The following is a 115,343-nucleotide window of genomic DNA, read 5'->3' as shown; positions in this document are numbered from 1 at the left end:
GACCGGCCCGGCCGCTAACCGCGGCGGCCCAGCAGCTCCCGCGGCACGATCCGCACCGGGAAGGGCAGCTCGACCTCCAGGACCTCGTCGCCCGCCGCCTTGTCCACCTGCTGGTAGTGGCCCTCTTCGTCCAGCTCGAACACCGTCAGCGCGGGGTCGGCCGGGTCGATCACCCAGTAGCTGCCCGTGCCGAGCCGCTCGTAGACCGCCTTCTTGAGGTTCAGGTCGTAGATCGCCGTGCTCGGCGACAGCACTTCGACGGCGAGCACGGGCGGCGCCGGAAGGTCCTTCTCGGTGAAGTCCTCCGCGCGGCCGACCAGGACGTCCGGCTGCAGTTCGATCCGGTCGCCGTGGTGCACCGCGAACGGCGCGCCGAGCACGTCGAACTCGGCCGGGCACGCCGCTTCCAGCACGCCGTAGAGGCGGTAGGCGATCTTCTGGTGCCGCAGCCCGGGCGCCGGGGTCACGAGCAGCGCCCCGTCGATGAGCTCGTATCTTCGGCCGTCATCCGGCATCCCCTCCAGGTCGCGCACCGTCATGGGGCCCGACCCGGTCGGATACTGGAAGTCCATCATGAGAGTCATCGTGCCCTCCTTTCGCTCTTCGCACCAGAGCACCAGAGAGCACCGACAGAAACCGCATCGAACACGGGTTCGGCGCCGTTATTCACGCGTAAGAGTGAACAACGGCGCCGGTGTCACTTCGAGGCGACACTCACTTCTTGTTCTTACCCGAGTCCTCAGTGGACAGTGCGGCGACGAAGGCTTCCTGCGGGACCTCGACGCGGCCGACGGTCTTCATCCGCTTCTTGCCCTCCTTCTGCTTTTCCAGCAGCTTCCGCTTCCGCGAGATGTCACCGCCGTAGCACTTGGCGAGAACGTCCTTGCGGATCGCGCGGATCGTTTCGCGCGCGATGATCCGCGCGCCGATGGCGGCCTGGATGGGCACTTCGAAGTTCTGCCGCGGGATCAGCTCGCGAAGCCGGTTCACCATGCGGTTGCCGTAGTTGTAGGCGTCGTCCTTGTGCACGATCGCGGAGAACGCGTCGACACCCTCGCCCTGCAGCAGGATGTCCACCTTGACGAGGTCCGCCGACTGCGTGCCGGCCTCTTCGTAGTCCAGCGACGCGTAGCCGCGCGTCCGCGACTTCAGCGTGTCGAAGAAGTCGAAGATGATTTCGCCCAGCGGCAGGTTGTAGCGCAGCTCGACCCGGTCCTCGGACAGGTAGTCCATGCCGAGCAGCTGACCGCGCTTGTTCTGGCACAGCTCCATGATCGTGCCGATGAACTCCGACGGCGCCAGGATGCTGACCTTGCTGACCGGCTCCAGCACCTTGTCGATCTTGTTGCCGGTCGGCCAGTCCGAGGGGTTGGTGACGTGGATTTCCTTGCCGTCGTCCAGTACGACGTCGTAGACCACGTTGGGTGCCGTCGAGATCAGGTCGAGGCCGAACTCTCGCTCGAGGCGGTCGCGCGTGATCTCCAGGTGCAGCAGGCCGAGGAAGCCGCAGCGGAAGCCGAAGCCCAGCGCCACCGACGTCTCCGGCTCGTAGTCGAGCGCGGCGTCGTTGAGCTGGAGCTTGTCCAGCGCCTCGCGCAGCTCCGGGTAGTCCGAGCCGTCCACCGGGTAAAGCCCGGAGTAGACCATCGGCTTCGGCTCGCGGTAGCCCGCCAGCGCCTCCTTGGCGCCGTGGCGCTCGGACGTCACGGTGTCGCCGACCTTCGACTGCCGGACGTCCTTCACACCGGTGATCAGGTAGCCGACCTCGCCGACGCCGAGTCCCTTGCTGGCCTTGGGTTCCGGCGAGATGATGCCGACTTCCAGGAGCTCGTGGGTGGCGCCGGTGGACATCATCTTGATGCGCTCGCGCGGGGTGATCTTGCCGTCGACCACCCGGATGTAGGTGACGACGCCGCGGTAGGTGTCGTAGACCGAGTCGAAGATCATCGCCCGCGCCGGCGCGTCCGCGTCGCCCTGCGGCGCCGGGACCGACTTCACCACCTCGTCGAGCAGCGCGCCGACGCCCATGCCGGTCTTGGCCGACACCCGCAGGACGTCGTCGGGCTCGCAGCCGATGATGTGGGCCAGCTCACCCGCGTACTTGTCGGGGTCGGCCGAGGGCAGGTCGATCTTGTTGAGCACCGGGATGATCTGGAGGTTGTTCTCCAGCGCGAGGTAGAGGTTGGCCAGCGTCTGGGCCTCGATCCCCTGCGCGGCGTCGACCAGCAGGACGGCGCCTTCGCACGCCTCCAGGGCCCGGGAGACTTCGTAGGTGAAGTCGACGTGGCCGGGCGTGTCGATCATGTGCAGGACGTGGTCCTGCCCGTCGACCTGCCAGGGCAGCCGGACGTTCTGCGCCTTGATCGTGATGCCGCGCTCGCGTTCGATGTCCATCCGGTCGAGGTACTGAGCGCGCATGGCCCGCTCTTCCACGACGCCGGTGAGCTGCAGCATGCGGTCGGCCAGGGTGGACTTGCCGTGGTCGATGTGCGCGATGATGCAGAAGTTCCGGATGAGCTCCGGCGGCGTGAAGGTGGTGTCGGCGAACGTCGTCACTCGAATGAGTCCTCGGAAAGTCGGGGATGGCCACCTCTATGGTCCCATGGCCCTCCGGGTGCGGGTGGGGGTCATCCCCGATGCGGGGTTTCGCGATCCGTGGTGCCCTCGAAGTATGAGCACTCCGCACCAGCCGGCACCCCCTCCCCAGCCGGAGACCAGCGGGTTTTCCCGCGTTCTCGACCGTGCGTTCGGTCACCCTTCGGGACCGCTCGGCCGCCTCGGCGGCTGGGTGATGGCGCGGGGCAACGCCGCGACCGAACACCGCGTCGTCGACCTCGCGAAGATCGAACCGGACGAAACCGCCTTGGTCATCGGCCCCGGCCCCGGCGTCGGCCTCGACGCGGCCGCGCGCCTGGCCGGCCGCACCATCGGCGTCGACCCCTCCCCCGAGATGCTCGCGCTGTGCCACGACCGCTGCGGCGACCGCGCCGAGCTGCGAGAGGGTTCGGCCGCGCGCACCGGCGAGCCCGGCGAGTCGGTGGACGTGGTCCTGACCGTGAACAACGTCATGCTCTGGGACGACCGCGCGGCGGGCTTCGCCGAGCTGTTCCGGGTCCTGCGCCCCGGCGGACGGCTGCTGCTGTCCGCGCACGAGAAGTGGCTGCCCGTGAGCAGGCACGTGCTGGCCGACGAGGCCACGGCGGCGGGCTTCGCCGACCTGCAGACGTGGACCTGGGAGCCGCCCGGTTTCGCCGCGCTCGCCGCCCAGCTGCGCGCCGTCAAGCCCGCCTAGCGGGTGTCCGTCCGGATCGGGTGGCCTTCGGGGACCTCGACCAGGACGATCCGCGTGCCGTCCGGGTCGGCGATCCAGGCCTCGTCCAGGCCCCAGGGCTCGCGCTGGGCGTCCCGGACCGGTTCCAGGCCCTTGGCCTCGAGGTCGGCGAGGGTGCCGGCCAGGTCGCGGACCTGCAGCCAGAGCACCAGATCGGGCGACGAGCCCGTCTCGCCCTCGCCGGAGACCTCCAGGGAGCCGTGCCCGAGGAAGAACACGGTGCCGCCGGGGAATTCGCGCTCGACGGCCAGGCCGAGGGTGTCGCGGTAGAACGCGGTGGTCGCGGCGGCGTCGCGCGGGCGGATGATCAGCCTGCTCTTCAGGACTTCCATCGCACCATCCCTACCGGACGGGCTCAGGCGGCCGCAATCGCGGCGATGCCGGACAGCACGAGCACCGAGCCGGCGAGCCGCCGCACGGCGTCGCGTTCGCCCAGCACCAGCCACGCGGCGAGGCCGCCGAGCACGATGCTCAGCTCGCGGGCGGGTGCGACCAGGCTGACCGGCGCCATCGTGAGGGCGAACAGGACGAGGATGTAGGCGACCGGCGAGAGCAGCCCGACCACGAACACCTCGCGGCGCTGCTCGCGCCAGATCCGCGTCACTTCGGCGCGGCCGGCCAGCGCACCGGGCACGAGCAGCACGCTCTGCAGGATCGAGCCGAGGCCGAAGTAGACGACCGGCGGCACGCCGAGACCGGTCACCGAGTGCGCGTCCCAGAGCGTGTACCCGGCGATGACGGCCCCGGTCAGCAGCCCGTAGCCGATCCCGGCCCGGCGGGCCCGCGGGTCACCGCCGCCACGGCCGGTGCTGATCACCAGTACCCCGGCGATGACCAGGAACGCGCCGACGAGACCGAGCCACCCGGGGCGTTCACCCAGCACCAGGACGGCGGCCAGCACCGACAGCAGCGGTCCGGTGCCCCGGGCGACCGGGTAGACGACGGACAGGTCACCGACGCGGTAGCCGCGTTGCAGCACGATCCCGTAGGCGATGTGCAGCACCGAGGTGACGAACCCGGCGAGCAGCCAGCTCCACTGTGGACGGTCCGCTTCGACGACGAGCTGCACCACCGTGATCGGCAAGAGCACGACCGCGCCGACGGTGTAGTAGAGCCAGACGAACTGGGTGCCGCCGGAGGAGATCCGCTTGGCGGCGAGGTTCCACGCGGCGTGCACCACGGCGGCGACGAGGACGAGGGACAGGGCGGTGGCGTTCACGGGACCCCTCACGGGTTTTCGCGGGCGCGAAAACCGGGTCCTCCAGGCTTTTGCCCCGTCAGATGAACGACCGGCCGTCCGGGCCCGCCGATGGTGCCGCTCGGACCAGACCCGCCCGGCCCTGGTTGTGTGTACGGCGTGCGGACCGGCGACGGAACCCTAGGCACTGACCGCCGTCCACCGTACCCCCGGTGATCAGGTGCCGCCGGAAGCCGCCGCGAGCTGGGCTGTTAAAGTGGACGCTCGTTGCCGTGCGGCATTCCGTCATGGAGGAAACCCGCTTTTCAGCGGGGCCGAACGAGCGCGGCGGCGGATCTCACCGAGTGAAAGCAGGAGTTGCCTCATGGCCAACATCAAGTCGCAGATCAAGCGCATCACCACGAACGAGAAGGCGCGTCAGCGCAACCAGGCGATCCGGTCCTCGGTGAAGACCGCGATCCGCAAGGTCCGCGAAGCGGCCGACGCCGGCGACAAGGCCAAGGCCACGGAGCTGCAGCGCGACGCCGCCCAGAAGCTGGACAAGGCCGTCTCGAAGGGCGTCATCCACGCCAACCAGGCCGCCAACAAGAAGTCGGCGCTGGCCAAGCGCGTCAACGCGCTCTGAGCTGGTTGATTTCTGGGAAGGCCCCGGCTCCGGCCGGGGCCTTCTCCGTGTCCGGGGTCAGCGGTCGCCCTTGGCCGCCGCGACCTCGAGGACAGCGCGCTCCAGCGCGTAGCCCGGGTCCGCCGCCACGCCCTTGACCTCGGCGTTCAGCCGTGCGACCACCCGCATGGCCGTGGCCAGGCCGTCCTGGTTCCACCCGCGGGACTGGCCCTGCGCCTTGCGGATCTTCCACGGCGGCATGCCCAGCTCACCCGCCAGCTGGTTCGGGTTGCCGCGCCCGGCCCCCGAGACGCGCGCGATCGTGCGGACCGCGTCGGCCAGCGCGTCCGCCACCAGGACGTGCGGGACCCCCAGCTGCATCGCCCAGCGCAACGACTCCAGCGCCGCCGAGCGGTCGCCGCTGACGGCCTTCTCCGCGACCGCGAACCCGGTCACGTCGGCGCGGCCGCGGTGGTACCGGTGGACCGCGTCGGTGTCGATCGTCCCGCCCGTGTCGGCCACCAGCTGATTGGCCGCCGAGGAGAGTTCGCGCAGGTCGGAGCCCACGGCGTCGATCAGCGCGGCGACCCCGGCCGGGTCGATCTTGCCGCCCGCCCGGCGCACCTCGTGCCGCACGAACTGCTCGCGCTCGGCCGGCTTCGTCAGCTTCGGACACTCCGTGATCTCGGCCCCGGCCTTCTTCAGCGACGCCGGGAGCGTCTTGCCCGCCTTGCTGCGGCCGCCCCCGGTGTGGACGACGACGAGCACGACCCCCTCCGCCGGGTCCTTCAGGTAGGACGCCACGGCGTCGGCCAGCTCCTGCGAGATGTCCTGCGCCGATTCGAGGACGATCACGCGGCCCTCGCTGAACAGCGACGGGCTCACCAGTTCGGCCAGCTCGGGGGCTGTGAGATCGGACACCCGGACCCGGGTCAGCTCGGCCGTGGCGTCCATCGCGCGGGCGGCGGCCAGCGTCTCGCGGACGGCCCGCTCGATCAGCAGTTCTTCGTCACCCAGCACCAGGTGCAGCGGGGCCGGGGCGGTGGCTTGCGCGGTCACCCCCGAATCCTCTCACCCGCGCCGCGGTGCGCCCGCTCCGGTGATGTCGAGCGGACACCATGGCACGGCTCGAGCACCATGTCGTACGGTGTAGGCGAGGCAGCCCGCCCCGGGGAATCCCGGCGTGCGCGCACCGACAACTGAATACCGCTCATCCAGAGGGGCAGAGGGAACGGCCCGACGAAGCCCCGGCAACCGGCGTACAGCCCGTCATCCCGCGATCGCGGGGTAGCTGACGACCACGGTGCCAATTCCGGCCCGCTTCGGCGGGGCAGATGAGGAAGGAACCTCGCGATGACCGCAACCCTCGGCACGACCTCCACCACCAAGACCCCGGACCTCGGTCCCGCCGTCGAGCTGGTGTCGAAGGAAGAGGGCCACCGGCAGCCGCTCGCCCCCGAATTCGTCTCCGCCGAAGACTTCTCGCCGCTCGAGGTCGCCTACGACTTCGGCCGCGTCCGCCGCGAAGACATCGAGGCCGGCCCCAAGAACATCTGGCGCTACAAGAAACTCCTCCCGGTTCCGTCCAACGTCGAAGAGATCCCCAACACCGAGCCGGGCGCGACCCGCCTGGTCCGCGCCGACCGCCTCGCCAAGGAACTCGGCCTCAAGCGCCTGTGGGTCAAGGACGACACCGGCAACCCGACGCACTCGTTCAAGGACCGCGTCGTCGCCGTCGCGCTGGCCGCGGCCCGCGAGTTCGGCTTCGAGGTGCTCGCGTGTCCGTCGACCGGCAACCTGGCCAACGCGACGGCCGCCGCCGCGGCCCGCGCCGGCTGGCGGTCGGTCGTGCTGATCCCGAAGTCCCTCGAGCGCGCCAAGATCCTCACCACCGCCGTGTACGACGGCGACCTCGTCGCGGTCGACGGCAACTACGACGACGTCAACCGCCTCGCCACCGAGCTGGCCGGCGAGCACCCGAAGTGGGCGTTCGTGAACGTGAACGTCCGGCCGTACTACTCGGAAGGCTCGAAGACGCTGGCCTTCGAGGTCGCCGAGCAGCTCGGCTGGCGCATCCCCTCGCAGATCGTCGTGCCGATCGCCTCCGGTTCGCAGTTGACCAAGGTGGACAAGGGTTTCCGTGAGCTGGGCCAGCTCGGCCTCGTGGACGCCAGCCCGTACAAGGTGTTCGGCGCCCAGGCCACCGGCTGCTCGCCGGTGTCGGCCGCGTTCCGCGCCGGCCATGACGTCGTCCAGCCGGTGAAGCCGGACACCATCGCCCGCTCGCTGGCGATCGGCAACCCGGCCGACGGCCCCTACGTGCTCGACGTCGTCAACCGCACCGGTGGCGCGATCGAGGACGTCACCGACGAAGAGGTCGTCGAAGGCATCCGCCTGCTGGCCCGCACCGAAGGCATCTTCACCGAGACGGCCGGCGGCGTCACCGTCGCCACGGCGAAGAAGCTGATCGAGACGGGCAAGCTGGACCCGGACGCGGAGACCGTCCTGCTGATCACCGGCGACGGCCTCAAGACCCTCGACGCGATCGAGAACCACGTGGGTCCCAAGGCGATCGTGCCCCCGTCGGCCGCCGCCGTGAACAAGGCGCTCGGCTACTGACGTCCGCCGGCCCGGGGCGCGCCGCGAGGCGTGCCCCGGGTTTCAGCGGCGCGGCGGGCCACGAGGCTCGCCCCGGCGCGCGACCGCCGGCCCCGCCGTGTCCGTCACGACCGCCGTGTCGCCGTCGACGTCGGTCCGCGTGACGAGCGCACCGAGCGCCGTCAAGGTGTCCATTGTGGACTTGTTCGGGTGGCCGTAGGTGTTGCCGGCGCCCACGCTGACCAAGGCCACCCGCGGCGCCACCGCCGTGAGGAAAGACGGCAGCGAGTAACGCGAACCGTGGTGGGGGACTTTCAGCACCTCCGCTTTCAGGTCACCGATGTCGGCGAGCAGGTCGGCTTGCGCGGCCAGCTCGACGTCGCCGGTCAGCAGAACCCGGCCCGCCGCCGTGTCCGCCCGCAGCACGACCGAGCTGTTGTTGATGGTCGTTCCGTCCTGCCCCGCCGAGCGCGCCGGTACGTACCGCGGCCCCAAGAAGTCGAGCGACAATCCCGGCCAGGCCAGCCGCTCCCCCGGGTTCAGCTCCACCAGCGGCACCGCCTGCCGGGCCGCTTCCGCGGCCACCTGCCGCCACGCCCACTCCGGCGCCCGCCCCGCCCCGACGGCGATCCCGCCGACCGCCCGGCCGTCGAAGACCGACGCCAGCCCGCCGATGTGGTCGGCGTGCAGGTGGCTCAGCACCAGCAGCGGGATCCGGTCGACGGCCAGCCGGTGCAGGCATTCGTCGACCGGCCCCGGTTCGGGCCCGGTGTCCACGACGACGGCCCGCCCGGGTTCGGCGGTCGCCAGCACCACCGCGTCGCCCTGGCCGACGTCGCACTCGACCACTGCCCAGTTCCGCGGCGGCCACGCCGGCGCCAGCACCCGGACCGGCACGAGCACGAGCAACGCGCCGGCGGCCAGCACCGCCATGAGCAACCGCACCCGCCGTCGCCGGGCGGCCAGCACCAGCACCGCGAGGACGGCGGCGGCGAGGAGCCCGCCCCACCAGCCTCCCGGCCAGGCGATGACCGCACCCGGCGCACGCGCGCCGTGCCGGGCCACCGTGATCAGCCACCGGGCTTCGGGATCGGCGAGGTGCACCAGGAACTCCCCGGCACCCGGCCACCACGGGCCGGTGACCGTCGCCAGCACGCCGAGCACCGTCGCCGGGGCCACCACCGGCGCGGCGAGGACGTTGGTCAGCACCGAGACCAGGCTCACCGAGCCCGCCATGCCCGCGAGCACCGGCGACGTCACCAGAAAGGCGGCCAGCGGGATCGCCAGTCCTTCGGCGACGCCCGGCGGAACCCCGCGGCGGACCAGCCCGCCGGCCCAGCGCGGCGCGAGCAGCACCAGCCCGGCGGTGGCGCACACCGACAGCGCGAACCCGAAGTCCGTGGCCATCGCCGGATCCACCACCACGAGCAGGCACACCGCGAACGCCAGCGCGGGCAACGCCGAACCCCGCCGGCCCAGCGCCAGCGCCAGCAACGCCACCGCCGCCATGACCCCGGCCCGCAGCACGCTCGGCTCCGGCCCGACCAGGACGAGGAACCCCGCCAGGCAGGCTCCCGCCGCCACCGCCGACAGCCGCGGCCCGAGCCGCAGCAACCGAAGCAGCAGCAGGACCGCACCACAGGCGACGGCGAGGTTTCCGCCGCTGACCGCGGTGAGGTGGGCGAGGCCGGCGGTGACGAACTCCTGCTCGACGCGCGGTGACAACGCGCTCGTGTCGCCCAGGACCAGCCCCGGCAGCAGCCCGGCGGGTTCGTCCGGCAGTGCCTGGCACAGGTCGTGGAGACCGGCCCGCAGACCGGCCGCCACCCGCTGCCACCACGGCGCCGGACCCGGCTCCCCCGGCGGGCCGCGTACCGAAAGCACCGCCACGGTCAGGTCCGAGCCGCGCGGCGGCATCAGCAGGCCGGGCACGGTCACTTCCTGGCCCGGGAGAAGCGAAGCCCATTGGGCGACCGGAGCCAGCAGCAGGACGCGTCCGGACGACGACACCGGCCGCCCGTCGACCGACGCCGTGCGCACGTCGGCCGCCAGCACCACCGACCGGGCACCGGCCTGGCGATCGGCGTAACCCGCGCCGCGCACGGGTTTCGGGCGTTCGGCGACGACGACCCGCAGCACCGCGGGCAGTCCTTGGGCCGCTTCGGCGCGCAGGGCGTCCTGCTGCGCGTCGCGGATCCGCCAGGCGACCGGCCCGGCGGCGACGAGCCCCAGGACCAGCAGCGCCGCCGCCGCACTGAGCGCGCGAGGACGGTCGCGGGCCCGCCAGAGCACGAGCCCGGCGAGCACCGCCGAGGCGAGCCCGGCGGCCACGGCCGTCCACCAGCCGAGGAGCAGACCGCCGAGCGCGGCCAGCCAGCACGCCAGCGCCGCCGGCACCAGCCGCATGTCCTGCCGGGTGTCGGTCGCGGGGAAGGCGCTCATCCGACCGTCACCTTCTCCCGGAGCTTCTCGAATTTGCTTTCGCCGAGCCCGTCGACATCGCGCAGTTGCTCGATCTTGGTGAAGCCGCCGTGGTCGGTCCGCCACTGGACGATCCGCTTCGCCATCACCTCGCCGATGCCCGGCAACGTGTCCAGCTGGTCCGCGGTCGACGCGTTGAGGTCGACCTTCCCGCCCTCCGCCGGCGCACCGGGGACGGCGGCGGGTGCCGGGACGCCGACCGCGAGCTGCTCGCCGTCGGTCACCTTGCGGGCGAGGTTCAGCCCGGAGACGTCCGCGCCGGGATCGGCCCCGCCCACCGCGCGCAGCACGTCCGCGACGCGGGCGCCGGCGGGCACGGTGACCAGCCCCGGCGACCGGACGCGGCCGATCACGCTGACGACCAGGCCGGTCGGGGGCGCGGCCCGCGCCTCCGCCGCCGGTTTCGCACCGGGCAGCGCGGGCAGGGGCTCGGGTGCCGGACGGCCGCCGAAGAGCGTGACCGCGCCGAGGACGATCACCACGACCGCGGCGAAGACGCCGGCGAGCGCCCACCGGCGGCGGCCGGGACCGGCCGATCCGCCCGGCAGCCAGCGCCGGACCAGCCGGCCACCCGGCCCGACCGTGCTCGCATCGGGCGAGAGCTGGTCGGCCAGCCAGGAGAGCCGGTCGTTGACGGGGAGGCCCGGATCCCGGGCGGGCTGCTCGAACACACGATCGACGTTAGGGCGCGCGGGGAGGGGGCCGACAGGGGTGGTGGTGCTTCCTGTGGACAACCGGGGTGTTGTGGACGGATTCACCCGGCCCGGCCCGGGAACGGCCGTTTCCGTCGTACCCGGGTGGCATGCTGGCGGGTTCGGCTAGCTCCGGGACGGGACCGTGCGCTGGACGACCACGCCCAGCACCCCCGGCCCGGTGTGCGCGCCGATCACCGCGCCCAGCTCGGAGACCACGCAGCCCGCCGAGCGCGGGACGGCTTCCTCGAGCCGGTTCGCCAGTTCGACCGCCCGTTCCGGCGAGGCGAGGTGGTGGACGGCGAGCTCGACGTCGTCGCCGGCCGCGGCTTCGGCGGCGAGCTCGACCAGCCGCGCGATCGCCCGGTTCATGGTGCGGACCTTTTCCAGCGGCAGGATCCGGCCGTCGGCCATGTGCAGCACCGGTTTCACCGCGAGCGCCGTGCCGAGCAGCGCCGCCGCCGGGCCGATCCGGCCGCCGCGGCGCAGGTGGTCGAGGGTTTCCACGACGAACAACGTCGACGAGCACGCGGCCGCCGTCATCGCGGCGGCCTCGACGGCGGCGGGTTCGGCGCCCGTGGCCGCGGCACCGGCGGCGTGCAGCGCGGCGAACCCGAGCCCCATCGCCGTGGTCCGCGAATCGACCACGCGGACCCGGTCGGGCCCCACTTCCTGGGCCGCCAGCACCGCCGCTTCCCACGTGCCCGAGAGCTCGCGCGACAGGTGGACCGAGACGATCGAGTCCGCGCCCTCGGCGAACGCCGCGCGGTACACCGCGGCGAATTCGGTCGGGGTCGGCCGGGAAGTCGTGACGATCTTGCGCTGCTTCATCGCTTCGGCGACCGCCGCCGGGCCGGTCTCGACGCCGTCGAGCGAGACGACGCCGTCGACGAGGACGTGCAGCGGCACCACCCGGACCGCGTGCCGTTCGGCGAAGCCCTCCGGCAGGTGGGCGGTGGAATCCGTGACTACGGCGACCGACACGCCGTCAGCCTACGTGGCCGGGGGCCAGCACCGGCGCCATCAACACGGACATCGCGTCGCCCACCGAGGCGTGTCCCTGCCAGCCCCAGTGCATGCCGTCCGGGTTGCCCTCACCGCTCAGGACGTGCTCTCCGACAACGGCTTCGAGGTCGAGCAGCGGGACGTTCGCCCGCGCGCTCCACGCCGCCATCGCGGCCGCCGCGGCGGGACGCGCGGTGTGCACGCCGCCGTAGGCCGCCGCGCGGTGCACCGACGGCAGCATCCCGAAGACCGGCAGCTCGGGCCGCAGGGCGCGCAGCGCACCCACGGCGGTGTCGAGGTACTGGACGGTGAGTCTGGCCGGCAGCACCGTAGGCCGGCCGCGGAACGCGATCGAAAGCCGGGGCTGCGCGGCGAGGTAGGCCTTGCGCACGACCCGCCGGACGGGGTCGGGCCGCAGGTAGCGCAGCCCGGTGCGCAGGTAAGTGGGCAGCGGCGACGGCAGCGTGTCCATGCTGCCGACCGCGAACACGACGGCGTCGACGTGGTGCAGGTCGGCCCACACGCGCGGGTCGCCGGTCAGCGACCACCAGGCGTCGCGGGCGTTCCAGCCGATCCCGGCGACCAGGTCGGCGGTGCCGCCGAGCGCGGCGGCCGCGATGTTGGGCCACAGCCGCGGTTCGTCCGCGGCGCAGGGTCCTTCCGGACCGTGAAAGCTCAGCGAATCGCCGAACACCAGCAGGCGTGGCCCCATCGGCTAGCCGTGCATCCCCGCGTTGAAGGCGTGCAGCCGCCACTTGCCGTCGCGCAGGCCCAGCTCGACCCAGTGGCAGTTCGAGATCCCGCCCAGCGACGGCCAGATCGTGACCGGCAGGTTCAGCAACCGGGCGGTGAGCGCGATGATCAGCCCGCCGTGCGCGGCCAGCAGCACGGTGTCGCCGACGTCGGAGTTGGCCTGCTGCAGGTCGGCGACCACTTCACCGGCGCGGTCGGCGACGTCGACGCGGTTCTCGCCGCCCGGCGGGGCCCAGGTCGCGTCGGTGCGCCAGCGATCGCGTTCACCGGGGTAGGCCGCGTCGACCTCCGCGCCGGTGAGCCCCTGCCACTCGCCGAGGTGCGTCTCGCGCAGGCGCTTGTCGATGCGCAGCGGGACGCCGATGGCGTCGGTGAGCACGGTGGCCGTGTCGGTGGCGCGGCGCAGGTCGGACGCGATGACGAGGTCGGGCGAGAACCGGGCCAACGCGGGCACCGCGAAGCGGGCCTGGTTCCAGCCGCGCGGGGTCAGCGCCGAATCCAGGTGACCCTGCATCCGCCCGGCGGCGTTGTAGTCCGTCTCGCCGTGGCGCCAGAGCACGAGCCGCCGCGGGCTCACGGGACGTCCGGGTCCTCGTCGGCGGGTGGCTCCTCGAGACCGGCCACCTCGATGCGCGGGCAGTCCTTCCACAGCCGCTCGAGGCCGTAGAACGTGCGCTCCTCGACGTGCTGGACGTGCACGACGACGTCGACGTAGTCGAGCAGGACCCAGCGGCCTTCGCGGGCGCCTTCGCGGCGGACCGGCTTGTGGCCGCTCTCCCGCAGTTTCTCTTCGACGTTGTCGACGATCGCGCCGACCAGCCGCTCGTTGGACGCGGAGGCGATGACGAAGGCGTCGGTGATGACGAGCTGCTCGGACACGTCCAGCACGACTACGTCGCTGGCCTTCTTGTCCGCCGCCGCGTGTGCGGCCGCTACGGCCAGCTCTCGTGCCTCGGACGTGGCTGTCACAGTGCTCCTTCACAGATCGGGTTCGCCCGAGAAGGGTACCCGCCGGGACCAGCGGGCCTTCAGTCGCTCTTCCGGTAAAGGTCCTTCTTGGTGATGTAGCGGACGACGCCGTCGGGCACGAGGTACCAGACCGGCTCCCCGCGTTCGACCCGGTCGCGGCAGCCGGTCGACGAGATCGCCATCGCGGTGACCTCGACGAGGCTCACCTTCCCGCTGGGCAGGTGGTGCGAGTTGAGCCGGTAGCCGGGCCGGGTGACGCCGATGAAGTGCGCGAAGTCGAACAGCTCGTCGGCCTTGTGCCAGGTCAGGATCTGCTCGAGCGCGTCCGCGCCGGTGATGAAGAAGAGCTCGTCGTCGGGGTATTCGGCGTGCAGGTCGCGGAGGGTGTCGACGGTGTAGGTCTGGCCGCTGCGGTCGATGTCGACGCGGCTGACCGAGAAGACCGGGTTCGACGCGGTCGCGATGACCGTCATCAGGTAGCGGTCCTCGGCCTTGGTCACCCGGCGGCTGGTCTTCTGCCACGGCTGGCCGGTGGGGACGAAGATCACTTCGTCGAGCCCGAACCGGGACTGGACCTCGCTGGCCGCGACGAGGTGGCCGTGGTGCACGGGGTCGAAGGTGCCGCCCATGACCCCGATCCGCCGTGGTGACATGACTCGGGAGCCTATACATCGCGCGCGCGGGACGCCGGGTGCTGTCCGCCACCCCCCTCGACCGGGCAGTGGATGTGATTCAGGTCACATAACCACCTGTATTCGTCGCGAACGGTCCGTTCGCGACGCCGCCGATTCCCGGTTCGTCGGTGCCATGGGGTAGACGTGGGGACGTGGACACCACCGGCACCACCTCAGCACTCCGCGACCGCGCCGAGACCCTCCTCCGGGCATTGGCCGGCGACTCGGCGAAGCTGCGCGAAGACCAATGGACGGCCATCGAGGCCCTCGTCGCGCACCGGCGCCGGGCGCTGGTCGTGCAGCGCACCGGGTGGGGCAAGTCGGCGGTCTACTTCCTGGCCACGGCGTTGCTGCGGGAACAGGGAAGCGGGCCGACGGTCATCGTCTCGCCGCTGCTCGCCCTGATGCGCAACCAAATCTCGGCGGCGGCGCGCGCCGGGATCCACGCGGCGACGATGAACTCCGCGAACGCCCAGGAGTGGGACCAGGTCCAGGCGGCGGTCGCGGCGGGCGAGGTGGACGTCCTGCTGGTCAGTCCCGAACGGCTGAACAACCCGGACTTCCGCGACAACGTGCTGCCGAAGCTGACCGCGAGCACCGGCCTGCTGGTGGTCGACGAGGCGCACTGCATTTCCGACTGGGGCCACGACTTCCGGCCGGACTACCGGCGCCTGCGCACCCTGCTGGGCGACCTGCCCGACGGCGTGCCGGTGCTGGCGACGACGGCGACCGCGAACGACCGCGTGGTCACCGACGTCGCCGAGCAGCTGGGCCTCGGCACCGGCGCGGACACGCTGGTGCTGCGCGGCAGCCTCGACCGGGAAAGCCTGCGGTTGTCGGTGTGCCGGCTGCCGACGTCGCAGGCACGGCTGGCGTGGCTCGCCGAGCACCTGGCCGAGCTGCCCGGGTCCGGGATCATCTACACGCTCACCGTCGCGGCGGCGCACGACGTCGCGTCGCTGCTGAAGGACCGCGGTTACCCGGTGGCGGCCTACACCGGCAAGACGGACCCGGCCGACCGGCAAGCGGCCGAGGACGACCTGCTCGGCAACCGCGTCAAGGCGCTCGTCGCGACTTCCGCGCTGGGCATGGGGTTCGACAAGCCGGACCTCGGGTTCGTCGTGCACCTCGGCGCACCGTCGTCGCCGATCGCCTACTACCAGCAGGTCGGCCGCGCCGGGCGTGGCGTCGAACGCGCCGAGGTCGTGCTGCTGCCCGGCGAGGAGGACAAGGCGATCTGGGCGTACTTCGGGTCGCTCGCCTTCCCCGACGAGCTGCGGGTGACGCAGGTGCTGAACACGCTCGCGTACGCCGACCGTCCACTCTCGACAGCGGCGCTCGAGCCTTCGGTCGAACTCTCCCGGTCGCGGCTGGAAATGGTGCTCAAGGTGCTGGACGTCGACGGCGCGGTCCGGCGCGTCAAGGGCGGCTGGACGAGCACGGGTCAGGACTGGCAGTACGACCGCGAGCGCTACAAGCGGGTCGCGGAGGCGCGCGACCGCGAGCAGAACGCGATGCTCGGCTACCTGGCGACCGACGGCTGCCGGATGGAATACCTGCGGCGCCAGCTCGACGACCCCGAGGCGGTGCCGTGCGGGCGGTGCGACAACTGCACCGGGAACCGCTGGGACACCACGGTGGCCGACGACGTCGCCGAAGCGACCCGGGAACGGTTGCAACGACCAGGCGTCGAGGTGGCGCCGCGGAAGCAGTGGCCCACCGGGATGTCCTCTTTGGACGTCCCGGTGTCCGGCCGGATCTCGGCCGACGACCAGGCCGAGCCGGGCCAGGTCCTCGGGCGGCTCACCGACGTCGGCTGGGGCAACCGGCTGCGGGAGCTCGTCGGCCCCGGAGCGCAGGACACCGAGGTGCCCGATTCGGTGTTCAAGGCCTGCGTCCAGGTGCTCGCCGGGTGGCAGTGGACGGAACGGCCGGTGGCGGTGGTCGCCGTCCCGTCGGAGACGCGGCCGCAGCTCGTGTACAGCCTCGCGACGCGGCTGGCCGAGATCGGCAAGCTGGACTTCCTCGGCGCGCTCGACGCGGAAGGGCCACCGCCGAGGCAGGCCAACAGCGCGCAGCGGCTGGCCGACCTGTGGCGGCGGATGAGCATGCCGGCCGACCTCGCCGCCACGCTGCCGGCCGGGCCGGTGCTGCTGGTGGACGACGTCATCGACACCGGCTGGACGATGACGCTGGCCGCGCGGCTGCTGCGGCGGGCCGGAGCACCCGCCGTGTTGCCGTTCGCGCTGGCGAGCACGGCCTGAGCGAGAGGAGAACCGAGAAACCGGGCAGTCAGGATCTTTCGCACCGCGAACGAATGTGGCAAAGTCCCGTTCCACTTTCGGGTGACGGGAGGCCGCCATGACCGAGTCCACCGTGCAGGTGCAGCGCCACCGGCTGCCGGTGCGCAAGCTGTTCGCGGCGAGCGCCGGGAACGCACTGGAGTGGTTCGACTGGACGATCTACGCGACGTTCAGCATCTACTTCGCCGGCGCGTTCTTCCCCTCCGGGAACGACACCCTGGCCCTGATCAACACCTTCGCCACCTACGCGCTGGCGTTCTTCTTCCGGCCGCTCGGCGGCGTCCTGCTCGGACGCTTCGCCGACACCCGGGGGCGGAAACCCGCCATGATCCTCACCATCCTGCTCATGGCGGGCGGCTCGGTGGCGATCGGTCTGCTGCCGACGTTCTCGCAGGTGGGCTGGCTCGCGCCGATCCTGCTGCTGCTCGCGCGCATCGCGCAGGGCCTGTCGCTGGGCGGCGAGGTGTCCAACGCGTCGGCGTACTTGGGCGAGATCGCGCCGGCGGCACGCCGTGGCCGCTACTCGGCGTTCTTCTACATCTCGACCGGCTCGGCCGTGCTCGTGGCGACCGTCCTCGGGTTCGTGCTCGCGCGGACCTTGGACAAAGCGCAGCTGACGTCGTGGGGCTGGCGGCTGCCGTTCCTGCTGGGCGGTGTCTTCGGCCTGGTCGGGTTGTGGCTGCGGCGCAGCCTCGCCGAAACCGAGCTGTTCGAGCAGACGAAGACCAAGGCCCGGAAGATCGAACGGCCGCTGCTGACGACGTTGACGCACCACCCGAAGGCCGTCGTCCGGCTCGTCGGCTTCACGATGCTCTCGACCCTTTGCTACTACACGTTCTTCAGCGCGCTGACGTCGTTCGCGGTGAAGACCCGGCACGCGAGCGCCGACGCCGTCTTCCTCGCCCTTTCGGTCGGCACAGCGTTGTTCATCGCGTTGCAGTACCCGCTCGGGGCGTTGTCGGACCGGTTCGGGCGGAAGCCGCAGCTGCTCGTGTGGTCCGGCGCGACCGCGATCGTCGTCGTCCCGCTGTCCGCGCTGATCGGCCCGGGCGTCGGCGGCCTGTTCGTGGTGTTCTGCGTCGGGCTCGGGCTGTACACCGCGATGACGTCGATCGCGCCGGCGATCATGAGCGAACTGTTCCCCACCGAGCTGCGCGCGCTGGGGATCGGCGCCTGGTACAACCTGACCGTCGCGGTCTTCGGGGGTACCGCTCCGCTGCTCATCACCCTGTTCGGCACGGTGTCGCAGACGCTCTACTTCTGGTACGTCGCCGCCGGCGCCGCGATCGCGTTCGCGGTGATCCTGACGCTGCCGGAGACGAAGGGCCGCGAGCTGGACTAAACCCTTCGTCGCCGGCCGGTCACGCTCGCTACGCTGCGGGCTTCCACGACCGAGCCGAAGGAGGGACACCGTGCAGACCGCCGACGTTACCGAGGAGCTGGCGCGCCGCGTGGTGGCCGCCGCCGGCCGGGCGCTGGACGTCGAACTGACGCCGGAGCAGGCGCTGATCCAGGCGTCGCCACGCGAAGGCGTCGACTACCAGGCGAACCTCGCGATGGGCCTCGGCAAGCGGCTCGGTCGCGCGCCACGTGAGGTCGCGGGGCTGATCGCCGGGGCGCTGGAGCTCGACGGCATCGCGGACGCACCCGAAATCGCCGGGCCCGGTTTCCTCAACTTCGCGCTGCGCAAGGAATGGCTCGAGACGCGCGTCGGCGCGGTGCTCGGCGATCCGCGGCTGGGTGTGCCGGAAACCGCGGCGCCGCGGCGGATCGCGCTCGACTACAGCAGCCCGAACGTGGCGAAGGAGATGCACGTCGGGCACCTGCGGACGTCGGTGATCGGCGACGCCCTCGCGCGCCTGCTGCGGTTCGCCGGCCACGAAGTGCTACCGCACAACCACCTCGGCGACTGGGGTACGCCGTTCGGGATGCTCATCGAGCACCTGCTCGACGTCTCGGCCGGCCGGAGCGGCATCGCCGACCTCGATGCCTTCTACCGCGAAGCGCGCCGGAAGTTCGACGACGACGAGGCGTTCGCGACCCGGGCGCGCGAGCGGGTCGTGCAGCTGCAAAGCGGTGACGAAGCGACGCTCGCCGTCTGGCGGGAGCTGATCGCGGAGTCGACCCGGCATTTCGACGACGTTTACGCGCTGCTCGGGATTTCACTGACGGACAACGACATCTACGGCGAGAGCTTCTACAACCCGCTCCTCGCCGCGGTGGTCGACGACCTCGAACGGGCCGGGCTGACCGAGATCAGCGACGGCGCCGTCTGTGTGTTCCCCGAAAGGTTCCGCAACCGCGAAGGCGACCGGCTGCCGCTGATCGTCCGCAAGCGCGACGGCGGTTACGGGTACGCCGCCACGGACCTGGCGACCGTCCGGTACTGGACGGCCGACCGCGGGGCGACCGATCTGCTCTACGTCGTCGGGGCGCCGCAGGCCCAGCACTTCGCGATGGTGTTCGCCGTCTGCCGCGCGGCGGGCTGGCTGACCGGGCACGCCGAGCACATCGGGTTCGGCACGGTGCTCGGCGCGGACGGCAAGACGATGCGGACCCGGGCCGGTGACACCGTCAAGCTGGCCGACCTGCTCACCGAAGCCGTGACGCAGGCCGCCGCGGTCGTCGCCGAACGCAGCGAGCTCGACGCGGCGGGCCAGGCCGGGGTCGCCCGGGCGGTGGGCATCGGCGCGGTCAAGTACGCCGACCTGTCCGGCGACCGCGAGCGCGACTACGTCTTCGCCTGGGACCGGATGCTCGCCAAGGAGGGCAACACCTCGGTGTACCTGCAGTACGCGCACGCGCGGACGCGGTCGATCCTCCGAAAGGCGGGCGAGCAGCCCGAGGGCACGGAAATCACGCTGGAGGCGCCGGCGGAACGCGCGTTGGCGGTGAAGCTGCTTCGGTTCGGCGAAGCGCTGAAGGCCGCGACGAACGGCTACGCGCCGCACAAGCTGTGCACGTACCTGTACGAGACGGCCGTCGTGTTCTCCCGGTTCTTCGAGAAATGTCCGGTCCTGAAAGCGTCTTCACCGTCGCTGCGCGCGTCTCGGCTGAGGTTGACTACGCTGACGTCGCACACGCTCGCGCTCGGGCTCTCCTTGCTCGGCATCGAAGCGCCCGACCGGCTTTAGCGGAGACCACCTTGGAACTGCCCGCCGACCTCCTCGCGTTGCTGCGCGAACCCAGCCTCTGCTTCCTGGCGACGTCGATGCCGGACGGCTCGCCGCAGCTCACCCAGACCTGGGTGGACACCGACGGGACGCACATCCTGGTCAACACGGTGCTGGGGCACCAGAAGCAGCGCAACATCGAGCGCGACCCGCGGGTGGCGCTCAACGTGGCCGACCGCGACCGGCCGTCGCGGTACTACGCGATCCGCGGACGGGTCGTCTACATGACCGAGGAAGGCGCCGTCGAGCACATCGACGAGCTCTCGCAGCGCTACCTCGGCGGCCCGTACCCGTGGTGGGGCGGCCGGGACCAGACCCGGTTGCTGCTGACCATCAAGGCGGATCGGATCAACCCGACGTGATCATCATCGCCGGCTGGCTCGCGGTCGCACCCGAAGCGCGGGACGCCTACCTGAGGGACTGCGCCGAAGCGGTGCGGCTGGCGCGGGAAGCGCCCGGCTGCCTCGAGTACTCGCTGGGCGCGGACCTGCTCGACGCCGGGCGGATCACCGTGTACGAGCGCTGGGAGTCCGATGCGGACCTCGAGCGCTTCCGCGGGTCCGGGCCGTCGGACGAGCAGTCGGCCCAGATCCTCGACGCCTCGGTGGCCCGCTACCGCATCTCGGCGGTCGAGGCCCCTTGATCGGCTAGCGGTGGGGCTGGTTCACCGGCTCGGCAGGTTTGGTCGGCGACCAGGCAAACTCGCTCGGTGGCTCGGTGGCTCGGTGGCTCGGTGGCTCGGTGGCTCGGTGGGCAGGTGGCTCGGTGGGCAGGTGGTTCGACGGCCCGGCGGGCGGCAGCCCCGCGGGGATCCGGTGGGCGGCGCTGGGGCATGAAAGCGAGACCTGCCGCATGGGCCAGCTGCGTTGAAGCAGCTCAGCGGCCAGGCGACTTGATCGGCCGGCGGCCCCGCCCCGACGGGCGGGCAGGCCAGGCAAGCTCGGTCGGCAGGGCCGATGGGCGGGCAGGCCAGGCAAGCTCAGTCGGCAGGGCCGATGGGCGGGCAGGCGAGGCAAGCTCGGTCGGCGGCGCAGGCGGACGGGGCAGGTGCTGGAGCGCCCAGCGGCGGGACCGGCCGACCGCGGCGCGAGCGAGCTGGCTAGCGGCGCAGCGGGACCAGGTCGTCCGCGTGGACTACCTCGCGGCGCTGTTCCTCCGGCAGTTCCGGGGTGGAGCGGCCGATCAGGTCCGGGAGTTCCGTTGCGTCGAACGCCACCACGCCGCGGGCGATGGCTCGGTCCTTTGCGTCCACCAGGTCCACCACGTCGCCGGCCTGGAAGTCGCCGTCCACGCCTGTTATGCCTGCTGCCAGCAGGGAGCGGCGGCGGCGGACCACCGCTGTCACCGCGCCGTCGTCGAGGCGGAGTTTGCCCGTTGTGTCCGCTGCGTAGCCCAGCCAAAAGCGGCGGGCCGACAGGCGGGTGTCCGCCGGGGCGAAGGCCGTGCCGGGGGAAGCCGTTGTCAGGGCTGCGGAAGCTTCCGAGGCTGCCGCCAAGAGGACGGGGATGCCCGCGCCCGCCGCGGTGCGGGCCGCGGCGAGTTTTGAGACCATGCCGCCCGTTCCCAGGCCGGAGCTGGACATGCCGACCGAGATTCCGTCCACATCGGACTCCGACAGGACCTCGGTCAGCTTGCGGGTCGCGCCGTCGCGGGGGTCGCCGTCGTAGAGGCCGTCCACATCGGACAGGAGGAGAAGCGCGTCCGCGCCGATCAGGTGGGCCACCAGTGCGGCCAGGCGGTCGTTGTCGCCGAAGCGGATTTCTTCGGTGGCCACCGTGTCGTTCTCGTTGACCACCGGGACCGCGCCCAGGGCCAGCAGCCGGGAGAACGTGCGCTGCGCGTTGCGGTAGTGGGAGCGGCGGACGACGTCGTCGGACGTCAGCAGCACCTGGCCGACCGTCAGCGAATACCGACCGAACGATTCGGCGTACGCGTGCGCCAGCGCCAGCTGGCCGACGCTCGCCGCCGCTTGCTGGGTCGCCAGGTCGCGGGGGCGCTTGCCGAGCGAGAGCGGGGCCAGGCCGGCGCCGATCGCGCCCGAGGAGACCAGGACGATCTGGGTGTCGCGGGCGACGCGCTCGGCGATCGCGTCGACCAGCGCGTCCAGGCGGACGACGTCGAGGCCGCTGCCCGCGGTGGTCAGCGCCGACGAACCGACCTTGACCACCAGGCGGCGTGCCGCCGCGATGGCCTGCCGTGTGCCACTCACTCGTCGGCGTCCAGGTCGTCGAACTCGCCCGTGCCCTCGCGCCGGATGCGGCGGGCTTCCTTGCGCTCGGAAGCGCCGATGCGGTCGGTGCGCTCCAGCCGGACGTCGGTGCCGCGCCCGGACAGGTGGACCGCGACGCTCGGCGTCGACGGCTCCCACTCGAACTGGACGTCGCCGATCGTGACCGGGCTGCCGGGCTTCGCGCCGAGCTTCGCCAGCTGGTCCTCGACGCCGAGGCGGTCCAGCCGGTCGGCGAGGTAGCCGACGGCCTCGTCGTTGGCGAAGTCGGTTTGGCGGATCCAGCGCTCCGGCCGGGAGCCGCGCACGATGAACGCGCCCTCTTCCTCCGGGTCGACCTCGACGGTGAACCCGGAGTCGTCGACGGCGAGCGGCCGCAGGACGATCTTCTCCGGCTCCAGCACCGGCTGCGCCTCGCGGTACTCCTCGACGACCGCCGCGAGCGCGAAGGTCAGCTCCCGCAGGCCCTTGCGGGACGCCGTCGAGACCTCGAACACCCGCAGGCCGCGGGCTTCCAGCTCCGGCCGGACGAACTCGGCGAGCTCGGCGGCTTCGGGGACATCGATCTTGTTGAGGACGACGACGCGCGGGCGCTCCTCGAGCTTCCCGCCCAGGCTCGGCGTGTACTTCGCGAGCTCCGCCTCCAGCGCGTCCACATCGGACAGCGGGTCGCGGCCGGGTTCGAGCGTGGCGCAGTCGACGACGTGCACCAGCACCGCGCAGCGCTCGATGTGGCGGAGGAAGTCGAGGCCGAGGCCCTTGCCCTCGGACGCGCCGGGGATCAGGCCGGGCACGTCGGCCATCGTGAAGACCGTGTCGCCGCCGGTGATGACACCGAGGTTCGGCACCAGCGTGGTGAACGGGTAGTCGGCGATCTTCGGCTTGGCCGCGGACAGCACCGAGATCAGCGACGACTTGCCGGCGGACGGGAAGCCGAGCAGGCCGACGTCGGCGACCGAGCGCAGCTCCAGCGTGAGGTCACGGCTCTCGCCCGGCTCGCCGAGCAGCGCGAACCCGGGTGCCTTGCGGGCCTTCGACGACAGCGACGCGTTGCCGAGGCCGCCGCGGCCGCCCTGGGCGGCGACGAACGTGGTGCCCGGGCCGATCAGGTCGGCGACCAGCTCGCCGTCGTCGGTGAACACGACGGTGCCGGACGGCACCTTCATCACCAGCGACTCCCCCGCCGCGCCCGCGCGGTTGCCGCCCTGGCCCATCTTGCCGCTGCCCGCCTTGGCGTGCGGGCGGAAGTGGAAGTCGAGCAGCGTGTGCACGTTCGGGTCGACGACCAGCAGGACGTCGCCGCCGTTGCCGCCGTTGCCGCCGTCCGGGCCGCCGAGGGGCTTGAACTTCTCGCGGTGCACCGAGGCGCAGCCGTTCCCACCGTCACCGGCGGTCAGGTGGATCACCGCGCGGTCCACGAACCGGGACGCCATGACTTGCCTCTTTCACTCGCGAGAAGGGGATATACAAAACAAACGAGGGGTGGCACCGGATATTCCGGTCCCACCCCTCGTCAGAGGTCCAACGACGACCGAAGGCTCAGGCCTCGGCCGGCACCACGATGTTGACCGTCTTGCGGCCACGCTTCTCGCCGAACTGGACCGCACCGGCGGCCAGGGCGAACAGCGTGTCGTCGCCGCCACGGCCGACGTTCACGCCGGGGTGGAACTTGGTGCCGCGCTGGCGGATGAGGATCTCGCCCGCGTTGACTTCCTGGCCGCCGAAGCGCTTGACGCCGAGGCGCTGCGCGTTCGAGTCACGACCGTTGCGGGAGCTGGACGCACCCTTCTTGTGAGCCATGGCTCAGCCCTCTTTCTGAAAAAAGCAGATCCGGAAAGTTCTTACAGGGAGATGGCGGTGACCTCGACGCGGGTCAGCTTCTGCCGGTGACCCTGACGCTTGTGGTAGCCCGTCTTGTTCTTGAACTTGTGGATCCGGATCTTCGGACCCTTGGTCTGCTCGACGACCTTGCCGGTGACCGAGACCTTCGCCAGCGCGTCGGCGTCCGTGGTGACATCGCCACCGTCGACGTACAAAACGGCGGGGAGGATGTGCTCGGTGCCCGGCTCGCCCTCGAGCTTCTCGACCTCGACGACGTCGCCGACGGCCACCTTGTACTGCTTGCCGCCGGTCTTGACGATCGCGTACGCCGACACGGAAGTCTCCTGCATTACTCGACAATGGGTGGGGGCCCGCGCGATCGGCCCACCCGAAACTGAAGGCGGTCCGGCACTCGCGCAGCGACCTGCTCTGGTGGCAGGCCGTACTACAGGTTACGTGGGGTGCCCCGGTGCGTTACCACCGGGGTCCCCTAGTTGTTCAACTGCTCTGGTCCGAGGCGTGCACCGGCGGGCCCGCGGGCCGCGACGCCGCCCGGCGCGGACGGCGCCGGGTGGAACGCACGGCCGGCTCGGGCACGCTGACCTCGGGTTCGGCGACCGGCTCGGCGGCCTCCGAAGAATCGTTGACCGGCTCTTCGGCCGGTTCCGGGGCCGAAGAGCGCTCGACCACCGGCTCATCGTCCTGCGGCACCGGGACCTCGTCCGCCTCGGTGGTCACCGGGGTGCCGGCGACCTCCTGGGCGGGCTCGACCGGCCGCTCGGCCGCCACCGGCGCCTCGTCCGCCTCCGTGGTGGCCGGGACGTCCGCGACCTCCTTGGCGGGCTCCGGGACGTGCCCGTTCTCGGCGCCGTGGTCGTGCTCCTTGACGACCTTCGAGGCGTTCGCCATCGCCGCCACCGCGGACGCGATCGACTCGCGCTGCTCCGGCGACGGGACGGCGTGGACCTCGGCCTTGGCGGCTTCGGCCTGCTCCTTGGCGGCCTCCTCGCCCTTGCCGCGGCCACGCGACCGGCGGGAGCTCTTCTCCCCGCCGCCACCGCCGCCGTTGCCACCGTTCCCGCCGTTGCCGTTGCCACCGTGGGAGTGGCCGGCCCCGCCGCCGGTGCGCTGCACCTCGGTCGAGACGAGCACGCCCCGGCCCTTGCAGTGCTCGCACGGCGTGGAGAACGCCTCCAGCAGGCCGGTGCCGATCTTCTTGCGGGTCATCTGGACCAGGCCGAGCGAGGTGACCTCGGCGACCTGGTGGCGCGTGCGGTCGCGGCCGAGGCACTCGGTGAGGCGGCGCAGCACCAGCTCGCGGTTCGACTCGAGCACCATGTCGATGAAGTCGATGACGATGATGCCGCCGATGTCCCGCAGCCGGAGCTGGCGGACGATCTCCTCCGCCGACTCCAGGTTGTTGCGGGTCACCGTCTCCTCGAGGTTTCCACCCGATCCGGTGAACTTGCCGGTGTTGACGTCGATGACCGTCATCGCCTCGGTGCGGTCGATGACCAGGTAACCGCCGCTCGGCAGCCAGACCTTGCGGTCGAGCGCCTTGGTGATCTGCTCGTCGATCCGGTGGTCGGCGAACACGTCACCGGTGCCGGTGTAGCGCTTGACCCGCTCGGTCAGCTCCGGCGCGACGTGCCGGACGTAGTCGTTGATGGTCTCCCACGACCGGTTGCCCTGGATCTCCAGCTTGGCGAAGTCCTCGGTGAAGAGGTCACGCACGACCTTGACCAGCAGGTCGGGCTCTTCGTAGAGCATGGTCGGCGCGCCGCCCTTCTTGCCGGAACCGGCGGCGGCCTTCTCCTTGATGACGTCCCACTGCGCCTTCAGGCGGTCGACGTCGCGGCCCAGCTCCTCCTCGCCGATGCCCTCGGAGGCGGTGCGGATGATGACGCCCGCGTCCTCCGGGACGATCCGCTTGAGGATGTCCTTGAGCCGGCGGCGCTCGTTCTCCGGCAGCTTGCGGGAGATGCCGGTGGCGCCGCCCGCGGGCACGTAGACGAGGAAGCGGCCGGGCAGCGAGATCTGCGTGGTCAGCCGGGCGCCCTTGTGCCCGACCGGGTCCTTGGTGACCTGGACCAGCACGGAGTCGCCGGTGGACAGCGCCTGCTCGATCTTGCGGGCCTTGCCCTCCAGGCCGGCGGCGTCCCAGTCGACCTCGCCGGCGTAGAGCACGGCGTTGCGGCCGCGGCCGATGTCGATGAACGCGGCTTCCATGCTCGGCAGCACGTTCTGGACGCGGCCGAGGTAGACGTTGCCGACGATCGAGCCGGAGCCCGACTGCGTCACGAAGTGCTCGACCAGCACGCCGTCTTCGAGCACGCCGATCTGCGTCGAGTCGCCCTTCTCGGCGACGACCATCGTGCGCTCGACGGCCTCGCGGCGGGCGAGGAACTCGGCCTCGGACAGGATCGGGGCGCGGCGGCGGCCCGCCTCGCGGCCGTCGCGGCGGCGCTGGCGCTTGGCCTCCAGGCGGGTCGACCCGCGGACGCTGCGCACCTCGTCGCGCGCCGGGCGCTCGCGCTCGGCCTGCTCGGCCTTGGCCTGGCGGACGTGGGTGACCGTGTTGGGCGGGTCGTCGGTGGTCTCGGCGTCGTCGCCGTCCGAGCCCTTGCGGCGACGGCGGCGGCGACGGCGCTTGCTGCCGCCCTCGCCATCGTCGTCGCTGTCGGACTCCGCGGCCGGGCCGGCGGCTTCCTCGGCCTCTTCGGTGTCCGCTTCGGGCTTTTCGTCCGCGTTGCGGTTCCGGCGGCGCGGCTGCTCGTCGGCCTGGTCGTCGTCGTTTTCGGTGCCCTCGTCGCTGCCGTCGGCGCCCTTGCCGCGGCCCCGGCCACGACGGCCGCGGCGACGGCGACGGCGGCTGCCGGCGTCCTCGTCGTCATCCGCGTTCGCGTCGGTGGCGGGGGTGGTGTCCTCGGTCTCTTCCTCGACGGCCTCGGCCTCGTGGCGAGCTTCGCGGCGCGGCTCCGGGCGGGGCTCGGGCTCCGCGAACGGGTCGGCCGGCTTGCGCGCGGGCTTGACCGCGCGCTCGGACGGCTCCGGCGGCAGGAACACCGGCGACGGCGCGGCGAAGACCGGCAGGTGGGCGCGGGTCTTCTGGCGCGGGCGCGGCTTCTCGGCCTCGGCCGCGGGGACCTCGGGGGCCGGCGGGACCGCGGGAGCGGCCTCGCGGGTGCTGCCGGTGGCCTGGTCGGCGGGCTGAGCCTGGCTGGTCGCGGCCTGGGTGGCCTCGCCGCGGCCACGGCTCACGCGGCGGCCTCGGGCGGTGGTGCCCTGGGTGGCGGGCTGGGCCTGGTCGGCGTCGCCCTGGCCCCGGTCGGCGCCGTCGCGGGCGGGGCCCTGGTCGGCGGGCGGGGCCTGGTCGGCGTCGTCCCGGGCGGGCTGGCCTTCGGCGGCCGCGGCTTCCACGGGCGCCTCGGCTGCCTGCTCACCTTCGGCCGAGGTGAAGGCCCCGGCCACCTTGAGCGCGACTTCCCTCGTCACGCTCGACTGCGCGCTGCGCACGCTTTCGCCCAGCTCGGTGAGCTTGACGAGGATGTCCCGGCTGTGCGACTCGAGCAGCTTGGCCAGCGCGTGCACCCGGATGCGGGGCGGCAGGTCGGCCAGTGGCCCGGTCGTGGGTGTGGCGGGATTCCCGCCGGTGTGCTCGGCGGGTGTTTCCGCGTTCGACATGTGTCTCCTCCGCCCCCGGGCGCGTCTGCCGATTCGCACCGGCAGGGACGCGGCCGCGCAGGGGCCCCTTTCTGTTCGTTCCGCCGTGGTGGTCACCAGCGGCGGGAATCCTGGCCCGACGACCGGGTGCCGCACCACCGCTTCCGGTGGGGCGCAACCCGGTCAAAGGTCTGCTCGGCGACGTGCGTGACGCACTCGCGGCCCCCGGGCCGCCCCGCCACGTCGTCCAGCCGCCCGGTTCACGGGCGGCGACGCGTCGCGGGAGTTCATGCGCATCACCGGGCCACAGCACCGCAGGCAGCACCTCTCACGTGCGCCCCGCGGCCCAGCGGCCTCCCCGAGTATCCCACACCGGGTGACCACTCCGGTGTACTCGGTACCTCCCGCAGGCGTCCGGGCGCGCCGCGGGGCCACCGGGCGGGCGAACTTGGCCGCAGCGCTTGTCCGCCGGGCACGGGGTGGCTACCGTGCGGCTCGGGGTGGCCGGATCGATCGCGCACCGGCACCCGCGGTACCTGCATCCGGTGGGAGGTCCGGTGTCCCTGCTGGCGCGGCCGCTGCGGGCGGCCGTGTGCACCGTCCTGGTGCTTTCGGGATGCGTCACCGCCGGTCCGGCGGTGGCCGACGAGCCCGGCTGCGCCCACGGACGGTCCCTGCGCTACGTCGTCGCCTTCGACCGCGGCACCGCCGAATCCTCGGCCCGCGGGCAGATCACCGGCGCGTGCGGCGCCACCACCGTCTACTACCCGCAGATCGCGGTGGCGATCGCCACCTCCGGCGACCCGGGCTTCGGCGAGCGGATCGGGCTCGACCGGGCGTTCAGCGCCCAGGCCGAGCGGCTGGCCGCGCAGCGCGCCACGGACCCGGTGAAACCCCAGCCGGCGCGGGCGGCGCTCCCCCGGACCGACCCCGCGAAGGTGCCCACCGCGGACCTGAGCGACCGGCAGTGGGACATGCGGATGATCAACGCGGGCCGGGCGCGCGGCTTCTCCGACGGCAGCCGCGACGTCGTCGTCGGCGTGCTCGACTCGGGCGTCGACCCGGACCACCCGGACCTCGCCGACGCGCTCGACCCGGCCGACTCGGCCGGCTGCCTGACCGGCGCCCCCGACCGCTCGCCCGCGGCGTGGGCGCCGACGACGTCGGTGCACGGGACGCACGTGGCGGGCATCATCGCCGCGGCCGATGACGGCAGAGGTGTGACGGGTGTGGCGCCCGGGGTGCGAGTGGCATCGGTGAAGGTGATCGACGACCGCGGGTACGCCGACCCCGAAGCCGCCGTGTGCGGGCTGATGTGGGCAGCCTCACGCCACATGCGCCTGACCAACAGCAGCTTCTTCGTGAACCCGTGGACGCTCTCGTGCATCCGCGGCAACGACCGCGGCGTCGTGCACGAGGCCCTGGCGCGCGCCGTGGAGTACAGCACTTCGGCGGGCACGTTGAACGTCGCGGCGGCGACGAACGAAGCCGTCGACCTCACGCCGTCGGCCCGGTCCGGCTCGCCCGGCGCGGGCAGCGGCTGCGAGGCCCTGCCGGCCGGGCTCCGGGACGTCGTCGCGGTGTCGGCCGTGGGTTCGGACCGGGTGAAGGCGGGCTACAGCTCGTACGGGCTCGGCGTGATCGATGTCACGGCGCCGGGTGGCGAGACGGGCGAGTGCGTCCTTTCGACCGTGCCGGGCGGGTACGCGCCGCTGTGCGGGACGTCGATGGCCGCGCCGCACGTCACCGGGGTGCTGGCGCTGCTGGCGTCGCGCGACCCCGGTGCCCGGCCGCGGCAGCTGCGGCGGACGCTCGACGCGCAGGCGACGCCGATGGCGTGCCCGGCCGACTACGACCTGACCGGAGATGGCACGCAGGACGCCTACTGCGCCGGGTACGAGGGGTTCAACGGGTTCTACGGGCACGGGATGGTGGACGCGCTGGCGGCCGCCGCACCGCGGGGACGGCCGGACCCGGCTCGCTGAGCGCCGCCGGCTTGCGGCCCTCAGGTCAGGAGCAGCTTCGCGATGCGGCGCGTCGACGCCCAGAGGCCCACTCCCCCCAGGACCAGCAGGTACGCCAGGTTGATCAGCATCGAGCCCGACAGCAGGCCCGTCGCCAGGCCGCGCATCAGCTCGATCGCGTGGTAGAGCGGGAGGCAGCGGACCACCCACTGCAGCGGCTCCGGGTACACCGAGAGCGGGAAGAACGTCGTCGCGAACAGGAACATCGGGGTCAGGCCGAGCTGGATGTAGTCGAACTGGGCCGTCGAGCGCAGGAACGTCACCAGTGCCATGCCGATCGCCGAGAACGCCAGGCCGACCAGCAGGGCCGCCGGGATCATCAGCAGGGCCCACCACGACGCGAGCAGGCCCATCGCCGCCGCGATCGCCAGGAAGGCCATCGCGTAGAGGCCGCCGCGGGTGATCGCCCAGCCGATTTCGCCCAGTGCCACGTCCAGGGGGCCGATCGGGGTGGCCAGCAACGCGTCGTACAGCTTCGCGTAGCGCAGCTTGAAGAACAGGTTGTACGTCGATTCGAAGACGGCGCCGTTCATCGCCGACGTCGCCAGCAGCGCCGGGGCGACGAACGCGACGTAGCTCATCGGGTGCCCGTCCGGGCCGGGCACCTCGGTGACCAGCCTGCCGAAGCCGAGCTGGAACGCCAGCAGGTACAGGAACGGCTCGGCCGCACCGGACAGGAAGATCAGCCAGCTGCCGCGGTACACCATGACCGAGCGCTCGACGAGCATGCGCGCGCGGCCGGCGTACAGCCCGGGTGGCAGTACCCGCAGCAGCAGCCCGGCGCGGCGCGGTGGGGCCTGGACGCTCACCATCAGACCACCAGCCTCCGGTAGAAGGCCCGGTGCGCGAGCGCCCACCCGGCCGCGAACAACGCCGCCAGCACGGCGAAGTGGCCGAGCATCGCCCAGCCGCCGACCCCGCCGATGCTCAGGCCGCGGGCCAGCTGCGTGCCGTGCCACAGCGGGGAAAGCCAAGCCAGCCAGCGGATCGCGGCCGGCAGCTGGGTGATCGGGAAGAACGTGCCGCTGAACAGGGTCATCGGCATCACGACGAAGCGGAAGATCAGGCCGAACCGCTGGCCCTCGTCGAACGTCCGGGCCGCCAGCGCGGCCATCGGCGTGGTGCAGGCGAGCCCGGTGACGGTGCCCGCCAGGACCACCAGCAGCACCCCCGGGCCGGTCCAGGCGCCGAAGAACAGCGCGACGAACGCGTAGATCGCGCCCGCCAGCATCAACCGCAGGGCCGACCAGATCAGGTGGCCGCCGAACACCTGGCCCGGGGACACCGGGGTGGCCGTGACGGCCAGGTATTCCTTCTGCCACTTGAACCCCGACAGCACGGGGTAGCTCGATTCGCCGACGGCCTGCTGAGCGGCACCCGCGGCGAGCAGGGCCGGCGCGATGTACTGGAGGTAGGACAGGCCGCCGGTGACCGTGCCCGGCCGCACCTGCGAGCCGAAGCCGAGGCCCATGGCGGCGAGGAACAACACCGGTTGGAGCCCGGTGGAGTACAAAGTGGACACCCAGTGGCGGCGGTACCAGGTCCAGCGCCCTTCGACCTGCAGCCAGGCGCCGCGCCACTTGCCGACGACGCGGCCGGTGGATTCGATGGTGGTCACGGGCGCCACCCAGGAGCTGCGGGGCGGGGAGCCGGGTGAACCGCCGAGCTGCGCACTCCGGTGCGGCTCGCGGCGCGGGTCGGCGCACCGGAGAAGACGAGGCCGGCGGCCGAGCGGCGCACACCGGCACGGCTCACGGCTCGGGCCGAGCGGGCCGGCGAACCAGGAGTGACCGGGACGGGCGCCGGCCGCTCCGAGCGGCGCACACCAGCACGGCTCGCGGCCGGGTGAGCCGGCGAAGGGGTTCCCATCAGTCCACCAGCGTCCGGCCGGTCAGCCTCAGGAACACGTCCTCCAGCGAACTCCGGCGCACCAGGCTCGACAGCGGGCGCACCCCGCGGGCGTGCGCGTGTTCCAGCGCCGCCTCGCCGTCGTCGCTGTACAGCAGCACCCGGTCCGGCAGGATCTCCACGCGCTCCGCCAGCCCGTCGACCTGCTGGGCCGCCGACGTCTGCTCCCCCGACGCGAACCGCAGCTCGACGACTTCGCGCGTCGAATAGCGCTTGATCAGGTCCGCCGGTGAGCCCTCCGCCGCGATGCGGCCGTGGTCCATCACCACCAGCCTGTCGCAGAGCTGCTCGGCTTCGTCCATGTAGTGGGTCGTCACGATCAGCGTCGTGCCTTGCGCCTTGAGGCGGAACAGCCTGTCCCACAGCAGGTGCCTGGCCTGCGGGTCGAGGCCCGTCGTCGGCTCGTCGAGCAGCAGCAGCTCCGGGTCGTTGACCAGCGAGCGCGCGATCGTGAGCCGCCGCTTCATGCCGCCGGAGAGGGGGTCGACCTTGTCGTCGGCGCGGTCCGTCAGCTGCGCGAACTCCAGCAGTTCGTCGGCCTTGCGCCGGGCCGCCGCCCGTGACAGGCCGAAGTAGCGGCCGTAGATCAGCAGGTTCTCCCGGACCGTCAGCTCCACGTCCAGGTTGTCCTGCTGCGGCACCACGCCCAGGCGCGCGCGGATCCGCGGCCCGGCCACCTCCGGGTCGGCGCCCAGCACCCGCAGATCGCCGTCGGTGCGCGGGGACACGCACGCGATCATCCGCATGGTCGACGACTTCCCGGCGCCGTTGGGCCCGAGGAAGCCGAACGCCTCCCCGCGCCGCACCTCGACGTCGATCCCGCGCACGGCCTCGAACCCGCCGAAGCGCTTCACGAGCGCTTTGGCCTGCACCAGTGCCGGTTCCCGGTCCTCCGATTCGTCCACCCCCCGACCATACGAGCGGGCACCGACAAAAACCGAACGGATTAGCCGCGCACGGTCACGACCAGGGATTCGGTCACCCCGTTGACCGTCACCGACAGCCGCGCGACACCCGGCCGCAACGCCGTCAGCACGCCCGAAGCCGGGTCGAACGCGACGACGCCCCAGCCGACCGCCCAGTCCGCGCTCACCGGGTACGACACCGGCACGTCCCGCGTGCCCTGCCGGACCGAAGCGCGCACGACCGCGCGCTCACCGCGTGCCAGCGAGGAGGGCCCGGACAGCGTCAGCGAGTCGACGTTCGGCCGCGTCTCGAAGCGCACCGGCTGGGCGCGGTCGGCCGGGTCGACGCGCAGCAGCGTCCAGCCGACGAACCCGCCGTCGCCCGGTGCCGCCGCGGGTGCCTTGCCCGAGTTGCCGTTGACCAGGTACGGCACGCCGTCCACCCGGGACAGCGAGAACACCCCGGCGTGCGAAGCCACCGAAGCGGCGGGCTTGCCGGACGTCCGCTCGAACCCGGTCAGCCACCGGGTCAGCAGGGTGGCTTCCTTCCGGTCGCCGAGCTGCGAGTTCCCGGTCGGGCTGGGGTCCTTCACCGGGTGGTGCATGGCGACGACGACGCCGCGCACGGACCGGTCCGCGGCCGCCGAATCGAGTGCCGAGCGCAGCATCCGGACCTGGTCGAACCCGCCGGCGCGCAACGAACCCCGCGAGGAGTCCAGCAGCACCAGCCGGACGCCGTGCACGTCGACGACGCGGTGGGTCTCGCCGAAGACCGCCTGGAAGTTCGCGAGCCCGTTGCCCGCCTCGGCTTCGTGGTTGCCCGGCACGTAGTACCAGGGCACCTTGCCGTCCAGCTCGTCGGTGAGCACCTGGCGGGCCAGCGCGAAGTCGGGCGGTGTGCCCCGGTCCACGAAGTCGCCGTTGATCAGCACCAGGTCCGGCTTCGCGGCGACGGCTTCGCGCAGCGCGCGCCGGGCCTGGGCGACGAGCGGGCCCGCCGGGTCGTCGGCGGTGAACTGGGCGTCGCTGACCACCGCGACGCGCAGGCCGCCGGTCAGCACGCCGTCGGTGACCAGCGCGGGGTCGCGCGGGGCCGGGTCGGCGGGCACCGGAGTCGTCGGGGCCACCTCGAAGGTCAGGTCGTCGAACACCAGCCGGCCCTCGTACTGCTGGTCCGGCACGTTTTCGACGGCGTAGAAGCGCGCGAGGCGCTGGCCGTCGGGCAGCCCGGCCGGGACCGCGGCGGTGACGTACCGCCAGCCCGTCCAGTCCACGCTCAGCGAAAGGTCGACGACGGACGCCACGTTCGCGGCGTCGCGCAGCTCGGCCCGCAGCCACGCGCCCTTGCCGTCGCCGTGCACCCACAGCCCGATCTTCTGGGTGCCCGCCGGGACGGCCAGGGCGGCGGACGGCGTCACGTAGGCCGCGCGCGTGGCGTTCGTGCCGGTCAGCCGGTAGTCCAGGGCGAGACCGGCGCCGCCGTCACGCCCGGGCGCCGCCGACAGCGCCGCTCCGACGACCGCCGGGAACACCGTCGCCGTCCAGCCCGCCGGGCCGTCCAGCGGGGCGGCGATCCGGGGCACGGTGCCCACCGAAGCGGCCAGGTGCGTGGTGAAACCCGCGGCCGACGCGGTGATCGAGGTCGCCCCGGACGCGGTCAGCGCGGTCACCGCGTACCCGTCGCCCGAGGGCTCGACCCGCACGACCGAGTGGTCGTAATCGAGCTTGACGTCGTCGGGTTCCAGCCAGGTGCCGTAGCCGTCGGCGTCGTAGCCGTAGACCTTGAAGGTGCTCCGGGCGCCGGCGGCCGACAGCGCGACCTGCTCGGTGCTCGTGCCCAGCCGGACCGCCTTGCCCAGCACGGAAAGCGTCGTCTTCCCGGACGCGCGGCCGGACTTAGCGACGATGTCGACCGTGCCCGGGCCGTGGCCGGTGACGACCCCGCGCGTCACGGTCGCCCGCCGCGGGTCCGACGTGCTCCAGCGTGGCTCGGCGGCCACCGCGGCGCCGGTCTCGTCGTGGCCGTCGGCGACCAGGTGCCGGCTCAGGCCGGACAGCACGCGGTCCGCGCCGTCCGCCGTCACGGCGGGAGCGGGCGCGAAGCCGATGAGCCTGCCGCTGCCCGGCACGGTCGTGAAGCCGATCCCGTTGGGCACCAGGCGTTCCCCGCCGTCGGACGGCGAGTTCCGGACGCTCGGCGCGGCTTCGCCCTCGTTGCGCGCCAGGAGCGTCGACGAGCCGCCGCCGTCGAGGTTGATCGCGTCGTCGGCGCCGAGGCTCTTCATGTGCCGGGCCAGTTCCAGCTCGGTGAGGCCGCGGCTGTCGGCCTGCCGTCCGTCCACAGTGGCCAGCCACAGCCGCCTGCCGTCGGCGGAGAACCCGACCGCGGTCCGCGGGTGCATGGCCACGTCGTCGACCGGCTGCACGACGCCGTCGCGGAGCAGGACTTCGTTGCCGCCCACGGCGACCGCGATCTTCCCGGCGTCCGACCTGGGTGCGTACGTGACGCCGACCGGGTCACCCGGCTTGAGCGCGGCGAGCGCGTCCGCCCCGGCTTCGCGGGCCAGCAGCAGCGTCGTGCCCGCCGCGATCGGGCCGCTCGCGGGTTGTTCGCGCACGGCGGTGACGACGCCGTCGCGCAGCTCGACCTCGCGCACGCGCGACGCCCCGGCCACCGAGGTCGCGCGCCCGGAAGTGCCCCACAGCGGCGTGTAGACGCCGATCGCGTCGGTGCCGAGGACCGGGCTGTTGAAGTTCGTGGCCTTCGCCGCGCCACCCGGCAGCGTCACGGTGGCTTCGAGGAAGACCGAAGCCAGCCGCGCCTTGCCTTCGCCGGTGATCGACGCGGTGAGGTTGTGACCGGCGGCGGGCGCGGTCTGCAGCTGCCCGCGGTCGATGCCGACGCCGATCGGCGCGCCGGTGGCGTTGATGTCGAAGAAGTCGCCGTTGACGCCGGCGACCGCGCCCGTGCGCGCGATCTGCTGCGAAAGCGGCGTGCGCGCGGAAACCGCGCCGGGGCTGAGGTACGTGGGCCGCACGACCTTGCTGCCCAGGTCGACGGCGAGGGTGTCGCCGCGGATCCAGCCCGCCGGGTCGAACCGGTCGAACTGGGTGAGGTTCAGCCCGGGCGCGACCTCGGTGGTCGCGCTGCCGGTGACGAGCCCGTCGTCCGGGACCGCGGCGGCGAAGGCGGCCGGGCCCTGGCGGTCCGACGACGCGGCGGGCGCGGCCTCGACCGGCGGCGTGCCGAGCGGCGCCCGGAGCGGGTCGGCGTGGGCGGGAGCGGCGAACGCCGTCGCGACCAGGGCGACGAACGGCAACGCGACACGTGACTTCTTCACCGGGTACCCCAGTATCGAGTGAGAGTGGGCCGATTCAGCACAGCGCAGTGGCACGGCCGGGGGAAGGCTTCCCGGTGAACGCCGCCTGAATGGTCTAGAACACCATCAGGGCGTGAGGGCCGCGGCGAGCAGCGCGGCCGCGGCGTCGCCTTCGACGCGCGGGTCCGGGCCGGTGCGCTTCCACAGCCGCAGCAGGAGATCGCGGGCGGGCGCTTCGACGGACGCGCCGTCGGTGGCCGGGCCCAGCGCGGGCGGCTCGCCGGGGTGCACGGTCCAGAGGTCACCGGTGTCGGTGGCGCGCAGGGAAACCGGGCCCGGCAGCTCGGGCACGGCGTGCCAGCGCGTCACGCGGGGCAGCATCGCGCCGAGGACTTCGTCGACGCCGTCCGCGGCCACGGCCGGGTCGAGGACGTACGCACTCCCGGCGTCGACCAGGTGGACGGCGGTTTCGTGCACCTGGCGGCGGAACCAGAACGCCTTCGTCTTTTCGGTGCCGCCGAAGTGCCAGCAGCGATCGCCCGGCTCGGCGGCGGAAAGCTCGTCGAGCAGCAGCCGCGCGCTTTCGGCGTACCACGACACGAGATCGGGCCCGGCTTCGAAGTCGTCGGGCTGCGGCTCACCCGTCCGGAGGACCGCGGCGACCCAGCGGTGCACGCTCCCGAGGTGCGCGCCGAGGTCGGCGAGGGTCCAGTCGCCGCAATCGGGCACCTTCGCGGCCGGGTCACCGGTGCGCAGGGCGTCGGCGAACGCGCCCGTCAGCTCCCGCAGCACGGGCAGGTAGTCGCGGGCGGGGAAGGGCATCGTGGTCATCGGCGCTCCGGGCGGGAACCGGGGCCACGCTCGCGCGCGGCCCCGGTGTCGATCACAGGTCGGGGAACCAGAGCTTCAGCTCGCGCTCGGCCGACTCCGGCGAGTCCGAGCCGTGCACCAGGTTGTACTGGGTCTCCAGCGCGAAGTCGCCGCGGATGGTGCCCGGGGTGGCCTTCTCGACCGGGTCGGTGCCGCCGGCCAGCTGGCGGAACGCGGCGATCGCGCGCGGGCCCTCGACGGCGAGCGCGACCAGCGGGCCCGACGTGATGAACTCCAGCAGCTCGCCGAAGAACGAACGCTCCTTGTGCTCGGCGTAGTGCTCCTCGGCCAGCGCCTGCGGCACGGTCCGCAGTTCGACGGCGACGAGGTTGAGGCCCTTGCGCTCGATCCGCGAGATGACCTCGCCGACGAGGCCGCGCGCGACGCCATCGGGCTTGACCAGGACCAGCGTGCGTTCAGTCACGACGGTGTTTCTCCTTGTTGCGGTTGCGTATCGGTGCGCGTGAGCGTAGCCGACCCTCTCAGCGGCCCTGCGCGTGCAGCTTCTTCGACCACAGCGAAGCCCCCGTGGCGTCGCGGAGGTCCACTGTGAGGTCGCCGCTCGCGCCGTCGACGTTCAGCTCGCCGAAGTGCTGGAAGCCGTCGATCGGGGCGGTGTTCGCGACCGGCGGGGCGTGCACGAAGACCGCTTCCGGGCCGAACGTCGGGTCGAGCTGGTTCGGGCCGAACGCGCCCGCGTTCAGCGGTCCGGACACGAACTCCCAGAAGGGGTCGAAGTCCGGGAAGGCCGCGCGGTCGGGCGAATAGTGGTGCGCCGCGGTGTAGTGGACGTCGGCGGTCAGCCAGACGACGTTGCGGACCCGGCGGCGCTGGATCTCCCGCAGCACCCAGGCCAGCTCGGTCTCGCGGCCGCCCGGCGCACCCGGCAGGTTGTTCGCCACCGCTTCGATGTCCTTGCCGTCGGGGACGACCAGGCCGAGCGGCATGTCCGCCTGGACGATCTTCCACGTCGCCGTGCTGCGCCCGAGCGCGTCGGCCAGCCAGCGGGCCTGCCGGTCGCCGAGGATGTAACCGGGCTTGGTCTGGTCCGCGGTGTTGGCGTTGCGGTAGGTCCGCATGTCCAGCACGAAGATCTCCACGCGCGAGCCGTAGCGGAAGCTGCGGTAGACGCGGCCGTCGACCGCCTGGCGGGCGTCGATCGGGTGCCACTCGTGAAACGCCTGGTACGCCCGCGGCGCGAGGACGTCGGTGCGCTTCTCGGTGTAGGCCGGATTGTCGAGGACTTCGCCCGGGTACCAGTTGTTGGAGACTTCGTGGTCGTCCCACTGGACGTAGGCGGGCACCTGCGCGGCGAAGCGGCGGAAGTTCTCGTCGAGCCGGTTGTACGCGTGCTGGCCGCGGAACTCGTCGAGCGTCTCGGCGACCTTCGACTTCTCCGCCGTGACGACGTTGCGCCACGTCCGGCCGCCGGGCAGGGCCACGGTTTCGGTCAGCGGGCCGTCCGCGTACACCGTGTCGCCGCTGTGCAGGAAGAGGTCCGGGTGGCGGGCGGCCATCGCCGAGAAGATCGTCATCCCGCCCAGGTCCGGGTTGATGCCCCAGTTCTGGCCGACGACGTCGCCGGACCAGACGATGCGGGTGTCGCGGCGGCCCACCGGCGCCGTGGCGAACCGGCCGGTCAGCGGCTCGCTCGTGGCGCGCCCGTCGAGGGACTCCGCCGTCACGCGGTAGTGGTACTCCGTGCCGGGCCGCAGGGCGGCGACGCGGACCTGCCCGGTGCCCCCGGTGGCCGGGCCGGCGAGGGGGCCGGGCACCCGCCGGGCGTGCCGGAAGGACGGGTCGCGCGCGATCTCGACGGCGAGCCGCGACGGGCGGTCCGCGCGCGACCAGACGATCGCCGAGCCGGGGGTGACGTCGCCGGAGGAGACGCCGTGGGTCAGCACGGGCCGGTCGCGGCGGACGAGCGGGACCGCGGCGAAGGCCGTCGACGGCAGCACGAGCGTGGCGGCGGCGCCGGTGAGACCGGCCTTGAGCAGGGTGCGGCGGGAGTGGTGGGTCGGTTCGGTCATGCGCGGTTTCTATCCCGCCCCGGCCAACGCGGGTTTGCGCGCGGGTGAACGGATATCGGGGGTTTCCCCCATCCCCGGCGGTGCTCGCCGTCGGTAGCGTGGCGATCACGACAAGGGGGTCAGATGAGACCATTCAGGAAAACCCTGGCGGTTCTGACAGCGGCACTCACCGTCACCACACTGGGGACCGGCATCGCGGAAGCGGGCCAGGAAAGCGGCGGCAAGGCCGTCCTCCGCTACACCGAACACGGCATCCCGCACATCGTCGCGAAGGACTTCGCCGGCCTGGGCTACGGGTACGGCTTCGCGGCGGCGACCGACAACGTCTGCGAGCTCGCGAACATCTACCTGACGGTGAGCGCGCAGCGGTCGAAGTACCTGGGCCCGGGCGGCGACGGCTACCCGTCGTTGTCCGAGGCGGCGAACAACCTGCACAGCGACCTGTTCTTCCAGCGGATCAACGACTCGGGGATCGTCGACAGGCTGGCCGCGCAGCCCGCGCCGCAGGGGCCGCGGCCCGAGGTCCGGCAGATCGTTTCCGGCTACGTGAAGGGCTTCAACGCCTTCCTGGCGCGCACCGGCAAATCCGGGATCTCGGACCCGGCGTGCCGCGGCGCGGACTGGGTCCGGCCCATCACCGAGCAGGACTTCTACCGGCACTTCTACGCCATCGCGATCACCGGCGGGCAGGGCGTGGTCACCGAAAGCCTGTTCACCGCACCGCCGTCCGGCACCACACCGGCGCCGGCCCCGGGCACCGCCGGGCAGCTCTCCGACCAGGTGCGCAAGGCGCTCGGCGGGAGCGGGCTGGGCAGCAACGGCCTCGCGATCGGCGCGGACTCGACCGCGTCCGGCCGGGGCAGCGTGCTGCTCGGCAACCCGCACTACCCGTGGCACGACGGGCGGCGGTTCTGGCAGAGCCAGCTGACCATCCCGGGCCGGTTCGACGTCGCCGGCGCGAGCCTGCTCGGCATGCCGTTCGTCCAGATCGGGCACACCGCGGACGCGGCCTGGACGCACACGGTGTCCACGCCGGTCACGTTCGGCCTCTTCGAGGTGCCGCTGCAGGCGGGCGACCCGACGACCTACCTCGTCGACGGCAAGCCCGAGAAGATGACGTCGGCCGGCGTCACGGTCCAGGTGCGCCAGGCCGACGGCTCGGTGCAGCCGGTCCGGCAGACGTTCTGGTCGACGCGCTACGGCCCGGTGATGGCCGACTTCCAGGGCATCCCGCTGCCGTGGACGACGAAGTCGGCGTACGCGGTGCGCGATGCCAACGCGACGAACCTGCGCGGGCTCAACACGTGGTTCGAGCTCGACCAGTCCCGCAGCACGGCCGACGTCGTCCGCGCGCTGAGCCGCGCCCAGGGCGTCCCGTGGGTCAACACCATCGCCACCGACCGGGCGGGCAACGCGCTCTACGCCGACATCCAGGTGGTCCCGCACGTCACCGACGAGCAGGCGAAGGCGTGCGGCACCCCGTTGGGGCAGGGGACGTTCGAGCAGGTCGGACTGGCCATTTTGGACGGTTCGAAGTCCTCGTGCCAGTGGGGTTCCGATCCCGGCGCGCTCGAACCGGGCATCTTCGCGCCGTCGCGGCTGCCGCAGCAGCAAAGCCGTGACTACGAGCTGAACGCCAACGACAGCGCCTGGCTCGCGAACGCGAAAGCGCCGATCACCGGGTACCCGCACATCGTCGGGGACATCGGCACCGAACGCTCGCCGCGCACGCGGGAAGCGTTGCTCACGGCCGAAAAGGGCGGCTTCACGACCGAGTCGACGAAGAAGATGCTCTTCGCCGACCACAGCCTGTTCGCCGACCTGACGGCGGCGGAACTGGCGAAGCTGTGCGCGTCCTTCCCGGCCGGGCAGGCGCCGTCGTCGTCCGGTCCGGTGGCGGTCGGTCCGGCGTGCACCGCGCTGGCGAACTGGGACCACACGTACACCCTGGACACCCGCGGCTCGTTGATGTTCCAGCGGTTCGCCGCCCGGCTCGGCAGCGTGGACCGGTTCGTCGTGCCCTTCGACCCGAAGGCGCCGCTGACCACGCCGAACACGCTCAACACGGCGAACGCCGCCGTGCAGAAGGCGTTCGGCGACGCGCTGGTGGACCTGCGCACGGCCGGTCTCCCGCCGGACGCGAAGCTGCGGGACGGCCAAGCCGTCACCCGCAACGGCGAGCGCATCCCGATCCACGGCGGGCAGGGCTTCCTCGGCGTGCTGAACGTGATGACGCCGGTGTGGGACCCGGCGCGCGGCAACGTCGAGGTGGCGCACGGCTCGAGCTACATCCAGGTGGTCGGGTTCAGCGGGCACGCGTGCCCGGACTCGTCGACGCTGCTGACGTACTCGCAGTCGGCGAACCCGAAGTCGCCGTACTTCAGCGACCAGACGAAGCTCTACAGCCGCGGCGAGTGGGTGAAGGGACGCTTCTGCGAAGCCGACATCCTGCGCTCCCCCGCGCTGCGGATCGTCGTGCTGCGCTGAGCTGCCGGCGGAGGCGGGCGCTCAGCCGTCCGCCTCCGCCGCCAACGCGCGCAGATCGGCGAAGGCCTCGTCGAGGTGCTCGTCGAGACCGCGCGCGGATTCCCCGATCCACGCTGCGGCCGCGTGGTGGAAGGTGATCCAGCCGATGTGCGCGGCGAGCGCGGCCGGCCGGTCGGCGACTCCCCGCGCCCGCAGCGCCGCCGCCAGGGCGTCGCCCATCGCCGCGGCCTTGGCCAGATCGCGCTCCCGCAGCGCCGGGGTCGCCGCGATGACCGCGAGCCGCGGTTCGGCGAACGGCCGGTTGCCCTCGAGGATCCGCCCGGACTTCCGGAACGCGCGGATCAGGACTTCGAGGGGCGGCAGCCCGTCAGGCGCCTCGGCGACCGACTCGACCAGCTCCGCCCGCAGCGTGGCTTCGCCGTCGAAGAGCACTTCGCGCTTGTCCGGGAAGTGCCGGAAGAACGTGCGCTCGGTGACGCCGGCCCGGGCGGCGATCTCGGCCGTGGTGGTCTGGTCGAACCCGCGTTCGCGGTACAGCTCCAGCGCCGCCTGCTGAAGGCGGCGGCGCGCTTCTTCTCCGCTGCGTGGCACGACGTCAGCCTACCGGTAGCGACAGCGACTGACACTACGCGGTACAGTTCGTAGCGTCAGTCACTGTCGCTACCCGGGAGTTGTCCCCATGCACGTCTTCGTCACCGGCGGTTCCGGCCTCACCGGCCCCGCCGTCGTCACCGAGCTGATCGCCGCCGGCCACACCGTCACCGGCCTCGCGCGCTCGGACGCTGCCGCCGCGCGGCTCGAGTCGCTGGGCGCCACCCCGCACCGGGGCTCGCTGGAGGACCTCGACAGCCTGCGCGCCGGCGCCGAAGCCGCGGACGCCGTGCTGCACATGGCCTTCGGCGGCGACTTCAGCGACCTGGCCGACATGACCCGCCGCGACCGCACCGCGATCGAGGCGCTCGGTGCGGTCCTGGTGAGTTCGGGCAAGCCGTTCGTGAGCACGTCCGGCACGCTGGTCATGCCCGCCGGGCGGGAGAGCACCGAGCGGGACGAGCCCGACGCGGCCGGGCTCGCCGCCTTCCGGATCGCGGGCGAGCGGGCCTGCCTGGACTTCGCCGGGCAGGGCGTGCGCGCGAGCGTGGTCCGGCTCGCGCCGACCGTCCACGGCCCCGGTGACCACGGGTTCATCGCCTGGCTCGTGGACACCGCGCGCAAGAGCGGGCAGTCGGCCTACGTCGGCGACGGCACCAACCGGTGGCCCGCGGTGCACCGGCTCGACGCGGCGGTCGTCTTCCGGCTGGCCCTGGAGGGCGCTCCGGCGGGCAGCGTGCTGCACGCGACCGCCGAGAACGTGCCGTTCCGGAGCATCGCGGAGACGGTCGGGCACGGGCTCGGCCTGCCCGTGGTCTCGCTGACCCCGGACGAGGCCGCCGGCCACTTCGTCAGCCCGTTCATCGCCCGGGCCTACGGGCTCGACGCGCCCGTCTCCAGCGCACTCACGCGCGAGCTGCTCGGCTGGTCACCCCGCCACGCGTCGCTGCTCGACGACGTCGCGAACGGCGACTACCTGTAGACGATCAGGCCTGGGGCTGCTGCTGGCTCGCCAGGGTGCCGGCCGCCATCCGGCGGGCGACGTCCTTGCGCAGCCACAGCAGCCACAGCCAGATCGCCAGGAAGACGACGCCGAGCACGGTGATCGCCGGCAGCCAGAACACCAGCGCGATCAGCACCACCTGCAGCGCGAGGATCAGCGGCACCGCCCACGGGCGCTTGACGAACCCGCAGGTCACGACCAGCAGCACGGCCACCGCGATGACCGTCCAGCCGACGCCGGTGCTGATCCCGCCGCCGAGCTTGTTGACCACCGGGAGCGCGAGGGCGACCGTGATGCCCTCCATGATCAGGGTCCCCGACATCACGCCGCGGAAGCCCTTCATCGGGTCCTTCGGCTTGGGGGCTTCGGTCGGCTCGCTCACGCCGGCTCCTTCCCGAACAGGGTGCGCGTTTCGCCGGCGGTGACCACCGACCCGGTGACCAGCACGCCGCCGCCCGCGAGCGGCTCCTCGGGGTCGTCGCTGGTCTCCACCAGCGCGATCGCCGTCTCGATCGCCGTTTCCAGGTCGGTCTCGGCGACCACCCGGTCCTCGCCGAACACCGAGATCGCGAGCTCGTTGAGCTCCTCCAGCGGCATCGAGCGCGGCGACGAGTTGCGCGTGACGACGACGTCCGACACCACCGGCTCGAGCGCGTCGAGGATGCCGCGGGCGTCCTTTTCGGCCATCACGCCGACCACCGCGACCAGGCGGCGGAAGGCGAACTCCTCGGCCACGGTCGTCGCGAGCGCGCGGGCGCCGTGCGGGTTGTGGGCGGCGTCGATCATCACGGCGGGGGCCGCGCGGACCCGCTCCAGCCGTCCCGGCGTCTCGACCTCGGCGAACGCCTCGCGCACGGCCTCCACGACCAGCTGCCGGTCCTTGCCCGCGCCGAAGAACGCCTCGACCGCGGCCAGCGCCAGTGCGGCGTTCGCGGCCTGGTGAGCGCCGTGCAGTGGCAGGAAGACGTCGTCGTAGACCCCGCCGAGGCCCTGCAGCTTCAGCAGCTGCCCGCCGACGGCGACCTCGCGCTCCAGCACGCCGAACTCGCTGCCGGCGCGCGCGACCGCGGCGTCGACCTCGACGGCGCGTTCGAGCAGCACCTTCTGCACCTCGGGGTCCTGCTCGGCGATGACCGCGACCGAGCCGGCCTTGATGATGCCCGCCTTTTCGCGCGCCGCGCTCACCGCGTCGGGCCCCAGGTACTCGACGTGGTCGAGGCCGATCGGGGTGATCACGGCGACTTCGGCGTCGGCGACGTTCGTGGCGTCCCAGGCCCCGCCCATGCCCGCTTCGAGCACGGCGGCCTCGACCGGCGCGTCGGCGAACGCGGCGAACGCCATCCCGGTGAGGATCTCGAACTTGCTCATCGCGACGCCGTCCGCGCTCGCGCCGTCCACCATGGACACGTAGGGCGCGATGTCGTGCCACAGCTCGGCGTAGCGGGCGGCGGAGATCGGGTGGCCGTCGAGCGCGATCCGCTCGGTGACCAGCTGCAGGTGCGGGCTCGTGTAGCGGCCGACGCGCAGGCCCATCCGGGTCAGCAGCGCGTCGATCATCCGGGCCGTGGAGCCCTTGCCGTTCGTGCCGGCGATGTGCAGCACCGGGTAGCCGCGGTTCGGCTCGCCCAGCAGCTGCGTCAGCGCGGAGATCCGGGTCAGCGACGGCTCGATCTTCGTCTCCGGCCAGCGCTGGTTCAGCTCGGCCTCGACGACCATCAGCTCGCGGCGGGCCTCGGGGCCGTCCGGGCTGCCGTGGACCTCGGGCTCGCCCTGGTCGTCGAGCTCGTGCAGCTCGGTGTCCTCGGGCACGGTGAGGTCGGGCACCGGGCCGGTGGCGAGGTTGTCGCCCAGCTGGCCGACGCCGCCGATGCCGCCGCGCGAGCCGCCGCCGACGTCGAACGCGGTGTCGCGCGCGTCCAGCTCCGGGTCGTGGTCGTCGGAGTCCTCGTACCCTTCGGCACCCAGCTCGTCGACGCCCGCGAAGCTGTCGAGATCCGACAGGTCCGGCTTGCGACCTGTCTCATCCTGCGGCACTGAATCTCCTCCGGCCTGGGGTTTTCGCACTTGCCTTCCGAGTCTACGTGCGCGATCGGTGGCACTCTCGACGCATGCCGTTCAACCACAACGACCACTACCACCCGCTGCTGCTCGACCAGCTGCCACCGGGCCCGGGGATCGCGCTGGACGTCGGGTGCGGCACCGGGCGGTTCGCGCGGCGGCTGGCCGCGACCGGCATGGCGGTGGAGGCGGTCGACGTGTCGGCGGCGATGGTCGAAGCGGCGGCCGGGCTGGGTTCGCCGGGGCCGGGCGAGATCGTCTACCGGCAGGCCGATGTCACGACAGACGCCCTGCCCGAGGCCCACTACGACTTCATCTCCTGCCTGGCGTCGCTGCACCACATGCCGTTCGAGACGCTGGCCAAGCTGCGCCGCGCGCTGGTGCCCGGCGGGGTGCTCGTGGTGCTCGGCCTGGCGCGGCCCAGCACGCCGCTGGACTGGGCACGCGCGGTCGCGGCGGTGCCGGTCAACGCCCTCGCCCGGCTGGTCGTCTACGCCGGCGAGCGGCTGAACGGCGGCCCCGAGGACGGCCCGAGGGCCCCCGTCGCCGACGACTTCCCGACGATGGCCGAGGTCCGTCGCGAAGCGGCCCGGCTGCTGCCGGGCAGCACCGTCCGGTCGCTGTTCTTCTGGCGCACGCTGATCACTTACCGTGAGCACGGCGACGGTGACCCGACTGGCGGGTGAAGTCCCCACCTCGGCCGCCCGGCGCTCGCTAGATGTGGAAGGAGCGTTTCCGCCAGCGAGAACGAGGTCTTCATGCGCATCCCCCGGCTGCTCACCGCCGTCCTCTCGGCAGCCGTCCTGCTGACGGCGTCGGCCACCGCCGCGTCCGCGGCGACCGTCGGCAGCTACGTCGCCCTCGGCGACTCCTACACGTCCGGGCCGTTCATCCCGGTCCAGCGGTTCGACCCGCTCGGCTGCGGACGGTCGACCGCGAACTACCCGTCGGTGCTGGCCGCGGCCCTGCACGCCGGGCGGTTCACCGACGTCAGCTGCGCCGGCGCGGACACCACGAACATGACCCGGCCGCAGGGCGTGCCGTTCAACGGCACCAACCCGCCGCAGCTGGACGCGCTGCGGATCGACACCGACCTGGTCACGCTCGGCATCGGCGGCAACGACCAAGGCGTGTTCGGCAGCCTGATCGGAACGTGCCCCGGCCTGCGGGCGAGCGACCCGACCGGCAACCCCTGCGAGAAGCACTTCGACGGCTCCGTGACCTCGGCGATCGACAACACCGGGCCGCGGGTGGCGGCGGTGCTCGCCGCGATCCACGAGCGGTCGCCGCGCGCGCGGATCCTGGTGGTCGGCTACCCGCGGATCGCGCCGGAGAAGGGCTACTGCCCGGACGTGCTGCCGTTCGCGGACGGCGACTACGCGTGGCTGAGCAGCGTCGAGGAGGCGCTGAACCGGACCCTGGCCGAGGCCGCGGACTCGGAGGGAGCGGAGTTCGTCGACACCTTCGGCCCGTCGCGCGGCCACGACGCCTGCGCGCGCGGCGGTTCGGCGTGGATCAACGGCAAGGACCAGAACATCTTCGAGGCCGCCGCCTACCACCCGCTCAAGGCCGGGATGGCGGGCGTGGCCGCGGTGGTGCTCAAGACGCTGCGCTGACGAACTCTTTCGGGGGCTCCGGGTCGCGGAGCCCCCGGCCCCGGGGCGAAGCCCCGGATGTCACGTACTCCAGCACGATCCGGGCGAACTCGTCCGGCAGCTCGGCCGGGGCACCGTGCCCCGCGTCGATCTCGGCGGCGCGCGCGTCCGGGATCGCGGCGACCAGCTCGCGCTGCTGGTCCGCCGTGATCAGCCGGTCGTGCGTGCTGCCGAGCACCAGCACCGGCGCGGTGATCTTCCCGAGCACCGGGCGGAGGTCGACGGTGCGGTCGGTCTCGATCTGCCGGTCCGCGCCGGGCTGGATCACCGTGTCGAGCGTCTTGACGAGCTGTTCGTTGCTCTCGGTGGTGGCCTGGTCCCAGTAGCGCGGGCCGAAGGCCATCAGCGGCAGCAGGCGGGCGAAGGACCCGGTTTCGAGCAGGTCCAGCCAGAGCCGGAACTCGGCGTCCTGCCGGGTGTCCGTCGCGGGCCAGGCGGCGTGCAGCACCGCTGTCCGGACGCGCTCCGGGCGGGTGCCGGCCAGGTGGGCCGCCACGACCGCGCCGAGGGAGTGCCCGACGACGTGGGCCCGCTCGGCACCCGCGTGGTCCAGCACGGCTTCGGCCTGGGCGGCGAGAGCTTCGACGGTGATCGCTCCGCCGTCGTCGGTGGTCAGCCCCGAGCCGGGGAAGTCGGGGGCGAGGACGGTGAAGGCGGTCGCCCGCGCCGTCAGGGGTCCCCACTGCTCGCGGGAGGCGGCGGTGCCGTGCAGCAGGAGCAGCGCGGGGCCCTCACCCGTCCGGTCGTAGTGGACGACGGTGGTCCCGAGAGTCACTTTCGGCATTCGACGTGCTCCTTCAGGCGATTTCGCGGAGGGCGGCGGTGAACGCGCGCGGGTTCTCCTGGTGCGGGAGGTGGCCGCAGCCGGCGAGGACGTGCACCCGGGCACCGGTCTCGGCGGCGCAAGCGCGCGGGACCTCCAGGGGGATCTCGGCGTCCAGCTCGCCGTGCAGGTAGGTGATCGGGACCTTCAGGTCCTTCAGGCGCGGCCGCGGGTCGTAGGTGGTGACCTCGGTGAACAGCGCGTCGATGTAGACGCCGGAGTCGAGCAGCTGGCGGATCGTCCACGCGACGAGCCCCGGCGCCGGGCGCGCGACCCAGTTGGGCACCCAGTCCTCGAGGGTGCCGACCCGGTCGTCGACGAGACGTTTCCGCAGGTCGTGCACCTTGTCGAGCATGCCGGTGCTGGGCCAGTAGCCCGGGCTGTCGACGGCGACGACCTGCTCGACGAGCTCGGGGCGGGCCAGCGCGAGTTCGGTGGCGAAGACCCCGCCGATGCTGGAGCCGACGACAGTGGGCTTGATCCCGAGCGTCTCGATCACGGCGGCGAGGTCCGCGGCGATCCCGTCGATGGTGTTGCCCTCGGCGGGGTGGTCCGAGCGGCCGCACCCGCGCCAGTCCAGGGTGACGACGCGGTGGTCGCGCACGAGATCGGGCAGGCACGACTGCCAGACGCGGCCGCTGGTCCCCCAGCCGTGCAGGAACAGCAGGGCCGGGCCGCTGCCGGCGTCTTCGTAGTGGAGCCGGGTGTGGTCGACGGTGGTGTGAGGCATGGCTCGAGCCTGGTTGTCCGGCCGGCGCTTTTCGATGGGCAGTCCGCTCTTACACTCATCACGAAGGCTGATGAATGGGGTCTGACGTGGAGCTTCGCCAGCTGAGGTACTTCGTGACGGTCGCGGAGGAACTGCACTTCGGCCGCGCGGCGGAGCGCCTGCACATCGTCCAGCCGGCGGTGAGCCAGCAGATCCGGCGGCTGGAGCGCGGTTTGGGGGTGTCGTTGTTCTCACGAACGACACGGGCGGTGGCGTTGACGGAGGCGGGCCGGCGGTTCCTGCCGCACGCACGAGCGGTCCTGGCGGCGGCCGACCGGGCGACGGACTCGGTTACGGAGTTCCGGGAATCTTCCGCGCTGCTGCGCCTGGGCACGAGCGAAGGCCTCGGGGATCGGCTGGACGCGCTGTTGGGCGCCTTCGCGCGGCTCGCTCCCGCGGTTTCCCTGGAGCTGGTCCACGCCCCGACCGCCCAGCGGCTTCAGCGCGTCCGGGACGGGTCCCTGTCCGCGACCATCGTCCGCGGCTCGTGGCCTTCCTCCGGACTCGACTTCACTCCCTTGTGGACGGATGAGGTCTTGGTGGCGCTGCCTGCTTCGCACGCGCTGGCGGCTGAATCCGAAGTCGCTTTCGCTTCGCTGGCTTCGCTTCCGGTGCGGTTGAGCTCCCGTGCCCGGAACCCGCCGCTGCACGATCTGGTCGTTTCGTGCTGCCGGGAGGCCGGGTTCGAGCCGGTGCTGGGTGCCGATTTCACGACGGCCCAGGACACGCTGGGGGCGTTGGGTTTCGGGCGTCCGCAGTGGACGGTGTTCTACCGGGCGCACGCCAACTTGCTGCCGGTGCCGGGGGTGGTGTTCCGGCCGTTGCGCGACCCTTCGCCGCGGATGCCGACGTACTTGGCGACCCCGTCGGACCGCCGGGTGACACCGGAGGTGGTGGCGTTGATCGAGGCAGCGCGAACGACCGAGTGACGGCCGAGACGGCACTTTCCCTATGAAAGTGAGGTCCGAGGCGGCACTTTCATAGGGAAAGTGCCGCCTCGGACCTCAGGAATCAGGAAGCTGGCAGAGCCGCCAGGCGGGCCGTGATGCGGTCGATGTCCGCCGCCGCCGTCTGCTTGCGGACCTTGATCTTGTCCACCACCTGCTCCGGGGCCTTCGCGATGAAAGCCTCGTTGCCCAGCTTCGCTTCCGTCTGCGTCAGCTCCTTCCGGGCCGCCGCCAGGTCCTTCTCCAAGCGCTTGCGCTCCGCCGCGACGTCGACCGTGCCCGACAGGTCCAGCTCCACCGTCACCACGCCGTCGGACAGAGCGACCTCCAGGGACGCGCTGGCCGCGAACTCCTCCGTCGGCGCCGTCAGGCGGACCAGCGATCGGACCGCCTCCTCGTGGCCGCCCGTGTAGCCCGCCAAGCGGGACGCCACCTTCTGGCCGGGCTTCAGGCCCTGGTCCGCTCGGAAGCGGCGGATCTCCGTCACCAGCTTCTGGACGTCCGCGATCCGGGCGTCGGCCACGGAGTCCGTGTAACCCGCGGGCGCGGAAGGCCAGGCGGCGATCACCAGGGACTCGCCGCCGGTCAGGGCCGTCCAGAGCTTCTCCGTGATGAACGGGATGAACGGGTGCAGCAGCCGCAGCACCGTGTCCAGCACGTGGCCCAGCACCGACCGCGTCGCGGACACCCGCGAGGGATCCCCTTGGTACAGCTGGACCTTCGCCAGCTCCAGGTACCAGTCGCACAGCTCGTTCCACGTGAACTGGTAGAGCGCGCCCGCCACCTTCGCGAACTGGAAGTCCTCGAACAGGCCGTCCACTTCGGACACCAAAGCACCGAGCCGGCCCAGGATCCAGCGGTCGGCTTCGGTCAGCGAAGACGCCGCAGGCAACGGCGAAGCGACCGAAGCGCCGTTCATCATCGCGAACTTCGTGGCGTTCCACAGCTTCGTGCAGAAGTTGCGGGAGCCCGCCGCCCACTCGTCGGCCAGTGCCATGTCCGCGCCCGGGTTCGCGCCGCGGGCCAAGGTGAACCTCGTGGCGTCCGCGCCGTACGCGTCCATCCACTCCAGCGGGTCGATCACGTTGCCGCGCGACTTCGACATCTTCTTGCCCTGCGCGTCGCGGATCAGCCCGTGCAGGTAGACGTGGTCGAAGGGCTGCGCACCCTGCATCTGGTGCACGCCGAACATCATCATCCGGACGACCCAGAAGAACAGGATGTCGTAGCCCGTCGACAACACACTGGTCGGGTAGAACTTCGCCAAGTCCTCGGAAGAAGACGGCCAGCCCAGCGTCGACATCGGCCACAAGCCCGACGAGAACCACGTGTCCAGCACGTCCGGGTCCTGCGTCCAGCCCTCACCCGTCGGCGGCTGCTCGTCCGGGCCGACGCACACGACTTCGCCGTCCGGGCCGTAGTACACCGGGATGCGGTGGCCCCACCACAGCTGGCGCGAAATCGTCCAGTCGTGCATGTTGTCGACCCAGTCGAAGTACCGCTTGCCCAGCTCCGGCGGGTGGATCTTGGTGCGGCCGTCGCGGACCGCGTCGCCGGCCAGCTTGGCCAGCTCCTCGACCTTGACCCACCACTGCAGCGACAGCCGCGGCTCGACGACCGTGTCGCAGCGGGAGCAGTGGCCGACCGCGTGCACGTACGGGCGCTTCTCGGCGACGATCCGGCCGAGCTCGCGCAGCGCCGCGACCACCGCGGGCCGCGCCTCGAAGCGGTCGAGGCCCTGGAACGGGCCGGCAACCGTGATCTCGGCGCGCTCGTTCATCACCGTGAGCATCGGCAGGTCGTGGCGGCGGCCGATCTCGAAGTCGTTCGGGTCGTGCGCCGGGGTCACCTTGACCGCGCCCGTGCCGAACTCCGGGTCGACGTGCTTGTCGGCCACGATCGGGATGCGGCGGCCGGTCAGCGGGAGCTCGACCTCGGTGCCGACCAGGTGCGCGTACCGCTCGTCGTCCGGGTGGACGGCGACCGCGGTGTCGCCCAGCATCGTCTCCGCGCGGGTCGTGGCCACGACGATGGCGTCGTCACCGTCGCCGTAGCGGATCGAGACGAGTTCGCCGTCGTCGTCGTTGTGGTCGACCTCGATGTCCGACAGCGCCGTCTGGCAGCGCGGGCACCAGTTGATGATCCGCTCGGCGCGGTAGATCAGGCCCTCGTCGAAGAAGTTCTTGAACACCGTCTGGACGGCCTTGGACAGGTTCTCGTCCATGGTGAAGCGCTCACGCGACCAGTCGACGCCGTCGCCGAGGCGCTTCATCTGGCCCAGGATCTTGCCGCCGTACTCGGCCTTCCACTCCCAGACGCGCTCGACGAACTTCTCGCGGCCCAGGTCGTGGCGGGAAAGGCCCTCGCCGGCCAGCTGGCGCTCGACGACGTTCTGCGTCGCGATGCCCGCGTGGTCCATGCCCGGCAGCCACAGCACCTCGTAGCCCTGCATGCGACGGCGACGGCTCATCGCGTCCATCAGGGTGTGGTTGAGCGCGTGGCCCATGTGCAGCGAACCGGTCACGTTCGGCGGCGGCAGTACGATCGAGAACGGCGGCTTCTCCGACGAGGCGTCGGCCGTGAAGTACCCGGCCGCTACCCAGCGGTCGTACATCGGTGCTTCCTCGGCGGCCGGGTCCCAGGCACCCGGAAGGTCGGTGGTCTGCTGCGGAGCGTTCTCGGTCACAATGGACAAGTCTACGAACCCGTCACGGCGGGTCACCCAGGGGGAAGGCACTCGGGATGGCACAGCCTCACCAGCCGCAGGATCCGGACGACCGGCGCCTCGAGACGCACCCGGACCTGATGAACCCGGATTGGCAGAAGTTCGCCGAGCGCGACGCCTGGCTGGGCGCCAAGAAGGACCTCAGGAAACGCCGCAAGCGCGAGCAGCGCGCGGGCGGTCACCAGCGGCCGGGTGAGAGCCGCTGGCCGGGCGTGCTGGCCCTGCTCATCGTGGTCGGCCTGGTCGCCGCGGCGATCATCGTGCACCAGATCCAGGGCATCGGCGTCAACGAAGACCCGTTCGCCTTCTTCGGCGTCAGCGCCTAGCTCGTGTCCGACAAAGCCCTGGCCCAGGTGCTCACGGCAGGCAGGACGACCGCCGATCCGTAAACGATGGCCAACTTGTCGTAGCGAGTTGCCAAGCCACGCCACTGTTTGAGCAGGTTGAAGCGTCGTTCGACCACGTTGCGGCCGCGGTGGTCGACCGGGTCGAAGGCGGGCGGGTGCCCGCCGCCGGGAACCGCGGCGTTTGCGGTACCCGGCCTGATCGGCAGGTTCAGGGATCACCACGGTGATGCCGCGGTCACGCAGATGCCCGCGGATCGCCCGCGGTGAATAGGCCTTGTCGCCGCGAACACGGTCGGGCCGGGTGCGGGCTCGCCCGCGTCCAAGCCGAGCGACGCGCAGATACCGCATGAGATGCGGGAACATCGGTGCGTCCCCCTGCCTGGCCGCCGCGGGAGCGGCCGATCGCGTGGTCAGGCGGCTCGGTGCGCAGATCCGTGTAGTTCGACCCAGCCCCCGGTGAGGTGCGTGGTGTTCGTGGCGCGCTGCTGCGCCACCCCGGAAGCGGGGTGCGTCACACCCGGATACACAGTCTGGACTGAACAGTTAAACTGTGTGCATGGGCGAAGTACCTCCGCACGTGGCCGAGAGCGCCGGCTGGATCCGCGGGGTCGTCGGGCAGCTGCACCGGCGGCTGCGCCAGGTCGACAACGCCGGGATCCTCACGCCGTCGCAGTCCGCCGTGCTCAACCGGCTGCACCGCGAAGGACCCGCGACGCAGGGTGAGCTGGCCGCCGCCGAGCACGTGCGGCAGCAGTCCATGGCCGCCACCCTCGGCGTGCTCGACGAGCTCGGTTACCTCGCCCGCACGCCCGATCCCGCCGACCGGCGGCGCGTGGTGATCAGCCTCTCCGCGGCCGGCAGCGACACCGTGCGCGGCATCCTCCAGCACCGCGAAGAGTGGCTGGCCCAGGCGCTGCTGGACGAGCTGTCCCCCGCCGAGCTCGACGCCGTCACGCGCGCGCTGCCGCTGCTCCAGCGCGTCGCCCAGCACTGAATCCAGCCGGCCTGCGAAAACCAAGGAGTTCCTCACGACCACCGTCACCGCACCCGCCAAGTTCGGCGCCCGCCTGGTCACCCCGCTGGTGGCCGGCGCGGTGCTCAACCCGATCAACTCCACCCTCATCGCCGTCGCGCTCGTGCCGATCGGGCAGAGCTTCGGCGCCGGTCCCGGCCAGACCGCCTGGCTGATCTCGGCGCTCTACCTCGCCACCGCGGTCGGGCAGCCGGTGGTCGGGCTGCTGGTGGACCGCTACGGCGCCCGCCGCGTCCTGCTGGGCGGCGCGACGCTGGTGATCATCGCCGGGATCGCGGGCATGGTCCCGCTGTCGGTGGGCTGGCTGACGGGCGTACGGGTCGTGCTCGGCCTCGGTACGTGCGCCGGGTTCCCGGCCGCGATGGCCGTGCTGCGCCATCACGCCGAAGCGAGCGGCCAAGGCGTGCCCGCCCGCGTCCTTTCGGTGCTCTCGATGTCCGCGCAGACGGTGATGGTGATCGGCCCGACGCTCGGCGGCGTGCTGATCGGCCTCTTCGGCTGGCCCACGATCTTCGCCGTCAACATCCCGCTCGCCGGGCTGTCGCTGGTGCTGGCATGGGCGTGGGTGCCGAAGGACGACCGCGGCGCGCGCAGCGCCACCCGCATCGACGTGCTCGGCATCGCGCTGTTCTCCGCGACGCTGCTGGCGCTGCTGTTCTTCCTGATGGACCCGGGTGCCGACGCCTGGCTGCTCGCCGTCGTCGCCGCGTTCGGGATCGCGTTCACCCTCGTCGAACTGCGGCGCGACACGCCCTTCCTCGACCTCCGGATGCTCGCCGCGAACACCGCGATCCTGCGCACCTACCTGCGGCAGGCACTGAGCTTCATGGCGATCTACGCGATCATGTTCGGCTACGTCCAATGGCTCGAGACCGCGCGGCACCTGTCCGAGGAGGCCGCCGGGCTGATGCTGCTGCCGATGTCGGGCACGGCGGTGTGCGCGGCGGCGTTCTCGGGGCGCGCGTCCGGGCTCAAGACACGGCTGGTCACCGTCGCGGTCGCCCTGGCCGGCGGCTCGGCGCTGCTGCTGTTCGTCCAGGACGGCACGTGGATCGGTGCGCTGCTCGCGCTGGCCGCGTTGTTCGGCCTGGCGCAGGGCCTGACCAGCGTCGCGAACCAGACGACGCTCTACCGCGAGGCACCCGCCGAGCAGATGGGCACCGCGAGCGGCCTGTTCCGCACGGCCCAGTACCTGGGCGCGATCGTCGCTTCGACGCTCATCGCGCTCTGCTACGGCCCGCACGCCGACTCGGCCGGCCTGCACCGGCTCGCGATCGCCCTCGTCGTCATCAGCGTGCTGCTGCTCGCCGTCACCGTCGCCGACAAGGGACTCCGCGCCGCAAAAACATGACCACACCCCCATCGCGCACCCGGCACCACGGCCCGCACGCCGACTCGGCCGGCCTGCACCGGCTCGCGATCGCCCTCGTCGTCATCAGCGTGCTGCTGCTCGCCGTCACCGTCGCCGACAAGGGACTCCGGCGCGACCCCCGTTAGCGCGCACCGTCATCGAAGCGCACGATGAACACATGACCCGTGAAGCGCCGGCGCAGGACGTGGACGAAACCCGCCTCGAGGTGGGCAAGCCGAAGGGCTGGGCGGCCGGGATACCCGGGGTCGCCGTGTCGCTCGCGCGCAGCGTCGAGCAGATGGGCACCGGCCGGACGATCAAGGCGCTGCGGCTGCTGAACCAGCGCGAGGGCTTCGACTGCCCCGGCTGCGCGTGGCCGGAACCGCGTGAGGTCGACGGTGAGAAGCGCAAGCTCGCCGAGTTCTGCGAAAACGGCGCCAAGGCCGTCGCCGAGGAAGCCACGAAACGGCGGGTGGACCGCGACTTCTTCGCGGCGCACCCGATCGAAGACCTGCGGGGCAAGACCGACTACTGGCTCGGCCAGCAGGGCCGGATCACCGAGCCGTTCGTGCTGCGCGAAGGCGCCACGCACTACGAACCGATCTCCTGGGACGACGCGTTCGAGCTCGTCGCCGGCGAGCTGAAGGCGCTGACCGACCCGAACGAGGCGTTCTTCTACACCTCGGGCCGCACCAGCAACGAGGCCGCGTTCCTCTACCAGCTGATGGTGCGCTCCTTCGGCACCAACAACCTGCCGGACTGCTCCAACATGTGCCACGAGTCCTCGGGCGCGGCGCTGTCGGCCACCACCGGCGTCGGCAAGGGCTCCGTGAGCCTGGCCGACATCCACAAGGCGGACCTGATCGTCGTCGTCGGGCAGAACCCGGGCACCAACCACCCGCGGATGCTCTCGGCGCTCGAAGAGGCCAAGGGCAACGGCGCGCGGATCATCGCCGTGAACCCGCTGCCCGAAGCCGGGCTGATGCGGTTCAAGAACCCGCAGAACGTCCGTGGCGTCGTCGGCAAGGGCACGCCGCTGGCCGACGAGTTCGCCCAGATCCGCCTCGGCGGCGACCTGGCGCTGTTCCAGGCCGTCGGGCACCTGCTGCTCAAGTGGGACGGGGAAGCGCCCGGCGCGATCGTCGACCGCGAGTTCGTCGATCGCGTCACCGAAGGGTTCGACGACTACGCGAAGCACCTGCGGGAGATCGACTGGCCCGAGGTCGAGCGCGCCACCGGGCTGCCGCGCGAGCAGATCGAGCGCGTCGCGCGGATGATCGCCTCCTCCGAGCGCACGATCTACTGCTGGGCGATGGGCCTGACGCAGCACAAGCACGCCGTGCCGACGATCTCCGAGATCGCGAACCTGGCGCTGATGCGCGGGATGATCGGCAAGCCCGGCGCGGGCCTGTGCCCGGTGCGCGGGCACTCGAACGTCCAGGGCGACCGGACCATGGGCATCTGGGAGAAGATGCCGCAGTCCTTCATGGACGCCCTCGCCGCGGAATTCGGCATCGACGTCCCGCGCGAGCACGGCCTGGACACCGTCGACGCGATCCGCGCGATGCGCGACGGCCGCGGCAAGGTCTTCTTCGCCGTCGGCGGCAACTTCGCCTCGGCGACGCCGGACACGGACGCCACCGAGAAGGCGCTCGAGTCGTGCTCGCTGACCGTGCACGTCTCGACGAAGCTGAACCGGTCGCACGTCGTCCACGGCCGCACGGCCCTGGTCCTGCCGACGCTCGGGCGCACCGAGCGCGACGTCCAGGCGAGCGGCGAGCAGTTCGTCACGGTCGAGGACTCGATGTCGCAGGTGCACACCTCACGCGGGCGTCTCAAGCCGGCGAGCGAGCACCTCCTGTCCGAGGTCGCCATCGTCGCCCGGCTGGCCGAGCGGCTGTTCGGCGCGGGCCACGCGGTGCGGTGGCGGACGTTCGAGACCGACTACGACCTGATCCGCGACCGCATCTCGCGGGTCGTGCCCGGCTGCCACGACTACAACCGCCGCGTCCGCGAGCCGGACGGGTTCGTCCTCCCGCACGCGCCGCGCGACTCCCGCGAGTTCACCGGCACGGCCAACGGCAAGGGCAACTTCACGGTGTCGGAGCTGGAGTACCCGCAGGTACCCGAGGGCCGGCTGCTGCTGCAGACGATGCGCAGCCACGACCAGTACAACACCACGATCTACGGCCTGTCCGACCGCTACCGCGGCATCGAGAACGCCCGCCGGGTGGTGCTGGTCAACCCCGACGACCTGGCCGAGCTGGGCCTGGCCGACGGGGCGATGGTCGACCTGGTCTCCGAATGGCGCGACGGCGACCGCCGCGCCCCGGCGTTCCGCACCGTGGCGTACCCGACGGCCCGCGGCTGCGCGGCGGCGTACTTCCCCGAGGCGAACGCGCTGGTCCCGCTGGACTCGGTGGCGGACAAGTCGAACACCCCGGTCTCGAAGGCGATCGTGGTGCGCCTCGAACCTCAGCCCTGAGTCACCCGCGGCTGGGCCGTCGGGGCCGGGAAACCCCCGGTCCCGACCAGGTACCGCAGATAGCGGGTGATCAGCTCTTCGTCGACCGGCGGGCAGCCGGGCGACGGCAGGGCCCGCTCGACGTTGCGCTGGTCGAAGACCGGGTCGCTGGTGTCCAGGACGCTCGGCACCAGGGCGTTGACCAGGGCGACGCGCTGCACGCCGGGGTCGGCGGACGCCCGCACCAGGTCGGTGAACGCGCTCTTGGACACCACCCGCAGGGCATAGCCGTCGCTCCGCAAGGCCGCCAGCACCGTGCCGAACGGGATCCGGGCGGAGTTCGCCAGGTGGTAGGTCCGGCCCAGTGCCGACGGCTGCCGGACCAGCCGGACCAGCGCCTCGGCGACGTGGTCGGCCGGGACGAGGTCGATCAGGACGTCGCCCGTGGTGTCCGGGACGGCGCCGACGAGGACCAAGGCCCGCAGGAGCTGCCAGAACGCGTCGTCGGCCGTGCCGGCGCCGGTCCGGGAGTGGCCGGCGATCCGGCCCGGGCGGTAGACCGAAGCCGGAACCCCTCGCGACGCCGCGGTGCGCACCAGGCGCTCGGCCACCCATTTCGTGCGCAGATAACCGATCGGGGCGACGTCTTCCAGCGCCACCGCCCGGTCTTCGCGGATCGACGGCACCGGCCGGGGAGGAATCGCGACGCCCGCCGAGGACACGTAGTGCACGGGCGTGACGCGATATCGCGCGGCGAGCCGGAGGATCTCGTGGGTCCCGTCGACGTTCGCGGCCTTCAGCGGCGCGTACCCCTCCGCGAGGTTGACGCGGGATCCGTTGTGGACGATCGCGTCCATGCTTTCGGCGAGCAGCCCCGCCGTCAGCGGGTCCAAGCCCAGCGAGGGCCGGTCGAGGGCGCCGCCGACCACCGCCACGCGGTCCTCATCACCTTCGCGCGCGAGCCCGTACCGCGCCAGGTTCCGGTGCGCGCGCTCGGCTCCGCCGCGGACCAGGCAGAACACCGTGGCGCCGGTGCGGTCCAGGAGCTCGCGCAGCAGGAACGCGCCCAGGAACCCGGTCGCGCCGGTGAGCAGGATCCGCTCCGGCGGACCGGACCGCGCGGGTGCGCTGCGGGCCCCCGTCACCGACTCGTCGGGCACGGCGTCGTCCTGCGGCGTCACGGCGTGCCCAGGTCGGCGCGGACGAGGTCGGCCAGCGCCCGGGTGTGCTGGTCGACGAAGAAGTGGTCACCGGGCAACACCCTCGTCCGGACGTCTTCGGCGTGCTCCCGCCAGGCCAGCAGGCCCGCCAGCGGCACATCCGGGTCGCTGGTGCCACCGAAGGCACTGATCGGCGCCGCCACCCGGGCGGTCGAGGGACGGTAGGTGTCGGCGACCTGCCAGTCGGCGCGCAGCCGCGGCAGCAGCAGGTCCAGCAGGTCTTCGTCGTCCAGCACCGCCGCGGGGGTGCCGTTGAGCCGCCGCAGTTCGCCGACCACCTCGTGCCGGGGCAACCGGTACGTCGTCCCGTCGCCGGTGAGCGTGCCCGGCGCGACGGCCCCGGAGACGAACAGCCGCTCGGGCCCGGTCCGGTGGGCGAGCTCGTACGCGATGAGCGCGCCCATGCTGTGCCCGAAGAGAGCGAATGGCCCGTACCCCGAAACAACCTCCACCAAGCTGTCGACGAGGTGGTGCAGGTCCGTCGCCGGGGCTTCGCCCACGCGGTTCTCGCGGCCCGGCAGCTGGACCGGCACGATGTCCACGTCGCGGTCGCGGAGCTGCCACCACGGGTGGTACGAGCTCGCCGCGCCACCGGCGTAGGGCAGGCAGAACAGCCGGACGCGGGCCTGTGCGTCCGGTTCGCCGTAGGGGAACCAGGGCTGCATCAAAAGCTCTCCTCGACGCACAGGCCGGCCGCGTCGGCCAGGACTCCCTCGAACTCCGCCAGCAGGTCGTCCGCGTCGGCCGCGGCCACCAGGACCAGGCCACCGGAAGCATCGGCGGTGAGGTGGTGGCGGTAACGGGTGAAGTGCTCCGCGGGCTCCAGCGGGACGAAGTCGACGGCCGCCGGTTCGTGCCCGGCGTCGTGGTCGAACGCGCAGTCCTCGCCGGCCACCTGCTCGTACAGGGAGCGCAGGAGCTCGACGAGGGTGCACCCCCGGTGCTCGGCCAGCGTGCGCAGGCCCTCGAGCACCTCGGCCGGGATCCGGTGGCGAGTCACCGTCGCCGGGCGCAGGCTCCCCCGCACGGCGGCCGGGCGCCGGAGCAACGAGGACGGCAGGCCCTCGGCGAAGTCGGCGTAAACGGTCCTGAGCGCGTTCAGCAGCAGCGCTTTCGACCGCTCGTCCGGCACCGGCAGGGTCAGCGTGTGCCGGCCGGGGCCGAGGCGGACCAGGCTGGGCTCACCCCGGGCCGGACCGTCGCCACCGAGTGTCAACGCGGTGGCCGCCCCGAGATCGGCGAGCGCCCGCACCAGGGCGTCCACGTCGAGTGGCCCGGTCAGCTCGACGGCCATCACGGCAGGCACCCCCGGAACACCGCCATCCCGTCGTCGGCCGCGCCACCGGCGACGAACTCGCCGGTCCCCGGCAACCGGACCAGGTCGCCCAGCAGCAACGACCTCGGCGCCGCGAGCTCCGTCCACCGGTCCCCCGTCCAGCGCAGCAGGCGGCCCGGGTCGCCGTCGCCCCCGCCGGCCGCGTACCACGCGTCGCCGGTGCGCACAATGCTGTTGATCCGGCCCGACAGCCCGGAACCTTCGGTGGTGTCCGTCCACTTGCCGCCGTCCCAGCGCAGCGCCAGGCTCGCCGACGCCCTCGCGCCGAGAACCCAGACGTCGTCCGCCGCCAGTGCGGCCACGCGGATCACCTCGGCGTCCGCCGGTAGGTCCACAGTGGACCAATCGCCGTCCCAGCGCAGCACCACCGACTCGGTGGTGCCGTCGCCGAGCGAGCGCATGGTGGAGACCCAGAACTCGTCGGGGCCGGCGGCGCTGAGGCAGCCGTGCAGGGTCTCCGCGGGCAGGGTCAGCGGCACCGCGCGGTGCTGCCACTCCGTACCGTCCCAGCTCGCGACCGACAGCGGCTCGTCGGCCGTCGCCGGTCGGAGCAACGTCCGGACCATGCCGCCGGTGGCGATCACCGAAGCGCAGTCGAAGTCCGCCGCCCGCTTCCACCGGGAGCCGTCCCAGTGCAGCAGGCCCGCCCGTCCCGAAAGCCAGACGTCGTCCGCCGCGGCCGCGGCGATCCCGACCACCCGGCGCAGTTCGGGGTGGTCCACGGCCGTCCACGAGTGCCCGTCCCGGTGCAGGACCACCGAGCCGGCGTCGGACTGGCCGGCCGCCCACACGTCGTCGGCGCCGAGCGCGGCGACGTTCCAGAGGTGCCCGGGCCCGCCGGCCGGCAGCTCCTCCCGCCGCCAGCCCGAACCGCTGCCGCCGCCCGACGCCGCCCTGACGAGCGCGGCGAGCCCGCTCACCGTCGGGTTCTCGAACACTTCCGTCATCGGGATCTCGACGCCGAGGAGCTTGCGCAGCTCCCAGTTGACCTGCATTGCCGCCATCGAACTGCCACCCAGGGCGAAGAAGTCGTCCGACGGCGACGGGTCGTCGACCCCGAGCACGTTCGCCCAGACCTGCGTGACGATCTGCTCGACGTCGTCGCCGAGTGCCGCGGGGGCCTCGTGCACCGGCTGTGCCCGGACACCGTGCACCTCGTAGCCGCCGCCGTCGAGCAGGTCGAGGCGGCCGTCCGCGCGCCAGCGGGCCCGGCGGCCGAGCGGCCGAGGCCCGTGCTCGTCGACGACGACCAGGTCCCCGGGCACGCCGACGGCGACGGACTCGCCGCGGGAGTCGGTGATGTCGATCCGCTGGGCGCCGCGGAACAGCGCCAGGTCGGCGCGTTCGACGGCGTCGGTCATCGGCAGCCGGGACAGCGGACGGCCCGGGTCGGCCACGATCGCCGAGCAGAGCTCGGCGAAGTGCACGGCGAGCCGCCGTGCCGTGGCGGGCTCGAAGATGTCGCCGTTGTACTCCAGCCGCACGGCCAGCCCGCCGGGGACGTCGTCGATCAGCACGGTCAGGTCGTGCTTGGCCGTCGGCGGGTCGAACGGGAGCTCCTCGACCTTGCACCCGGGCAGCTCGATCCGGCCGGGATCGCCGGTCTGCAGGCCGAACATCACCTGGTACACGGGGAGCCGGCTCGAGCTGCCCGAGCCCTGCACCGCCCGCACGACGTGCTCGAACGGCACGTCGCCGTGCGCGAACGCCGCCAGTGCCGCGTCCCGCACCCGGCGCAGGAACTCCTCGAACGACGGGTCCCCGGTCACGTCCGTCCGGATGGCGAGCGTGGTGACGAAGAAGCCGATGGCGTCGCGGAAGCTCCGGTGCTGCCGGTTGGCCATCGGGATGCCGACCACGACGTCGCGCTGGCCGCTGTGCCGTGCCAGCAACGTCTTCAGCACCGCGAGCAGGGCCATGAACAGGGTGGCGCCGTAGCGGCCGGCGAGCTGCTTCAGGCCCGCGGCCACGTCGGCGGGCACGGTGAACCGGATGGTGCCGCCGGCGAAGGAGCGTTCCGCGGGCCGGGGCCGGTCCGCCGGCAGGTCGATCTCGACCGGGGCGCCGCGCAGGTACTCCCGCCAGAACTCCAGCTCGGCCGGGTCGGTCCGGGCGAACCGGTCCTGCTGCCAGCGCGCGAAGTCCCGGTATTGGACGCCGGGCTCCGGCAGCGGCGACGGCTCGCCGGCGGCGAACGCGGAGTACAGCTCGGCGAGCTCGCCGAACAGCAGGCCCATCGACAGCGCGTCGCCCGCGATGTGGTGCATCGTGATCACGAGGTCGTGCTCGTCCTCGTCGTGCCGCACCAGGGTCAGCCGGACGAGGACGTCCCGGGTCAGGTCGAAGCGCCGCAGGGCGGACTCGGTGGCCACCTCGCGCACGTCCCGGGCGCCGACCACCCGCACGGGCACCGCGAAGTCCTCGATCACCCGCTGCACCGGAACGCCTTCGTGTTCGGTGAAGCAGGTCCGGAGGACCTCGTTGCGCCGCACCAGTTCGGTGAAAGCGCGTTCCAGCGCGGCCGGTTCGAGGGCACCGGTCACGTGGAGCACGGCCGTGACGTTGTACGCCACGCCGCCGCCCGGGAGCTGGTCGAGCAGCCACAGCTGCTGCTGCCCGAACGACAGCGGCGCGTCCTGGCCCGCCGGCGCCGCGAGCTCGTCGAGCAGCTCGGACTTGTGCTCCCGGAGCAGGGCGCGGATCTCGTCGGTCAGGGTTCCCGGCTGGGACCGCACCACGAGCCGGTCGCCGGTGACCTTCAGCGAAATGCCCTTCTCGGTGAGCCACCGCACGAGTTCGCCGGTCGTCACAGCTCCTCCTCCACCCAGTCGTCTTCGGCGGGTCGCCGGTCGATCAGCGCCGCCAGGCCGCCGACCGTCGGCGTTTCGAAGACCTCCCGCACGCCGACCCGGACGCCGAACTCCTCCTCCACCCTGGCCAGCAGCCGGATGGCGATCAGCGAGTCACCGCCCAGCACGAAGAAGCTCTCGTCGGTGCCGACCTCGGACAGGCCCAGCGCTTCGGCCCAGAGCCCGGCGAGCTTGTGCTCGGTCGCCGACGCGGGCTTGGTGCCCGAGCCGGCCGCCGGGGCGTCGGGCACCGGTAGCCGGCCGCGGTCGACCTTGCCGTTGGCGCTCAACGGAAGGCTGTCCAGGTGCACGACCGTCGCGGGCACCATGTAGGGCGGGAGTTGCTCGCGGAGGTGCCGGCGGACGTCTTCGGCGTCCACTTCGGACACGACGTACGCCACCAGCCGCCGGTCGCCCTTGATCACCGGCGCGGTCACGACCGCGTCCTCGACGCTCGCGTGGCGCAGCAGGACCGACTCGATCTCGCCGAGCTCGATCCGGTTGCCGTTCACCTTCACCTGCAGGTCGTCGCGGCCGAGGAACTGCAGGATGCCACCCGGCCGGTACCGCCCCCAGTCGCCGGTGCGGTAGAGCCGCTCACCGGTCACCGGATGGGTGATGAACTTCTTCGCGGTCAGCTCCGGGTCGTCGAGGTACCCCACCGCCAGGCCGGCGCCGCCGATGAACAGCTCACCCGGCACCCAGGCCGGCCGGGGCTGCAGGGCCTCGTCGAGCACGGCGAACGTCTGGTTGGCCAGGGGTTTGCCGTAGGGCACGCTCGGCCACCCGGGCAGCGGCTCGCCGACGCGGTGGAAGTTCGACCAGATGGCCGCCTCGGTGGCGCCGCCCATGCCGATCACCTCCGCGTCCGGCGCGCACGCGCGGATCTCGCCGGGCAGCGTGAGCGGGATCCAGTCCCCGCTGAGCAGCACGACCCGCAGCGACGCGAGGGAAGCGGGGTCGCCCAGCTCGGCCCACTGGACCGCCAGCCGCATCAGCGCGGGCACCGAGTTCCACACCGTCACCTGGTACTTGGCCACGAGCTGCAGCCAGTGCGCGGGATCCAGCTCGGCTTCGTGGTCGGGCACCACGAGCGTCCCGCCGACGCCGAGGACGCCGAAGATGTCGTACACCGAGAGGTCGAAGCTCAAGCTGGACAAGGCGAGCGCCGTGTCGTCGCCGGTGATCCCGTACCGCCGGTTGACGTCGAGGAGGGTGTTGACGGCACTGCGGTGGTCGATCACCACCCCCTTCGGCTTGCCGGTCGAGCCCGACGTGTAGATCACGTACGCCAGGTCTTCCCCGGACCGCGTCGTCGACGGCGGCGCCGCCGCCGGCACCCGGTCGGCGAGCACGACCCGCAGGTCCGCGGGGACGTCGTCGAGGCTTTCGACCAGCTCCGCATTGGCGGACCGGGTCACCACCGCCCGGACACCGGCCTCGCGCAGCAGCAGCGCGCGCCGGGCGGCGGGCAGCCGGACGTTCACCGGCAGGTAGGCCGCGCCCGCCCGCAGCACGCCCAGCACCGCCGCCACCTGCTCCCAGCTCTTGTCGAGCATGACCGCGACGAGCTCGCCCTCGGCCACGCCGCCGGACCGCAGTGCCGCGGCGACGGCCCCGGCGCGTTCGGCGAGTTCGCCGTAGGACAGCGTCCGCCCCGCCGCGTACACCGCGATCCGGTCCGGCTCCCGCTCGGCCACCTCGAAGAACGGTTCGTGCAGCAGCGGCACCCGCTCCCAGTCGTGCGCGGTCGCGTTGGCGGCCCGCTGGTCCCGGACATCGGCCGGCGAGCGGAAGTCGGTGCGGCGGTCCGCCCAGGTGCCCTCGTCCGCGGCGAGCCGGCCCAGGAACGCCTGGTAGGCGGCGAACATGTCGTCGAGCACGCCCTCCGGGAAGAGCGCCGGCACGACGTTCCAGACGAGGTCCACACCGCCGTCGCGTTCGACCACGACGTGGTCCAGCCACACCTGCGGGGTCTGACTGGTGCTCTCGGCCAGTTCACCGAACCGTTCGAAGCCCCAGCCGCCGTTGCCGTCGTCCAGCACGCTGGTGAAGACCACGGGCATGGTCGCGCCCGTGCGGCCCTCGCCGCCGGCCCGCACCCAGTCCCGCTGCACCCGGATGCCGCTGTAGTGGCGGTGGTCCAGGTCCGCCCACAGCCGCGACTGCAGGGCCCGCGCCTTGTCCGGGAAGGTCCCCGGCGCGCGGAAGTCGACTTCGAGCAGGGTCAACGACGTGAAGTCGCCGACGACGTCCGGGACCCGCTCGTGCAGCGGCAGCCGGTTGAACAACGTGAGGTTCACGCAGAAGTGCCGGCTGCGGCTCCAGGCCGCCAGCACCTCGGCGTACGCGGCCAGCAGCACGTTCGACGGGCTCAGCCCTTCGGCGGCGGCCCGGCGGCGCAACGCCGTCCAGGTGGCGGGGTCGAGCCGCGCGGCCAGCCGCTCGAACGCCGGCGTGCCGGTCTCCTCGCGCACCGGCAGGTCCGGCCCGGCGGGCAGCTCCGGGATCCGCGCCTGCCAGTAATCGCGGGAGCGGCGGTAGCGCTCGGTTCCCTCGATGCGCTGTTCCGCCAGTACGTAGTCGCGGAAGTCGAGGCCGACCGGCGCCCACTCCGCGGCCGGGTCGTCGTACGCCCGCGCCCACTCCCGCAGGACCTGACGCAGGCTGGCGCCGTCGGCCACCAGGCCGTCGAAGCTCAGGTGCAGGCGCGAACGCCCGGGCAGCCGGGTCAGCCGGATGTCGAACAGCGGCCACCGGTCGGCGGGCAGGACCTGGTGCGACATTTCGGCGCGGACCGCGGCCAGCTGCTCCGGGGCGCAGACGGCGATTTCGTAGCGGGGTACTTCGGGCAGGACGCGCTGGCTGGTGCCGTCGAAGACCGCGCGCAGCATCGGGTGGCGCCGGACGACGGTGTTCCAGGCGTCGGTGAGCCGGTCCGCGTCGAGTTCTTCCCCTTCGAGCTCGAAGTAGCCGTGCGCCGACACGCCCCCGAGCGTGAAGTCCGTGCGCCGGCCGAGCAGGTACGCCTGCTGGACGTCGGTCAGCGGGAACGGCTCGCCGGCCGCCGCCGGATCGGGGACGACCTGGGGGTAACCGGCTTCTTCGGCCGGCCGGTCGATCAGCGCGGCCATCGCGGCCACGGTCGGGTGGTGCAGGATCTGCGAGAGCGACAGCTCGGCGCCGAGGCGCTCCCGCACCCGGAACGCCAGCCGCGCGGCGAGCAGGGAATGCCCGCCCAGCGCGAAGAAGTCGTCGTGCACCCCGACCTCGGACAGCTCCAGCTCAGCGCACAGGATGGCCGCCAGCTCCCGCTCCGCCGCGGTCCGGGGTGCGGCCGGCTCCGCGACCGATGCCGTGCTCAGGGCCTGCCGGTCGATCTTCCCGTTGGGGGTCAACGGGAACTCGGTGACGAAGTGGATCGCCGACGGCCGCAGGTGACCGGGCAGGCCCTCGTCCACTCCGGACGGCGGATCGGCCGGGTCCCGCGGCAGGACGTGGGCGATGATCCGCCGTCCGGACACGGTCGCCACCGCGTGCCGCACGTCCGGGTGCGCGGACAGCAGGGCCTCGACCTCGCCCAGCTCGATCCGGAACCCGCGGATCTTGACCTGCCGGTCACGCCGGCCCAGGAACTCCAGGCTCCCGTCCGGCCGCCACCGGGCGAGGTCCCCCGTCCGGTAGGCCCGCCCGGGCCCGAACGGGTCGTCGACGAACTTCTCGGCGGTCAGCTCCGGCCGGCCGAGGTATCCGCCGGCCACGCCGGCACCGCCCACGACCAGTTCGCCGACGGCACCGTACGGCACGAGCCGGAGCGCGTCGTCGGTCACGTAGACCCGCGTGTTGCGCAACGGCCGGCCGATCGCGGGCCGGCGGCCGTCGGGGCGGCAGCGGTGGGCGGTCGCGCACACCGTGGTCTCCGTCGGGCCGTAACCGTTGTAGAAGGCGACGTGCTCGCTCCACGTGCGGGCCAGCTCGGCCGGGCACTCCTCGCCCGCGGCGACGACGTGGGTCAGCGTCGGCACGTCGCCGGGGGCGATCGTGGCCAGCACCGACGGCGGCGCGGTCAGGTGCGTGACCCCGCCGCCGGCGACGACGGCGGCGAGCTCCGCCCCGGCGAGCGTCAGCTCGGGCGGCGGGAAGTGCAGGGTCGCGCCCGAGCCGAGCGCCATCACGAGCTCCCAGACCGACGCGTCGAAGCCGATCGGGGCGAACTGCAGGACGACGCTGCCCGGACCGGCGCGCAGCTCTTCGCGTTGCCACTCGGCCAGGTTGACCAGCCCGCGGTGGCCGACGCGGACGCCCTTGGGGGTGCCGGTCGAGCCGGACGTGTAGATCAGGTAAGCGGTCTCCGGGACCGTCGGCGGCGGCAGCGGCGTGATCTTGATCCCCGGCGACAGCCCGAGGACCGGCGCCGGCGCGGAGCGTTCCCAGGCGAACACCGCGTCCTTCGCGACCGGGCCGGGCTCAGGCACACCTGAGCTCCCGTGCAGCACGGTCTGGCCGACTTCCAGCACTGTCACGCCGGAAAGCCGTTCGGCGAGACCGGGTTCGCTGAGGACGACCGCGGCCTCGGTGTCGGCCAGCATGAACGCGATCCGGTCGGCGGGCAGGCCGGGGTCCATGGGCAGGTAGGTCGCGCCCGCCTTCAAGGTGGCGAGCACGGCGACGGCGAGCCGCGGGCCCTTGCGCAGGTGCACGCCGACCCGGTCGCCGGCCCGCACGCCGTTGGCCAGCAGCAGCTGCGCGGTCTCGCCCGCGAGGTGGTCCAGCTCGGCGTAGGAGAGTTCCACGCCGTCCGCCGTCACCGCCGCCGCCCGCGGTGACTCGGCCACCCGGGCCGCGATCAGCTCGTGCGCCGACCCGGCGGAAAGCTTCGCGGACCGGCCGGTGCCCAGCTCGACGAGCTCGTCGTGGGCGGCGGCGTCGAGAACGTCCAAAGTGGACAGAGCGCGGCCGGGGCCGGCGAGCGCCGACTCCAGCAGACACGCGAAGCTGCGGCCCAGCCGCGCGATCGTCGCCGCGTCGAACAGCTCGGTGCGGTACTTGAAGACCGCCCGCAGCGACGAGCTCGTCTCGACCACTTCCAGCGACAGGTCGAACTGCCCTTCCTGCTGTGGCAAGGGATACGCGGACAGCTCGAGCCCCCGGTACTCGCGCACGACGCCGGGGTCGCCTTCGGCGTGCATGTCGAGCAGCGCGCCCGAGCTGCCCGCCGCCTGCATGCTGAACGCGATCTGGGCCAGCGGGGCCCGGCTGGGGTCCCGGGGCACGTCGAGCAGGCCGACGAGCTTCGGGAACGGGTAGTCGCGGTGGGTCATCGCCCCGATCACGCGGTGGTGTGTCGCCCGCAGCAGGTCCCGGAACGTGCTGTCCGGCTCGCACCGCGCCCGGACCGGGACCGGGTTGACGAAGTAGCCGGTGACACCCTTCAGCGCCCCGACCAGGTCCGGCATCGTCGGGCAGGCGAGCAGGAAGTCGGGTTGCCCGGTGCACCGGTGCAGCAGCGCCTGGAAAGCGGTCAGCAGGACCGTGAAGGGGCTGACCGCCTCCTCCCGCGCGAGGGCGCGCAGCTTCGCCCCGACGTCCAGTGGGACGACGTGGGTGGCGCCGGCGAAACTCTGGCGCAGCGGCCGCGGCCGGTCGGCCGGGAGTTCGAAGATCGTGGGCGCGCCGGCGCATTCCCCGGTCCAGTACCGTTCGAGCCCGGCCACGCGATCCGAGGACAGTGTTCGCCGCTCGTCGTCGACGAAGTCGGCGTAGGTCGCCTTCAGCTCCGGCAGGTCATGGCCGGTGTAGCGGTCCAGCAGGTCGCGCAGCAGCACGCCCTGGGAGACGAAGTCCGTGGCGATGTGGTGCGTGACCAGCAGCAGGACGGACTCCTCCTGGCACACGACCGCCCGGAACGGGCCGCGCCGGCCGAGGTCGAACGGTTCGGCCGCCGCCGCCGCGAGGTCGGACCGGACTTCGAGACGCACCAGGCTCGCCGGGCGCACCACCCGCCCCGGCCGGCCTTCGTGCTCGACGAAGACGGACCGGAGCAGGTCGTGGCGCTCCGCCAGGCCGGTGACGGCGTCGGCCAGCCGCGGGATTTCGAGGCCGGACCGGAACCGGACGGCCAGCACGACGTTGTAGGACGCGCTGTCCGGCGCGTAGCGGTGCAGGAACCACAGCGCCTCCTGCCCGGCGGACAACGGCAGCATCGACGAAGGCGTCGAATCGGGCATTACTCCCCCGCCCAGGAATCGGGACCGCTCAGCGGTCGAGTTGCGCGGAAAGGGCGTCGATCGTCGGGTACTCCCAGAGCAGCGCCGACGGCACGGTCAGGCCGTGCTCGTCGTGCAGGGCCCCGACGAGCTCGGTGACCGCGACGGAATCGAGCCCGTACCGCGGGAACGGCGTGTCCCCGGCGACTTCGGAAGCGGCGATGCCGAGCTTCGCGGCCACCCAGCGGACCAGCCAGTCGCGCAGCCCGTTCTCGGCCGGGTGGTCCGGGGCGGCGGCCGCGGCAGTTTCGGCGTAGTCCTCGCGCAGGTACGGGTCCAGCTCGTCGTCCAGCCCGGCCGGTGTCTGCTCCACGACACCGATCGCGGCCTCGTACCCCTCGACCGCGGCGGAGACCGCGTCCGCGCCGGCGCACGCCGGAACGCCCAGCGCCTTCGCGACGGCGTCGTCGAACTTCCGCCGCGCCCACGGTTCCGAGTGGTCGTCCGCCGCGTGCCGCCGGACCGCCGTCAGCAGGATCGCCGTCGCCGCGACCTCGCCGAGCAGGTCGTGGGCGCGGCGCACGCGGTCGGCCGCGGGGAGGACGGCGAAGGTCCGCTCGCAGTGGCCGAGCACCCGTGCCACCAGGTCGGCGTCGACGAGGCCGGCACCGCCGCCCGCCGCCACGAGCGAACCGAGGTGCATCCGCAGGCTCTCGGTCGGCCCCTCGAAGATCCGGAGCACCCGGGCGTCCCGCAGCAGCCGCGGCAGCACGTTCGTCTCGACGTAGCCGCGGCCGCCGGTGGCCTGCACGGCGCCGTCCACGACCTCCCACAGCAGCTCCGGGGCGAGCACCTTCACCGCGAGGAACGCCGTGTCCGGGGGCCGGCACCCCCCGTCCAGCTCTTCGGCGATGTCGTGGACCAAGGCTTGCACGGCGGTCACCGCCGCGATCGAGTCCGTCATCCTGGCGAGCGTGACCGGGTTGTCCAGCAGCCTCCCGGTGCCGACTTCGCGGCGCCGGGCGTAGCGGTGCTGCAGCTGCAGGGCACGGCGCATCGCCCCGAGGCAGAGCGCGCCGATCATCAGGCGAGTGCGCATCATGGTCTCGTTCGCGACGGTTTCCCCGTCACCGAGGCGTTCGGTGGCGGGGACTTCGTCGAAGCGCAGCGCGTTCTGCACCATCGCGCGCAGGCCCATGGTCGGCGCTTCCTTGCCGATGCGCAGCCCGGGCGCGTCCACCGGCACCACGAAGGCCGCCAGGCCCCGCGGCCGGTCTTCGGCATCGCGCGACTGGGCGAAAGTGACGAGCACGTCCGCCCAGGAAGCGTTTCCGCTCCACGACTTGTCCCCGGTGATCGTCCAGTGCCCCGGCGCGCCTTCGCGAGCCGTGGCCCGGATGGCCTGCATCGCCGAGCCCGCGCCCGGCTCCGTCACGGCGAACGCCGCGAGCGAGCGGCCCGACGCGAGCTCGGGCAGCAGCGCGGCCTTCAGCTCCGCGCTGCCGTACCGCGCGATCGGGTACACGCCCAGCGCGTTGTTGTCGCAGACGAAGGTGGCCAGCGTCAGGTCGATCGCGGCGAGCTGCTCGAGCACCCGCAGCGTCGCGCCGGTGTCCAGGCCGAGCCCGCCGTACGCCGACGGGATCTGCATGCCGAGCAAACCCTTGCGCCCCAGCGCGAGGACGATGTGCGGTGGGATGGTGCGGCGCTCGTCCATCAGCCGCGAGTCGACCCGCCGGGCCCCGAACTCGCGCAGCCACGCCAGCAGGCCCTCGACCCGGGCCGGTTCCCGGGAGCCGGTGGCGAGCTTCAACCGGCCCTGCTCGTACCCGAGGCGGCACGCGGTGCGCTGGATCTTGCCGCTGGTGGTCCGGGGCAGGGAGTTGCGCCGGACGGGCACCACCCGGTGCACCGCCAGCTCGTGCTCCCGCCAGACCGCCGACTCGATCCCGGCGGCCAGCTCGTCCGCACCCGCCGACGCGAGCAAAGCTTCGTCGACCTCGACGACCACCACGAGCTTCTCCGCGCCGGCGTGGTCGACGCCGATCGCGCACGCCGACGACACCCGGAGGCCGGGGTGGCTCTCCTCGGCGGTGTACTCGATGTCCTGCGGGTAGTGGTTCTCGCCGTTGAAGATCAGCAGGTCCTTGTGCCTGCCGGTGACGTACAGCTCGCCGTCGTGCAGGAAACCGAGGTCTCCGGTGCGCAGGTAGCGCTGCGGGCCCTCGCCGCGGATGGTGGCGTGGAACGTCGCCTCGGTCTGCTCGGGCCGGTTCCAGTACCCCTTGGTGACCGAGGAACCCCGGATCCAGATCTCCCCGACCCGGCCTTCGGGCCGGGCCTCGCCGCTGTCGGGGGCGACGATCCGCACGACCGTGTCGCCCTGGGTGCGTCCGCTGGTGACAGCCGGCAACCCGCCCTCGGCCTCACCGACCGGCACGGCCCGGCCTTCCTGCAGGGCCTTCGCCGACAGCCACAGGATGCCGGCCATCCGCCCGGGCGTGCTGCCGGCGACCTTGAGGGTGGCTTCGGCCAGGCCGTAGCCGGTGCCCAGCGCGTTCGGGTCCAGACCGGTCTCGGCGAAGGTGCGCGCGAACCTCGCGAGGGTCGCCGACCGGACCGGCTCGGCGCCACTGAGCGCCAGCTTCCAGCCGGACAGGTCGAGCGTGCGGCGTTCCTCGGCGGAAATGTGGCTGACGCAGCGTTCGTAGGCGAAGTTCGGGGCGATGGCGTGCGTCGCCCGGAACCGGGAAATGGCTCGCAGCCACCGCACGGGTTTGCGGACGAACGCCTCCGGCGAAAGCAGGTACGCCGGCATCCCGGTGAACACCGGGAAAACCAAGCCGAACAGCAGGCCCATGTCGTGGAACATCGGCAGCCAGGAAACGACCGCGCCGTCTTCGACACGGGTCCACAATTCGTCCATCTCGGCGGCCTGGTGCCAAAGATTGGCGTGCGTGACCATCACGCCTTTGGGGTCCCCCGTCGAGCCCGAGGTGTATTGCAGCAGTGCGACGTCGTCCGGGTCGATCTCGCGGTAGTGCCAGTCGGCCGCCGGTTCCGTCCATTCGTCGGTGACCAGCCAATCGAGGTCTTCGGTCGCCGCTTCACCCAGTCCTTCGGCGACGCGTTCACGAGTCGACATGTCGGTGAGGACGGTGGTGGTCATGGCGTCCCGCGCGATGTGGGTGGTGCGGCGCAGCGCGCCGGTACGCACCGGGACCGGCGTCGGCACGGCGATGACACCGGCGTAGACGCAAGCCAGGAAGGCGATCTGGAACTCCTCGCCGCCGTCGTAGGCGAGAAGCACCGTCCGCCCGCGCAGACCACGCTCCACCAGGGCTGCCGCACGTGCCCGGGCCGCCGCGTCGAGACCGGCGTAGTCGATGGCGGGCAACGGTTCTTCACCGTTGACGAGGAACGTGAAAGCCGGCGCCCGCGGCGCCGAGCGCACCCGGGCCAGCAAAAGCGATTGGATGTCACGTTTCCGGACATCGACGCGCGAAAACCCCGACACGAAAATCCCCCTCATTCGCGTTTCATGATCAACAGCAAACGTAGCAAGGCCTTTGCCGGCCCCACAGGACCCAACCGGGTGATCATTTATCGGAAGCGCATGCCCCCTTTCCTTCCGCCACGGGGATTTCGACACTCGCGCGGAACCCCCGCCCGAGCAGGTGGTTCCGCAGAAATTCCCGGACTTCGGGTGACTCCAAGGTGCCCTGCTCGGGCGTGAAGCGACGGACTCGCGCCCGATCCGGGTCGGCCAGGAGGTTTTCCAGTGCGGGCAAGCGCTTTCCGGCTATCACGGTCACCTCACCGGCCGGCGCCGCGGGCTCGGCCGCGGCCGCCGCGGCGAGGAAGCGCAGCCAGGCCCGGTAGCGGCCGAACAGTTCGTCGACCATCTCGAAAGCCTGGTCATCGGCGCCGTGCACGGCGGCCAGTTCGTCGCGCACCGCCGCGAACGCGATCTCGACGTCGTCGGCGGGCGGGGCGCCGAGTGACGCGCAGACGGCCGTGACGTCCCGGCGGACGGCTTCGGGCGTGACGGCGTCGGCGTCGATCAGCACGAGATCGGCGCCGGACAGCTCGGCGATGTGGGCGCCGAGCGCGGCGCACGAACAGTACGCGAGCACGGTGCCGGGTTTCCCGGCCGCCAGTTCCGCGGCTTGCCGCCGCACCGTCAGCGGTCCGGCGACGTGGCGGCCGATCGGATCGAGCCGGTTCAGCGGGAACTCGGTCGCGAGGAAGCCGAAGTCCGCGGTTTCCCGCACCGCGCGGAACTCCAGGGCGAGCACGGTCACCGGCCCACCCGCCGCCACAATTCGCCCGGCGAGCCACACACGTCCGGCAGACCGTAGGCGGCCCGGTAGAGCCGCGTCACGACCGGTTCGCTGGTGCCCGCCGCACCGAAGATCTGGACGAGTTCGTGCGCACAACCGACCGCCGCGGTCACGCAGACGGCGGTCGCCACGTACACCCGGTCCGCCGGCGGCTTTCCGCGATCGCGCGACCACGCCGTCCGCCAGAGGCCCACCCGGGCGCAGGCCAGCTCGACCGCCGCGTTCGCCAGGCGGTGGGCCACTCCCTGGTGCTCGATCAGCGGTCGTCCCGCGACCGTCCGGTCTCCCGCCCGGCGCTGTGCCAGCTCCAGGCACTTCCGGCCCACGCCGACGGCGTACGCCGCACCGCGGAGGAGGTCCTCCCGTGGGAGGTCGAACCCGGCGACGAGCGCGCCCAGTTCCTCGAACGCCAGGCACCACTCGAAAGCACCCGCCGGGCGCGCGCCGGCCGCCTCGACGGTTTCGCTCGCCGGTCGCCCGCCCGGCGACTCGCGCAGTGCGGTCACCAGGTCGCGCTGCGCCGGATCCAGGTCGAGGTTCACCGCAAGGCACCCCCGATCGGGTACTCGTTCGCGATCAGGTCCAGCTGGAGTTCCTGCGCTCCACCGGAGATCGTGAACTCCGGCGCCTCCGCGACCGCGGCGGCGACCCCGCCGGACCCGGCGCCCAGCTCCAGTCCCGCCCACCGGGCCACCGACTGCGCGGCCCGGCCGCAGACCAGCTTGGCGTACGCGACGGCGAATTCGTCCATCGCGAACCGCGTGGCGCTGTTGACCGCGTGGTAGGCGACGGCTCGGGCGTTGCCCACCTCGAACCGCAGCCGGGCGAGGTCGGCCGCCATCGCCCGCCGGCGGATCTCCGGCAAGCCGCGCACCTCGCGCTCGGCCGCGGCGAGCCACCGGGTGGCGCAGCTCAGGTAGTCGAAGCCGGCGCGTTCGAAGCCGATCGCGCGTGGCAGCAGCCGCCAGCCCAGGTGCGGCCGCCCGAGCAGGGCGTCCGGGCCGACACCGACGTCGTCGAAGGTCACCGTGTGGTACGGCTCCCCCGCAGCACGGGGCACCGGGGTGATCGTCACGCCGGGCGCCGCGGGATCCACGAGGAACAAGCTGATCCCGTCGTAGGGACTCGCACCCTCACGGGTGCGTGCGGACACCAGTGCCAGCCGCGACCACGGGGTGAACAGGCTCCACGTCTTGCCACCGCGGATCCGCCAGCCGTCACCGTCGGGAGTGGCTGCCGTCGTGATGGCGGCGAGATCGGTGCCCGCGTCCGGTTCCGACAGGAGCAGGCTCGCGTACAGCCGTCCCGAAGCGATCTTCGGCAGCCACCGCGCACGTTGTCCGCCGGTGCCGCTTTCGAGGATCGAGCACCCCACGGCCTGCACCGTGACCAGGTGCGCGACGTCGGGCAGCGCCAGTGCCCCGATCCGCTCGCACACCGCCGCGTGGTCGGCGAGCCGCAGCCCCCGGCCGCCGTACCCCTCCGGGAAGTGCACGGCGAGCAGCCGCTCGTCACCCAGCCTCGCCATGACTTCCCGCGGCTCGCCGCCGGCCGCCGCCACCCGGTCGACGGCGGCGGCCAGTCCCGCCTGCCGCTCGTCCAGCTCATCGCGCACGAGGGTCCTCCTCGGGCCGGATCGCCGCGGCGAAATCGGCCAGCACCGGGTTCTCCAGCAGGAGCGAAACCCGCAGCCGTTGCCCGGTCGCGCGCGCGAGCCGGCCGACCAGGTGCATGGCGAGCAGGCTGTCGCCGCCCGCGGAGAAGAAGTCGTCCTCGAGCGAAAGGTCCTCGGACTCCAGCAGCTCGGACGCCGTCCGCAAGGTCAGCGCCGTCAAGTCGTGTCCGGGCATCACGGTCCTCCCCACAGTCCTCGGTGCACTCATCGCGGCAACGCGCTGCCCGTGCCGATCGCCGAACCCGCCAGGACGCGGCGGTCGACTTTGCCGGCGGTGGTCAAGGGCAACGCCTCGAGCCGGCGCCAGACGGCCGGCACCATGTGGCGGGGCAGCCGGTCGCCGACGAAGCCGGCCAGCTCCGCCGAGCTCGCCGACCGGCCGGGGACGAAAGCCACCACGGCGACCAGCCGGGTGCCGGTCGGGCTCGCGTGCGGCACCACCACCGCCGCGGCGACGCCGGGGTGTTCGAGCACCCGGGCCTCGACCTCGCCGAGCTCGACCCGGAAGCCACGCACCTTGACCATGTGGTCGCTTCGGCCGTGGAACACGATTTCGCCGTTCGCGTCGAGGGCGCCGAGGTCACCCGTGCGGTACATGCGCTCGCCGGGCACGGCCGGATCGGCGACGAACCGCTCGGCGGTCTGCGCGGGCCGGCCGAGGTAACCCCGGGCCAGGCCCGGGCCTCCGACGTAGATTTCCCCGACCGTGCCCACCGGTGCTGGTGTGAGGTCGCCGGTGAGCACGGTCGCGCGCATGCCCGGCACCGCCGTCCCGATCGGCACCCGCGGTTCCCGGTCGCGGCCGGTGCAGTGGTGGACCGTGCACCACACCGTCGCTTCGGTCGGGCCGAATTCGTTGAACAGCGGGACATCGGGCAGCTCGTCGAGGTGCCGCCGGAGCAGCCGGTACGGCAACGACTCCCCGCCGAGCACGACGCAGCACAGGCCCCGCAGGTCGCTCGCGTGGAACTCGAGCAGCATCGCGTACTGCGAAGGCAATCCGTCGAAGTGGGTGACCCGTTCCCGCGCCACGAGCTCGGCGAGCAGGCCGGGGTCCGCCTGTTCCGCCGGCGACGGCAGCACGACCCGGCCGCCCGCGAAGAGCGTGAAGTAAAGGCCCGCCACCGCGGCGTCGATCGTCAGCGGCGCGGTGACGAGGTAGACCATCCGCTCGTGCGGGTAGACGGTGAACCGCGCGCCGGTCGACCGCACCGCCGCGGCGTGCGTCACCACCACCCCCTTGGGCCGGCCCGTGGAGCCCGACGTGTGGATCACGTAGGCCACCTGCCCGGGGTTCGCCGGCGCGGGCGGCTCGTCGCGCTCCGGGCCGTCGACCGGCACGAACGGCGCCGGGATCGCCGCGGCCGGTTCCCGGGCTCCCGTCACCGCGGTCAGGGCCGCGTCCGCCGCGATCTCCCGCAGCCGCTCGACGGGCAGGCTCGCCGCCAGCGGCACGTACCCGCCGCCGGCGATCAGCACGCCGAGGAACGCCACCAGCGCGTCCACCGGCCGGTCGACGACCACGCCGACGAGGCGCTCCGGACCCACGCCGGCCGCCCGCAGCCGCGTCCCGAGCCCGCGCGCCCGCCCCGCCAGCTCGCGGTAGGAAAGCGTCACCGGCCCTGCGGTCACCGCGACGGCGTCCGGCGTCTCGGCCGCGCGGGCGAGGACGACCTCGTGCAGCGTCGTCACCGGTCGGCCAGCCCCTCGAGCAGCCAGCGCTGGAACTGCCAGATCGGCTTTTCCAGCGGGGCGAACGAGCCGGACGCCGCGAAGGTGCTTCGCAGTCCGGCCTGCACTCCCCGGCAGGCCGCGGAATCTTCGCTCTGGAGCACGTCGATCGCCTGCATGCTGGCGGCCGCGAAGTCCTCGATCCCCGGCTGCGCGGCCTGGTCGGGCCGGACCAGGACGTGCCAGGTGATCCGGTGCTTCCCGGCCGTCTCCGGGGTGAGCTCGAGCCAGAACGCCGAGCCGCCCTGCGCTCCGGCGCACAGGAACGGGAACACCGTGAAGATCTGGTTCACCCCGGCCCGCTCACCGTCCACACCGGACATCGGTGACCCCTGCAGTGCGAGGTACTCCGGGGCGCACCGGCTGATGCTCGAGTTCCACGGCTCTCCGCCGTTGTCCAGGCACCGGCTGTCGCGGGACGGGAGGAACGGCTCGAGGCTTTCGCGGTGCAGCCCGAGGTGGTGGTAGCACTCGCAGAAGTTCTCCACCGTGATCTTCCAGTTCCAGTCCGCCTCGTAGGTGCGGCTCGCCACCACCGTGAGGTCGGTGAAGTCCCATCCCGCCAGCGATGCCGAAAGCGCGGGGATCCGGGCGGCCAGCGACGGCGCCGAGCCGTCGAGGTTGACCATGATCCAGCCCTGCCAGACTTCGTGCCGGATCTCGGGCAGCCGCACGGCGTCCCGGTCGAACGAGCCCTTCAGCATCATCGGCGCGCCGCCGAGCGAACCGTCGAGCCGGTAGCTCCAGAGGTGGTACGGGCACTTCAAGGTCTGGCAGCTGCCACGGCCTTCGGCGATGGGCATGGCCCGGTGCCGGCACACGTTCGACAGCACGCGCAACACCCCCGCCTTGTCCCGCACCGCCACCAGCGGCTCGCCGAGCAGCTCGGCCGCCAGGTAGTCACCGGGCCGCGCCACCTGCGCCACCCGGGCGAGCGGCAGCCACTGGGCGCGCATGACCCGCTGCTCCTCGAGCTGGTACAGCTGCTCGTCGAGGTAGAACGCGGGCGGCAACGTGGTCGCGGCGTCGAACTCCGCGGCCGTGCCGCCTGCCTCGTAGATGCGGTCGCGAATCGTCACCGCGGTCATCACGCCACCTCCTCGCTGATGTCTACATAGGACGAAACTACGCCGGAGGTCACCGCTCCGGACCGCATTCGACGATCGCGTCCAGGTTGACCAGGATCCACTCCTCGAGGCTGCGCCGGCTCCGCGCCGCCGCCCGCTTCCACTGGCTCATCCGTTCGCCGCTCAGCTCGATGCGCAGGCTGACGCTCGGCGTCACCCTTTTCCGTTCGCCGGGGTCGTAACTGTCCTTGACCTGTTTCCGGAGGTCGTTCCTCGACCACTCGAACTTTTCCGCCAGCCGCAGCCAGTGGTCCTGGTCGGCCGCCGGCAGGGCGGCCACCTCCACGTGGTGCTGGAAACTCAGCGAACGGCGACGCCGGTCGGGATCGAACTTCCGCGCGATCCAGGCGTAGTTCCGGAGCGTCTGGTAGTCGAGCCGGGTTTGCGCGATCGCGTACCGGTACCGATCCGGGTATTTGCTTTGACCGTACACCAGCCAGTCGCCGATCCACCACGCCGAAGCGTCGAAGATTTCCGTCAGCCGGTGCCCGATCCCGATCCATTCGTCCAGGGGCAGTTGTTCCGGTAAGCGCAGCCGGTCGGCGCCGACGACGATGCCCGGGTGGGTCGTGGGATTCGTCCAGCCGGCCAAGCCGGTGTTGTCGGTGCTGTTGTGGGAAATGACGAAATCACCTACCACGGCAAGGTCACTTTCGAGCGTGACTCCGATATCGGGAACGACCCGCGCTCACGCGGGCAAGGTGACGCGCCACGAACGGAGTGCGCATTTCGCGGACCGCGCGTGCGCGTGACGGAAAACCCCGGTGCCGGCACCCGTGAACCAGGAGCCGAAGCGGAAGACCGAGTCAGGGAACGGCGGTGATCAGCACACCGGCGCGGCGGAAAAGTGGCACGAGACCGCGCGGTCACTCGTCTGCCACTTCCGGCGCCGCCGGCTGGACAGCTGCGGACGTCCGGACCGGACCGGGCCACCGGCCGGACGCGGCCCCACGAGCGGCCGGGTCACGTTCGCCTTGGCCGGCAAGCTGAAACCGGTCCGGCGGTCGCGACGCCCTTCGGCGGCGACTCGCTCGACGACCGGTCCACGACGATCAGGCTCTCGCCCCTCCACTTTGCTCTCCCCCTCCGGAAAACGATTTCTGCGCGCGCCGCAAGAACCCGGGACAGCAGATCTCGATCGATCCTCGGCTGGACCACCGGCGCGCGTTTCCCGCACCCGGTCCAGTCCGGCCTGTCAGCCAGCGGGAGGAGTGGCAGCACTCCATCGCCGTCCGGCGACAGGGGCCCTCCCCGTCTGACGCCGCGATCAGCTCGGCCTGCCCGAGCTTAGCCACGTTGATCACGCCGCGGCAACCCGACCGGACGACAGTTCGCCTGATTCGCCCAGCATGATCAGCTCAGGGGTGGGCCCGGCCGACCGGAATCGCCACGTCGTTGGTCCGATCGAGTTAAGCGGCCGGAAAACGGCGGATTTTCGCTACACAACGAAAGCAATCCGGACGTTTTCGGGAACGGCCCGGAAAACGCTGTCAAGATGCCGGACGCACTTGCGGCTGTGCCGCCGCGGCCGGCAGGTTCCGGTTCGTCCTGATCGGACTGACGACGATGATGAGCGTCGCGGCGAGCAGCACGGCCATCAGCGCCCACACCGCGCCCCGCGGCCCGGCCAGCGCCCCCAGCGCACCGGCGAGCAGCGCGCCCGCCGCACTGGAACCGTTGGCCAGCAGGCTGCTGAACGCGACGACGCGCCCCTGCACGGGCCGTGGCGGGTAGGTTTGGCGGAAGCTCGCGGCGAGCACGTTCGCGGCCACCACGGCCGCGCCGATGGCGATCCCGCCCACGGCGGGCAGGATCAGGCCCGGGCCGCCCGTGGCCATCGGGATGAGGAAACCGAGCGGAGCCATGGTCAGCAGTGAGATCAGCATGCTCCGCGCCGTGCCCCAGCGGCGCGCGAGCCAGGTCGCGACGGCCGCGCCCAGCACCCCGCCGACGCCCGAGGCCGCCACCAGGAACCCCACCGCCGCCGGGGAAACACCCACCACCTGCACGAAGAACACGACCTGGATCGCCTGGTAGCCCGTCAGTGCGACGTTGGCGACCGCGCTGAACAGGGCCAGCGGGCGCAGGTACCGGTCACGGACGACCCATCGGAGCCCGGTGGCGATCTCCTGCCGCAACGTCGTGCCCCGCGGGGCGACCGGCCGAGGCGGCTCTTGCGTGCGGATCGCCCGCAAGCACACCGCGGACACCAGGAAGGTGGCCGCGTCGACGAGCAAAGCGGACACCGGTCCGACGCCTTGCGCGATCAGGCCGGCCAGACCACGTCCGGCGATCTGCGCGACGGATTCGCTGCCCTGCAGCTTCGCGTTCCCCTCCGGCAGGTCGGCGGCGGGCACGAGCACCGGCAGGTACACCCGGTAGGCCGTGGTGAACAGGACGCTGCACGTCCCGGTGAGCAGGGCCACCGCCACCAGGTGGCCGACGGTCAGCCGGCCGAGCCAGGCCGCGGCCGGGACGCTGAGGAACGCCGCCGCGGAGACGAGGTCGCAGAGGAGCATCACCGGCCGGTGTGGCAGGCGGTCGACCCACGCCCCGGCGGGCAGGCCGAACACCAGCCACGGCACCCAGACGGCGGCGGCGATCAGGCCCACGGTGAACGGGCCCGCGTGCAACGCGAGCACGGCGACCAGGGGCAGTGCCACCGTCGTCACGTTGCTGCCCAGCTTGCTGGTCGTCTCGCCCGCCCACAGCAGGCGGAAGTCGCGGTGGCGCCACAGCCCACCCCGTTCGCGGCGCGTGCGTCCCGGCAAAGCTTCCCTCCCGACAGCGGCCCGCCGTGCTCTCGCCGGACCGCAACGGCCGCTCCGGCAGTATGCCGGGGCCGATCAGCGGCGGCGGCCCGGTTCGCCGTCAGCGGAACCGTCCCGCCGGGACAGGAGTTCGCCGAGCCGGTCGCCGACACCCGCCGCGAACGCGTCCGCGTCGAACGATCCCCGCCGGCCGCACCGCCCTCTGAGCCGCCCTCGCAGCTCGCCCTCCGGCGTGCCGAGCTGCACGACCAAGGCCGGCTCGGCGTGCCCGCCGAACTCCAGCTCCCACCGGGATTCCAGCGCGGCGAACCGGGCGATCGGACCGGGTGACCACCAGCCGAACGAGATGTCGAAGGCACGGCCGACGAAACCCGGTTCGACCGCGCGGAGATCCCGCCAGATCGCTTCGGGATCGGCTGACCGCCTGCTCAGCACCTCGATCATCCGCTGCCGGACGTCCAGCAGGGACTCGACCGGGGAGCCGGGCCGCCGCAGCGTGAACCGGACCGGCACGTCGCCGGCGAACACCCCCAGCGCGTCGGGCCGGATGCCGCCGGAACCCCGGTCCGACACGGGCACCCCCAGCACGACGTCCGCCGTGCCGGCGCTCAGCGCCACCTGCCTGACGACGCACGAAAGCACGATGGCCTGCGGGGTGGCCCGGGTCCGGGCGGCCAGCTCCCGCAGGCGGCCGGCGGTCACCGCCGGGTAGCGCACTTCGCGCGCCCAGCCACGGAAGTCGTCTTCCCCGGCTTCGCTCGTCATGCCGGGCAGCACCGTGGCGCCGGGGAAGCCGCGGAACATTTCCCGCCAGGACACCGACGGTCGCGACGGCCGCGCGGCGAGGACCGTGCGATCGGCCACCGGCCCGGCTCGCGCCCCTTCCGTGTAGAGCCGGGCGAGCAGGTCGACCAGGAGGTGCACCGACAGGCCGTCGACGGTGATGTTGTGGAAGACCAGGAGCAGCACGTGCCGCTCCGCGGAAACGCGCAACAGCGTGTACCGCCACGGGGATCCGGCGCCGATGTCGAGGGGAGCACCGCCGAAGTCCAGCGCGGCGGCCCGGATCACCGCGGGGACGGGAGCTCCGGCGGGTACTTGCCGCACTTCCAGCGGGCGGCAACGCGCTTCGGCGGTGAAAGCCAGCACGTCTCCGCCGGAGAACTCGAAGCCGGTCCGCAGCACCCGCTGGCTCCGCTCGAGCGTGTGCAACGCCCGCTCCAGCGTCGCGATGTCGAGTTCGCCGTCGAGCCGGACCGAGGCCACGATGTGGTAGATGGCCGAGTCCGGCGCCAGTTGCTGCTGGAGCCACACCTGCCGCTGCAGGCCGCTCGCCCGCCCGGTGTCCCGTGCCGGCACGTCCGGCCGGCCCTACGAGCTCGTCCGTGCGGACTCCGCGCGGCGCTCGACCGCTTCGGCGAGGGACGCGAAATCCGGGCTGTCCCAAGCCAGGTCCAGCGGCACCGGCACCCCGAGGGACTGCTCGACACCGTCGCAGAACCGCACGATCGTCATCGAATCGCCGCCGCGCTCGAAGAAGTTCTCGCTCCCCCGGACCGATTCGCATTCGAGCGCCTCCGCGGCGATCTCGAACACCCGGCGGCGGAATCCGGCCTCGGCGTCGCTCACGGGCAGTCCCCTTTCAGCTGTCGGCCACCAGGTGCTGGATGCTGGTCGCCGGGACGTGGTGGCGCGGGTAGGTGCTCGGCGCGGTCGTGGTCCGGAGCCCGGCACTCCGGACCACGCGCTGGTAGCCGGGCCAGTCGAGGGGCGACTGCCCGGACAGGCTGTGGTAGAGCTCGAAGGCCAGCGCGTGCACGCTTCCCCGGCGGCGCAGGATTTCCGCGGGCGGCAGAACGTGCCCCTCGACGACGACCATGCCGTGGCGGGCGGAAGCGGCGCGCCAGCCGGCGTAGTGCTCCCGCCAGCTTTCCTCGAGTGCTTCGGGCGCCACCAGCCGTCCCGCGTCATCGGTGCACACCGGCGCCGACACGGCCGCCGGAGCGGGCCGAATTCCGGGAACGCTTTCGGCGAGGATGCGCCGGTTGTGGTCGACGAACGCCCGGACGTGCAGCACCTCTTCGGGGTCGTAGCCGGTCGCGGCCGCGACGTCCGAGCAGATCCGCCGCGGTGCCCCGACATCCCCTTCGACGAAGATGGCGGGCCACCCGGCCGACTCGGTCCGTGCGACGTCGAGCGCACGGCGGTCGACGTCGACACCGACCAGGCCGAGCGGGAAGCGCTCCAGGTTCTTTCCCCGCGTGGTCGTCCGGACGATCGTCTCGTACGTCCGCCGCAGCCACGAGCCGTCCCCGCAGCCGACGTCCACGATGGCGCGGGGCTGCGCGGCCGGCGGCGCCTCGTCGAACAACCGGCGGACGAGCTGGTCGGCCGTCGCGAAGTAGGACTTGTGCGCCGCACCGCTGGCGAGCACGTTGAGGCGCCGGTCCACCAGGTCGTTGACCCGGGCCGGGGTGATCGGGGCGGTGGCCCGCAGCCAGTCCGGGAAGGCCAGCAGCGACCGCGCGTAGGAGCCGATGAGCCCGTAGACGGGCCGGAAGAAGGTCCCGGCTTCACCGAGCCGGGTCGGTCCGTTCCTGCCGTCTTCGAAACCCAGGAACCGGAGCACACTCGAATACGCCGGTCCGGGCGGGTCTTCCCCGGTCCGCGCCGCGAGCCTGGGCAGCACCACCGCCGCCACGAGACCTTCCAGGTGGAAGCCGGCGATCGTCCGCTCCGCTTCGGTCAGCGCCCCGCTCCGGTGCACCCGGGTGCGAGCCGCCTCGAGACCGGCCAGGGTTTCCGCGGCCGCGGAAACCACGCTGTCGTCGTCGGCCCAGTCGGCGTCCCGGAGCCGGTCCGCGACCTGACGGTGGCTCGCGACGTAGAGTTCGGTCAGCGGCGCCCCGCCCGCCATCGCCGCGGCCAGCGAAACCGGCGTGCCCGGGCCCGGCCACCCGGGCCCCACCCGCAGCCATCCCGCGGACTCGCCGGCCCGGACGAACGCCAGCACGGCCGGGTACGACGCCGTGCCGGCTGCCATGTCACCCAGGGACACGACCCGGCCCGCCAGCACCGGCTCGAGCGCACCGGCGGCGTCGAGCCCGCTGAAGGCGGTGGCGATCGCGAAGCCGTCCTGGTGCAGGAACAACCGGCGCATGGCCTCGGTCGCAGGCGTCGCCGACGCGGCGCTTCGCGGTGCCCGGGTCACCATCAGGGAGCCTCTTCCACCGCGACGCCGGACGAGTGGTTCGTCCGGGTGGAAACGAGTTCGACGAACTCGCCGAGCACGGGCGCCCGGAGGATGTCGGCGAGCCCGACCCGGCCGCCGATCTCGTTGCGAACACGCACGATCACCGTCATCGCCTGCAGGGAATGCCCGCCCAGCTTGAAGAAGTGGTCCCCGGTTCCGACCGACGGCACGTCGAGGACGTCCTGCCAGATGCGCGCGACGGTGGCTTCGAGCTCGTGTCTTGGGTCCTGCGGCACGGTTCCCCCCGATGGCTCGGCTGGCTGCGTGGTCTCACCGGAGAAGCGATCGGCAGCGCTCGCGCCGGGAACTGCTCCGTGGACGCGGGCAGCGACGTCTTCCGGGTTTTCTTTCCTGCGCGGCGATCGCGCCGCGGGCGACGCTACCACCGGGAGACCGGCTCCCGGGCGGATCGCGGCCGTTGCCCGGACTCGCCGGCCCACGGTAGAGATTTCCCATGGGCACCAACAGATCCGATTCCCGGGTTCCCGCCTCGGAACTGCAAACCCAGTTGTGGCTCGGCGAAGCCGTCGGCGGCGAAGCGGCGGCGTACACCATGCCGGAGGTGCTCCGGATCGACGGCGACCTCGGCACGGCCGAGCTGCGCTCGACGCTGCGGGTGCTCGTCGAGCGGCACGAAGCCCTGCGCACGACGTTCGAACTCGACGAAGCCGGTCTGTGGCAGCGGATCCACCCGGAGTGCGTGGCCGAGCCGCAGTGGGTCGGCTTGACCCCCGGCGGCGACCACGAGGGGGAGTTCCGCGATCGGGTCGCCGAGGCGGTCGCGGTCCCGTTCGCCCTCGACCGCCCGCCGCTGTGGCGCTGCCTGGTGGGCGGGACCGGCCGGGTGACCTACCTGGCTCTCCTGTGCCACCACCTGATCGCCGACGGCTGGTCGTCAAGGGTGCTCTTCGACGAGTGGGACCGCTTGCTGCGCGGCGGATCCCTGGACCCCGCGGGCCCGGGCTACCGCGTGTTCGCGGCCGCCGAACGCCGGTGGTCGGCCGGCGCGCGGGGTCACCGCGAATTCTGGAAGCGAACCTTGGCGGACGCACCCGCGCGGAGCGCGTTGCCCGCCGTCCGCGGCCGTGCGCCGGAGGCCCAGCGGCCGGCGAACCGGCTGGTGCTCCCCGTGTCACCGGCTCTCGTCGGCGAACTGGCCGCGGTCGCCCGCGACCTCGGCGTCACCCCCTTCGCCGCCCACCTGGGCGCGTTCGCCGTGACCCTGGCGCGCCACCTCGGCACGTCCGACGTCGTGCTCGGCGTTCCGGCGGCGAACCGGGGCGAACCGGGCTCGGAGCGGTCGGTCGGCCTGTTCACGAACCCGCTGCCCGTGCGCGTCCGGATCGCACCCGGCGCCACTCTGGCGTCGGTGCTCACGGAAGCGGTGGAAGCGCTGTTCGGTGCGATCGAGCACGAACGCCTGCCGTTCAGCGAGGTGGTCCGGCTCGCCGGTGTCCCCCGAAGCGGCGCCGAAACCCCGCTGTTCCAGGTGATCGTCGATCCGCGCGGTGCGGACCACCCCAGGCCGCGGTTCGGCGGCCACCCGGCCGCGAAGCTCGCCGTCCCGCACCCCGTCGCCAAGTACGCCTTGAGGGTCAACGTCCCGGACGGTCCCGATGATCCGGACCTGATCATCGACTACGACGAGTCCGAGTACGACGAGCGGTACATCCGGATGATCGGTGAAGACCACATCGCCCTGCTGACGGCCGTGACCACGGCACCGGACACCGCCGCGCTCCCGGCCGCGGGCGCCCCGGAGCGCCGCCCGGCGACGATCCACGAACGGTTCCGGCTCCGGGCCGCGGCCGGTCCGCACCGCCTCGCGGTGGTCGAGGCCGATCGGTGGTGCACCTACGGCGAGCTCGACCTCCGGTCCGACCGGATCGCCGCGGCCCTGGGCCGTCGTGGCGTTCGCCGGGGTGACGTCGTGGGTCTTTCCCTGCCGCGCGGGATCGGCTTCGCCGAGGCGGCCCTCGGCGTGCTCAAAGCCGGTGCCTGCTACCTGCCGCTCGACGGCGAATGGCCGCTCGCCCGCACCTCGGCTCTCCTCCGTGACTCCGGCGCCGCGACCGTCGTCGTCGACGCCCCGGGCGACGACGGCCGGTTCGGCGCGCTCGCCTTGGACATCGGGACGGCCCGGACCGCCGAGCCGGTCGAGCCGCTCCCGGCGGCCGGCGGCGAAGACCTCGCCTACGTCATCTACACCTCCGGATCGACGGGCCGGCCGAAGGGCGTGCTGATCGAGCACGCGTCGGTGTGCCGGCTGACCGACCCCGATCAGCCCTTCGCGGTGGCACCGGGCGATCGGGTCGCCCACCACGCGTCGACCGCGTTCGACGCCGCCGTGCTCGAACTGTGGTGTCCCTTGCTGTCCGGCGCTTCCGTGGTCGTCCCGTCCGGCCGGTCCCCCGGTCCGGACCAGTACGCGGACCTGTTCGAACGGGCCACCGTCGCGTTGGTCGTCAGCGGCACCTTCGCCGAGCTGACGCGGCACCCGCGCAGCCGCGAGGCGCTGCGCCGGCTGCGTCAGCTCATGATCGGCGGGGACGTGCTGGACCCCGCCGCCGTGGACCGCCTCGGCGATCCCGCCGGACAGGTCCGGTGGCACCTCTACGGCCCGACCGAGACGACGGTGGTCGCCGCGTGCGGGCCGCTCGCCGCCCGGAGCTCACGGGGCTCGGTGCCCATCGGCCACGCGACGGCCGGCGGCTCGCTGGCCGTGCTCGACGCGGACGGGACACCCGCGAAACCCGGCCACGTCGGCGAAATCTTCGTCGGCGGCAGCGGCGTGGCTCGCGGGTACCTCGGCGATCCCGCGCGGACCGCGGAGCGCTTCGTGGCCGACCCCGCGCGTCCCGGGCGGCGGAGGTACGCGACCGGCGACTTCGGCCGCCTCCTCCCCGACGGCGCCGTCGACTTCGTGGAACGCCGTGATCAGCAGGTCAAAATCCGGGGTGTCCGGATCGAGACGGGGGAGCTCGAGGCCGCGTTGCGGGCGCACGCCGGTGTCTCGTCCGCCCGGGTGCTCGTCGAGGACGCCGGGCCCGGCGACCGGCGGCTCGTCGCGGTGGTGCGCCCGGCGCGGGACGACCGCGCGGAGCTGGAAGAGGAGCTGCGCCGATGGATCCGCGACACGCTGCCGGCGGCCCTGCGGCCGCACCGGCTGGTCTTGGCGGACGCCATGCCGCTGACCCCCAACGGGAAGGTGGACGTGGCCGCGCTGACCGGCGGGCGGGTGGCGCCCGGTCCGCGGGACGAGCGGCTAACCGCGCACGTCCGGCGGATGGCCGGCCTCTGGGAGCGCGTGCTCCACCGGCCCGCCGGAACCGGCGACGACTTCTTCCGGCTCGGCGGGGACTCCCTGACCGCGTTGCGGCTGCTGGTCCTCGTCGGCGCCGAATTCGGGGTGAGCGCCCAGCCGGAAAGCCTTTTCCGCAACTCGGAGCTCGAGGCCTTCTCCGCCCACGTGGCCGCCTTGTCCCCCGCCGTCTCGCCGGCGAGACAGGCTGCTCGCACGCCGCCTCCACGGCCGGCAGAGCTTCCGCTGTCCCCGGGGCAGCGGCGGCTGTGGTTCCTCCAGCGCCTTTCCGGTGCCGGCGCCGATTACAACCTCCCGTTCGCCTTGCGTTTCCGGGGCGCACTCGATCCGGACGCGCTGCGTGCCGCCGTCGGTGACGTGGTCGCCCGGCACGAGAGCCTCCGGACCAGGTTCCCCGACCGCGGCGGTGCGCCGGTCCAGGAAATCGTCGCCCCGGCCGCGGCGACGTGGCCGTTCACCGTCGTGGCGGCCGGCGAGCACGAGCTCGCCGGTCTGGTGACGGACGCGGCGCGGTCACCGTTCGACCTGGCCGCGGACCTCCCGCTGCGCGTCTGGCTGTTCCGGCTCGGCGACCTCGACCACGTGCTGTTGCTGCTGCTGCACCACATCGCCGGCGACGGGTGGTCCATCGCCCCGCTGGTGCGGGATCTGGCCGCCGCCTATGCCGCGCGTGGTCGCGGCCGGGCGCCCGGGTTCACCCCGTTGCCCGTCCAGTACGCCGACTACGCCCTCCGGCAGCAGGAGGTCCTCCGCCCGCAAGGCCCGGGCGAGGCGCAGCTGGCCTTCTGGGAGAAGCGGTTGCGGGAGCTGCCGACGCAGATCCCGCTCCCGGTCGATCACGCCGGCGGGCCCGGCCGCGAAGACCGCGACCACGGGGGCACGGTCCGGTTCCGGCTGGACGAACGCGAGTACCGGCACTTGCGCGAGCTGGCGGAAGCGTGGGGGACCACGCTCTTCACGCTCCTCCACGCCGCGCTGGCGGCCTTGCTCACCCGGCTCGGCGCCGGCACCGACATCCCCGTCGGCACCCCGGTCGCCGCGCGGACCGACCCCGCCTTCGACGACGTCGTCGGCTTTTTCGTGAACACCGTGGTGCTGCGGGCGAGCACCGCGGACGACCCGCGGTTCACCGACCTGGTCGCCCGCGTGCACTCGGCGAACCTCGACGCCTACGCCCACCAGGACGTGCCGTTCGAACGCGTCGTGGAACACCTCAACCCACCGCGCTCGCCCGGGGTCCACCCGCTCTTCCGGGTGCTGCTGGTCTCCCGGGACGTCCCGCCGCCCCGGCTCGGGTTCCCCGGCCTGACGGTGACCGAAGAGCCCGTCGAGACCCGGGCCGTCAAGTTCGACCTCACGTTCACCGCCGGGGTGGACGGACACGAGCTGAGCGGCTCGGTCCAGTACCGCAGCGCCCTTTTCGAGCGGGCGACGATCGAGCGGATCGTCGCTCAGTACCGGGGCGTGCTCACGGGGTTCGCCGCGAACCCGGGGCTTCGCGTGTCCGAAGTTCCCCTGCCCCGCAACGAAGATCCGGCTCCGAGCGCGCTCGGGGCCGCGGCACCGGACCAGTGCCTGCACACCCTGTTCGCCGAGCAGGCCGGGCGCACCCCGGACCGGACCGCCGTGTCCCTCGGCGCCCGGAGCTGGACCTACCGGGAGCTCGAACGGTGGGCCACGTCGATCGCCGGGGCCGTGCACTCCCGTTGTGGTGCACCGGAATTCCGGGTGGCGATCCTGCTGCCGCGCTCACCCGCGCAGATCGCCGCGACGCTCGGCGTTCTCCTCGCCGGCGGGACCTGCGTCCCCCTGGACCCCGGTTTCCCGGCCGAGCGGCTGTCCACCATGGTCCGCACCAGCGAAGCCACCCTTCTCCTGACCGAGCCCGGGATCGCCTTGCCTGCCGTGGAACCGGGCATCGAGATCGTCCACATCGGACAGTGCGCGGCCGATCCCCGCCGCCCGCCGCTGGTACCGTGCCTGCCGTCGAACCTGGCGGCGATCTACTTCACGTCCGGGTCCACCGGCCGGCCGAAGGCGATCGCGGCCACGCACCGCGGCGCGCTGAACTACCTGGCTTTCCTGCACCGGGAATTCGAGCTGGGCGAGGACGACGTCGTCCTCGGGACGGCCTCGCCCGCTTTCGACGCGTCGGTGAAGGACCTGTTCGGACCGCTGCTCACCGGCGCTCACCTCGTGCTCCTGCCCGACGAGGACGGCAAGGACCCCGACGCGATCCTGACCCTCGCCGCCGCCGCGCAGGCGACGGCGCTGCTGTCCGTCGTGCCGTCGTTGCTGACCGCGCTCGCCCGCGCGGCCCACCACACCTGCCCGGACGGCCTGCCCCGCCTCCGGCGGATCTCGGTGAGCGGCGAACTCCTCACCGGGGAACTCGCCGAAGCGGCCCGGGCACTGGGCCCGCAGGTGGCGTTCGTCCACCAGTACGGCCCGACCGAAGGCACCGTCACGGCCACGTTCCACCGGGTGGCCGACCCGCCCCCGGCCGGACCGGTCCCGATCGGACGGCCGATCCCGGACATGCGGTGCCACGTCCTCGACCACCGCCTGAACCCGGTGCCCACGGGTGTCGTCGGTGAGCTCTACCTGGCGGGCCCGGGGCTGGCCCGGGGCTACTTCGGCGACGCCGCCGCGACCGCGGCGGCGTTCCTGCCCGATCCCTGGGGGCCGCCCGGCGAGCGGATGTACCGGACCGGCGACCTCGCACGCCGGCGCAACGACGGCTCGCTGGAGTTCCACGGCCGCACCGACGACCAGGTGAAGGTGCGCGGGGTCCGGGTCGAACTCGGGGAAGTGGCCGTGACGCTGGGACGTCACCCCGCCGTCGCGGTCGCGGCCGCCGACGTCCGGGACACCGGTACCGGCCCCGAGCTGGTCGGCTACCTGGTGCTCGAAGACGCCGCCTGCCCGATCTCCGACGTGCGCTCCTTCGCCGCCGGCTTGCTGCCCGCCCAGCTGGTGCCCAGCCGCTACGTCGTCTTGGACCGGCTGCCCCTGACCCGGAACGGGAAGATCGACCGGAAGCGCCTGCCCGATCCCGCGTCGAACGGTCTTCCCGGCCCGCGCGCGACCCCCCGCACCGGCGAAGAACTCCACCTGGCGCGCGTGTGGCAACAGGTGCTCGGCGTTCAGGTGGACGCGCGGGACGATTTCTTCGACCTCGGCGGTCACTCCCTCAAGGCCGCGGAACTGATCGACCTGGTGAACCGGGAGTTCGACGTCCGGCTCCCCTTGAGCTCGATCTTCCACGCCCCGACGGTGGAGCGGATGGCCGCGTTGATGCCGGCCGCCCACCGCGGTTCCCCCACGCTGGCCGTGCCGCTCACCACGGGGCCGGGCACCGCCCCACCGCTGTTCCTCGTCCATCCCCAGTCCGGCGAGGTGGCCTGCTACCTCCCGCTGGCCCGGGAGCTCGGCCGGCCGGGTCCCGTCTTCGGGCTGGAAGCGGTCGGCTCCGGCACGGACGGCGAGCCGTTGCGGACGATCGGGGAAATGGCCGGCCATTACCTCACCGACATCCGGAAGATCCAGCCGGCCGGGCCCTACTTCATCGCCGGCTGGTCGTTCGGCGGGAACGTCGCCTTCGAGATCGCGCTCCGCCTGGAGCGGGAAGGCGAGGAGATCGGGTTCGTCGCCGCGATCGACTCCCAGGCGTACGGCGGAGGGCACAGTGCATCCGAGTCGCCCCCGGTCCCGGAACCGGACGAGGTCACGTTCGCGCGCTACCTCGGCTTGGACGCCGAAGCCCTCCTGCTGCTCGGCGAAAGCCGCCGCCTGCCGATCCTGGCCGAAGCGGCCACCTCGCTGGGCCTGCTGCCCCAGCGCGACTCGGCCGGCGCGCTGCGCCGGATGATCTCCGTGTTCACGGCCAACGCGCGGGCCGCGGCCGAGTACCGGCCGGCGGACCGGCTGCGGTCCGGCGTCCACCTGTTCCTCGCCGACGATCCGGGCGCGGCACCCCGCCGTCCGGTGGACGTGGCCGCCTGGCGGCAGCGCACCCACGGCGAGCTGGTCCTCGGCCGCGTGCCGGGTGATCACATGACGATGGTCCGGCCACCCCACGTCCGGGCGCTGGCGGCGGAAATCCGGACCCGGCTCTCCCCTTCCCGGCCTCGGAGGTGACACAGGTGTCTTCCGTCACGCAGGGCGGCTTTCCGCCGCCGGAGCGGTCCGCCGCGGCGCCCGGTGTGCTGTCCGGGCAGCGGCTCCGGGACCTCGTCCTCGACCGGACGAAGGATCCCGAGCTGGCCGAGGCGGTGACGGTCGTCTCGCAGGTGCTGCCCTTCAAGGTCAGCTCGTACGTCCTCGACGAGCTGATCGATTGGACCGACCCGGCCGGGGACCCGATCTACCGGATGACCCTGCCGCACCGGGACATGCTCGGCCCCGGGGACTTCGCCGCGGTGGCCGACGTGCTCCGCGCCGGGGACCGCGCACAGCTGAGGAAGGTCGTCGACGACGTCCGGGACCGCCTCAACCCCCACCCCGGCGACCAGCTGACCCGCAACTTGCCCGGCCTCGACGGCCCGGGCGGCACCGGGATCCAGCACAAGTACCGGGACACCGTGCTGGTCTTCCCCCGCCAGGGCCAGACGTGCCACAGCTACTGCGGTTACTGCTTCCGCTGGGCGCAGTTCGTCGGACGGCCGGATCTGCGGTTCGCCCTCGGCGACCCCGGCGAGATGACCGCGTACCTGGACCGGCACCCCGAAGTCACCGACGTGCTCATCACCGGTGGCGACCCGCTGGTCATGCGGACCGAACTGCTGGCCCGCTACCTCGAGCCGCTGCTGGCGCCGGACTACGCACACGTGCGCACCATCCGCATCGGCACCAAGGCCCTGTCGTTCTGGCCGTACCGGTTCCTCGACGCGCCGGACGGCGACCACCTGCTCCGCCTCTTCGAGCGGGTGGTGCGGTCCGGTCGCCACCTGGCGCTGATGCTGCACTTGTCCCACCCGCGCGAACTCGCCACGAAGCCGGCCCGGCAGGCCGTCGAACGGCTGCTGGCGACCGGCGCGGTCCTGCGCTCACAGGCGCCGCTGATCCGGCACGTGAACGACGACGCCGCCACCTGGGCGACGCTGTGGCAGGACGAGGTGAGCCTCTCGATCGTGCCCTACTACCTGTTCGTGGAGCGGGACACCGGGGCGCGGGAGTACTACCAGGTGCCGCTGGCCCGCGCCGTCGACATCCACCACGCGGCCGTCCGGCGGGTGAGCGGCCTGGGCCGCACCGCCCGCGGGCCGGTCATGTCCACCTCGCTCGGGAAGGTCCTCGTCTCGGGCGTGGCCGACCTCGGCGCCGAGCGGGTCTTCGTCCTCCAGCTGCTTCGCGCCCGCGACGAGAACTTGGTCGGCCGCCCGTTCTTCGCGCGGTTCGACCCGGCCGCGACCTGGTGGGACCAGCTGGTTCCCCGTTCGGAGAGCGACGGGGAGTTCTTCCGCGGCCTGCCACCGATCTGAAGGAGTGCCGATGAGCAATCCGTTCGACGACCCCGAAGGCCGGTTCCTGGTCCTGGTCAACGACGAGGGCCAGCACTCGCTGTGGCCGTCGGCCAAGGCGGTCCCGGCCGGGTGGACGACCGCGTACCCGGCCGCGTCGCGGAACGACTGCCTCGCCTACGTGGCGGAGCACTGGACCGATCTGCGCCCGAAGAGCCTCGTCCGGGCCATGGAAGGCCCGCTTTCGTAGCTTCTCAGCCGCGGTAGTCGCGCTGCAGGGTGCCGGTCATCTCGGTGACCACGGCCTGGACGTCGTCGAGGGCCGCCGGGCGGATCAGCGCCGCCTCCGTGCCGCCGTCGGCGATGGCGATGCCCAGTACGACGTTGCCGGAGCGGACGGCGGCCCACTGCTCGGAGAAGCCGGCCTCGTCGCCGACGCCGGTCGCGAGCCGGACGCCCGAGTGGTCGCCCAGCGCGTCGGTCATCAGCTGGGTGGCCTGGGACGCGGCGTTGGCCGTGTCGGCGTCGGTGAACCGCACGACGGCGATCGTGACGACCCGGTAGTCCTGCATGTTGGGCTTCCCGCCGCCGAGGTCGCGGGCGAACAGGCGCTTGCAGCCGGTGAGTTCGTTGCCCTCGGTCGAGCGGTCCTGCGGCACGACCTTGGCGTCGGCCGTCTTGACCGAGTCCGGCGGGACTTCGACGGTGCCCGGGGCCAGCCGGTCGCGGGTGTCCGGGCCGGGCAGCTTGCAGGCGTCGATCGACTCGGGGTAGTGCGCCGCGGCGGACGCCGACTGGCACCCGGCGCACAGAACGGCGGAAGCGAGCACCGGAAGGAGCCACCCTCCGCGGGCAACGCTGGAGCGCATAAGTTCCGGACTTTCCTTATTTCCTGAAATCGACTTTCCGGTTCGCCACCGGTCCGGTGATCTTTTCCGGTCCGCCGCGCGGTGCTGCCGCTGACGGTCACCGCACACTGCCTCACCAGGCAGGCAGCGTCAAGACCACTCACCCGCGTGGTCCGCCGTGGTCCGGTCGGCGGAAAACAACATTGCGTGGCTTCAGGGAAAAACTTCGCGCGATTTCACGAATCGTGCGCCGTGCTCCGTCAATTCACGCAGACGACCCCGTCCGACGTGATCGGGTCGGCGGCGGCGGCCGGGGCACCCCCGCCGCCGGCCGCGCCGGGGCCCGCGTACACCGTGCCGAGCACGACCTCGATGTGCCCGGCGGGCACCGACGCGGACTCCTGCGTCGTCAGCCCGCCCAGCAGCTTCGCCACCTCGGCGCCGCGGTCCGCGAGATCGGCGCCGAACCGGACCACCGACGTCCGGCGCGAGGCCGTGTTGCCGGTCGCGCCGGGGGTGAACCCCTTGTCGCGCAGCACACCGGACACGCGCGCCGCGAGCCCTTCCCGCGGGCCCGCGTTGGTGACGTCGACGGTCGGCCCCGGCCCCTGGCCCGGCGACGGCGGTGGCGCGACCGGGCCGATCAGGTTCGCCGCGAACGCCTTGACCGCGGCCGGGTCGACCTGCACGGCCGTCAGCCGGCGGTCGGCCGGGTCGTAGCGGTAGTCCGGGTTGACGACGGGGATCGTCTCGAACTGGATGCCGCCGCCGCTGACCCCGCGCATCTGGGACACGAAGTCGAGCAGGTTCCACGACGAGTCGAGCACCACCGAACGCTTCACCGCGTCGATGAGGCCCGAGAGCTTCCCCGGGTCGCCCAGCGTGCCCGCGGAAAGCACCTGCCTCGCCAGCCCGGCGAGGAAGACCTGCTGGCGCCGGACGCGGTCGAAGTCCCCGCCGCGCAGGTTGTCGCGCTGCCGGACGAAGGCGAGCGCGTCCGCGCCCGAGATCCGCTGCCGCCCGGCCGGGAAGTCCGCGCCCGAGTTCCGGTCCTGGGTGGCCGCGTTGAGGCAGACGTCGACGCCGCCGATCGCCTTGCTGATCTCGGAGAAGCTGAGCAGGTTGACTTCGGCGAAGTGGTCGATCTTGACGCCGGTGAGGTCCTCGACGGCCTGCCGCGTCGCGCGGCGCGCGGCCGTGAGGGCGCCCTGGTCGATCTTCGCCTTGTCGGTCTCGCCCGCCGTACGCAGCCGCCGCGCCTCGGCGGCCTTCGCGCGCCCGAAGGCGGCGTTGATCTTGCCCTTGCCGCCGGGCATCGACACGAAGCTGTCGCGCGGGATGGAAAACGCTTTCACCTGCTTCGTCCCGTTCGGGATCCGCAGCACGATCAGGGTGTCGGTGAGGTCGTCGCCGTTGGGGCCGACCCGCAGTTCCCGCAGCACGTCCGGCGAGAGCGGCTTGCCCTGCGGGTCGGTGCGGGCGTCCCGGCCGACGAGCAGGACGTCGAGCGAGCCGTCGGCGGGCTGCTCCCCGGGGGCGGTCCCGCCGTCGGCGTCGATCACGCTGTCGCGCGTGACCTCGTCGAGGGCCTGGAGGTTCACGTAGCCGTACGCGGTGCCGCAGAAGACGACCAGCGCCAGCCCGGAGACGACGATCTTGCCCAGTGGGTGCACGCCCCTACCGACGTGTCCCGCGCGCCGGCTGCTGCACGCGTGAGGCAGGTCACATGCGCAGGTGGGAGGCGCCGTTGAGGTCGAGGATCGCGCCGGACGCCCAGGTCGCCTCGGCGGAGGCCAGGTAGACGACGGCCGCGGCGACCTCTTCGGGCGTGCCGACCCGGCCGAACGGGCTCTGCGCGCGCAGGGCGTCGTCGATCCGGTCCGCCACCCGCTCGGTGGCGGTGAAGCCGGGCGCGACCGAGGTCACGGAGATGCCGTGCGGCGCCAGGGAGACCGCGAGCGACTGGCCCAGCGAGTGCAGCGCAGCCTTGCTCGCGCCGTACGCCGGGTGGTCGGGCTCGCCCTTGAACGCCCCGCGCGACCCGATGTTGACGATCCGGCCGGGCGCGCCGCGCCCGATGAGGTGCCGGGCGACGCAGTAGCTCAGGTTGGCGGCGCCCACGAGGTTGACGTCGAGGGTGCGCCGCCAGATCCGCTGCCAGTCCACGTAGGACACTTCGCCGACCGGGTGCGCGGTTTCCGCCGACGTCGCGACGGCGGCGTTGTTGACCAGCACGTCGACGCCGCCGAGCCCGGCCTCGGCGGCGTCGGCGATCCGCCGCGCCGCCTCCGGGTCGGCGAGATCGCCGCTGACCAGCAGGTGCCCCGAGCCGGACAGGCGCGAAAGCGTTTCTTCGGCATCCGCGGCGCGGTGTCCGTAGTGGACGGCCACCCGGTCACCCCGCGCCGCGAACGCCGTGGCCACCGCGCGCCCGATGCCGCGGGAAGCGCCGGTGACGAGAACTCCGTTGCTCATCCGAAGAGCTGTACCAGCTTCAGGAACAGCTGGTACACGCCGTACCCGAACGGCAGCACGACCCACGCCCAGGTCAGCACGATCAGCGGCACCCGGTTGGGCTTCGACGTCGAAGGCTCGCTCATCACGCCTCACTCCTCGCGGCCGCGGCGACCGGCTCGTGGTACTTCTCCTTGACCGGCCGGACCAGCTCGTTCGCCACGAAGCCGACCACCAGCAGGCCGATCATGATGTAGAAGGACAGCTCGTACAGCGCCGGGCCGGACTTGCCCGCCGCCTTCTGGCTGTCGGCGATCCGGTTGACGATCAGCGGGCCGAGCACGCCGGCCACCGACCACGCGGTGAGCAGCCTGCCGTGGATCGCGCCGACCTGGTAGGTGCCGAAGAGGTCCTTCAGGTACGCCGGGACCGTCGCGAACCCGCCGCCGTAGAAGGACAGGATCACCATCGCGCACAGGATGAACACGAGCTTCGACGAGTTCTCCGTGAGCGCGATCACCAGGTACAGCACCGCGCCGGCGCCGAGGTAGGTGCGGTAGATGTTCTTGCGCCCGACCAGGTCCGAAGTGGACGACCAGACGAACCGGCCGAGCATGTTGAACAGTGACAGCAGCGCGACGAACCCGGTCGCCGAAGCCAGGGCGGCTGGTGTCGAGGTGTTCTCGGAAAAGAAGAAGTCCCTGAGCATCGGCGACGCCTTCTCCAGGATCCCGATGCCCGCGGTGACGTTGAAGCACAGGATGACCCACAGGCACCAGAACTGCGGCGTCTTGATCGCGTTGGCGGCCGAGACGTTCGCGGTGCTGATCATCGCCTTGCCGTGATCGGTCTTCGGCTCCCAGCCGTCCGGCTTCCAGTCGTCGGCCGGGACGCGCACGAGGAGCCACCCCATCGACATGAACACCGCGTAGACGACGCCGTGGATCAGGAAAGCCGTCGCGATGGTGCCGGTGGTCGGCGAAGTGCCGAGCATCGACGACGACCATGGTGTCGCGATCAGCGCACCGCCGCCGAAGCCCATGATCGCGATGCCGGTGGCCATGCCCGGCCGGTCCGGGAACCACTTGATCAGCGTGGACACCGGCGAGATGTAGCCGATGCCGAGCCCGACGCCGCCGATCCCGCCGTAGCCGAGGACGACCAGCCAGAACTGCCCGGTCGCCACGCCGAGGGCGGAGACGAGGAACCCGGTGGCGAAGCAGCACATCGAGACGAACATGGCCCAGCGCGGGCCGTTCTTCTCCACGAGCGTGCCGCCGAAGGCCGCGGACAGCCCGAGCATGACGATGCCGAGCTGGAACGGCAGCGAGCTCTGCGTACCGTTCAGGTGCATCGTCTTCTCGAGCGGAGACTTGAACACGCTCCACGCGTAGGCCTGCCCGATCGACAGGTGCACCGAGAGGGCCGCCGGCGGCACCAGCCAGCGCGTCCACGTCGGCGGTGCCACGATCCGGGATCGGTCCAGGAAGCCGAGAGCCATCGGTTCCCTCCGTACTCTGGGGATGATGGAGGGAATGTATTACTAAATACCCGGTGTTGCACCATACGGGTGTCGAACTTTCGGGCGGCGAAAGGTGTGCAGATGGGCAGGGTGACCGTGCGCAGGCCGGTGCGGCGGATTTCCGCGACCGGGGACCGGCGCCGCCCCGACGCGCTCGCCGCCGAAGAGCCCCTGGAGCTGCGGGTCGGCGGCAAGGCGCTGGCCGTCACCATGCGCACCCCGGGCAACGACGTCGAGCTGGCCCACGGCTTCCTGCTGTCGGAAGGCGTGATCGGTGGCCGTGAAGACATCGCGGTGGCGCGCTACTGCGACGGCGTCGACGACCAGGGCCGCAACACCTACAACGTCCTCGACATCGCGCTGGCCGCCGGGGTGGCCCCGCCGGACACCGGCGTCGAGCGCAACTTCTACACCACCTCTTCGTGTGGTGTCTGCGGCAAGGCCGCGCTCGACGCGGTCAAGCTCAAGACCCGCTTCTCCCCCGCCGAAGCGGCCTTCGCCGTGAAGACCGGGACGCTGGCCGCCCTGCCGGACGCGCTGCGCGCCCGGCAGAAGGTGTTCGCCAGCACCGGCGGCCTGCACGCGGCGGCGCTGTTCACCCCGGACGGCGACCTCGCGGTCGTCCGCGAAGACGTCGGCCGGCACAACGCGGTCGACAAGGTGCTCGGCTGGGCCGTCCTCGAAGACCGCATCCCCGCGCCGGGCCACGGCCTCCTGGTGTCCGGGCGCGCGTCGTTCGAGCTGGTGCAGAAGGCCGCGATGGCGGGCATCGGACTGCTGGCCGCGGTGTCCGCGCCGTCGTCACTGGCGGTCGAGCTGGCCGAGGAGAACGGCATGACGCTCATCGGCTTCCTGCGCGGCGACTCGATGAACCTCTACACCGGCGACCACCGCGTTCTGGTCTGACGCCGCCTGGTCTAGGAGGCGACCCAGTTGCCGTGGAAGCCGTTGGGCACGCGGTCGGGCAGGTGGATCGCCGCCACCGTCTCCAGGGTTCCCGCGTCGAGCACCGTCAGGTCGCTGCGCTGGGACGCCGGGTCGTAGACGAAACCCATCAGCACGCCGTCGTCCTCGGCCGCGTCTTCGTGGCAGGGCACGAACACGAACTCACCCGGCTGACGGCCGTCGCCGAACGCCCGCTCCTGGCGGGAACCGGTGCGGAAGTCGTGCTTGAACAGGGAGTTGCCCGGGTTCGCTTCGCCGTCGGTCGAGACCGCGTAGCCGTAGCGGTGGGGGCGGCCGACGAGCCGCTCGTCGACGCGCGGGAACTCCTGGCCGCGGTCGTCGAGGCGTTCCTCCAGGACCTTGCCCGCGTTGAGGTCCACGGTCCAGCGGTCGAGCGTCGGGCCGCCTTCGCCGGGGCCGTGCAGCTCTTGGTCGAACATCTTCGGGTGGCGCACGACGTCCAGCACGACGCTGTCGCCGTCGTCGTAGGCGTTGAGCGGGTGGAAGACGTAGCACGGCTCGACGTCGAACCAGCGGACGTCGCGGCTCTGGCCGTCCCGCGGCATGACGCCGATCCGCGCCGGGTACTTCTCGTTCCAGCGGTAGGGCAGGCCGCCGTTCGCGCCGATCTTGCTCGCCATCATCGCCGACACCGGGTCCGGCACGCGGACCTTGCCGACCACCGCCGAAAGCACCAGCTTCGCCGGGGTGCGCAGCGCGCTCGGCACGTTGGCGGCCACCGCCATCCGGGCGTTGAACGTCACCGGCAGGTCGTAGAACACGACGTACTTCTCGGTCAGCGAGAAGTCGTGCATCATCGGTGACCCGGTGACCTCGACGTCGACCACGCGGCGCGTGCGGCCGGCCGCGTCGATCACCGAGTACTGGACCTTGTTGCCCATGCCGAAGAAGTACGAGACGGCGTGCAGCTCGCCGGTGCGCGGGTCGCGCTTGGGGTGGGCGGTGTAGCCGCCGGGGAGCGTGCCGTCGAAGTCGCAGCGGCCGACGGTGTCGAGCTCGTCGGTCAGCTCGTAGATCGGCGCGCCCGCCTCGACCAGCGCGAGCGTCTTGCCGGCGTGGCCGATCACGTTCGTGTTGGCGCCGAGCGCGTCCAGGCCGCAGTACCGGCTCGCGTCTTCGCCGTTCAGCGTCGCCGTCACCGACTCGTTGCGCACCCAGCGGTTGCGGTACCACTCGGCCCTGCCGTCGCGCAGGCGCACGCCGTGGACCATCCCGTCGCCCATGAACCAGTGGTAGGCCACCGGATCCACTTCGGACAGCGGGTTGGGGCCGTTGCGCAGGTAGCGGCCGTCGAGGAAGTCGGGGATCCGCCCGGTGACGGCGAGCTCGGTGATCGTGTGCTCCCGGCTGACCGGGGCGAAGTTTCCTTCGAGGAACTTGTTGCCCATTGCGTGACCCCTCCGCGCCTTCCATAACTCGGTTATGAGTACAGGTATAACAGGGTTATGGAATACTGGCAAGCATGAGCCCCAAACCGCGTGCGTCCGACGTCAAGGCCAAGCTCGTCGAGGCGGCCATCCGGCTGCTCGACGACGGCGGCCCGGAGACCCTGCAGGCCCGCAAGCTGGCGGCGGAAGTCGGCGTCTCCACGATGGCGGTGTACACGCACTTCGGCGGCATGGCCGCGCTGGTCGACGAGGTCGCGCGCGCCGGCTTCCTGCGGCTTTCGGAGTGGCTGGCCGGGGTCGGCGAGACCGACGACCCGGTGGCGGACATCTTCAGCCTCGCCCGCACCTACCGGCAGGCGGTCGCCGAGCAGCCCCAGCTGTTCGCGGTCACGTTCGGCCAGTCCGCCCCGGGCGGCAAGCGGGCGACGCTGTCCGACCTCACCACCGAAGAAGGCCGGGAAGCCGCTCCGGAGGGCCTGGAGGCCTTCGAGCACATCGTCCGGGCCACCGAACGAGCCATCGAGGCCGGGCGCTTCCGGCCCGCGGACAAGTACCAGGCGGCCGCCCAGCTGTGGAGCGCGCTGCACGGCTTCGTCACCCTGGAGGCGTCCGGGCACTTCGGGCCCGGCGAACAGGGCATAGACCACATTTTGATACCCCTCGGCATCACCCTCGCGGTGGGTCTCGGGGACACTGTGGACCGGGCCGGGCGCTCGACCGATGCCGCGAAGGCGGCTTGGCGCGCGAGGACCGGAAACGCCGGGCAGGGTGGGAACGACTAACCCGGCGAGCGGGACGCGAGGGGAACGCGGAGCGGGTGCGCGGCGTCCTATGAGCAGCAGGCGGGGGACGGAGACAGGTGAACGAGGAAAACGGGGACGCGGAGCGCGCGGGCGGTGGGGACCAGCCGCAGCCCGCGAAGGCTGTCGCGGAGGCGGCGGTCCAGGGCGCGCGGCGCTGGCTGAGCCGCCGCTCGGTGCTGATCGCGGGTGCGTCGGGGCTGGCCGTGACCGGGCTGGCCGTGGGCACGGCGACCGGCAAGCTGCCGTTCAGCCAGGCCCTGCAGCGCACGCTGGGCGTGACGTCGTCGAACCCGACGACCCAGCTGGGCAGCACCCGCGTGGAGCGCGTCTACTCCGCCGCGCGCGGCCGGATGGTCGACCTGGTGTTCATCCTGCCGTCGAAGACCCCGCCGAAGGGGCTGCCGATGTCGCTCGTGCTGCACGGCCTGCACGGCAACGCCCGCAGCGCGGCCCCGACCGGCACGCTCAAGCAGCTCGCCAGCGACGTCGCCCGCAAGGCGGTCCCGTCGTTCGGCTTCGTGGCCGTCGACGGCGGCGACAACTACTGGCACCAGGTCCACCCGGGCGACGACCCGATGGCGATGCTGCTGGAGGAGGTCCCGCAGTGGCTGCGGGCCCGCGGCTTCGCCGGCCCGGCCGGCCTGCCGTTCGCGTGTACGGGCATCTCGATGGGCGGCTTCGGCGCCCTGGTCTACACCCGTCGCCGCGTCGAACGGCGCCAGCCACCGGCCGCGGTGGCGACGCTGGCCCCGGCGCTGATCACGTCGTGGCCGGAGATGGCCAAGCGCCACATCTTCCCCGACGTGCAGGACTGGACGGCGCTGGACCCGCTGCGCCACATCGACGAGACCAAGGGCGTCGCCAACGGAATCTGGTGCGGCACGGAGGACTCGTTCATCACCGGCGTCCGCCGCTACATCGACGCGGCCCGCCCGGCGGTCGCCCACACCGCGCACGGCAAGCACGGCGACCCGTTCAACCGGACGGTGGTCCCGAGCCTGATCAGCTTTCTCGGCAAGCACGTCCCCCGCGCGGACTGACGCAGGCCGCCCCGGCAGGGTCCGGTGTCAGCCGCAGCGGAAGTGGACCCGGGTCGTCGTGCGGCCCGGGACCCAGTACGTGCGGACCAGGTCGGCCAGCCGGTTCACCAGCAGCAGCCCGCGGCCGCCCAGGGTCGACGCCGGGGGCGGGATGCGGCCGGCCAGCGGGTCGGTGATCGTGCCCGCGTCGGTCACCTCGCCGACCACCTCGTCCCCCGCCGCCCAGAGCCGCAGGACACCGGTGCCGCCGCCGTAGAGGACGCTGTTCGTCGTCAGCTCCGCGATCGCCAGCGTGAAGTCGTCGCGGCGCGGGCGGCGCAGGCCGTGACGGGCCGCCCAGAGCTCCGCGTAGCCCCGCAGTGCGGCCAGCTGGGCGATGTCGAACGTGCGCTCCGCCGCGCCGGGTGGCGGCTCCAGCGGGCGGCTCAGCTCCGCCCGGACGGCGTCGGGGTCGAAGCGCGGGCTCACGAACGGGCCGGCCAGGCCCCACAGCTCGGAGTGGGTGCGCTCGGCGTCGGCCAGCATCGACGGGGTCAGCGCCTCGACGTCGTACGGGCACAGCACCGCCGTGTCACGGCCGGCGAAAGCGTGGTTCATCAGGGCCTCGTGCTCCACGCACGCCGGGTATTCGGCGTCCGTGCGGCCGGCCCAGACCGGCTCGCCGACGATCCGCACCGGGCCCTCGTGCTCGGCGGCGAGGGCGCGCAGCATGGAAGGCAGGATGGCGCCGGGGTTGCGGCCCGCGCGGCTCAAGTCGATCAGCCGGACTTCGCCCGCCCGGCGATCCAAAGCCTTCTCGACCAGCAGGAGGTTGCGTGAGGGAACCGCGACGACCACGGGCTCGCCGCGGTCGAGACCTTCGAGCAGGAACGGAATGACACCATCGAGGTACTCAGCGTCACCACGGTAGAGAAGTGCCGGATGCCGGAACGGTCTGAGGGCATCTACCACGGGGGCTGCATACCCACGCGGTCACGGCGTCAAACGATCCGGTCGGCGGGTTTTCACTCCACCCAGCGGCCGACGACCGAAATCAGCCAGAAGCCGACCATGGTCGCGAGCGCGAACAGGACCACCCAGTTGACCAGCTGACGTCGTTCGGTCGCGCCGCGGGCCTGCCACAGCCCGTAACCGCCCACGAGGAACAACGGCACCGGGAGCAGCGGCAACGGCGACAGCCGGGACACCACAGCCACGACGCAGGTGCCGGTGCACACGGCCAGCACGCCCATCAGCACGCGGTTGAGCCACGGGTACCGCTCGAACACGGACGCGATCACGCGCTCGCTCAGCTCGCGGAAGCCGAGGACCGGCCCGGCGGCCACCGGTTCGGTGGCCGGGGCCGGTGGCGGCGGCGCTTGCACGCCACCGGCCGGGGCAGTGCCCCCGGTACCCGGGAAAGAATCAGCAGTCATTCAGCTTTTCCTGTCGGTCTCCGGGCCCGTGCGGGCCCGGAGACGGCCGGCGTCAGGCCGACTTTTCGCCGCGCTCGCTGCGCGCGCGCCGAGTCGGCTGCCGGGCGACGATCGTCGGGTTCACGTTTTCCCGGACGGTCTGCTCGGTGATGACGACCTTCGCCACGTCGTCGCGGCTCGGGATGTCGTACATGACCGGCTGCAGCACCTCTTCCATGATGGCGCGCAGCCCGCGGGCACCCGTGCCACGGAGGACCGCCTGGTCGGCGATGGCGTCGAGCGCGGTGTTGGTGAACTCGAGCTCGACGTTGTCCATCTCGAAGAGCTTCTTGTACTGCTTCACCAGGGCGTTGCGCGGCTGGGTCAGGATGTTGACCAGCGAGTCCTTGTCCAGGTGGTTCACCGTCGCCACGACCGGGAGCCGGCCGATGAACTCCGGGATCAGCCCGAACTTGATCAGGTCCTCGGGCATGGTGTCGGAAAAGACGTCGCTCTCCTCGATCTCGGACTTGGTGCGGATCTCCGCGCCGAACCCGAGGCCGCGCTTGCCGACCCGCTCGTTGATGATCTTTTCCAGCCCGGCGAACGCGCCGGCCACGATGAACAGCACGTTCGTCGTGTCGATCTGGATGAACTCCTGGTGCGGGTGCTTGCGGCCGCCCTGCGGCGGGACCGAAGCGGTGGTGCCCTCGAGGATCTTCAGCAGCGCCTGCTGGACACCCTCGCCGGACACGTCACGGGTGATCGACGGGTTCTCGCTCTTGCGGGCGATCTTGTCGACCTCGTCGATGTAGATGATCCCGGTCTCGGCCCGCTTGACGTCGTAGTCCGCCGCCTGGATGAGCTTGAGCAGGATGTTTTCGACGTCTTCGCCGACGTACCCCGCCTCGGTCAGCGCCGTGGCGTCCGCGATCGCGAACGGGACGTTCAGCAGCTTCGCCAACGTCTGCGCGAGGTAGGTCTTGCCGCACCCGGTGGGGCCGAGCATCAGGATGTTCGACTTCGCGAGCTCGACCGACTCCTCCTTGGAGTCCTTCGGGCCGGCCTTGTCGTCCGCCTGGATCCGCTTGTAGTGGTTGTAGACCGCTACCGCGAGAGTCCGCTTGGCGTCTTCCTGACCGATGATGTACTGCTCGAGGAACTCGTGGATGTCGGCGGGCTTGGGCAGCTCGTCGAGCTTGACGTCGCCGGCCTCGGCCAGCTCCTCCTCGATGATCTCATTGCAGAGGTCGATGCACTCATCGCAGATGTAGACCCCGGGGCCGGCAATGAGCTTCTTCACCTGCTTTTGGCTCTTCCCGCAGAAAGAACACTTCAGCAGGTCTCCGCCGTCACCGATCCGTGCCATGGCCTGTGACCTCGTCCCCTCCGGCGCGGGTTTCCGCGCCTGACTGTGTTGCGACGGTGCGGCCCCGGCCACCCGTGACCGAGCGGAGCCGCACGCATTGCCACTGACGGTACCCGTCCGATGCCGTGGGCGGGAACACCCACGAGCTCCGGGAGCACATCAGAGGACGACCCTAAACCAGGATGCCGGTGTGTGTCGTCTTCTCGACACACACCGGCCCGGCGGATCTACAGCGCCGACGCCTTCCGGTACGGCAGCACCTCGTCGATGATGCCGTACGCCTTGGCCTCCTCGGCCGTGAGGATCTTGTCGCGCTCGATGTCGGCCCGGATCTGGTCCGGGTCCTTGTTCGTGTGCTTGGCCAGGATGACCTCCATCTGGCGGCGCATCCGCTGGATCTCGTTCGCCTGGATCTCGAGGTCGGAGACCTGGCCGTACGTGCCCTCGGTGGCGGGCTGGTGGATCAGCACGCGCGCGTTCGGCAGGGCGAAGCGCTTGCCCGGGTTGCCGGCGGCGAGCAGCACCGCGGCGGCCGAAGCGGCCTGGCCGAGGCAGACCGTCTGGATGTCCGGCCGGATGTACTGCGCGGTGTCGTAGATCGCCATCAGCGAGGTGAACGAGCCACCCGGCGAGTTGATGTAGATCGTGATGTCGCGGTCCGGGTCCTCGTGCTCGAGGTGCAGCATCTGCGCCATCACGTCGTTGGCCGACGCGTCGTCCACCTGCACGCCGAGGAAGATGATCCGCTCTTCGTACAGCTTGTTGTACGGGTTCGACTCCTTGACGCCGTAGCTGGTGCGCTCCACGTACGACGGCAGGATGTACCGCGACTGGGGCGTGCTCGGGGCCCGGAAGTCACCCGGGAGCCTGAAGTTGCTCATGTGAGTCTCCTTGGTGCTTCGGCTCAGTTCGAGGCCGGACGGGCGATGTCGCGGGTGAGGACGTGGTCCACGAACCCGTAGTCCTTCGCCTCCTGCGCCGTGAACCAGCGGTCGCGGTCGCCGTCCGCGATGATCTGCTCGACCGTCTGCCCGGTCTGGTCCGCGGTGATCTGGGCCAGCTCGCGCTTCCACTTGTTGAACAGGTCCGCCTGGATCGCGATGTCCGACGCGGTGCCGCCGACACCGGCCGAGGGCTGGTGCATCAGGATCCGCGCGTGCGGCAGCGAGTAGCGCTTGCCGGGCGTGCCCGAGGACAGCAGGAACTGCCCCATCGAGGCCGCCATGCCCATCGCGTACGTCGCGACGTCCGGGCGGATCAGCTGCATGGTGTCGTAGATGGCGAACCCGGCCGTGACCGAGCCACCCGGCGAGTTGATGTAGAAGCGGATGTCGGATTCGGCGTCGTCGGCGTCGAGCAGCAACAGCTGCGCGGTGATCCGGTTGGCGACTTCGTCGTTCACCTCGGAACCGAGGACGACGATGCGCTCCTGGAGCAACCGCTCGAACACCGAGTCGGTGAGGGTGAGCCCTGCGGTGCCGGACCGCGCCTCGGGCGTGTGCTGCGTCACGTCTGCCTGCCTTTTCGCCGGCGGCGGCCCGGTGCTGACGGCCACCGCTGTCGTTTCAGATGCTTGAGATCTTGTATCCGACCCTAACGAACTTGGGCGGTGCAGAATGCCTGACACCGCCCAAGTTCGCTCACAGCTTCACTCCGCCGGAGTCTTCGCCGTTTCGTCGGTGACCTGCGTCTCCTGGGTTGCCTCGTCAGCGGCCGGCTCGTCCGAGCCGAACAGCTCGGTGAGGTCGACCTCGGCGCCGGAGCCGTCGGTCACGGCGGCCTTGCGGACCACCGAGGCGAGGGCCTTGCCGCGCCGGACGTCGGCGTAGATCGCGGTCAGCTGGCCCGACTGCTGGGCGCGCTGGACGTACTCGTCCGGGCTGATCCCGAAGCGCTGGGCCTGGTAGATGATCCGCTCGGTGAGCTCGCCGTCGTTGACCGAGACCTCTTCCTTGTCGGCGATGGTGTCCAGCAGCAGCTGCGTGCGGACGGCCTTTTCCGACTCGGTGCGGGTCTCCGCGTCGAACTCTTCGAGGGTGCGGCCTTCGGCCTCGAGGGCCTGGGCGAACTGCGCCTCGTCGTGGTCGAACGGGTGGATCGCGTCGTGCTTGCGGTTCTCGATCTCGGCGTCGAGGACCTTCTCCGGGATCGGCACCTCGGTGCGCTCCAGGAGCTCGTCGAGCACCTTGTCGCGGGCCTGGACACCCTGCTGCATCTTCTTGACGCGGCCGAGGCGCTCGCGGAGGTCGCCCTTGAGCTCCTCGATGGTGTCGAACTCGCTCGCCATCTGGGCGAACTCGTCGTCGGCCTCGGGCAGCTCGCGCTGCTTGACCGACTGGACCGTCACGGTCACCTCGGCGTCCTTGCCGGCGTGCTCACCGGCGACGAGCTGGGTGGTGAACGTCTTGGTCTCGCCGGCGTTCGCGCCCACGATGGCCTCGTCGATGCCGTCGACGAGCTGGCCGGAGCCGATCTCGTAGGACAGCCCGGTGGTGCTCGCCTCCTCGACGGCCTCGCCGTCGACGGTCGCGGCCAGATCGATCGAAACGAAGTCGCCGGTCTCGGCCGGGCGCTCGACGCCGGTCAGCGTGCCGAAGCGGGCGCGCAGCTCGTCGAGCTGCTCGTCGACCTCGGCGTCGGTCAGCTCGACGTCGTCGACGGTGACCGCGAAGCCTTCGAGGTCGGGGAGCTCGATCTCCGGGCGCACGTCGACCTCGGCGGTGAACTCGAGGACGTCGCGGTCTTCGAGCTTGGTCACGTCGAACTCGGGGTTCCCGAGCGTGCGGACCTCGTTCTCGCGAACGGCCTCGATGTACTTGGCCGGGATGGCCTCGTTGACGACCTCGTCGAGCACCGGGCCGCGCCCGATCCGGCTTTCCAGGACGCGAGCGGGCGCCTTGCCGGGCCGGAAGCCCGGGATGCGCACCTGCTGGGCGATCTTGCGGTAGGCGCGGTCGAAGTTCGGCTTCAGCTCGTCGAACGGCACCTCGACATTGATCTTGACTCGCGTCGGGCTCAGCTGCTCGACGGTGCTCTTCAAGGTCTTCTCCTCGAGCGGTAACGATTGTGTAGGACAATCCTGCGGAAATGGCCCCGGTCACCTGCAGACCGGGAGGTCCGAGTCTAGGCCAGTGGCCCGCGCCGCCGGGGCGGGGGCCACCTGCGGCGTCACGACCCGAGCATCCGGCCGATCACCCAGCGCATCTGGCCGCTCGCGTGCTCGGCCGAGCCGCTGGGCTGCACCAGGTGGGAGAGCAGCAGCCGGACGAAGGCTTCGACCGCGACCGCCCACTCCGACGGGGTCAGCCGCACCTGGGGGTAGGCGCCCGCGAACACCGCGGCGACGGCGTCGACGGCCCGGCCCAGCACCGCCTCGGGCTGGGACGTGAGCAGCGGGAGGAAGTCGTCGCGGCCGCCCTGCGCGCCGCCGAGCGCGATCTCGATCAGCGGGTTGGCGCGGGCGGCTTCGAGGGTGTGCCGGAAGGCCTCGGTGACGCCGTCGACCGGGTCGTCCGGGTGCGCGGCGACGTCGGCGTGCACCCGCTCGACGAAGCGGTCGGTCTCGTCGAGCATCAGCGCCTCGGCGAGCTCGGCCTTCGAGCCGAGTTCGTTGTAGACGGTCTGCCTGCTCACCCCGACCCGCGCGGCCAGTTTCCCCATCGTCACGGCGGCCCAGCCGTCCGCGGCGATGACGTCCGCGGCCGCGGCCAGCAGCCGCTCGCGGGTGCGCGCCGGGGCGACGGGGGTGACGGCCTTCATAGGGCGAGCTTACCCACCGCTAACGTTCCGCTGGCGAGCCCCTTTTTTCGGAGCCTGCCAGAACGTTTACAAACCGGTCAGGGTTGTCTACGGTGACTCCCGCCTCGCCAGGAGCTTCTCGACCGAGGAGACCATTCGATGCCCGTCGCCCTCACCCAGCAGCACGGCCGGGTCGCCGTGGCGCCGACAGGGGAGCGGACGGCCCGCGCCGTCGTGCCCGCGCCCCGCGTCTGCCTGCCCGCCGTCTCGGTGCCGGCGCTGCTGCTGTTCACCGGCGGCGCGGCGGTGTGGGCCACCGCGACGTGGCTGCTGCTGGCGGGACTCGTGCCGGCGGTGGTGACCGTGCTGCTGAACACCGTGGTCACCTTCGCGATGTACACCGTGGTCCACGAATCGGCCCACCACTCGGCGGGGAAGCTGACCTGGGTCAACGAGGTGCTCGGGCGGCTGGCGGTCCCGTTCGTCGCGGCCTACGCCTCCTTCCCCTCGCTGCGGTTCGTCCACGGGCTGCACCACCGCCACACCAACGCTTCGGCGCACGCCGACCCGGACGCGTGGACCTCGCGGGGCCCGCGCTGGCAGCTGCCGCTGCGCTGGCTGACCCTCGACGTCTCCTACGCGCGCTGCTACTTCGCCCGGCTGCGGTCGCGGCCACCGCACGAGCTGGCCGAGACGCTGGTGGTGCTGGCCACGGCGCTGACGGCCGCGGCGGCGCTGGTCACGAGCGGCCACGGCGTCGAACTGGTGCTGGTGTACCTGCTGCCGCAGCGGCTCGGGCTGGGCCTGCTCGCGTGGTCGTTCGGCTGGCTGCCGCACCACGGCCTGCCCGCCGCGGGACCGGAGGGCCGCTTCGGCACCACCCGGGTGCGCGTCGGGCTCGACCGGCTGCTGACCCCGGTGCTGCTGGCCCAGAACCTGCACCTGGTGCACCACCTGCACCCCGCCGTCCCGTTCCACCGGTACCGGCGGGTCTGGCTGGAGAACCGCGAGGCCTACTTGACCAGGGACGTCCCGCTGAGCACCGCGTGGGGCCGCGAACTGACCGCGGCGGAGTACCTGGCGGCGGCCGGGCTCGAAACCGAACCCGAGGTCGTGGTGCCCGCACCGGCCTCGCCCCCGCTCGGCCCGAGCCGCTTCCACCGGCTGCGGGTGCGCGAAGTCCGGCAGCTGACCGCGGACGCCGTCGCGCTCACGTTCTACGTCCCGCCGCAGCTCAAGGACGAGTTCCGGTTCACACCCGGCCAGCACGTGGCGGTCCGCGCGGTGCTCGACGGGCTGCCGGTGCGGCGGACGTACTCGATCTGCGCGCCCGCGGCGTCCGGCGAGCTGCGGATCGCGGTGAAGCGGCGTCCGGGCGGCGCGTTCTCGAGCCACGCGACCACGGCGCTGGCCGAGGGCGACTTCCTCGACGTCCTGCCGCCGTCGGGCGGGTTCACGCACACCCCGGACCCTGCGCGGACCGCGCACTACGTGGCGCTGGCCGCGGGCAGCGGCATCACGCCGGTGCTGTCCATCCTGGTCAGCACGCTGTCGGCGGAGCCGCACAGCAAGGCGACGCTGCTGTACGTCAACACCTCCGGCGCGACCACGATGTTCGCGCGGGAGCTGAGCGCACTGGCCGACGGCTTCGGCGGCCGCCTGCACGTCGTGCACTACCGCACCGACGAGCGCGACCCGGACCTGCACGCGCACCGGCCCCGCCAGTTCGACGTCGTCGGCGAAGCACTGGCCATCTCTCACGAGCGCTACCAGCGCGGCCGCCTCGACGGCACGCGGCTGCGCGCGCTCCTGCAGAACCGCCTGCACCCGGCGAAGGTCGACGAGTGGTTCCTGTGCGGCCCGCGGGGCCTCACGGACCTGGCCCGCCGCACGCTGGCGGACGCGGACGTCCCGGAGGAGAACGTCCACTTCGAACTGTTCCGCGGCGCGGCCCCGCTGCGCGACCCGGCGGGCGCCCCGGCCGCGGTGGCGGTGACCCTGGGCGGCCGGACGACGTCGATCCCGGCCGCCGCCGGGGAAACGGTCCTGGACGCGGCCCTGCGCGCGGGCTTCGAGGTCCCGTATTCGTGCACCGGCGGCGCGTGCGGGACGTGCCAGGCGACGCTGCTGCACGGCCAGGTCGAGATGGACGTCCGTTACGCCCTGACGGAGGACGACGCGGCGGCGAACCGGATCCTGACGTGCCGGTCGAGGGCGACGACCCCGGAGGTCGCGGTCGACTACGACCGCCGCTGACCCCCGGCGCCGCCACGCCGTCAGCCGGTCCGGGTGGGCGGGGTTCCCTGACCACCGCCGGGCTGGGCGCCCGTCTGGCCCTCCGTCACCGACGTCGCCGTCGCCGTGGTGCCCGACTCCGTCGCCACCACCGTGATCGTGTCGCCGGTCGCCAGGCCCGTCGCCTGCGCCGACGTGATCGTGTACGTCTTCGAGAAGCCGTCGTCGCTCTTCGCCGTCAGCGACGTCGCGCTCAGCTCCGTCACCTCGCCCGTCTGCATGATCTTCGTGACGTAGCCGCCGTTCCCGTCCGAGGACACGTACTCGCCGTGCAGGGCCGAACCCAGGCCGCCGCTGCCTCCCGGGCCGCCCGGGCCGCCGTTCATGCCGCCCGGCCCCGCGGCCGTGCCGGTGGCCGTCGAGGACGACGAAGCGGCCCAGACCGCCGCTCCCCCGCCGGCCACGATCACGGCCGCGACGGCGCCCGCCGCGATCTTCTTTCCCGGGGACCAGCCCGCCCGCGGCGGCGTGCCCGGTGCGGGCGCGGCGCCCCACGTCCGGTCCGGTGTGGACGGTGCCTGCGGTGTGGTCATCGTGGTGCTCCTTAAAGAGATCCTTCGGTGCGGTCCACGGTGCGGCCCCACGCTGTGCGCGGACTGTGCCCGCCGTCAGCCGTTCCTGTGACCGGCGGAATCGCCGCAGCCGCCACCGCACAGCCGCCTCACAGGCAGCACACAAGCCGCACACACGGCCCGGCCGGAGGCTGAACCCATGGCCGCGCGAACCGTCTCGTCACGCCCCCGCCGGGGGCGGCTTTCGCTGCGCGCGAAGCTGACCGGGTCGATGGTCGTGCTGCTCACCGTGGTGTGCCTGATCGTCGGCGTCGTCAGCGAACTCGCGCTCGACGTCTTCCTCACCCGCCAGGTCGACCAGCAGCTGTCCGCCGCCGCGACCCGCTCCCTCGTCTTCGCGAGCAACGCCCGCCCGCAGGACGCCGGGCCGCCCGAGGACCAGGGCCAGCACCCCCTCGGGCAGAACGTGGGCACGGTGAGCGGCACCTTCGACGCGCAGCGGCGGCTCGTCCACGACGACAGCATCTCCGAGCACGGCGACCGCCTGCGGCTTTCGGCGGCCCAGCAGGCCGTCATGCTCTCGGTCCCCGCCGACGGCAGGCCGCACACGGTGTCGTTCGACGACCTCGGCGAGTACCGGCTGATGGCGCTGCCGGTCACCGGGACCGGCGAAGTCGTGGTCACCGGCCTGCCGATGGCACCGGTCACCGCCACGCTCGTCACCGTCGGGCTGATCCTGTTCGGCGTCGCCGCCGCGGGCGTCCTCGGCGCGGCCTTCCTCGGCGCGTTCGCGGTCCGCCGCACGCTGCGCCCGCTCGACCGCGTCGCGGCCACCGCGGGGCGCGTGACCGAGCTGCCGCTCGACCGCGGTCAGGTCGCGCTGTCCATCCGCGTCCCGGAGGCCGACACCGACCCGCGCACCGAGGTCGGGCAGGTCGGCTCGGCGCTCAACCTGATGCTCGGCCACGTCGCCCAGGCCCTCGAAGCCCGCCAGGACAGCGAGATCCGCGTCCGCCAGTTCGTCGCCGACGCCAGCCACGAGCTGCGGACGCCGCTGGCCGCCATCCGCGGGTACGCCGAGCTGGCCGCCCGCGGCAGCGCGCTGGTGCCGCCCGATGTCGCGCACTCGATGGGCCGGATCCAGTCCGAGGCCGTCCGGATGTCGGCGCTCGTCGAGGACCTCCTCCTGCTCGCGCGGCTCGACGCGGGCCGCCCGCTCGACGTCCGCGAAGTCGACCTCACCCGGCTGGTCGCCGACGCGGTCGGCGACGCCCAGGTCGCCGGCCGCGGCCACCACTGGCTCCTGGAGCTGCCCCCGGACCCGGTCCTCGTGCACGGCGACGTCCAGCGCCTGCACCAGGTCCTGGCGAACCTGCTGGCCAACGCCCGCACGCACACGCCGCCCGGCACCACGGTGGTGACGGCCCTGGCCCGCTCGGTCGACGGCAGCGCGGTGCTCACGGTGACCGACAACGGCCCCGGCATCGACCCGGACCTGCTCCCCGAAGTCTTCGAACGGTTCGCACGCGGCGATTCGTCGCGCTCCCGCAACGCCGGCAGCACCGGCCTCGGCATGGCGATCGCGTCCGCGGTCGTGCTCGCCCACCACGGCAGCATCGAGGTGCACAGCCGTCCCGGGCGGACGGAGTTCGCGGTGCGCCTCCCCGTGGCCGTGCCCGCACAGCGAGTGCACAGCATCGGCACAACCCGGCCCCAGCTCGGCACCGGAAGCTGACCTCATGACCGCTGTGACATCCGGGGCTTCGCCCCGGGCCGGGGGCTCCGCCACCCGGAACCCCCGAAAAGCCGGTGTAGCGTCACGCGAAACCGCTGTGACCCCTTCTGTAACCGCCCGCTCGACCTGGCACCGGCCCGCGCTGGCCGTCCTCCTGCTCGGCACGGCGGTGCTGTACCTCTGGGGCCTCGGCGCGTCCGGCTGGGCGAACGCCTTCTACTCGGCTGCCGCCCAGGCGGGTTCGGAGAGCTGGAAGGCGCTGTTCTTCGGCTCCAGCGACGCGGCGAACGCGATCACGGTCGACAAGACCCCGGCGGCGCTGTGGGTCATGGGGCTCTCGGCGCGGGTGTTCGGCGTCAACGCGTGGAGCATCCTGGTGCCGCAGGCGCTGATGGGCGTGGGCTCGGTGTGGCTGCTGCACGCGGCGGTCCGCCGCACGTCCGGCCCGGCCGCGGGCCTGCTCGCCGGGCTCGTGCTGGCGCTGACCCCGGCCGCCGCGCTGATGTTCCGCTTCGACAACCCCGACGCGCTGCTGGTGCTGCTCCTGGTCGCCGCCGCGTACTGCGTGGTCCGCGCCGCCGAGAAGGCGAGCCCGCGCTGGCTCGCGCTGGCCGGCGTCGCGGTGGGGTTCGGCTTCCTGGCGAAGATGCTGCAGGCGTTCCTGGTGCTCCCGGCGTTCGCGCTCGCTTACCTGATCGCGGCGCCGGTGTCGCTGGGCAAGCGGCTGCTGCACCTGCTGGGCGCGTTGCTTTCCACGGTCGTGGCGGCCGGCTGGTACCTCGTGGTGGTCGCGCTCTGGCCGCCCGCCGACCGCCCGTTCATCGGCGGCTCCCAGACGAACTCCCTGTGGGAACTGGTCTTCGGCTACAACGGCTTCGGCCGCATCACGGGCGACGAGGTCGGCAGCGTAGGCGGCGGCGCCGGCCGCGGCTGGGGTTCGACCGGCCTGACCAGGCTGTTCGGCAGCGAAATGGCGGGCGGCATCGCGTGGCTGCTGCCGGCGGCCGTGCTGGCGCTGGGCGCGGGCCTGTGGTTCACCCGCCACGCCCCGCGCACGGACCGCTCCCGTACGGCCCTGGTCCTGTGGGGCGGCTGGCTCCTGGTGACGGCGCTGGTGTTCAGCTACATGGGCGGCATCATCCACCCGTACTACACGGTCGCACTGGCCCCGCCGATCGCGGCACTGGTCGGCACGGCGGCGGTCCAGCTGTGGCGCCTGCGTTCCCGCCCATCGGCATCGGGCCTGCTCAGCGGCGGCGTGGCCCTGACAGCGCTCACGGCGTACCTGGTGCTGTCGAGCTCGACGTGGCAGCCATGGCTGGCCCCGACGATCCTGGTGGGCGGCCTGCTGGCGGCGGTGGCCCTGTTCTTCGCAGCCCACCTGACCCGCTGGGCGGCGTCCGCAGTCGCCGTCCTGGCCCTGGTCGCGACTTTGACCGGAACGGGCGCGTACACGCTGGCGACAGCGGCAACCACGCACAGCGGCGCAATCCCGTCGGCAGGCCCCTCATCGGGCTTCGGCGGCCGCGGCCCGGGCGGCTTCCGCGGCGGCGGCCCGGGCTCACTGCTGAGCACGACGATGCCGGGCGCTTCCCTGACGGCGTTGCTGGAGAAGGACGCCTCCCAGTACACGTGGACGGCGGCAACGGTGTTGTCGAACGCGGCGGCGGGTTACCAGCTGGCGAGCGGAGCGCCGGTGATGGCGGTGGGCGGCTTCAACGGGACCGATCCTTATCCGACGCTGGCGCAGTTCCAGCAGTACGTGGCTGCCGGCCGGATCCACTACTTCCTGGGTGAGGGCATGACGATGCAGGGCAGCACGGGTTCGGACGCGGCCCAGCAGATCGCGGAGTGGGTGGCCGAGCACCACCGGGCGTCCACTGTGGACGGTGTAGCGGTCTACGACCTCACCGTGACCGCGTAGAGTTCCCGGGTAGCGGGTTTAGCGCCCGGGCGGACGGGAGGAGCCATGACCGAACCCCATGTCCGACCGGCGCGTTCCGCGGACTTGGAATCGTTCGTCGCGGCCTTCGGCACCGGCTGGTACTTCACCGATCGGCTGAGGCGCCAGTGGCGAAGGTGCGGTGTGCTTCTCCTCGCGTGGCTGGACAGCCACCCGGCAGGCCACGTGTACGTGTGGCTGGAAACCGCCGAAGAACCGCCGATCCGCCGGTACCTCTCCGGGGTCGCCCTGCTCACCCACCTCGAGGTCCGGCCGGAGCTGCGCAACCGCGGCATCGGCCGGGCCCTGGTCGCCGCGACCGAGGAGTACCTTCTCGACAGCGGCCACCACCGGGTCGCCTTGGCTGTCCGCACCGACAACACGGCCGCGGCCCACCTCTACCGCCGCTTGGATTACCGGGATTGGGGCCACGACGAAGTGACCTGTTACGCGCTCACGGTGTTGCCGGACGGCAGTTTCCGCGACGAGCCGGAACGGTGTCACGTGCTGGTCAAGAACCTCGTGCCGGTCACACCCGCGCCACCGGTGCCGCCGATCGGCGCCGCCCGGTACTGACCCGGACGTCGACACCGGCATGGGCGAACGAAGGAAGGCCGAGCACCCCGACGGCTTGCTCGACGCCCGAACCCCCGTGGTCCCGACGGAGCTCGGTGATCCGCCGCCGCCAGCGCACGCAGTCGGCTTGCCAGGCACGGAGGTACCGCGTGCACAGCTCCGGCGTGATCAACTCGCTGCGCCCGATCGCCGCTCTGAGCGAGTCGACCATCCGCGCGCGCAGGCCCGCTTCGATCTTCGACCGCTGGACCAGTGCGATCGTCTCGCGGATGATCCGGCGGCGGTCGGCGAAGAACTCCCGCCAGTACCGCTCGTCGGCGTGCATGAGGCCGAGGTGGCTGTCGAACAGCCCGAACACGCCCTCGGCCAGGGTGTCCCCCAGTTCTTCACCACGGGCGCGACGGGCGTCCCGGTAGGGGTCGTAGCGCTTCTGGACCGCCAGCCCTGTGACCGCCGACGGCCGCAGATCCCTGCCGTCGAGCAGGAAGAACCAGTCTTCGTTGTAGATGTTGGGGAAGAACGAGCCGAACGCGGCTTCCCCGACCGCGAGCGCGCCACCACCGATGAAGGTGTCTTGCGCTTGCCCGACGTCGCGGATCGCGTGGCACACTACGGAGTTGTCCGGCATTCCCGCATTGGCGAGCCCGACGACCGGGAACTCGCC

Annotated in this window: 94 protein-coding genes, 1 pseudogene and 1 riboswitch (2 of these 96 running past the window's edge); of the genes and pseudogenes, 30 read left to right on the top strand and 65 right to left on the bottom strand. The window is 72.3% G+C overall.

Going from position 1 to position 115,343, the window contains the following annotated elements; genetic code table 11:
• Positions 1-2: a 2-nt sliver of a hypothetical protein gene (locus ACLJQM_RS29275; protein ID WP_247020740.1), read on the top strand. Its footprint begins 580 nt before the window's first position; a 2-nt sliver of its 582-nt coding sequence is all that appears in the window; its start codon lies beyond the left edge, outside the window; the stop codon is cut by the window's left edge — 2 of its three bases fall inside, at positions 1-2.
• A 12-nt stretch (positions 3-14) separates the two neighbouring features.
• Here ACLJQM_RS29275 and ACLJQM_RS29270 read toward each other — a convergent pair whose 3' ends face one another.
• Together ACLJQM_RS29270 and lepA are read right to left on the bottom strand one after the other, a co-directional pair.
• Entirely contained in the window at positions 15-584 is a 570-nt protein-coding gene (locus ACLJQM_RS29270) for a Uma2 family endonuclease (RefSeq protein WP_360769562.1), read from the bottom strand.
• Positions 585-714: 130 nt separating this feature from the next.
• Positions 715-2,556 (bottom strand): translation elongation factor 4, encoded by a 1,842-nt coding sequence (gene lepA / locus ACLJQM_RS29265; protein ID WP_410633532.1) that lies wholly within the window; start codon positions 2,554-2,556, stop codon positions 715-717.
• A gap of 115 nt (positions 2,557-2,671) precedes the next feature.
• On the opposite strand from lepA, the gene ACLJQM_RS29260 reads away from it, so the two are divergent.
• Positions 2,672-3,292, top strand: a complete 621-nt coding sequence (locus ACLJQM_RS29260; protein WP_360769557.1) for a class I SAM-dependent methyltransferase — start codon at positions 2,672-2,674, stop codon at positions 3,290-3,292.
• On the opposite strand, the gene ACLJQM_RS29255 is transcribed toward ACLJQM_RS29260, so the two are convergent.
• Both ACLJQM_RS29255 and ACLJQM_RS29250 read right to left on the bottom strand, forming a co-directional pair.
• Positions 3,289-3,663: a VOC family protein gene (locus tag ACLJQM_RS29255; protein WP_410633531.1), complete on the bottom strand. Its 375-nt coding sequence runs from the start codon at positions 3,661-3,663 to the stop codon at positions 3,289-3,291. The genes ACLJQM_RS29260 and ACLJQM_RS29255 overlap by 4 nt on opposite strands.
• 23 nt (positions 3,664-3,686) lie before the next feature.
• Entirely contained in the window at positions 3,687-4,550 is an 864-nt protein-coding gene (locus ACLJQM_RS29250; RefSeq protein ID WP_410633529.1) for a DMT family transporter, read from the bottom strand.
• Between the two features lie 343 nt (positions 4,551-4,893).
• Between ACLJQM_RS29250 and rpsT the strand changes: the two genes are divergently transcribed.
• The gene (gene rpsT, locus ACLJQM_RS29245) at positions 4,894-5,154 is read left to right on the top strand and encodes a 30S ribosomal protein S20 (RefSeq protein WP_247020727.1); all 261 of its coding nucleotides are present in this window, start codon (positions 4,894-4,896) and stop codon (positions 5,152-5,154) included.
• Between the two features lie 57 nt (positions 5,155-5,211).
• Here the strand turns inward: rpsT and holA are convergent, their stop codons facing one another.
• Positions 5,212-6,192 carry a DNA polymerase III subunit delta gene (holA, locus tag ACLJQM_RS29240; protein WP_247020725.1) on the bottom strand — a complete coding sequence of 327 codons (981 nt, stop codon included), beginning with the start codon at positions 6,190-6,192 and terminating at the stop codon, positions 5,212-5,214.
• Between the two features lie 148 nt (positions 6,193-6,340).
• Positions 6,341-6,474: riboswitch (SAM riboswitch) on the top strand.
• Positions 6,475-6,486: 12 nt separating this feature from the next.
• Between holA and thrC the strand changes: the two genes are divergently transcribed.
• Entirely contained in the window at positions 6,487-7,752 is a 1,266-nt protein-coding gene (gene thrC, locus ACLJQM_RS29235) for a threonine synthase (protein ID WP_360769547.1), read from the top strand.
• A gap of 42 nt (positions 7,753-7,794) precedes the next feature.
• Here thrC and ACLJQM_RS29230 read toward each other — a convergent pair whose 3' ends face one another.
• The 7 genes from ACLJQM_RS29230 to nadD form a co-directional block, all read right to left on the bottom strand.
• Positions 7,795-10,173: a ComEC/Rec2 family competence protein gene (locus ACLJQM_RS29230; RefSeq protein ID WP_410633527.1), complete on the bottom strand. Its 2,379-nt coding sequence runs from the start codon at positions 10,171-10,173 to the stop codon at positions 7,795-7,797.
• Positions 10,170-10,883, bottom strand: coding sequence for a ComEA family DNA-binding protein (locus ACLJQM_RS29225; protein WP_360769542.1), 714 nt, complete (start codon positions 10,881-10,883; stop codon positions 10,170-10,172). The genes ACLJQM_RS29230 and ACLJQM_RS29225 overlap by 4 nt, the downstream gene beginning before the upstream one ends.
• A gap of 147 nt (positions 10,884-11,030) precedes the next feature.
• On the bottom strand, positions 11,031-11,888 hold the full coding sequence (locus tag ACLJQM_RS29220) for a DegV family protein (RefSeq protein WP_360769539.1): 858 nt from the start codon (positions 11,886-11,888) through the stop codon (positions 11,031-11,033).
• Between the two features lie 4 nt (positions 11,889-11,892).
• Positions 11,893-12,621, bottom strand: a complete 729-nt coding sequence (gene octT / locus ACLJQM_RS29215; protein ID WP_247020715.1) for a diglucosylglycerate octanoyltransferase — start codon at positions 12,619-12,621, stop codon at positions 11,893-11,895.
• 3 nt (positions 12,622-12,624) lie between these two features.
• Complete coding sequence (locus ACLJQM_RS29210; protein ID WP_247020713.1) at positions 12,625-13,239, bottom strand: histidine phosphatase family protein; 615 nt, start codon at positions 13,237-13,239, stop codon at positions 12,625-12,627.
• A complete protein-coding gene (gene rsfS / locus ACLJQM_RS29205; RefSeq protein ID WP_247020711.1) occupies positions 13,236-13,631 on the bottom strand; it encodes a ribosome silencing factor in 396 nt (131 codons plus the stop codon). The genes ACLJQM_RS29210 and rsfS overlap by 4 nt, the downstream gene beginning before the upstream one ends.
• A gap of 59 nt (positions 13,632-13,690) precedes the next feature.
• Positions 13,691-14,260 (bottom strand): nicotinate-nucleotide adenylyltransferase, encoded by a 570-nt coding sequence (gene nadD / locus ACLJQM_RS29200; RefSeq protein WP_360770354.1) that lies wholly within the window; start codon positions 14,258-14,260, stop codon positions 13,691-13,693.
• 197 nt (positions 14,261-14,457) lie between these two features.
• Here nadD and ACLJQM_RS29195 point away from each other — a divergent pair, with 197 nt between their 5' ends.
• The 5 genes from ACLJQM_RS29195 (at position 14,458) to ACLJQM_RS29175 (ending at position 20,424) form a co-directional block, all read left to right on the top strand.
• Complete coding sequence (locus tag ACLJQM_RS29195; RefSeq protein ID WP_410633525.1) at positions 14,458-16,569, top strand: RecQ family ATP-dependent DNA helicase; 2,112 nt, start codon at positions 14,458-14,460, stop codon at positions 16,567-16,569.
• 97 nt (positions 16,570-16,666) lie between these two features.
• Positions 16,667-17,950: an MFS transporter gene (locus ACLJQM_RS29190; RefSeq protein WP_410633524.1), complete on the top strand. Its 1,284-nt coding sequence runs from the start codon at positions 16,667-16,669 to the stop codon at positions 17,948-17,950.
• 70 nt (positions 17,951-18,020) lie between these two features.
• Entirely contained in the window at positions 18,021-19,742 is a 1,722-nt protein-coding gene (gene argS / locus ACLJQM_RS29185) for an arginine--tRNA ligase (RefSeq protein WP_410633523.1), read from the top strand.
• Positions 19,743-19,753: 11 nt separating this feature from the next.
• Complete coding sequence (locus ACLJQM_RS29180) at positions 19,754-20,143, top strand: PPOX class F420-dependent oxidoreductase (protein WP_410633521.1); 390 nt, start codon at positions 19,754-19,756, stop codon at positions 20,141-20,143.
• On the top strand, positions 20,140-20,424 hold the full coding sequence (locus ACLJQM_RS29175) for a putative quinol monooxygenase (RefSeq protein ID WP_410633520.1): 285 nt from the start codon (positions 20,140-20,142) through the stop codon (positions 20,422-20,424). The genes ACLJQM_RS29180 and ACLJQM_RS29175 overlap by 4 nt, the downstream gene beginning before the upstream one ends.
• A 456-nt stretch (positions 20,425-20,880) precedes the next feature.
• Here ACLJQM_RS29175 and proB read toward each other — a convergent pair whose 3' ends face one another.
• The 5 genes from proB to ACLJQM_RS29150 form a co-directional block, all read right to left on the bottom strand.
• On the bottom strand, positions 20,881-21,990 hold the full coding sequence (proB, locus tag ACLJQM_RS29170; protein WP_360781305.1) for a glutamate 5-kinase: 1,110 nt from the start codon (positions 21,988-21,990) through the stop codon (positions 20,881-20,883).
• Entirely contained in the window at positions 21,987-23,441 is a 1,455-nt protein-coding gene (obgE, locus tag ACLJQM_RS29165) for a GTPase ObgE (RefSeq protein ID WP_247020697.1), read from the bottom strand. Before obgE ends, proB begins: the two co-directional genes overlap by 4 nt.
• A gap of 106 nt (positions 23,442-23,547) precedes the next feature.
• Positions 23,548-23,808, bottom strand: a complete 261-nt coding sequence (gene rpmA / locus ACLJQM_RS29160) for a 50S ribosomal protein L27 (RefSeq protein ID WP_247020695.1) — start codon at positions 23,806-23,808, stop codon at positions 23,548-23,550.
• A 41-nt stretch (positions 23,809-23,849) separates the two neighbouring features.
• On the bottom strand, positions 23,850-24,164 hold the full coding sequence (rplU, locus tag ACLJQM_RS29155) for a 50S ribosomal protein L21 (RefSeq protein WP_003067132.1): 315 nt from the start codon (positions 24,162-24,164) through the stop codon (positions 23,850-23,852).
• Positions 24,165-24,327: 163 nt separating this feature from the next.
• Positions 24,328-27,513: an Rne/Rng family ribonuclease gene (locus ACLJQM_RS29150; protein WP_410633518.1), complete on the bottom strand. Its 3,186-nt coding sequence runs from the start codon at positions 27,511-27,513 to the stop codon at positions 24,328-24,330.
• Between the two features lie 536 nt (positions 27,514-28,049).
• Between ACLJQM_RS29150 and ACLJQM_RS29145 the strand changes: the two genes are divergently transcribed.
• Complete coding sequence (locus ACLJQM_RS29145; RefSeq protein ID WP_247020691.1) at positions 28,050-29,477, top strand: S8 family peptidase; 1,428 nt, start codon at positions 28,050-28,052, stop codon at positions 29,475-29,477.
• A gap of 20 nt (positions 29,478-29,497) precedes the next feature.
• Here the strand turns inward: ACLJQM_RS29145 and ACLJQM_RS29140 are convergent, their stop codons facing one another.
• The 7 genes from ACLJQM_RS29140 to ACLJQM_RS29110 all read right to left on the bottom strand — a co-directional run bounded on the left by ACLJQM_RS29140 (position 29,498) and on the right by ACLJQM_RS29110 (position 38,549).
• Positions 29,498-30,328 carry an ABC transporter permease gene (locus tag ACLJQM_RS29140; RefSeq protein WP_410633516.1) on the bottom strand — a complete coding sequence of 277 codons (831 nt, stop codon included), beginning with the start codon at positions 30,326-30,328 and terminating at the stop codon, positions 29,498-29,500.
• Positions 30,328-31,134, bottom strand: coding sequence for an ABC transporter permease (locus tag ACLJQM_RS29135; protein WP_410633514.1), 807 nt, complete (start codon positions 31,132-31,134; stop codon positions 30,328-30,330). Before ACLJQM_RS29135 ends, ACLJQM_RS29140 begins: the two co-directional genes overlap by 1 nt.
• A gap of 250 nt (positions 31,135-31,384) precedes the next feature.
• On the bottom strand, positions 31,385-32,329 hold the full coding sequence (locus ACLJQM_RS29130) for an ABC transporter ATP-binding protein (RefSeq protein ID WP_410633512.1): 945 nt from the start codon (positions 32,327-32,329) through the stop codon (positions 31,385-31,387).
• A gap of 41 nt (positions 32,330-32,370) precedes the next feature.
• Positions 32,371-35,670, bottom strand: a complete 3,300-nt coding sequence (locus tag ACLJQM_RS29125) for a phosphodiester glycosidase family protein (RefSeq protein ID WP_410633511.1) — start codon at positions 35,668-35,670, stop codon at positions 32,371-32,373.
• A gap of 105 nt (positions 35,671-35,775) precedes the next feature.
• Positions 35,776-36,480 carry a maleylpyruvate isomerase family mycothiol-dependent enzyme gene (locus ACLJQM_RS29120; protein WP_410633509.1) on the bottom strand — a complete coding sequence of 235 codons (705 nt, stop codon included), beginning with the start codon at positions 36,478-36,480 and terminating at the stop codon, positions 35,776-35,778.
• Between the two features lie 52 nt (positions 36,481-36,532).
• Positions 36,533-36,943, bottom strand: coding sequence for a nucleoside-diphosphate kinase (ndk, locus tag ACLJQM_RS29115; protein WP_247020679.1), 411 nt, complete (start codon positions 36,941-36,943; stop codon positions 36,533-36,535).
• A 58-nt stretch (positions 36,944-37,001) separates the two neighbouring features.
• Positions 37,002-38,549 carry an alkaline phosphatase D family protein gene (locus ACLJQM_RS29110; RefSeq protein ID WP_410633508.1) on the bottom strand — a complete coding sequence of 516 codons (1,548 nt, stop codon included), beginning with the start codon at positions 38,547-38,549 and terminating at the stop codon, positions 37,002-37,004.
• A 123-nt stretch (positions 38,550-38,672) separates the two neighbouring features.
• Here ACLJQM_RS29110 and ACLJQM_RS29105 point away from each other — a divergent pair, with 123 nt between their 5' ends.
• Positions 38,673-41,036 carry a penicillin acylase family protein gene (locus tag ACLJQM_RS29105; protein WP_410633507.1) on the top strand — a complete coding sequence of 788 codons (2,364 nt, stop codon included), beginning with the start codon at positions 38,673-38,675 and terminating at the stop codon, positions 41,034-41,036.
• Between the two features lie 21 nt (positions 41,037-41,057).
• Here the strand turns inward: ACLJQM_RS29105 and ACLJQM_RS29100 are convergent, their stop codons facing one another.
• Positions 41,058-41,627 carry a TetR family transcriptional regulator gene (locus ACLJQM_RS29100; RefSeq protein WP_360781320.1) on the bottom strand — a complete coding sequence of 190 codons (570 nt, stop codon included), beginning with the start codon at positions 41,625-41,627 and terminating at the stop codon, positions 41,058-41,060.
• 88 nt (positions 41,628-41,715) lie between these two features.
• Here ACLJQM_RS29100 and ACLJQM_RS29095 point away from each other — a divergent pair, with 88 nt between their 5' ends.
• Positions 41,716-42,609, top strand: coding sequence for an SDR family oxidoreductase (locus ACLJQM_RS29095; protein ID WP_410633506.1), 894 nt, complete (start codon positions 41,716-41,718; stop codon positions 42,607-42,609).
• A gap of 4 nt (positions 42,610-42,613) precedes the next feature.
• Here ACLJQM_RS29095 and ACLJQM_RS29090 read toward each other — a convergent pair whose 3' ends face one another.
• Complete coding sequence (locus ACLJQM_RS29090) at positions 42,614-42,973, bottom strand: DUF4233 domain-containing protein (protein WP_410633592.1); 360 nt, start codon at positions 42,971-42,973, stop codon at positions 42,614-42,616.
• Positions 42,974-43,008: 35 nt separating this feature from the next.
• Positions 43,009-44,664: a bifunctional tetrahydrofolate synthase/dihydrofolate synthase gene (folC, locus tag ACLJQM_RS29085; protein WP_410633505.1), complete on the bottom strand. Its 1,656-nt coding sequence runs from the start codon at positions 44,662-44,664 to the stop codon at positions 43,009-43,011.
• 74 nt (positions 44,665-44,738) lie between these two features.
• Between folC and ACLJQM_RS29080 the strand changes: the two genes are divergently transcribed.
• Complete coding sequence (locus ACLJQM_RS29080; RefSeq protein ID WP_410633504.1) at positions 44,739-45,374, top strand: class I SAM-dependent methyltransferase; 636 nt, start codon at positions 44,739-44,741, stop codon at positions 45,372-45,374.
• A 72-nt stretch (positions 45,375-45,446) separates the two neighbouring features.
• Complete coding sequence (locus ACLJQM_RS29075) at positions 45,447-46,304, top strand: SGNH/GDSL hydrolase family protein (protein WP_360781329.1); 858 nt, start codon at positions 45,447-45,449, stop codon at positions 46,302-46,304.
• On the opposite strand, the gene ACLJQM_RS29070 is transcribed toward ACLJQM_RS29075, so the two are convergent.
• Together ACLJQM_RS29070 and ACLJQM_RS29065 are read right to left on the bottom strand one after the other, a co-directional pair.
• Positions 46,288-47,127 carry an alpha/beta fold hydrolase gene (locus tag ACLJQM_RS29070; RefSeq protein ID WP_410633503.1) on the bottom strand — a complete coding sequence of 280 codons (840 nt, stop codon included), beginning with the start codon at positions 47,125-47,127 and terminating at the stop codon, positions 46,288-46,290. The two genes, ACLJQM_RS29075 and ACLJQM_RS29070, sit on opposite strands and share 17 nt — an antisense overlap.
• A 13-nt stretch (positions 47,128-47,140) precedes the next feature.
• Positions 47,141-47,896 (bottom strand): alpha/beta fold hydrolase, encoded by a 756-nt coding sequence (locus tag ACLJQM_RS29065; protein ID WP_360781333.1) that lies wholly within the window; start codon positions 47,894-47,896, stop codon positions 47,141-47,143.
• A 74-nt stretch (positions 47,897-47,970) separates the two neighbouring features.
• On the opposite strand from ACLJQM_RS29065, the gene ACLJQM_RS29060 reads away from it, so the two are divergent.
• Positions 47,971-48,864: a LysR family transcriptional regulator gene (locus ACLJQM_RS29060; RefSeq protein ID WP_360781335.1), complete on the top strand. Its 894-nt coding sequence runs from the start codon at positions 47,971-47,973 to the stop codon at positions 48,862-48,864.
• Between the two features lie 82 nt (positions 48,865-48,946).
• Here the strand turns inward: ACLJQM_RS29060 and ACLJQM_RS29055 are convergent, their stop codons facing one another.
• Positions 48,947-51,568, bottom strand: coding sequence for a valine--tRNA ligase (locus ACLJQM_RS29055; protein WP_360781337.1), 2,622 nt, complete (start codon positions 51,566-51,568; stop codon positions 48,947-48,949).
• Positions 51,569-51,624: 56 nt separating this feature from the next.
• On the opposite strand from ACLJQM_RS29055, the gene ACLJQM_RS29050 reads away from it, so the two are divergent.
• Entirely contained in the window at positions 51,625-51,933 is a 309-nt protein-coding gene (locus ACLJQM_RS29050) for a hypothetical protein (protein ID WP_360781339.1), read from the top strand.
• Here the strand turns inward: ACLJQM_RS29050 and ACLJQM_RS29045 are convergent.
• Both ACLJQM_RS29045 and ACLJQM_RS29040 read right to left on the bottom strand, forming a co-directional pair.
• The gene (locus ACLJQM_RS29045) at positions 51,930-52,154 is read right to left on the bottom strand and encodes a transposase (protein ID WP_410633590.1); all 225 of its coding nucleotides are present in this window, start codon (positions 52,152-52,154) and stop codon (positions 51,930-51,932) included. The genes ACLJQM_RS29050 and ACLJQM_RS29045 overlap by 4 nt on opposite strands.
• A pseudogene (locus tag ACLJQM_RS29040) lies at positions 52,069-52,368 on the bottom strand (transposase); the annotation flags it as partial. The gene ACLJQM_RS29045 and the pseudogene ACLJQM_RS29040, both read right to left, overlap by 86 nt.
• 142 nt (positions 52,369-52,510) lie before the next feature.
• Between ACLJQM_RS29040 and ACLJQM_RS29035 the strand changes: the two are divergent.
• The 4 genes from ACLJQM_RS29035 (at position 52,511) to ACLJQM_RS29020 (ending at position 56,823) form a co-directional block, all read left to right on the top strand.
• A complete protein-coding gene (locus tag ACLJQM_RS29035) occupies positions 52,511-52,948 on the top strand; it encodes a MarR family winged helix-turn-helix transcriptional regulator (RefSeq protein WP_247020628.1) in 438 nt (145 codons plus the stop codon).
• 88 nt (positions 52,949-53,036) lie between these two features.
• Positions 53,037-54,338 carry an MFS transporter gene (locus ACLJQM_RS29030; RefSeq protein WP_410633502.1) on the top strand — a complete coding sequence of 434 codons (1,302 nt, stop codon included), beginning with the start codon at positions 53,037-53,039 and terminating at the stop codon, positions 54,336-54,338.
• Entirely contained in the window at positions 54,335-54,484 is a 150-nt protein-coding gene (locus ACLJQM_RS29025) for a hypothetical protein (RefSeq protein WP_360781343.1), read from the top strand. Before ACLJQM_RS29030 ends, ACLJQM_RS29025 begins: the two co-directional genes overlap by 4 nt.
• A 32-nt stretch (positions 54,485-54,516) precedes the next feature.
• The gene (locus ACLJQM_RS29020) at positions 54,517-56,823 is read left to right on the top strand and encodes an FdhF/YdeP family oxidoreductase (protein ID WP_410633501.1); all 2,307 of its coding nucleotides are present in this window, start codon (positions 54,517-54,519) and stop codon (positions 56,821-56,823) included.
• Here the strand turns inward: ACLJQM_RS29020 and ACLJQM_RS29015 are convergent.
• From ACLJQM_RS29015 to ACLJQM_RS28930, 18 genes are all read right to left on the bottom strand, one after another.
• Positions 56,814-57,983, bottom strand: a complete 1,170-nt coding sequence (locus ACLJQM_RS29015; RefSeq protein WP_410633500.1) for a thioester reductase domain-containing protein — start codon at positions 57,981-57,983, stop codon at positions 56,814-56,816. The genes ACLJQM_RS29020 and ACLJQM_RS29015 overlap by 10 nt on opposite strands.
• The gene (locus ACLJQM_RS29010) at positions 57,980-58,687 is read right to left on the bottom strand and encodes a thioesterase II family protein (RefSeq protein ID WP_360781348.1); all 708 of its coding nucleotides are present in this window, start codon (positions 58,685-58,687) and stop codon (positions 57,980-57,982) included. The genes ACLJQM_RS29015 and ACLJQM_RS29010 overlap by 4 nt, the downstream gene beginning before the upstream one ends.
• Entirely contained in the window at positions 58,687-59,328 is a 642-nt protein-coding gene (locus ACLJQM_RS29005) for a hypothetical protein (protein WP_410633499.1), read from the bottom strand. Before ACLJQM_RS29005 ends, ACLJQM_RS29010 begins: the two co-directional genes overlap by 1 nt.
• The gene (locus ACLJQM_RS29000) at positions 59,316-62,168 is read right to left on the bottom strand and encodes a condensation domain-containing protein (protein ID WP_410633498.1); all 2,853 of its coding nucleotides are present in this window, start codon (positions 62,166-62,168) and stop codon (positions 59,316-59,318) included. The genes ACLJQM_RS29005 and ACLJQM_RS29000 overlap by 13 nt, the downstream gene beginning before the upstream one ends.
• Complete coding sequence (locus ACLJQM_RS28995; protein WP_410633497.1) at positions 62,165-68,434, bottom strand: amino acid adenylation domain-containing protein; 6,270 nt, start codon at positions 68,432-68,434, stop codon at positions 62,165-62,167. The genes ACLJQM_RS29000 and ACLJQM_RS28995 overlap by 4 nt, the downstream gene beginning before the upstream one ends.
• A 28-nt stretch (positions 68,435-68,462) precedes the next feature.
• Entirely contained in the window at positions 68,463-71,867 is a 3,405-nt protein-coding gene (locus ACLJQM_RS28990; RefSeq protein ID WP_410633496.1) for an AMP-binding protein, read from the bottom strand.
• Between the two features lie 145 nt (positions 71,868-72,012).
• Positions 72,013-72,717, bottom strand: coding sequence for a hypothetical protein (locus ACLJQM_RS28985; RefSeq protein WP_410633495.1), 705 nt, complete (start codon positions 72,715-72,717; stop codon positions 72,013-72,015).
• Positions 72,714-73,298, bottom strand: a complete 585-nt coding sequence (locus tag ACLJQM_RS28980) for an acyl-CoA dehydrogenase family protein (protein WP_410633494.1) — start codon at positions 73,296-73,298, stop codon at positions 72,714-72,716. The genes ACLJQM_RS28985 and ACLJQM_RS28980 overlap by 4 nt, the downstream gene beginning before the upstream one ends.
• A complete protein-coding gene (locus tag ACLJQM_RS28975) occupies positions 73,295-74,371 on the bottom strand; it encodes an acyl-CoA dehydrogenase family protein (RefSeq protein WP_410633493.1) in 1,077 nt (358 codons plus the stop codon). The genes ACLJQM_RS28980 and ACLJQM_RS28975 overlap by 4 nt, the downstream gene beginning before the upstream one ends.
• A complete protein-coding gene (locus ACLJQM_RS28970; protein ID WP_360781361.1) occupies positions 74,361-74,606 on the bottom strand; it encodes a phosphopantetheine-binding protein in 246 nt (81 codons plus the stop codon). The genes ACLJQM_RS28975 and ACLJQM_RS28970 overlap by 11 nt, the downstream gene beginning before the upstream one ends.
• Before the next feature lie 29 nt (positions 74,607-74,635).
• Positions 74,636-76,123 (bottom strand): amino acid adenylation domain-containing protein, encoded by a 1,488-nt coding sequence (locus tag ACLJQM_RS28965; protein WP_410633492.1) that lies wholly within the window; start codon positions 76,121-76,123, stop codon positions 74,636-74,638.
• Positions 76,120-77,250 (bottom strand): aromatic ring-hydroxylating oxygenase subunit alpha, encoded by a 1,131-nt coding sequence (locus ACLJQM_RS28960; protein ID WP_410633491.1) that lies wholly within the window; start codon positions 77,248-77,250, stop codon positions 76,120-76,122. The genes ACLJQM_RS28965 and ACLJQM_RS28960 overlap by 4 nt, the downstream gene beginning before the upstream one ends.
• Before the next feature lie 49 nt (positions 77,251-77,299).
• Entirely contained in the window at positions 77,300-77,929 is a 630-nt protein-coding gene (locus ACLJQM_RS28955) for an LmbU family transcriptional regulator (protein ID WP_410633490.1), read from the bottom strand.
• A gap of 850 nt (positions 77,930-78,779) precedes the next feature.
• Positions 78,780-80,060: an MFS transporter gene (locus ACLJQM_RS28950; RefSeq protein ID WP_410633489.1), complete on the bottom strand. Its 1,281-nt coding sequence runs from the start codon at positions 80,058-80,060 to the stop codon at positions 78,780-78,782.
• A 75-nt stretch (positions 80,061-80,135) separates the two neighbouring features.
• A complete protein-coding gene (locus ACLJQM_RS28945; protein ID WP_410633488.1) occupies positions 80,136-81,419 on the bottom strand; it encodes a condensation domain-containing protein in 1,284 nt (427 codons plus the stop codon).
• Positions 81,420-81,431: 12 nt separating this feature from the next.
• A complete protein-coding gene (locus tag ACLJQM_RS28940; protein WP_360781371.1) occupies positions 81,432-81,689 on the bottom strand; it encodes a phosphopantetheine-binding protein in 258 nt (85 codons plus the stop codon).
• A gap of 13 nt (positions 81,690-81,702) precedes the next feature.
• Positions 81,703-83,274 carry a class I SAM-dependent methyltransferase gene (locus tag ACLJQM_RS28935; RefSeq protein ID WP_410633487.1) on the bottom strand — a complete coding sequence of 524 codons (1,572 nt, stop codon included), beginning with the start codon at positions 83,272-83,274 and terminating at the stop codon, positions 81,703-81,705.
• Positions 83,274-83,549, bottom strand: a complete 276-nt coding sequence (locus ACLJQM_RS28930) for a phosphopantetheine-binding protein (protein ID WP_360781375.1) — start codon at positions 83,547-83,549, stop codon at positions 83,274-83,276. Before ACLJQM_RS28930 ends, ACLJQM_RS28935 begins: the two co-directional genes overlap by 1 nt.
• A 218-nt stretch (positions 83,550-83,767) precedes the next feature.
• Between ACLJQM_RS28930 and ACLJQM_RS28925 the strand changes: the two genes are divergently transcribed.
• Genes ACLJQM_RS28925 through ACLJQM_RS28915 form a run of 3 tightly spaced genes read left to right on the top strand, consistent with a single transcriptional unit; the run spans position 83,768 to position 92,347 of the window.
• On the top strand, positions 83,768-90,775 hold the full coding sequence (locus tag ACLJQM_RS28925) for an amino acid adenylation domain-containing protein (protein WP_410633486.1): 7,008 nt from the start codon (positions 83,768-83,770) through the stop codon (positions 90,773-90,775).
• Between the two features lie 5 nt (positions 90,776-90,780).
• Entirely contained in the window at positions 90,781-92,118 is a 1,338-nt protein-coding gene (locus ACLJQM_RS28920; RefSeq protein ID WP_410633485.1) for a KamA family radical SAM protein, read from the top strand.
• Between the two features lie 10 nt (positions 92,119-92,128).
• A complete protein-coding gene (locus tag ACLJQM_RS28915) occupies positions 92,129-92,347 on the top strand; it encodes an MbtH family protein (RefSeq protein WP_360781380.1) in 219 nt (72 codons plus the stop codon).
• 4 nt (positions 92,348-92,351) lie between these two features.
• Here ACLJQM_RS28915 and ACLJQM_RS28910 read toward each other — a convergent pair whose 3' ends face one another.
• From ACLJQM_RS28910 to ACLJQM_RS28890, 5 genes are all read right to left on the bottom strand, one after another.
• On the bottom strand, positions 92,352-92,927 hold the full coding sequence (locus tag ACLJQM_RS28910) for a hypothetical protein (protein ID WP_410633484.1): 576 nt from the start codon (positions 92,925-92,927) through the stop codon (positions 92,352-92,354).
• A gap of 278 nt (positions 92,928-93,205) precedes the next feature.
• Positions 93,206-94,618 (bottom strand): LCP family protein, encoded by a 1,413-nt coding sequence (locus tag ACLJQM_RS28905; protein ID WP_360781384.1) that lies wholly within the window; start codon positions 94,616-94,618, stop codon positions 93,206-93,208.
• Between the two features lie 49 nt (positions 94,619-94,667).
• A complete protein-coding gene (locus tag ACLJQM_RS28900; RefSeq protein WP_410633483.1) occupies positions 94,668-95,420 on the bottom strand; it encodes an SDR family NAD(P)-dependent oxidoreductase in 753 nt (250 codons plus the stop codon).
• Positions 95,417-95,545, bottom strand: a complete 129-nt coding sequence (locus tag ACLJQM_RS28895; RefSeq protein ID WP_360781388.1) for a hypothetical protein — start codon at positions 95,543-95,545, stop codon at positions 95,417-95,419. The genes ACLJQM_RS28900 and ACLJQM_RS28895 overlap by 4 nt, the downstream gene beginning before the upstream one ends.
• Positions 95,545-96,900 (bottom strand): OFA family MFS transporter, encoded by a 1,356-nt coding sequence (locus tag ACLJQM_RS28890; RefSeq protein WP_410633482.1) that lies wholly within the window; start codon positions 96,898-96,900, stop codon positions 95,545-95,547. The genes ACLJQM_RS28895 and ACLJQM_RS28890 overlap by 1 nt, the downstream gene beginning before the upstream one ends.
• Positions 96,901-97,002: 102 nt before the next feature.
• Here ACLJQM_RS28890 and fdhD point away from each other — a divergent pair, with 102 nt between their 5' ends.
• Positions 97,003-97,827, top strand: coding sequence for a formate dehydrogenase accessory sulfurtransferase FdhD (fdhD, locus tag ACLJQM_RS28885; protein WP_360781392.1), 825 nt, complete (start codon positions 97,003-97,005; stop codon positions 97,825-97,827).
• Positions 97,828-97,838: 11 nt separating this feature from the next.
• Here the strand turns inward: fdhD and ACLJQM_RS28880 are convergent, their stop codons facing one another.
• Positions 97,839-99,275, bottom strand: a complete 1,437-nt coding sequence (locus tag ACLJQM_RS28880) for a carotenoid oxygenase family protein (RefSeq protein WP_410633481.1) — start codon at positions 99,273-99,275, stop codon at positions 97,839-97,841.
• Positions 99,276-99,349: 74 nt separating this feature from the next.
• On the opposite strand from ACLJQM_RS28880, the gene ACLJQM_RS28875 reads away from it, so the two are divergent.
• Both ACLJQM_RS28875 and ACLJQM_RS28870 read left to right on the top strand, forming a co-directional pair.
• Positions 99,350-100,057, top strand: a complete 708-nt coding sequence (locus ACLJQM_RS28875; protein WP_410633480.1) for a TetR/AcrR family transcriptional regulator — start codon at positions 99,350-99,352, stop codon at positions 100,055-100,057.
• Positions 100,058-100,236: 179 nt separating this feature from the next.
• Positions 100,237-101,118, top strand: coding sequence for an alpha/beta hydrolase (locus ACLJQM_RS28870; RefSeq protein ID WP_410633589.1), 882 nt, complete (start codon positions 100,237-100,239; stop codon positions 101,116-101,118).
• 27 nt (positions 101,119-101,145) lie between these two features.
• On the opposite strand, the gene ACLJQM_RS28865 is transcribed toward ACLJQM_RS28870, so the two are convergent.
• The 7 genes from ACLJQM_RS28865 to ACLJQM_RS28835 all read right to left on the bottom strand — a co-directional run bounded on the left by ACLJQM_RS28865 (position 101,146) and on the right by ACLJQM_RS28835 (position 107,640).
• The gene (locus ACLJQM_RS28865) at positions 101,146-102,069 is read right to left on the bottom strand and encodes an anti-sigma factor RsbA family regulatory protein (RefSeq protein ID WP_410633479.1); all 924 of its coding nucleotides are present in this window, start codon (positions 102,067-102,069) and stop codon (positions 101,146-101,148) included.
• A 53-nt stretch (positions 102,070-102,122) separates the two neighbouring features.
• Positions 102,123-102,533 (bottom strand): hypothetical protein, encoded by a 411-nt coding sequence (locus ACLJQM_RS28860; protein WP_410633478.1) that lies wholly within the window; start codon positions 102,531-102,533, stop codon positions 102,123-102,125.
• A 52-nt stretch (positions 102,534-102,585) separates the two neighbouring features.
• The gene (clpX, locus tag ACLJQM_RS28855; RefSeq protein ID WP_360781400.1) at positions 102,586-103,881 is read right to left on the bottom strand and encodes an ATP-dependent Clp protease ATP-binding subunit ClpX; all 1,296 of its coding nucleotides are present in this window, start codon (positions 103,879-103,881) and stop codon (positions 102,586-102,588) included.
• A 227-nt stretch (positions 103,882-104,108) separates the two neighbouring features.
• Entirely contained in the window at positions 104,109-104,762 is a 654-nt protein-coding gene (locus ACLJQM_RS28850; protein ID WP_360781402.1) for an ATP-dependent Clp protease proteolytic subunit, read from the bottom strand.
• A gap of 23 nt (positions 104,763-104,785) precedes the next feature.
• Complete coding sequence (locus ACLJQM_RS28845) at positions 104,786-105,391, bottom strand: ClpP family protease (RefSeq protein WP_247020600.1); 606 nt, start codon at positions 105,389-105,391, stop codon at positions 104,786-104,788.
• Between the two features lie 138 nt (positions 105,392-105,529).
• The gene (tig, locus tag ACLJQM_RS28840) at positions 105,530-106,921 is read right to left on the bottom strand and encodes a trigger factor (RefSeq protein ID WP_247020598.1); all 1,392 of its coding nucleotides are present in this window, start codon (positions 106,919-106,921) and stop codon (positions 105,530-105,532) included.
• Between the two features lie 128 nt (positions 106,922-107,049).
• Complete coding sequence (locus ACLJQM_RS28835) at positions 107,050-107,640, bottom strand: TetR family transcriptional regulator (RefSeq protein ID WP_360781405.1); 591 nt, start codon at positions 107,638-107,640, stop codon at positions 107,050-107,052.
• A 138-nt stretch (positions 107,641-107,778) separates the two neighbouring features.
• Between ACLJQM_RS28835 and ACLJQM_RS28830 the strand changes: the two genes are divergently transcribed.
• Entirely contained in the window at positions 107,779-109,875 is a 2,097-nt protein-coding gene (locus ACLJQM_RS28830) for a fatty acid desaturase (RefSeq protein ID WP_410633477.1), read from the top strand.
• 20 nt (positions 109,876-109,895) lie between these two features.
• Here ACLJQM_RS28830 and ACLJQM_RS28825 read toward each other — a convergent pair whose 3' ends face one another.
• Entirely contained in the window at positions 109,896-110,447 is a 552-nt protein-coding gene (locus ACLJQM_RS28825; protein ID WP_410633476.1) for a hypothetical protein, read from the bottom strand.
• 178 nt (positions 110,448-110,625) lie between these two features.
• Between ACLJQM_RS28825 and ACLJQM_RS28820 the strand changes: the two genes are divergently transcribed.
• From ACLJQM_RS28820 to ACLJQM_RS28810, 3 genes are read left to right on the top strand one after another with little or no spacing between them, the layout of a single operon-like run.
• On the top strand, positions 110,626-112,161 hold the full coding sequence (locus ACLJQM_RS28820; protein ID WP_410633475.1) for a sensor histidine kinase: 1,536 nt from the start codon (positions 110,626-110,628) through the stop codon (positions 112,159-112,161).
• Between the two features lie 4 nt (positions 112,162-112,165).
• The gene (locus tag ACLJQM_RS28815; RefSeq protein WP_410633474.1) at positions 112,166-114,085 is read left to right on the top strand and encodes an ArnT family glycosyltransferase; all 1,920 of its coding nucleotides are present in this window, start codon (positions 112,166-112,168) and stop codon (positions 114,083-114,085) included.
• A gap of 45 nt (positions 114,086-114,130) precedes the next feature.
• Complete coding sequence (locus ACLJQM_RS28810) at positions 114,131-114,679, top strand: GNAT family N-acetyltransferase (protein ID WP_410633473.1); 549 nt, start codon at positions 114,131-114,133, stop codon at positions 114,677-114,679.
• On the opposite strand, the gene ACLJQM_RS28805 is transcribed toward ACLJQM_RS28810, so the two are convergent.
• A protein-coding gene (locus tag ACLJQM_RS28805) for a hypothetical protein (protein ID WP_410633472.1) crosses the window boundary here: on the bottom strand, positions 114,633-115,343 show its 3' portion. The gene runs 456 nt beyond the window's last position; 711 of the gene's 1,167 nt are visible here — the last part of the coding sequence; the start codon falls outside the window, past its right edge; the stop codon is at positions 114,633-114,635. The genes ACLJQM_RS28810 and ACLJQM_RS28805 overlap by 47 nt on opposite strands.

It is taken from the genome of Amycolatopsis sp. cmx-4-83 (genome assembly GCF_046548815.1).
In the GTDB taxonomy this organism is placed as follows: Bacteria; Actinomycetota; Actinomycetes; order Mycobacteriales; family Pseudonocardiaceae; genus Amycolatopsis; species Amycolatopsis pretoriensis_A.
The sequence above is the reverse complement of the archived record's forward strand: the minus strand, read 5'-3'. Positions and strand labels throughout refer to the sequence as shown.

Bases quoted from the DNA above. Each gene is read 5' to 3' on its own strand.
- ACLJQM_RS28960 (WP_410633491.1), bottom strand. From the start codon at position 77,250: ATGACCGCGGTGACGATTCGCGACCGCATCTACGAGGCAGGCGGCACG.
- ACLJQM_RS29190 (WP_410633524.1), top strand. From the start codon at position 16,667: ATGACCGAGTCCACCGTGCAGGTGCAGCGCCACCGGCTGCCGGTGCGC.
- ACLJQM_RS28970 (WP_360781361.1), bottom strand. From the start codon at position 74,606: ATGCCCGGACACGACTTGACGGCGCTGACCTTGCGGACGGCGTCCGAG.
- obgE (WP_247020697.1), bottom strand. From the start codon at position 23,441: ATGGCGTCCCGGTTCGTGGACCGCGCGGTGATCCACCTGACCGCCGGT.
- ACLJQM_RS29260 (WP_360769557.1), top strand. From the start codon at position 2,672: ATGAGCACTCCGCACCAGCCGGCACCCCCTCCCCAGCCGGAGACCAGC.
- clpX (WP_360781400.1), bottom strand. From the start codon at position 103,881: ATGGCACGGATCGGTGACGGCGGAGACCTGCTGAAGTGTTCTTTCTGC.
- ACLJQM_RS29050 (WP_360781339.1), top strand. From the start codon at position 51,625: ATGGCACAGCCTCACCAGCCGCAGGATCCGGACGACCGGCGCCTCGAG.
- ACLJQM_RS29075 (WP_360781329.1), top strand. From the start codon at position 45,447: ATGCGCATCCCCCGGCTGCTCACCGCCGTCCTCTCGGCAGCCGTCCTG.
- ACLJQM_RS29080 (WP_410633504.1), top strand. From the start codon at position 44,739: ATGCCGTTCAACCACAACGACCACTACCACCCGCTGCTGCTCGACCAG.
- ACLJQM_RS28995 (WP_410633497.1), bottom strand. From the start codon at position 68,434: ATGCCCGATTCGACGCCTTCGTCGATGCTGCCGTTGTCCGCCGGGCAG.
- fdhD (WP_360781392.1), top strand. From the start codon at position 97,003: ATGGGCAGGGTGACCGTGCGCAGGCCGGTGCGGCGGATTTCCGCGACC.
- ACLJQM_RS29090 (WP_410633592.1), bottom strand. From the start codon at position 42,973: ATGAAGGGCTTCCGCGGCGTGATGTCGGGGACCCTGATCATGGAGGGC.
- ACLJQM_RS29140 (WP_410633516.1), bottom strand. From the start codon at position 30,328: ATGGTGAGCGTCCAGGCCCCACCGCGCCGCGCCGGGCTGCTGCTGCGG.
- ACLJQM_RS28860 (WP_410633478.1), bottom strand. From the start codon at position 102,533: ATGACTGCTGATTCTTTCCCGGGTACCGGGGGCACTGCCCCGGCCGGT.
- ACLJQM_RS28875 (WP_410633480.1), top strand. From the start codon at position 99,350: ATGAGCCCCAAACCGCGTGCGTCCGACGTCAAGGCCAAGCTCGTCGAG.
- ACLJQM_RS29010 (WP_360781348.1), bottom strand. From the start codon at position 58,687: ATGCAGCCCTGGTTCCCCTACGGCGAACCGGACGCACAGGCCCGCGTC.
- ACLJQM_RS29120 (WP_410633509.1), bottom strand. From the start codon at position 36,480: ATGACCACGATGCCCTTCCCCGCCCGCGACTACCTGCCCGTGCTGCGG.
- ACLJQM_RS28915 (WP_360781380.1), top strand. From the start codon at position 92,129: ATGAGCAATCCGTTCGACGACCCCGAAGGCCGGTTCCTGGTCCTGGTC.
- ACLJQM_RS28935 (WP_410633487.1), bottom strand. From the start codon at position 83,274: ATGGTGACCCGGGCACCGCGAAGCGCCGCGTCGGCGACGCCTGCGACC.
- ACLJQM_RS29035 (WP_247020628.1), top strand. From the start codon at position 52,511: ATGGGCGAAGTACCTCCGCACGTGGCCGAGAGCGCCGGCTGGATCCGC.
- ACLJQM_RS28890 (WP_410633482.1), bottom strand. From the start codon at position 96,900: ATGGCTCTCGGCTTCCTGGACCGATCCCGGATCGTGGCACCGCCGACG.
- ACLJQM_RS29110 (WP_410633508.1), bottom strand. From the start codon at position 38,549: ATGACCGAACCGACCCACCACTCCCGCCGCACCCTGCTCAAGGCCGGT.
- ACLJQM_RS29230 (WP_410633527.1), bottom strand. From the start codon at position 10,173: ATGAGCGCCTTCCCCGCGACCGACACCCGGCAGGACATGCGGCTGGTG.
- octT (WP_247020715.1), bottom strand. From the start codon at position 12,621: ATGGGGCCACGCCTGCTGGTGTTCGGCGATTCGCTGAGCTTTCACGGT.
- ACLJQM_RS28825 (WP_410633476.1), bottom strand. From the start codon at position 110,447: ATGACCACACCGCAGGCACCGTCCACACCGGACCGGACGTGGGGCGCC.
- thrC (WP_360769547.1), top strand. From the start codon at position 6,487: ATGACCGCAACCCTCGGCACGACCTCCACCACCAAGACCCCGGACCTC.
- ACLJQM_RS28900 (WP_410633483.1), bottom strand. From the start codon at position 95,420: ATGAGCAACGGAGTTCTCGTCACCGGCGCTTCCCGCGGCATCGGGCGC.
- ACLJQM_RS28815 (WP_410633474.1), top strand. From the start codon at position 112,166: ATGACCGCTGTGACATCCGGGGCTTCGCCCCGGGCCGGGGGCTCCGCC.
- ACLJQM_RS29025 (WP_360781343.1), top strand. From the start codon at position 54,335: ATGACCACACCCCCATCGCGCACCCGGCACCACGGCCCGCACGCCGAC.
- ACLJQM_RS28850 (WP_360781402.1), bottom strand. From the start codon at position 104,762: ATGAGCAACTTCAGGCTCCCGGGTGACTTCCGGGCCCCGAGCACGCCC.
- ACLJQM_RS28880 (WP_410633481.1), bottom strand. From the start codon at position 99,275: ATGGGCAACAAGTTCCTCGAAGGAAACTTCGCCCCGGTCAGCCGGGAG.
- rpsT (WP_247020727.1), top strand. From the start codon at position 4,894: ATGGCCAACATCAAGTCGCAGATCAAGCGCATCACCACGAACGAGAAG.
- ACLJQM_RS29255 (WP_410633531.1), bottom strand. From the start codon at position 3,663: ATGGAAGTCCTGAAGAGCAGGCTGATCATCCGCCCGCGCGACGCCGCC.
- ACLJQM_RS29270 (WP_360769562.1), bottom strand. From the start codon at position 584: ATGACTCTCATGATGGACTTCCAGTATCCGACCGGGTCGGGCCCCATG.
- ACLJQM_RS29095 (WP_410633506.1), top strand. From the start codon at position 41,716: ATGCACGTCTTCGTCACCGGCGGTTCCGGCCTCACCGGCCCCGCCGTC.
- ACLJQM_RS29065 (WP_360781333.1), bottom strand. From the start codon at position 47,896: ATGCCTCACACCACCGTCGACCACACCCGGCTCCACTACGAAGACGCC.
- ACLJQM_RS29105 (WP_410633507.1), top strand. From the start codon at position 38,673: ATGAGACCATTCAGGAAAACCCTGGCGGTTCTGACAGCGGCACTCACC.
- rpmA (WP_247020695.1), bottom strand. From the start codon at position 23,808: ATGGCTCACAAGAAGGGTGCGTCCAGCTCCCGCAACGGTCGTGACTCG.
- ACLJQM_RS28810 (WP_410633473.1), top strand. From the start codon at position 114,131: ATGACCGAACCCCATGTCCGACCGGCGCGTTCCGCGGACTTGGAATCG.
- ACLJQM_RS29070 (WP_410633503.1), bottom strand. From the start codon at position 47,127: ATGCCGAAAGTGACTCTCGGGACCACCGTCGTCCACTACGACCGGACG.
- ACLJQM_RS28830 (WP_410633477.1), top strand. From the start codon at position 107,779: ATGCCCGTCGCCCTCACCCAGCAGCACGGCCGGGTCGCCGTGGCGCCG.
- ACLJQM_RS28820 (WP_410633475.1), top strand. From the start codon at position 110,626: ATGGCCGCGCGAACCGTCTCGTCACGCCCCCGCCGGGGGCGGCTTTCG.
- ACLJQM_RS29020 (WP_410633501.1), top strand. From the start codon at position 54,517: ATGACCCGTGAAGCGCCGGCGCAGGACGTGGACGAAACCCGCCTCGAG.
- ACLJQM_RS29060 (WP_360781335.1), top strand. From the start codon at position 47,971: ATGGGGTCTGACGTGGAGCTTCGCCAGCTGAGGTACTTCGTGACGGTC.
- ACLJQM_RS29150 (WP_410633518.1), bottom strand. From the start codon at position 27,513: ATGTCGAACGCGGAAACACCCGCCGAGCACACCGGCGGGAATCCCGCC.
- nadD (WP_360770354.1), bottom strand. From the start codon at position 14,260: ATGGGCGGCACCTTCGACCCCGTGCACCACGGCCACCTCGTCGCGGCC.
- ACLJQM_RS28895 (WP_360781388.1), bottom strand. From the start codon at position 95,545: ATGAGCGAGCCTTCGACGTCGAAGCCCAACCGGGTGCCGCTGATCGTG.
- ACLJQM_RS28835 (WP_360781405.1), bottom strand. From the start codon at position 107,640: ATGAAGGCCGTCACCCCCGTCGCCCCGGCGCGCACCCGCGAGCGGCTG.
- ACLJQM_RS28925 (WP_410633486.1), top strand. From the start codon at position 83,768: ATGGGCACCAACAGATCCGATTCCCGGGTTCCCGCCTCGGAACTGCAA.